This is a genomic window from Parageobacillus galactosidasius, from assembly GCF_002217735.1.
Taxonomy (GTDB): domain Bacteria; phylum Bacillota; class Bacilli; order Bacillales; family Anoxybacillaceae; genus Parageobacillus_B; species Parageobacillus_B toebii.
Genome location: NZ_NDYL01000002.1, coordinates 461371 through 576274, shown reverse-complemented (window position 1 = coordinate 576274; position 114904 = coordinate 461371). Strand labels below are relative to the sequence as shown.

Below are 114904 nucleotides of genomic sequence, written 5' to 3'. Positions count from 1 at the left end.
CAAACTTTCTCGTTACGATCAATCGGTTAAACCGGGAGAAGTGGTTCTAAGCGGGGCGTTAACCGGCGCGGTGGAAATAAAAGAAGGAGACGTATTCTCGATGAGCTTGGACCGTTTTGGTTCGGTTGAAGCCTCTTTCACCTTTGGAAAGGAGAGTAAATAGATATGCCTTTCATTCAAGTTTATTTATTAGAAGGGCGTTCTCTTGAAAAAAAAGAGGCACTCATCTACGAGCTGACGGAGACGGTGTGCAAAGTGTTGGATGCGCCGAAAGAAAGTGTTCGAGTAATGATTCAGGAAATGCCTTTGGAACATTGGGGAATTGCTGGAGAATCCGTGAAAAAACGAAGAGAACATGAAAAGGAGTGAATGAAGTGATGAAATCGGTAGATACAAAAGTACGAGAAATTAAATTATTTATTGATGGGGAATATGTAACTTCAAGCAGCAATTCGTTATTTGAAGTGAAAAACCCTGCAACACAGGAAGTCATTGCGAAAGTACATGAAGCGACAAAAGAAGATGTCGATCGGGCGTGCAAAGCGGCAAGAAGAGCGTTTGAAGAAGGGCCATGGCGGACGATGACCGTCAAAGAGCGGTGCGAAAAAATTCGAAGAATGGCAGAAATTATAATGGAAAGAAGAGAAGAACTTGCACGCCTTGAAGCAACGGATGTCGGGAAGCCATATTCTGTAGCGTTTGAAAAAGAAATTCCGAGATCGGCTCATAATTTGAAGTTTTTCGCAGATTTTGTCGAACAATTAGGCGGCGAAGTATACCCGATGGAAGAAGAATACTTGAACTATACCCGTTACGAACCTGTCGGTGTAGCCGCTTTAATCACACCATGGAATCTTCCGTTTATGCTCACAACATGGAAATTAGGACCGTGCTTGGCCGCGGGAAATACGGCAGTCATTAAACCGGCGGAAGCCACTCCATTAACGGTTTCACTTCTCGGTGAAATTGCGAAAGAAGCTGGCATTCCAGATGGAGTGGTCAATGTCGTCCATGGGTTTGGTCCGAATTCAACTGGCGAGTTTTTGACTGCCCATCCGGAAGTAGACTTAATTTCGTTTACGGGAGAAACAACAACGGGAAAAGCAATTATGAAAACAGGCGCCGATACGCTAAAAAGAGTGTCGTTTGAGTTGGGAGGAAAAGCAGCAAATATTATTTTTGAAGACGCCGATCTTAACAAAGCGATTCCTGTTTCCATTCAAGCGGCATTCTTAAACTCAGGGCAAGTTTGCCTTGCCGGCTCCCGAATTCTTGTACAACGCTCGATTTTTGATGAGTTTGTCACTCGCTTCAAAAAAGCAGCGGAAGAATTAGTTGTAGGAGATCCGCAAGATCCGCGGACAAATATGGGTCCTCTTGTCAGCGAAGAACATTATAAAAAGGTGACAAGCTATTTAGAAATTGCTAAACAAGAAAATGCGACTTTGATTACAGGAGGAAAGCGCCCTGCCAATCTGCCGGACTATTTGAAAAATGGGTACTATTTGGAGCCAACGGTTTATGTACATGAAAATCCAGAAGCTCGTATTTGCCAAGAAGAAATATTCGGGCCTGTCGTTACGCTAATTCCTTTTGATACAGAAGAAGAAGCTGTGCAAATCGCCAATAACACGCAATATGGATTAAACGGAGTGATTTGGACTGAGAATTTGCAGCGCGCCCACCGTATTTCCCATCAAGTTCGTGCCGGTACCATTTGGGTCAATTGCTGGTTCGTGCGTGACTTGAGAGCTCCATTCGGCGGTTTCAAGAAAAGCGGCATTGGTCGTGAAGGAGGAAGACATAGCTTAGAATTTTTCACAGAAGCAAAAAATATTTGTATTGCTTTGAAATAATTCATATGCCGCCGGATGATGTTATGTTCATCAACGATACAATCCGGCGGCTTCTTTTTCACTATATCTTTTCACTTTTTAGAGTGTTTCATTTCGCCTGCCAATAAAAACAAGTTCTCCTTCGAAGTCCGAAAAATCTTCAAAGCATGGCGCATAATGTGCTGCCGAGCGCATGCTTAAATTCAAAGGAGGAACAGCCAATGATATATCAAATTAATATAGGTGGAAAAGTATTTTCTTGTGGAGAGAATATGGATTTATTAAAAGCGGCGAAATCTCAGCAAGTAAAAATTCCTTATGGGTGTGCAAATGGAGGATGCGGGATGTGCAAAGTCAAAATTAAAGAAGGAGAATACAAAATTGGATTGTGTTCCAAAGGAGCTCTTTCCGATGAGGAACGGCGGCAAGGATATGTCTTAGCCTGTAAAACGTATCCGCTCAGTCACTTAATTGGGGAACTCATTGAATATTAAGGTGATTATGTATGAACAAACCAAAATCGGTACTGGATCAATTTGAATTGAAATTTGATAACGGTTACATTTATATGGGGGAGTCCCGCTCGATTATAGTGGCAGCAGATGCGCTCGGATTATTGCGCAGGGATTTAATTCGCGATATGGGTTTTGAGCGAATGAAAGGCTTTTTGTTTCGGTATGGATGGAATCTAGGAAGACAAGACGCGAAAGAACTGTTAAATCATGCAAACTGCACGATGGAGGAGTACATCCAATATGGACCAAAGCTGCATACGATGAAAGGCCATGTGAAAGCGAGATGTACTTTTTTGGAAGTCAAAAGCGAAAATGGAAAATGCCAAGTTACAATGGAAGGATATTGGTCTCATTCCTATGAAGCAGAAGAACACGTACGCCATTTTGGGACATCATCCATCCCGGTTTGCTTTACTCTTTCCGGATATGCAAGCGGTTTTGTTTCGGAAATTGCCGGAGAAAAAACTATTTTCAAAGAAATGACATGTGAGGGGATGGGAAAAGAAGCATGCCATTGGATCGGCAAAACGGTGGACCAATGGGGAAAAGAAGCGGAACAAGAGCTGCGGTATCTTGATGAGTCCCCAATCGTAGAAGAACTGGCTGCAACATATGAAAAACTGTTGGAAGAACGAAATAATTTGAAATTTGTAACAGCTATTCATAAGAAGCTCACCGAGGAAGTCATTAAAGGAAACAATTTAGACTCCGTTGTTTGTCAAATGTTTCAATCGATGAATATTCCAGTTTTGATCGAGAACTTGCACCTTCATCCGATGGCCTATGCTGGAATCACTTCCAATGAATTAGAACAATATAAAAACGAACTCATTGACTATTTAGAAAAAAATCCTTTTTGCAAGCCCCAAGCCATTGTAACATCGACCCATCTTCTTCATCTGCGCTATCATTATCGCTTAATGACACCAATTTTTTTGCAAAATAAAATAGTAGGATATTGTTCGTTTGTTTATCACGATTTGAACCAATTCAACGCCTCGATTTCTTCCATGATTTTAGAACGGTTGGCCTCTGTCAGTTCGGTATGTTTGCTCAACGAAAAAACGAAACTTGAATCATATGAACGGATCAAAGGATTCTTTTTGGAAGAAATCATTAATGCGAGACAACAAAGCAACCATCACGACTTAATCATGAAGGCTAGTTTAATAGGAGTGGATTTATCCAAGCCTTTTTATGTCTGTGTTCTGGATTGCCGGTTTCAAGAAAATGATTTGTCAAAAGAATTAGAAATACAAAAAGAAATTTTAAGTTTTCTCACCGCCTATGGGAATGATCAAAAACAAAACATGCTGATTGGCCAGCGTGCAAAACATCTTATTCTGTTAATTACAGAAGATCAAGTCGAAAAAGAAGGGATACAAACATGGCTAGCAAAACTTGTTGGCTTGCAATCGTCTCAATTTTCTTCTGTTACATTTTACGGAGGAATCAGTTCCAAAGTAAACAATGTATCGCATGCTGGGGACGCTTATAAAGAAGCGCTTATATCCGTCAGAGTCGCATCAAAACACCAACAAATCATTTCATTCGAATCTTTAGGAGTCGTTGGCGCTCTTATTAATGAAAATAATGAACAAGAAGTGAAAAAAATGGCCAAAGCTTGCCTTGGAAACTTAAACTTGGATGATCCAAAAAACGTAGAACTTATTCGTACATTGTATATCTTTTTAATCAACGGCGGCAACTTAGAACAGACAGCCGCAGACTTGGCGTTGTCCATCAGCGGATTGCGATACAGGGTGAGCAAAATTGAAAGCATCCTTCAACAAGAACTGCGAAATCCTATGATTCATTATCAACTCCTTTTATCCATTCAGGCATTAATGATCATAGGAGAGATAGATATCGGTCTTAAATAAGACAGTTATAGAAATGATTCATTTTACCATATATGTAGACTATTCCTATCGTTTTTTGCAATTAATAATAAAAATTCAGGAGTTGGATTTCTCCAATAAAAACGAATCAATGGCAAAAAATTCACTGATGAATAAATAATTTACCTTTCCAGATTGGAAAATAAAGAAAGATATCTTCCAGCAAAGAAGAAGATTCAATGAACAAAATCCCGTTTTTCGCCATTCAGCCGGCATCTGATCGGCGTACCGCCGATCAGGTTGCCGCACGCTTGCGGCCGGAAAACAAACATATCAAGCGGCCGCAGCGATCAAGAAAGGGGAAGCAGCATGAACAACAGAAACATAAAAGCGCTTGTCTTTGATTTAGACGGTACATTGTATGAAGAAACCCATCATTTTGAATATTACGCCGCACAGGTCGCCAAGCGGCTGCGCAAAGAAGATCAACACCGTTTTTGGGAAGATTACCGCGCGGTTCTTTCCGGCCGCCATCCGCTTCGCATCGGCAGCGTGTATGACGCGGAGGAAGATCTTATTTTGTTTTTGCAAAACGGCATCGTTAGCGAAGCGTACCGCTGGAACGGCGAAAAGCTGGGCGCTGCCGAAGTAAAAACGATCTACCCCGGGCAGGTGAAAATCGATCTTGACCGCTTATTTAGCATCGGCGACTTATGGTGGGCGCCAAGCTCGATCGGCCGTCATTATGGGCTGACGAACGAAGAGACGTATGCGGCGTTTTTGGAAACGAGAAAGTGGATGATGGGGCCGGAATTTGAAATGAAAGGAGTTTCTGGACTTGCCGAGACGCTGCAGAAGCTGAAAAACAATATTGTGCTCATTTTAATGACAAATAGCCCAGAACCGGATAGCGAAGCGATTTTACACAAACTAAAATTAGCAGATGTTTTTCATCATAAAATTTTCCAAGCGGGCAAGCCGATCAAAACGGCAAGCCATCTGCAAACGATTCGGGATCGTTATCATATCCAGTATGAAGAGATGATAAGCATCGGCGACAATTTGGAAAATGACATCCTCCCGGCGCGCCGGCTTGGCTGCCGCACCATTTTTATCGATGCGTACAGATTGGCTAAGCACGGCGACGCCGATATCATTGTCGCTTCGATGTCGGAATGCGTCCCTGTCCTGCGCCGCTTCCTATAATGCCGGCATTGCGATGTCCTTTTATTTTGGCGCCTTGGTTAGCAAATAGCTTTTACGGGGAGCGGGCGGCGGGGAATTTATTTCAAATAATATTCGGAAAATTATTGAAATTATCAGTAGAGCGTAGTATGATAAAAGAAAACATATACATACTAACTGGTTGGTTAATAGATAATGTATAACAAGGAGTAATAGGAAGAATAACAGAAGCGTATTTTTTTGTAAACGCTTTCTAAATTTGTTGTTGAGGGAGGAGAGGTGAATGAATAATCGCCATTTTCCATATTGGCCAAAACGGTTGAGCAAAACGCTGACCGTGCCGGAAACGACGATCGTCGATCATTTAGAAACGACAGCGAAGCGCTACCCTCAAAAAACCGCTATCCACTACTACGGCGCCTCTTACTCTTACAAACAATTATGGGAGCAAGTCAACGCGCTTGCCGGCTACCTGCAGCAAAAACTTTCCATCCAACCAGGCGACAGAGTGCTTTTATACATGCAAAATTCCCCGCAATTTATCATTTCCTACTATGCAATTCTACGTGCGGAAGCGATTGTTGTTCCGATTAATCCGATGAATACAACCGAAGAGCTTTCGTTCTATATTCAAGACTGCGAAACGAAAGTTGGCATTATCGGGCAGGAACTGTTTGCTAAAGTGGAGCCGCTATTATCTACAACCCCTCTCGAACATATCATCGTCGCCGCTTATTCGGACTATATTTCCGAATCTACGCCAATCGCGCTGCCAGATGAAGTCGCACTGCCGCGGCAATCGTATGACCGCGGACATGTATGCTATTGGGTCAATTGTTTAGAAGCAAATCTTGCGCCGAACCCATATCAAGGCCATGTCGATGATATTGCTGTGCTTCCATATACATCGGGAACAACGGGAGTGCCAAAAGGGTGCGTTCATTCGCACCGGACGGTAAACGCCAACATTGTCAGCGCCTATCATTGGGCAAACGTAACAAGCGATACGGTTTGCCTCGTCACCTTGCCGCTCTTTCACGTTACCGGAATGGTCCACAGCATGCATCTTCCAATTTTTGCGGGCGCGGCGATGGTGCTGTTGACCCGTTGGAATCGCGATAGTGCCGCGCGTTTGATTGAAATGCATCGCTGTACACATTGGGTCAATATTAGCACGATGCTTATTGACTTTTTGGCCAATCCGTCATTGTCAAAATATGATATTTCTTCTCTTGCTAGCATCGCTGGCGGGGGCGCGCCGCTTCCAGAAGCGGTCGGAGAAAAATTGTTTAAGCTGACAGGAGTGCAATATATGGAAGGATATGGGCTTTCCGAAACGATTTCGCATACCCATTTCAACCCGCCGGATCGTCCGAAATTGCAATGCTTGGGCATTCCATCGTTTGACGTCGACGCCCGCATCATTGACCTGGAGACCAGAAAAGAGCTTGGCGTCGGGGAAATCGGGGAAATCGTCGTGCACGGCCCACAAGTGTTTAAGGGATATTATCGCCGTGAAAAAGAAACGGAAGAAGCGTTTATTGAAATCGATGGAAAACGGTTTTTCCGCACCGGCGACATTGGGCGGATGGACGAAGACGGATATTTCTTCATTGTCGACCGCGTCAAGCGGATGATCAATGCGTCTGGGTATAAGGTATGGCCGACCGAAGTTGAATCGTTGCTCTATAAGCATCCGGCCGTGCAACAAGCGTGCGTCATTGGTGTTCCTGATCCGCGCCGAGGAGAAACGGTGAAAGCATTTATTGTGCTTCAAGATGAGTACGTCGGCAAAATCACAGAAGAAGAAATTATCGAATGGGCGAAAACGCAAATGGCCGCCTATAAATATCCGCGCATCGTCGAATTCCGTTCGTCGCTGCCGATGACATCAAGCGGAAAATTATTGTGGCGGAAATTGCAAGAAGAAGAGTATCAAAAATTAGAAAAAGGGGCAAAAACATGAAAGTGTTTGCATAATCAGCAACATAAGGCCGCTTCCAAAAAGCAAAAGCTGCTTTTTGGAGCGGTCTTTTTTCTATGATAGAAAAGATGCATATTTTTCCTTTTTCGTTAGAAAATAAAGGAAGACATTTTAAAAATGGAGGGGGATGAGGTGCCGACAATAGAAAAGCAACTCCTGTTTTTCTCATTCCTTGCAATCGCCTTGTTTGTATCGCCGTATTTTCTGCTTGGCGAAGATGCGCATATGCGTGTGCATGATAATTTAGATTCCAATATTGCATGGTATAAAGTCGTCACAAAAAGCGGAGAGTTATTTGGTTCGGTTCATGCGGTCATCCCGCAAATTATTAACGGGTTGCCTCGAAATGCGTTCGGTACGGAATTTAGCGGAATCGTTTGGCTTCACGCGCTATTTCCATCCATTTACGCATATGGACTTAGTCAGGCGATTACTCGCGTGTTTGCGTTTATCGGGATGTACTTGCTGTTAAGGAAATATGTTGTTCCAGATGAAAAATGGGTATGGATTCGCATTGGAGCGTCGCTTGCTTTTGCGCTGACACCGTTTTGGCCATCAGGGATGCTTAGCACGCTTGGAATGCCGCTTGCGCTGTGGGCGCTTCTGAACATCCGCGCTGGCGAGCGTTCATGGGTAAACTATCTTGTGCTTACGCTATTGCCGTTTTATTCGAGTCTCGTGCTCGGTTTCTTCTTTTTCCTTAGTGCGATGGGAATATGGTGGCTTGTCGACGTCATTCGCGGGAAAGGATGGAATTGGCGCTTTTTCTTTGCCATTGTGTACATGACGGCCATTTATTTGGCGATTGATTACCGCCTTGTTCATTCGCTGTTATTTTCTGATGAACCGACAAGCCGTGATGAGTATTTTCATGCCCGCTTGCCGCTTTGGCGTGTCATACGTCTAATTTTTAAAAACTATATTCTCGGCCATACGCATGTGATGACGGTACACGGACTGATTATTTTGCCGGTGACGTTAGTGGCGTTGTATATCGTTTGGAAGAAAAAGTTATGGAAGCGGGAAAAGCTATTTGTATTTTTACACGTATTGAATTTTGCGCTGTCGACGTGGTACGCGTTTTGGTTTTATAAAGGCTGGGTCCCGTTAACAGAACGTTTTGATCTTCTGGATAAATTTAATTTTGCCCGCTATCACTTTTTGCGGCCGATGGTCATTTACGTGCTGTTTGCCATTTCCCTTAAAATTTTATGGCAGCAAGGCCATTCATGGAAAAAGGCATGTTTTGCAGCGATTGCCTCTCAGTTAGTCGTTCTCACCGCTTTTAACGAGGAAATTGCGCATCGCAATAAGCCGTCGTTTCGCGAGTTTTATGCGGAAAAGCAATTCCAAGAAATAAAAGAGCACATCGGACTGCCGGTTCACAAATATCGTGTCGCCAGCATCGGCATTCACCCGGCAATCGCGCAATATAACGGATTTTACACATTAGATACGTATAACAATTTTTATCCCCTGTCATATAAACATAAGTTTCGCCAAATTATCGCAAAAGAGCTGGCGAAAAACAAAAAGCTGCGCGAATACTTCGACGAATGGGGCGGACGTTGCTATATTTTTGTCGACGAGTTAGGAAAACATTATATGTTTAACAAGAATTCAAAACGAACGATTAAACATTTACAGCTAAATACGAATGTATTTCGCGAAATGGGCGGCCGTTATATTTTCTCGGCATTGCCGATTGAAAACGCAAAACAAAATCAGCTGACGCTTGAAAAAGTGTTTCATTCCAAAGAATCGGCATGGACGATTTATTTGTACAAGGTGATACCGTAAGGAGGGGTTAACATGAACGAACCAATGCTTACAATTGTTGTGCCGTGTTATAACGAAGAGGAAGTATTGCCGGAAACGATTCGCCAGCTCCGCAATCTGCGGGAGGAGCTGATTGCCGAGCGCCTTGTTTCTCCTGAAAGCACGTTATTATTTGTCGATGACGGAAGCGGTGATGCGACATGGGACATTATTTATAAAGCAAGCTTGCGTTATCCGGAAGTAAAAGGGGTGAAACTTGCGCGCAATGTGGGGCATCAAAACGCGCTGTTAGCGGGGCTGTTTGCTGCGAAAACGCGTTCTGATTGCATCGTTTCGATCGATGCGGATTTGCAAGATGATATTTCCGTCATTCGCGATTTTGTCCAAAAGTTTCATGAAGGATATGAAATTGTGTATGGGGTGCGCAATAAGCGCGATACGGATACGTTTTTTAAACGCCACACTGCTCAATGGTTTTATAAACTGATGAGAGCAATGGGAGTCGATCTCGTTTATAACCATGCCGATTATCGGTTAATGAGCCGGCGGGCGGTAGAGGAACTCGAACGGTTCGAGGAAGTGAATTTGTTTTTGCGCGGAATCGTGCCGCTGCTAGGGTTTCGCTCCACAACCATCTATTATGATCGGAAAGAGCGGTTTGCAGGAAAAACGAAATATCCGCTCAAAAAAATGATCGCGTTTGCCCTTGATGGGATCACTTCGTTTAGCATTACGCCGATTCGCATTATTTCGCTCATTGGATTTGTTTCCTTTTTCGTCAGCTTATTGTTTGGAGTATATTTTCTTCTTTTAAAATTTACCGGCCATACGCAAACAGGCTGGACATCGCTCATTACATCCATTTGGTTTCTCGGCGGCTTGCAGCTTATTGCGTTTGGGTTGATCGGAGAATATATTGGGAAAATTTATAAAGAAACAAAACGGCGCCCCCGATACATTGTCGATCTTGATTTATTTAATTTGCCGATGCCGCAGCCGTGGCACCAATCTCCTTCACTAAGTGAAGGATCAACGATGCCGGAAATTTCAAAACACCGTTCATAATGTGATATTTTTACTTGCAATATGTGAAAAGAAGGAGTAGACTCTTTTGTGAAAAACTATATATTGTTTTGCGGGAGCTTGCGGAAGCAGGCTGAGAGTACGGCTAATTCCGCCGTTGACCGTTCGAACCTGTTTGGGTAATGCCAGCGCAGGGAAAGTGACTGTGGGATTCGTATACACTTTGCTTGCGCGCAAAGTGTTTTTTTATTCGCAAAAAAGGGAGAGGATGGGAAATGAACAACCAAGAAGCGATAAACGCATTGCAAATGGTTAGACAAGCCAATCCGCTTGTACATAACATTACGAATGTGGTCGTAACGAATTTTACGGCAAACGGCCTGCTTGCGTTAGGTGCTTCACCGGTCATGGCGTATGCGAAAGAGGAAGTTGCGGATATGGCAAAAATTGCGGGGGCGCTCGTCTTAAATATCGGAACATTAAATCCAACAGAAGTGGAAGCGATGATCATTGCCGGAAAAGCGGCAAACGAAGCTGGCGTTCCTGTTATTTTCGATCCGGTTGGCGCCGGGGCGACGCCGTATCGCACGGAGACGGCGCGAAACATTGCGAGCGCGGTCCAACTGTCTGTCATTCGCGGCAATGCGGCGGAAATCGCGAATACTATCGGCGAATCGTGGACCATTAAAGGCGTCGATGCGGGAGAAGGCAGCGGGGATGTCGTATCGCTTGCGAAAAAAGCGGCCAAGCAGCTGAAAACAGTAGTCGCCATTACAGGAAAAGAGGATGTTGTAACAGATGGAAATACGACGTATATCATTCGTAACGGGCATCCGTTGTTAACGAAAGTGACCGGAACTGGCTGCTTATTGACATCTGTTATTGGCGCATTTGCGGCTGTAGAGCGGGATGTGTTAAAAGCGGCGGCGGCGGCGCTTGTCATCTATGGAGTTGCCGCGGAAATCGCTGCGAAAAATGCAGGAGACGAAGGACCGGGCAGCTTTCAAATCGCCTTTTTGGACGCGCTTTTCCGCGTAGGAGCGGATGAGATTAGCCGATACGGTCGCATTGAACGAGGAGAATGAAGGGAGAGAAAATCATGGTATATAAAGCGTTAACGATTGCCGGTTCGGACAGCGGCGGCGGTGCTGGGATTCAAGCGGATTTAAAGACATTTCAAGAATTGCGTGTATTTGGGATGTCCGCATTAACAGCGGTAACGGCGCAAAATACACTCGGCGTGCAAGGAGTATACCCATTGTCGCCGGAAGCGGTCGCGCAACAAATTGAATCCGTCGGAACCGATTTAGGAGCGGATGCTGTAAAAACCGGGATGCTGTTTAGTGCGGAAATTATTGAAGTGGTTGCTTCGAAAGTGAAACAATTCGGGTGGGAACGCCTCGTCGTCGATCCGGTCATGATTGCCAAAGGCGGTGCTCCGCTATTGCAAGAAGAGGCGGTCAGCGCATTAAAAACGCATTTGCTTCCGCTTTCGATGGTGGTTACCCCGAACATTCCAGAAGCAGAAGCATTAACCGGCCTTACGATTCGAACGATTGAGGACCGTAAGGAGGCGGCGAAACGTCTGCATGAACTAGGAGTGAAATACGTCGTGATCAAAGGCGGCCACGACGATGATGGAGAAGAAACGGTCGATGTATTATATGACGGAAGTGAATTTTTCTATTTCACAAGCAAGCGAATCGATACAAAACATACGCATGGAACAGGATGCACGTTTGCCGCGGCGATAACGGCAGAGCTCGCAAAAGGAAAAACAGTGCAAGAAGCAGTGCAGACAGCGAAATCGTTTATTCAAGCCGCCATTAGTCATGAATTAGGCATCGGCCACGGTCACGGCCCGACAAATCATTGGGCGTACCGGGAGAAACAAGCGCGGTAGGTGAGTGGAAAGTGGCCCGAATTGCAAGCGAAGTAATGAGAGAACGATTGAAAGTATATTTTATTATGGGAAGTACAAATTGTAAAAAACAGCCATTAGAAGTATTAACAGAAGCGATTGATGGCGGAATTACGCTGTTTCAATTTCGCGAAAAAGGGAGCGGTGCGCTTGTCGGTGAACAAAAATACGAGTTCGCCAGACAGCTGCAAAATATTTGCAAAAAGCGCGGCATACCGTTTATCGTCAATGACGATGTCGAACTAGCGTTAGCTCTTGATGCCGATGGTGTGCATATCGGGCAGGATGATGAAGATGCGCGCATCGTCCGCGAAAAAATCGGCGATAAAATTCTTGGAGTGTCGGCACATAATTTGAAAGAAGCGCAAGCGGCGATCGCTGCTGGTGCCGATTATATCGGAGTTGGACCAATTTATCCAACGAAATCGAAAGAGGATGCGAAGAAAGCGCAAGGCCCTGAGATTATTCGCTTTCTTCGTGGTCAAGGAGTCGATATTCCGCTTGTGGCCATTGGAGGCATTACCGCGGAAAATGCTGGTGAAGTGATGAACGCTGGAGCGGACGGTGTTTCCGTCATTAGCGCGATTGCTTCGGCTGCATCTCCGTTTCTGGCAGCAAAACAACTCGTTCAAACGGTGTTCAACAACGATTGAACTACCCCCACTTACCGGCTAAAGCCGGTGGAAGTGGGGGATTCTTGTTTCCTTTGGCCGTAGTTGCTCAAAGGTCCCAAGAACCCCCTCCGTTCAACGAGAGGAGTAGCCATACAAGATGTCCGAAGTATCCTTTTGGGACGACCAGCTATATGCCTGTGAAAGTACATATAGAAGGTACACCATCTTCCATTCGTATGGCATCCGAAGAACGCATTGCAATGCACCCAGCTCCTAGAATCGCCATCTGCTCCGGTGACGAGAGTAAGATACTGGTACAATGCGTTCTTTTATTCTAAAACTTCACGATCAAGAGTGAATGGTTATGAAGCTAAAGCTTTTATTAATTGATGTTTTTCTTCTTCTAACAACGATGGATGAAATACATCTATCCCTTGATGCGGCTGATTCACATTGAAAAGATGATACAATGTATGTGTACGAACAGAAAACTTCTTATCTAAAATAGACCAATGCTTCCAATGATGAGAAACCTCTTTCGGGACATACTTTTTAAGCACCTTTGGCGCTTTTTCTTTATATCCCAATCCTCGACGGCCGATCGTAAATGCAGCGGCTTGGTGGATGGAGATACCGAATTTACGCATATACTTTAGCTTTCCAGAGATCGAAGTGTAGGCTGGATTTACTTCTATAACAGCAACTCCCATTTTGTCGGCGCGGCTTTTGATTGCTTGTATCATTTTTCGATAGGCGAACATACTCTTCATCCGATTTGCTTTTTTGTTGCCGTATTTATTTCCCACTTTGGATAAAGTAGTATCCAATTTTTCCAAAACAATAGGTTTTTTCTTTCGAACTGCGATATCCACTAAAGCAATGGCTTCTGCTTCCAAAATTTTTGTGATTTGACCGGAAGTTTTCCCTTCTATCGAAAACGAAAGTTTCCCACTTTCCAAAAAGTTGCCGTCTTTTGAAACATCCGTCCAAGCAATGTGATTGTAGTTGCAATCTACTCCGATCACTCCGTCAGAAGTAGAAAAATTAATAGATGGATTCGATTCTACATCCACCAAACATTTGATGATATAGTATTCCCCGTGATCTTCGATCGACCAAGAAATGGGTTTACCATACGTTTTTTTGTTTTTACATTGGATTTGATCTGTCACCGCTTTATTTACGATCTCTTGCCCGTATGGAAACACAACTTCAGGAAAAATCACTACCCTGCCTCCTATGGAGGTCATATGAAGTTCATTGGTTGCTGGATTGTAATGGAATACAAAGTTTCCAGAGCCGGCATCTTTCCGCCCGGAGATGATCATTTCTTTATTTCGGGCAGCTAAAAAGAGCTTTCTCCAAGCTTCGTGATCCTTGATAAACTCTTCTTTCGTAAATTGCTGTTTAAACAACTTCTTTCCTCCGAACACGGCACTTGGGATGTGTTCTTTTAATTTCATTTTCTTTTGTTCTAATCGATCTAAACGATGTTTTAAACGGCCGATTTTTGCTTTCGTCCGTTTCATTTTCACATCTAAATAACGATGTTCAAACAAATAGGAATTCATCCAAATCAAAGATCTGTTCTTTACTTCAAGAGAGATGATTCCGCTCTTCTGCAAAACAAACGTTCCTGTCGTTTTACCCACTTATAATATCCGCTTCGAGACACGCCTGCTATCTCACATAATGGTTGAATCGAACCATAACACCCGGCCATTTCTTGAATGATCGCGAACTTCTTATGAGCTGGTACTGCTTCCATTCCCCCTTTCACCTCTTTAAGAGCTTTTTTAGCATCTTTACTTCCGCCTCAAGGCGCTTGATTTTCGTTTCAGGATCTTCTGGGCGAGTTCTTGGTCTTCCTTTGCCTGGTCCTTTTGCCTTTCCTCGTTTTTCCTCTAGCCCTTTCATTCCTTCCTGTTCATAGCGTTTCACCCATCGACGTACCATGGATTCATCAATCCCTAATTCTTTAGACACCGTTTTGTATCCCATGCCCTCTTTCCAATATAAATCCACAGCCTTCTTTTTAAACTTTGCATCATATGTTTTTCGTATTTTCCCCATAGAAAAATCCCCTCCATAGTAGACAGATTAATTGGCTTTATTTTTTCTGTCTACTATAAGGGGATCATATCAATGTGTTGGGGGCACCTTCTTTTTTGCCATTTAAGAAACAGCCTGTTTCTTTTTCGGAAATTGCCATTCCAAAAGTGGGCGCATAATGCGTACAATCGGTTTGCTTCCGAGAACAAGCACAACAATGACGGACAATCCTAGTAATAGCGGGTAACCGTGAATGCTCATAATAAAATCTGGAAGTTTTGTTTCATGCAAGTATTTTAAAATAAACCCGTGCAAAATATAAATATAAAATGTTCTTGCGCCTAACACCGAGAAAGAAAAACGACGGTTTGGAATAAGCGAGAGAAAACTGACCATCATCAGAGTGCTTGCGCCATAAATAACCAGGCGCACGAAAACTCCTTTTTCCTCTGGTACGCCGAGCGTATCGTATGATTTGGAACCGTATAGCCATTCTTGCGGCAAATCAGGAAAACCGAAATGAATCATGATAAACATCCCGACTAGTGCAAATAGTGAAAATAAACGTACGCGCCATGTAAATAATCGTTCAATATTCTTTTTTTGAAGGAAAAATCCTAATAAAAAGAATGGGAAAAACGTAAACGTACGCGATATACTTAGCCATTTCTCAGCTTCGATCATGCCCGCTCCTACTCCCAAAAGAAGGGCAAGCAATAGTGAAACGTGTTTTGGGATTTTGGCAAAGATCCATAATAACAAATTCCAACTAAATAAGCTAATTAAAAACCATAGACTCCATTGGGGAGTGAGCAAATCGAATTCAATGGAATCTTTTTGATATAAAAAGTAATAGTAAACCGAATACAACAGTTGAAAAATAAGGTAGGGAAGCAATAATTTTTTTGTTATCTTTTTTAAATATCCTTGTTCATGAAATTTTTTAGCAAAATAACCTGAGATAAAAATAAACGCCGGCATGTGGAAAAAGAAAATCCAAATATATAAGCTATGCACCCAGAGCACATTATCGATATACGGGCGGAGAAAATGACCGAACACGACGAGAAGCATCAGTGCGCATTTTGCATTGTCAAAGTAATAATCGCGTTCGCTCATTGTATCTTCCTCCCTTCTTATCTATACCAATTCGAATGATACTTCTTCTCTTTTGAGGGGTCAATAGTATATCAATTTTTGGAAAGGTGTGATAATTTGATGGTAGAACGCGAAACGACCGATATGACCCAGTTATTAGAAATAATCAACGCGAAAGGGGACGAAGGAGAACTTGAACAAATTGTGCACCTTGTATGTAATGACGAATTGTTTTGGAAAAGTCTACATTCATTAGCGGAAGATAGCGCCAAAGCGGACGAAGAAGGGAAGGAAAATTGGTAATGGAAGTCATACGTGCAAAGCAAATCGCAAAATCGGGAAAAATCGTGCCAGTCACATACGAAGGGCAGCAGGTAATGATTCAACACGTGGATGAAGAACGGGAAATGGCGCGTATTTATAAAAAAAATCGCCCAGAGGAAGAAATGGAAGTACCCGTTCGTCTTCTGCAAGAACAATAATCGTATTCGAATGGCGCTTGCGGTTTAGGTATGGTATAATAATAAAAGAATTGAATAAGCATATGGAGTGAATCGTATGAACATCGGGTTTGGAGAAATTGCCCTTATCGTTTTTTTCGCGCTATTAATTTTTGGCCCAAAAAAATTGCCGGAATTAGGACAAGCGGCTGGAAAAACGTTGCGTGAATTTAAAAATGCGACAAAAGGAATTATCGATGATGAAGAGCAAAAAGTACAAAAATAAGGACTTGGTAATACATACCAAGTCCTTATTTTTGTTCCAAATCGCATTCATGCAACGGAACGATTTTTGTTTTTTTCACAAACTTATACCCGAGCCAGACGATAATAAAGAGCGGCAGGCCGATGTACGAAACAAGAACCCCATACCAGTCGATCGTTCCGCCAATAAAAGCCGGGTAGTTTTGTCCTAAAATAACAATGGTGCAAACAATAAATGCAAAAATAGGACCGAACGGGAACCATTTCGCTTTATACGGTAAATCATCGAGGCTTTTCCCTTGAGCAATATACGCTTTACGGAATCGATAATGGCTGATCGCGATCCCGAGCCATGCAATAAACCCTGACATTCCGGAAGCGTTCAATAGCCATGTATAAACGACACCATCGCCAAAGAAAGAAGCTAAAAAAGCAAGCGTTCCTATTGATGAAGTGACAATAAGAGCATTGACTGGAACTCCACGTTTATCCAGTTTCGCTAAAAATTTTGGCGCTTTCCCTTCACGGGCTAAATCCCAAAGCATGCGGGTAGACGCGTACATGCCGGAGTTGCCTGCCGATAATACAGCAGTTAAAATGACGGCGTTCATTACCGAAGCGGCAAAGGCAATTCCAGCTTTATCGAATACAAGTGTAAACGGGCTAACTGTAACATCGCCGTTGGCAAGTCTTTCGTCTGTATAAGGGATTAACAAGCCGATTGCCAAAATAGCTAATACATAGAATAACAAGATGCGCCAAAACACCCGGCGAATGGCGCGGGGAATGCTGTGTTCCGGATCTTCTGTTTCTCCAGCAGCGACCCCTAACAATTCCGTTCCCTGAAAGGAAAATCCCGCCGCCATAAAGATTCCTAACATGGCCATAAAGCCGCCGTGAAACGGGGCATCTCCAATGGTAAAGTTTTTAAAGCCAATCGCTTCACCGCCCATGATTCCGAAAATCATCAGGAAGCTGACAATTAAAAACACGATGACAGTTGCCACTTTAATGAGGGAAAACCAATATTCCGCTTCTCCGAATCCTTTTACCGATAAGTAATTTAAAAGAAACATAATGCTTAAGCAAAGCGCGCTCCATAAAAGCGATGGGCTATGTGGAAACCAAAATTTCATAATCATCGTGACCGCAGATAGTTCCGCGGCGATCGTAATCGCCCAGTTGTACCAATAATTCCATCCTAATGCAAACCCTAATGCAGGATCAACGAATTTCGTTGCATATGTGCTAAAAGATCCAGAAACAGGCATGTATGCCGCCATTTCCGCAAGGCTTGTCATTAAAAAGTACACCATAATGCCAATGGCTATATATGCCGCAAGTGCTCCACCGGGTCCTGCCGTATGCACTGCTCCGCCGCTTGCCAAAAATAAACCTGTACCGATTGTTCCTCCGAGGGAAATCATCGTTAAATGGCGTGTTTTTAGTTTTCGCCGCAATCCGCTCTCAGAAAGGGAAGCTGAAGAAGGAGCAACCATTGTTTTTGTTGCTGTTTTCATTAATGAACCACTCCCTTATTATTTACAAATATTATGCTAAAAATCTGAAAATTATTAATTTTTATTAATAGGATGTTCTGTGACATCCATATAATAAAAAAAGCCGTCGAAGGAGATTCGACGGCAGTGTTGAGATAACTGCATACATCAACTCTCCCATGAAGATAGCGCTCCATACCCGCAAATTCATGCGGGTATGACAGTGTTGCCCCTATTCGGTGACAACCCCAGCCTGAGCACCCAGAGAAATGCCCAGACTTCGGCAGCTTTTCCTTTCCGGTAAAGTCGTTGACGTGCTCTGCGTCTCGTTTACCGTACTCATAAAAGCTGCGACCTCTACTTCAATGGTTGAATGAGCGGCATATTCAATTATATTAATATACCTTTATTCTAATCTATTGTTGTAATTATAGCAATAGAAAATTAGAAATAAGAGACAAGTCTTTGAAATTGTTACCATATAATAACTATATCGATGTTTTTTCGATAGCGCACCAATTTTGATTGAAGTAAGCTGTAAAGAACAATGGGGTGGCGCTCTGATGTTAAAAAAAATGACTATTACTATTATTGGAAGTATGTTTCTTGCAATCGGGATTAATGTTTTTTTAGTTCCCCATCATTTGTTAGATGGGGGGATTATTGGAATTAGTTTAATCATCAAATATATTTGGCATGTAAAAGTAGGATTAACGATGGTTTTATTAAGTATTCCCCTTTATATTATGGCTTGGTTTTACTATCGCCCGTTTTTTTATAATAGCCTTCATGGTTTACTGTTTTCCTCATTGATGATTGATATATTTTCCGTGCTGCGCGGCATCATTATGCTTGATCCAATGATCAGTTCCATTATTGGCGGAGTTTTAGTCGGCATCGGAATCGGCATCATGTTGCGGGAGGAGACGAGCACGGGAGGGACGGATTTATTAGCACAATTTATTGCGAGAATGACGAATTGGAATGTCGGAATTATTATTTTTATGATGGATACGTTTATTATTACGATTGGGAGTTTCATCATTGATTCCACTTCGTTTCTTTATTCGCTTGTTGTAGTAACGATAGTAGGCATCGCGACAACTATGTTAACACAGACAGGCGGATGGAGACACTATGTTATGTAATCTCCACCCGTATCGTTAACGCCAACTGCTTGCCTGCTCTAGTGCGCGATATACATTGATTAAACCATATCCATAATACGGATCTTTTCCATTTTCCCCTAGGTCAGCAGCTGTCTTGATAATGATTTGTTTTACATCATCGTTCGTAAGATGCGGGTTCATTGAACGAATGAGACCAGCTAATGCAGTTACGTGCGGTGCAGCCATGGATGTCCCAGAAAGTGCTGCATATCGATGCTGCGAAAAAGTGCTGGCAATATTTGTTCCTGGTGCTACCACATCTAAATACGTTCCATAATTAGAATAATGTGCGAAAGAAAGATCGGGATTAACAGCACCAACGCTGATGACCTCAGGATATGCCGCCGGAAAGCTAGGCTGTGCGGTGTTATCGTTTCCGGAGGCGGCAACGAGTACGACATCGCGATCATATGCATAACGGATGGCCTCTTCTAATACAGTGGACGGCTGATAATTCCCAAGACTTAAGTTGATGACTTTTGCCCCATGATCTACCGCCCAGCGAATCCCTTTTGCCACGTCAAAGGCAGTTCCATATCCTTCTGAATTTAATGCTTTGATCGGCATAATTGCATTAAACCATGTCATTCCGGCAATACCTTCACCGTTGTTTGGCTGTGAGGCGATGATGCCGGCTACATGCGTACCGTGACCATTATCATCTTCCGGAACGTTATTATTCGCGAGAACGTTATATCCTTTTTGCAGGCGATGAACGAGATCAGGGTGATCTAAATCAACGCCGCTATCAATAATGGCAATGGTGACGCTTTTCTTTCCTCGAGACAACCGCCAGCCTGCTTCGGTGTCGATTGCTGGCAAATTCCATTGATAACGTGAATATAATAAATCATTCGGGATTTCGTTTTGCAAATAAATGTAATTTGGTTCACTGTAGGCAACCGTTGGAATTGATTGAAAGTAATAGCGTAATTCATGATATGTTTTGCTGTTAGAACGAAAGATAAAAAAATGATCAAACTGATTGATCAATTTTCCGGCGATTGCTCGTTCTATTCGTTGGAGCTCTTGTGCTGTAGGAAGCTTTCGAAACCGAACCGTAATTTCATGATTAAAATAATGGCTTTTGTCGCGGCCGTTATGATCGATTTTTATTATTTTCGGGTGGCTGTTTAACTTGTTTTTGATTTTTTTGCCCATTGCTAGACTATTCAATGTAACGACAGTCGGATGGGAACGGGGCGTCGTTGCCACATAAGGGGCTGGTTTCGGTCTTAACTGATTCGTTTCTTCATGGTGGACTGTCGGACGATATGTCGTCACAATTGCTGCAATCATAATAAAAAGAATAGCAATTCCAGCAGTGATAGCGAAAAGAGTTTGTTTATTCATCGATGTGTCACCTCACTAGTTATAGGGTGAGCCAACAGAAAAAAATTATGAAAAAAAGCTGGTCCCATAAAAGGGATCCAGCTTTTTAGTTCATCATTCGCACAAGTTTTTTCGTCAATAATAGCAAAATAAGCCCTAGTCCGATGGTTACACCGCTAATTAAGCTGAAAATTTCTAAATAGCCTAACGACTGCGTAAACGCAGCTAATTGGCCAGCCAACAATTGCGCGACACCAGTTCCCGCTAGCCATACACCCATGAGAAGCGATGCTAATCGAACAGGAGCAAGTTTACTTACCATGGACAATCCAACCGGTGATAAGCAAAGTTCACCGAGCGTGTGAAGGAAGTAAGTGAAAATAATGAATAACAAATTCGCTTTTTCAACAACATGATGTTCGTCGCTTCCTGTTTGTAATACAGCTGGAATTAGTACGGCAAATCCAAGACCAAGTAAAATCATGCCAAGACCCATTTTTGCTGGAATTGGCAAGTCACCACGTTTTGAATTCGAAAGCTTGATCCAGATTTGCGAAACAATTGGTGCCAACACGATAATAAAGAATGGGTTCAGTGATTGGAACCAAGAAGTAGGCATCGTCCAGCCGCCAATCGATTTATCGATGAATTTGTCTGTATACAATGTTAACGAACTTCCCGCTTGTTCAAATCCAGCCCAGAAGAAAATAACAAAGCATGTTAAAATAAAAATAACGGCAACGTTTTGTTTTTCTTGTTTTGTTAAAGGTGTTTTTGTTTTTGTTTCCTTATTTGTTTTCACTGGTGCGCCGGTAGGTTTTTTACCGATATCTCCTAAATAACGATTTCCAAATATATTGAAAATTAATTGTCCAATAATCATACCGATCGCAGCAGCTAAAAATCCGTATTTAAATCCGTAATGGATGACGCCATTGATGTTCGTTGCGAAATATTTTTCCGCTAAATATCCGCATACAAGTGGCGCAAATAATGCTCCCAAGTTAATTCCCATATAGAAAATGGTGAATGCTGCGTCTTTCCGTTTATCGTTTGGAGCATAAAGTTCCCCGACAAGTGTTGAAATATTTGGTTTAAAGAAGCCATTACCGATAATCAATAAAATTAGGCCGATATATAGTCCTGTTTGGTTATTGATGGCAAACAGTACGATGTTACCGAGCGCCATCGTAATACCGCCAATCGTAATCGCCAATCTTCTGCCTAAAACTCGGTCAGACAAATAACCGCCAACGAGCGGGGTGAAATAAACAGCGCCAGTAAAGAATCCATAAATCGTCATTGCGACGCTTGGTTTTATTCCTAATCCGCCGCTGACAAGTTCTGTTGTTAAATAAAGAACAAGGATCGCTCTCATTCCATAATAGCTAAATCGTTCCCAAAGCTCTGTAAAGAATAATAAATAAAGCCCGGGAGGATGCTTCATTTTTGTGCGCTGACTTTGCAGCGTCTGTGTTTCCGGTAATGCACTCATTATATTTCCTCCTTGCTAATATAATGACTTTGTTAATACATTGTTAATTTTAATTTACAAAATATTTATATGTCAATAAAATTATATATAAATAGATAATTCCAAATTTTTAACAAGGTTTTCACCGTTATTTTATACAAAAGATCAAATAAAATACTTTTATTAAAATAATTTTTATTCTATTTTAATAAAATTTAAAAGATTGTATATGTAATAAAGTTTCATAATCAGATAGATGCAAAGGTTTACTCCTCTTTTTTACTGTAATAATATGGGTAATTTCCATTAAAGGGGGCACACTATGCGTGTTACATATTCTTGATGGACGGTGAGAAGGAATGCGCAAAACATCTATCATCGTTATCATTTTCCTTATATTGTTAATCGGTGGAGGATTTTTTTCAACACCAATGTCGAATATGTGTTCTTTCCTGAGGTAGACGATGTAGTGAAATATGAAGCGAATAATCAAACGGGCATGGATATTTGGGGAAAATGGATTAGCGCGGAAACCGGAAAGGAAGAAAAATTATCTGCAGATGGTAAAGAAACGCCTGTTTCTGCTAAACACGGTGCTATTGTTGTTGATAAACAGCTGCTTCAATTAGGACGAGAGGTATTTTATAAAGAAACATTTGGCAATGAGGTGTTTTTGACCGATATTATGGGGATTGTGAACGGACCGTTAACCATGACGAATATCGCCAAGGCGATTATTGCTTTAAAAGGAAAAGGAACGATAAATTTACAAGTCGAGCTGGCAGAAGACATTAAAATTGGTGGCCGAACATACAAAAAAGGGGAAAAAATTGACACAGGCATCGATGTTCCTAAAGGATTCTTTTTGCCGTTAGGGATGCCGGTTATTTGGTGAAGCGGTTTTCTATGCTCCGGATACACCTGTACCAGTTCCAAAAAACGCGAAAGTATTAAAAGTGCCAACAGAACAGTTGGACAAAGAACAAATACGTTTAGCGTTTGCACATGGCGATTCTAAAGGAGGTTATAAAGTGCCTAGCTTAATCGGCCTTTCTTGGAGCGCTCCTTATCTCCATGATGGGGGTGTTGCGGTCGGACCGAACGGGGAGCTCGGTTTAACGGGAACGCTAGGAAAGGGCATTGTGCCCGATGCGCGCAATAGTCTTCGCGCGTTGATTGACAGAACGTTGCGGCAACAAGTGATCCGTGCGAACGTTTCTGATCCACAACTTCGTGCTGTGCATGTAAGCGGTGATGGACATCGTTAAACCGCACCTTGTTATGATACAGGTGCGGTTTTTTTCGTAAGCGGCGGAGTTGCGATCGTCTCGTGAAGATCGCTTTTTTCGTCATAAGAACGGTAAACGATAGGAGCGGAGTTAGAAGAAGAAATGGATATAAATAAAATATGTTCATCGTTTCCCTTCGTCTTCTTTGTTTCCATTGTTAAGACTGCGTTGTCTAAATGTAGGGAGTAAAAGCGATACGTTAGACCGAGCCATGTTTTTTCGGATATCGAAGTGTCAGGATGCTCCCGAATCAGTTGGGCGATATCGGAAAAGGAATGTTTCTCTCGATGCAACCGGTCTATTAGCGCATTCGCCGTTTGTTTCATCCAGTTTTTCCATAACTCGAACATTGCTCTCACCTTTTTATTCAAGTATGCCCCTGCTCCTAACTTGTTTATGCAGGCAGCATGATGGAAAAAGAAGTCATTTGTTTATTCGAGGTACATGTAATTTGCCCGCCGTGATCTTCAATGATTTTTTTGCAAATGTAAAGGCCAATTCCTGTTCCTAATTTTTTGGTTGTAAAAAACGGTTCGAAAATCGTTTGGACCAATTCTTCCGGAATTGCCGGACCATTGTTAGTGATTTTAATATAAACGGACTCGTTCTGACGGAAAGCGTCGATATAAATGCAGCGGGGCTTGTCTTTTTCTTTCACCGCTTCAATGGAATTTAACAAAATGTTGATGAATACTTGGCGAAGCTGATCTTTATAGGCAAAGATATGTATCGATTTGTCGATGTCCATGGATACTTCTACGTCTCCATCGACAATACTTGCATATAAAAATTCAATAATTTCCTCGAATAGACGCAAAAGCGAAAAGGTTTCTTTTTCGCTTTCTATGATTTCTTTTCTTGATGCATGAAGAAATTGCGAAATGCGGAATTTTAATTGCTGAAGTTCATGATCAATAATACCGAGATATGGTAAATCTGGATGTTCGAATTTTAATAATTGGATAAACCCCATAATGGCAGTAAGTGGATTACGAAATTCGTGTACGAAGCTCGATGACATTTGTCCAAGCAGTGTTAAGCGGTCTTTATGGGATTGGGTGATAAATAAATTTTTCTCCCGCAATTCTGCTTCTTTCAACTCAGCATATTTTGTAACGGCATAAAACAAAAATTGATCAAACAAAAGATTGATTTCGTCGATGAGAGGGCGCAATTCTTCCATTGACAATGTTGACTGAAGTGCATACTTCACGACTAATCTTCGTCCAAGATTTGTATTGTAAACAAACTCACCGATATTCATGTTTGTTTCTGCACGTTCTTTTGCAATTTTGTAAGCAAGATGCTCAATATCTTTTCTGCTGGATGCGGGGTCAGCTAACCTTTCTTTGATAAGTTGGAACATCTCTATTCCATTACGTTCTACGTGATCGATATATTTATCGTTATCAGCAATATACATTTGGTTTCGCCAGTAGGAGAGGAAATCGGAAAAATGTTCATCTAAATATGCAACTAATTTTTTTGCTGCAGACGTCAAACAATGTCACCTCGTTTTTTATATTCTTTTGATTCTATTATAAGAAAGGAAGGAAAAGGTAGAATAGAGGTAAAATTACCATAACATTTTTTATTTGATGAATAAATGTGGACAATTTTTCACAAATTTTTCAACATATTTGTTTATAATCAACTTATCAACAAAAGGACAAATGGAGGGCAGCAATGAGAGCGATATGTGTATTGCTAGCAGTGTTAGGAATATTATTCATTCATGGATGTGAACAAGAAACGTTACCTGCCGTTCCAAAGCAGATGGAAGTGTTAATAAGCGTAAATGTGAATGATGAAAGTGTGACATTTTTTGATATTCAAACAGGAAGGAAAGTCGCGGAATGGAAATTGCGGAAACGGATAAAAGGCGCTGTATTGCTTCCAGACGACAGAACGATGTTATTATATGGTAATGAGATGGATCGTGTTTATTTATACGATATGAGGACAGGGGAGGAAAAAAGCGAATGGAAAACAGGAAAAGGAATTGTTGGCGCGCTTGTGTCTAATAAAGGAAATAAAGTCTTTTTGGCAGACGAACGGCAAAAAGCACTTCGGGTATTTGATCTAAAAGGAAAAGAAAAAGCAAAAATCGAAGTAGGGAATAAGCCGCTAACTTTATTACAAAATAAAGCAGGCACAACTATATACGTGATTGATTTCCATAATACCAAAGCGTATGCCGTTGATGTCGACAAACGGCGTGTTATCCGTACGTTTTCTGTTCCAAAGTTTGCGTTTGGCGGCTTGCTTCGTGATGGTCGGCAGGAATTATGGATCGGGGGACACGGAAGCGGTAGTACAGTGGAAACAAACATCCGTATTTATTCTATAAAAACGGGGGCGTTAATAAAACTGATGAAAGCGCCGACAATGCCGGTTGGTTTTGTGGAAACAAACGAAGGAATATTTGCATTAAGTCATGGTTCTAACATATTACGGAAATGGGATGATTCCGGAAATTTGAAGGCATCTGTAACGATAGGAGCGAATCCTTTTATCATGATTGGAGCAAATGAACGGCTATATATCGCTAGCTATGATAGCAATGAAATCTATGTCGTTGACCAGCGTACGATGAAGATAATCGCTCGATGGAAAACAGGGAAAGGTCCATTTCAATTACTCATTCGAAAGGGGAATGACGGTGGAAAAGAAAACGGTCTTAATCGTGGATGATGAAGAAGATATGCGATTTTTAGTCGGGATGTATTTGGAAAATGCTAACTTTTCTTATTTAGAGGCGGAGAATGGAGAAGAGGCGTTACAAATTCTTAAAAACAATAAGGTGGATGTAATTTTAATTGATGTAATGATGCCAAAAATGGATGGATTTACGTTATGCGCCCGCATTCGCGAACAATCCGATGTTCCTATTTTATTTTTAACGGCAAGGGGAGATGAATGGGATAAAGTAAAAGGATTGAAGCTTGGCGGTGATGATTATATTGTGAAACCGTTTAGTCCCGGTGAGCTTATTGCCCGCATCGAAGCGATTATGCGCCGTGCATACCATAACAAACAAAAGAACGAAGATCTGTCGTTCGGGCCGCTCGTGATTGATGAAAGAGGGAGAAAAGTAACGGTGGATGGAGATCCGGTTGTGCTTACGTTAAAAGAATTTGATTTACTTTTATTTTTGGCAAAACATCATGGACAAGTGTTTAGCCGTGAAGAGCTGCTCGCAAAAGTATGGGGATATGATTATACAGGAAATGCAAGAACGGTCGATACGCATATTAAAACATTGCGCATGAAGCTAAAGCAGGCGAGTGATTTTATTCAAACCGTTTGGGGAATCGGATATAAATTTGAGGTGTCGTGAATGCAGCCAAAGTCGATGACGTTAGGGCAAAAAATTTGGTTAATGATTAGCATTGGAGTTCTTTTGACGGTTTCATTTTCTTATTTTTTGTTAAATTATTTTTATCAAAAATTGTATGTCGATAAAGTAGAGCAGACGTTAATGGAAGAAGGAAAACTGCTAGCAGCTGATTATAGGGGCGGTCCGATTACCGATGCGTTCCGCAAACAAGTCGAATGGTATAATGAAAAATCAACGGCGGAAGTACTTTTAGTTAATAATCCTCGCGAATTAAGTGCTTGTTTGCCGTTTGGAGTTGAATATGAATCATTAATTAACGGCGATGATCGATCCAAATTATTGCGCGGTGATACAGTCACGAAAATCGGTTATGAAAAGCGATTTCACCGCAAAATTATGGGGGTGATTGTACCGCTTTTAGATGAGCATCGGTTACAAGGAGCGCTTTATCTTTATATTCCGCTCGCGAGCATTAAAGAATTGACAAAAGATGTCGCTGTCATTTGGCTTCCTCTTGCCACCTTATTTGTGTTTGTCCTTCTTCTTGCCGGAAAGCGAATGGCTCGTCATATCACAGATCCGTTAAAAGAAATGGAAAAAGTAGCATATCATATGTCGCAAGGAGATTATCGGGCGCAAATTCCGGTTCGGGCGAACGACGAAGTTGGCAGGCTTGCCAAAGCGTTTAATGTGATGGCAAAAGCAATTGCTGAAGAAGATATGCGAAAACGCGAATTTTTAGCGAATGTTTCTCACGAATTGCGGACGCCGTTAAGCTATGTGAAAGGATATAGCGAAGCGATATTACAAGGGCTGGTGAAGACAGAAGAAGAGGAAAGAAAATATGTTCAACTCATTCACCGTGAAGCATACCGGATGGAGCGGCTTGTTCGTGACTTGCTTGATTTGGCGCGATTAGAAGGAAATAATGTACCGCTGCAAAAAACACCGCTTGTATTTGCGCAAGTGATCGAAGATACGGTCGCAAAATACGAACCGTTTTTACAAAAAAAACAAATTACACTTAATATGGAATTAGATCACGATATTATTTTGGAAGGAGATGCCGACCGGCTTGAACAAGTGATGCAAAACCTTTTAGATAATGCTGTTCGTTATACCCCAGCCGAGGGAAAGATCCATATACGACTGAAAAAAGTTAGCGATGCGAGTTGTCAACTGATCATTCGTGATTCGGGAAAAGGAGTTCCAAAAGAAAAGCTGCCGCTTCTTGGACAACGATTTTACCGTGTTGATCAAGCACGAACAAGAAAAGAAGGCGGTACGGGATTAGGTTTGGCGATTGTCAAACAAATTATTTCCCTTCATAATGGCACGATATCGTTTTTCAGCGAAGAAGGGAAAGGAATGGAAGTGGTAATTCAGCTTCCGATATACACTGAGTAGCCATCATTGAAAGGAAATGAAAAAAGCCCTATAATCATATAAGAATAATTTTTAATAAAGGTTGGGGATTTACGATGAAGCTATACAACTCTATTTTAGACTTAATCGGCAACACGCCGATTGTCAAATTAAACCGAATTCCTGATCCAAATGGCGCGGATGTGTATATGAAACTAGAGTCGTTTAACCCCGGGGGAAGCGTAAAAGATCGGGCAGCGTTTGAAATGATTCGGCGCGCGGAGCAAGAAGGAAAGATTGTGCCGGGGAAAAGCACCATTATCGAACCGACTTCAGGCAATACCGGAATCGGTTTGGCGATGGTTTGTGCGGCCCGCGGCTACCGTTGCATTATCACGATGCCGGATAATGCGACGGTAGAGCGGGTAAAAATTTTAAAAGCGTACGGGGCGGAAGTATATTTAACGCCGGCGGAAAAACGGATGCAAGGAGCGATTGATAAAGCGAACCAGCTTGCCGCGCAAATCCCGGACAGCTTCATCCCGATGCAGTTTGAAAATCCGGCGAATCCAGATGCGCATCGCCATAGCACGGCACGGGAAATTTTTGAAGCGTTTGGCGGCAAACTTGATGCATTTGTGTTAACAGCCGGTACTGGCGGAACGGTGACAGGGACAGGAGAAGAACTAAAAAAACAAATTCCTCACTTACGAATTTACGTAGTAGAACCATATGGCTCTCCTGTATTATCTGGAGGAAAGCCAGGACCTCATAAAATCCCAGGTACAGGTCCGGGTTTTATTCCGAAAATTTTAAACCGCAATATTTATGATGATATTTTCCTAATTAAAGATGAAGATGCACAAATGATGGCACGCCGTCTTGCTGCAGAAGAAGGCATTCTCGTCGGCGCTTCCGCCGCTGCGAGTGCGTATTATGCGGTTGAGGTGGCCAAACAGCTTCCAAAAGGGGCTCGTGTCCTTTGTATAGCACCGGATTCGGGAGAGCGTTATTTATCATCCGATTTATTTGCGGAGTAACAAAAGGCCCGCTTAGGCGGGTCTTTTGTTTTCTCGCTATTTCCAATTCCTGCAAAAAACATAAAACGCGCAATGAACTATCCCAACGGTCCGTAACAGAACTGGTCTATGCGAATCGGTTTGCGTAAAGACTGCCAATCCGTTCGAACGCAAACAGAAAAATCCACCGCGTATACGAATGAACATAGTTTCAAACCTTTTGTATTTTTCGTACAAAAATGCCGTTTTAACTAATGGTTGCTCACGGTCAAATATGATAAACTAAGTAGAAAAAGGAGGAATGTATAATTGAATTATTCAACAACGTATTCATCTAGTCCCATTGCTAAACTGACAACCACATTTTTTTTAGCATTGGCAGTGGCAACAGGGGGTCTTTACATCGGTCAATGGATTCCAATAGGGATGTATTTGCCGCTTACAATACTTGAGATCATTTTATTAATGGTCATGATGTTTGCCCGCAGCAAAAAAGCGGTCGGCTATCCGCTTATGTACAGCTTTATGCTCGTATCTGGCGCGACGCTATATCCACTCATCGGGCACTACGTTGCCGTTATTGGCGCTGAAGCGGTACTTAAGGCGTTTGCGCTGGCGGTTGTTTCGTTTTCCGGCGTAGCGATTTATGCAGCGAAAACGAAAGAAGATTTTTCGTTTCTTGGCGGTTTTTTAACATTAGGCGCATTTGCGCTGCTTGGCCTTCTCATTATCCAATGGTTCATCCCATTTTCTAGCGTTGGACAAATGGGGATTTCCGCGTTAGGAATTCTCATTTTTCTAGGCTTTACCATTTATGATATCAACCGCCTTTCCCGCCATGGTTTTACGGAAGCGGAAATTCCAATGATTGTTGTTAACATTTATCTTGATTTTATTAACTTGTTTATTTACATTTTGCGCTTTTTTTCCAGTGATGAAGATTGATCGAGCTTTATACAAAAAGGACTGTTTTCCCTGCATGTCAGGGGAACAGTCCTTTTTCATTATAAAAGCATCCTCAACCCAACGACCGTATGGTTCGTTATCCGAATCTCCAGAAGGTGCTTCAATGGATTAAACGTTTGTTCAAATAAGCAGGAATATAGCACTTCGAGCGAGAATTGTAAGCAATAATTGGAAAGGAGGAAAGAAAGAATGAATCGATTTGCCGTTAACGTATCGACAATTTTTACAGAAGTGCCGTTTCTAGAGCGGTTTCAAAAGGCGAGAGAGTGCGGTTTTTCGCTCGTGGAATGCCAATTTCCATACGAATATCCGATCGAACGCATTCGCGATGAGCTTCATCAGAACCAATTGTCTATCGTGTTAATCAATTTGCCGCCAGGAAATTGGGAAAAAGGAGATAGAGGAATCGCGATTTTCCCAGATCGGACGGCCGAGTTTCAGCGTTCCGTGGAAGAAGGAATTCGGTATGCGACCGAGTTGAACGTTCCGTATATCCATTGTATGGCGGGAGTGCTTCCAGCCGATTTAGACAGGCAAAAGGCGAAAGAAACGTACATGCGCCATCTTTATGATGCAGCAAAAGAAATGGCGAACCATTCGTTAACGCTTTTAATTGAACCGATCAATCCGTTTGATATGCCGAATTATTTTTTGGCGAATATTCATGAAGCCGTTTCGATGATTAAAGAAATTGGGATGGCAAACATCAAACTTCAATACGATTTTTATCATATGCAGCGAATTCAAGGAAACTTAGCGGCGACATTTGAAACGTATTTTGAATGGATTGCACATGTGCAAATTGCTGACGTTCCAGGACGGCACGAGCCGGGAACGGGAGAAATTCGCTATGAATATATTTTTCGTCATTTAGAGAAATGTGGATATAAAGGGACGATCGGTCTTGAATATATTCCATCGGGAAAAAGCGAACAAAGTTTTTATTGGCGTACGTTATACGCTTGTCATTGATTTGGAGTGAAAAACAGAAGGGGGAAGTATCGCCGCAATGGAGACGAAGGAAATGAAGGTTGGATTTATTGGCACAGGCGTGATGGGAGCGAGAATGGTAAAACGGCTGCTTGCTGCAGACTATCTAGTTACTGTATACAATCGTTCGATCGAAAAAACAGAACCGTTAGTAAAGCTGGGGGCAAAAAGAGCCGGCACAATTGCGGAGTTGGCGCAGTGTTCGAATGTCATTTGCACATGTTTATCGATGCCGGATGATGTCATCGATGTTTATTTGCAAAAAGGCGGTGTGATCGAAAGCGCGTGGCCGGGTACGATTTGCCTTGATTTTACGACAGTAGGACCGGATACGAGTAGAATGGTCGCAAACGAAGCGGAAGGGAAGGGGATATATTTTCTGGATGCCCCGGTAAGCGGCGGGCCAGAAGGAGCGGAACAAGGTACATTAACGATTATGGTCGGTGGAGTGAAATCTGCTTGGGAGCGAGTATTGCCGCTTCTTAACGTGCTTGGCGAAATGGTGGAATATTTAGGTCCGAGCGGCTCGGGAAGCGTGGCAAAACTAATCAATCAATATCTTGTTGCGGTACATTCTGTTGCCGCTTCAGAGGCGATGGTCGCTGGGACAGCGCTTGGACTAGATGCCGAGCAGCTTTACCGAATTTTGAAAGCGAGCTACGGAGACAGCCGCATGCTTCGCAGGCATATGGAGCAATATGTTTTACCGCGCAAGTTCGAACCAGGCGGAGCGGTAAAATATGTACATAAAGATGCCCGTTTAGCTAATCAGTTGATGGACGCAATTGGGATAAAGCGATTTTTAGGCCAAATTGCGGAAGAGGCGTTTGCTAGTGCGATGGAACAAGGATTATCCGATTTGGATATGTCCGCAGTCATCCAGCCGCTAGAAAAGCGGTGCAATGTGACAGTGAAAAAGAACGAAATGTAAACAGAATTATTCATCAATTTAAAAAATTTATTGAAAAATATGAAAATGGATGGTTTAATAATAATAAAAATTATTGTACAGAGGTTCAGCTTCAGAAATTCATATATTTTTTTTACAAGTTTAAAGAAACGTCGTTTCTTATTACGAAACAACAGGAGGTGCAAAGCGTGCTGCCATTAGAATGGAAAGACGATCTAACAGCGTTTCTATCGGAAAAACAAGTACAGACGGGGGAATATCAGCCACATCCGCTCGGCAACAGCGGCTATGTGACTGTATATCCACAATCAGAAGAGGAAATTTCATCCATTTTACGTTATGCAAACAGCCATGGAAAAAAAGTTTGTATTGTTGGCGGAGGAACAAAGCGAGGGTTTGGCGGACAAGTTGAATGTGTGGATATTTTGCTTTCCTTGGCAAACTATAGCGGCATTGTCGAGCATGCCGCTGCGGATATGACAGTGACGGTCAAATCAGGGACGGTGTTTCAAAAACTGCAAGATTACTTGGCAGAATACCGCCAAAAAGTTGCGATTGACCCTGTGTGGCCGCAATATGCGACGATCGGCGGCGTCATTGCGGCGAACGACAGCGGTCCAAAGCGGCTCGGTTACGGTTCCGCGCGCGATAGTGTCATTGGTTTGCGCACGGTGTATCCGGATGGAACGGTGATTCGTTCCGGAGGGAAAGTCGTTAAAAATGTGGCGGGTTATGATATGAACAAGCTGTTTATCGGTGCGATGGGAACGCTTGGTGTGATATCGGAAATAACGCTGAAACTTCGCCCGCTTCCGAAATATGAAAGCCTCGTATTGCTATCATTTCCATCAGGGAATTTAGAAGAAGTCCGTTCATTTGCGATTCAATTTCTTGATTCAATGATGGAACCAGTCTGTTTCGAGTTATTGAGTCCATCGTTGTCGGAACGGCTCATCGGCCAGCGTGCTTATACGTTGGCGATGGCGTTTGAAGACGTCAAAAGCGCCGTTCATTACCAGGAGGAATTTGTAAAGCGTCTGCAGCCTCCTAATACAGCGATCCGTATTCTTCCACAAGAAGAAGCAAAATCGTTTTGGCAAACGTTTTATACGATCGGTCCGAATGGGGCGATGCCGTATGAGTCAGTCGGAAACGAAATCGAAGCAGCGGTGAAAATCGGTGTCGTGAATTTAGATGTTATTCATATCATTCGTGAAAGCGACTTACTGCAAGAGATCTGTCATGTTCATATAGAGGCGCACGGCGGGCTAGGACATGGACTATGTCAAGTATATATGAAAGGAGAAAGCGAGTCGATCATTGCAGCGATCGAACGGCTGCGGATGGCGGCGACAGGCTTGGGCGGATATGCGATTGTGAAGCATTTGCCGTTTTCACTGCGAAAGCGCGTTGATGTGTGGGGAGAAAAACCATCGTATTTTTTCCTGCTCGATGGAATTAAACGAAAAATCGATCCAAATCGAATATTGAACAATCAACGGTTTGTCGGAGGGATATAAGATGAGTTTGCGAGAAAGTGAGATAAAAAGCGGACCGGCATGTGCGACTGTTAGTCTTGGAAACTATCGTTTTAGTGATCCTCCTGATCCTAGCAAATGGGCTGACTGCGTTCATTGCGGCATGTGCTTAGAATCGTGCCCGACATACGAACAAACTGGTCAAGAACAACATTCGCCGCGCGGACGCGTGCATTTGATGAAATCGGTAGCAGAAGGGAAGTTAGAGATTACAGAAGATTTGATTGATCCCATTTTTATGTGCCTAGATTGTCGGGCTTGCACAACTGCGTGCCCTGCCGATGTCGATGTCGGCGGATTGATTGAAGAAGTACGCGGACAAATCCGGCAAGCGATTCCGCTGACAGGATGGAAAGCGTTTGTCAACAATTTCTTCTTAAAAGGTGTATTTCCGCATCCATCCCGTCTTCATCTGCTCGGGAGTTTGTTAAAGCTATATCAAAAAAGCGGACTGCAGACGATCGCACGCAAGACGAAACTGCTTCACATCATGCCGAAGCATCTAGTGGAGATGGAAGCGATTTTGCCGGAAGCAGGCGTGCCGGTCCGAAAAAAATATAAACATATGAATGTCATTAAAGCAAAAGGAGAAACGAAACATACGGTCGCGCTTTTAACAGGATGCGTCATGGATGTAATGTTCAGCGATATTAACGAGGCGACGATTCGCGTGTTGACACGAAACGGAAACGATGTCGTCATTCCGCAAAATCAAACGTGCTGCGGGGCGCTTCATGTGCATGCAGGGGACCGCGAGATGGGCCGGAAGCTTGCCAAACAAAATATTGAAGCATTTCAACATGCAGACCGCGTGATCGTGAACGCGGCAGGGTGCGGCTCTATGTTAAAGGAATATCCAGAGTTGTTCCGCAACGATCCAGAGTGGCGAGAAAAAGCGGAAGATTTTTCCCGTAAAGTCGAAGATATTTCGAAATATTTGCATGATACGGGGTATGAAAAGCCGAAAGCGGAATTAAATGTGCGCATTACGTACCATGACGCTTGCCATTTGGCGCACGGCCAAGGAATTCGTCAAGAACCGCGCACGATTTTATCGAGCATTCCGGGAGTGGAAATGGTTTCGATGCCAAACGCCGACCGCTGCTGCGGAAGCGCGGGAATTTATAATCTTACCCATCCGGATATGGCAAGCGCCGTATTGGAAAGCAAAATGGAAAACGTTCCAGAAGATGTGGAACTTATTACGATGGGGAATCCCGGATGCATGTTGCAAATGGCGATGGGAGTTTTGAAATACGGCCGAAATCAAAAAGTCGTTCATACCGTACAGCTCCTAGACTGGGCATATCAAAAAGAAGACGGAAAGGAGGTACGTGTATGAGAAAAAAGGGAATACAAACAAATGATCCGCATATTCAAGCGTTAGCTCGCATTGTCGGCGGTGAAAAATCGATTTTGTACAAAAAAGAAGATTTGATTGCCTATGACTGCGATGGATTTACCGTTCACCGCCATTTGCCGAAAGCGGTTGTGTTCCCGAAAAATACGGAAGAAGTCGCTGCCATTGTGAAATATTGTCATGAGCATGATTTGCCGTTTCTTGCCCGTGGGGCAGGGACGGGATTAAGCGGCGGCGCGATTCCGTTAAACGGGGAAGTGATCATTAGCTTAGTCCGGATGAAACGGCTCATTAGCGTCGATTTAGAAAACCGCCGCGCGGTTGTCGAGCCCGGATTTGTCAACTTAAAATTAACCAACTCCATTTCCGACAGAGGATACTATTATGCTCCAGATCCATCGAGTCAATATTGCTGCACGATTGGCGGAAATGTTGCCGAAAACGCCGGCGGTGCGCATTGTCTAAAATATGGCGTCACGACCAACCACATTTTAGGGCTCGAAGTCGTACTTCCGAACGGAGAAATTATCGAAATCGGCGAAAACGGCATTCCTGATCCGCCGGGATATGACTTATTAGGATTGTTGACCGGTTCGGAAGGGACGTTAGGGATTGTCACAAAAATAACGGTACGCATTTTAAAGAATCCGGAAGCGAAACAGACGGTGCTCGCTTATTTTGACCGCGTGGAGGATGCAAGTCAAGCCGTTTCCGACATCATCGCTGCGGGAATGGTTCCGGCAGCGCTGGAGATGATGGATCAAACGGCGATCGAAGGAGTGGAGGCGGCTGCTTTTCCAGTGGGGCATCCGAAAGATATTGAGGCGCTTCTTTTGATTGAAGTCGACGGCATTTCTGCAGGAATTCCCGAACAAATCGAAGAGATTTTGCGCATTTGCCGAAACCGAAATGTCCGGGAAGTAAAAGTGGCGCAAACAGAAGAAGAGCGGGCGCGCTGGTGGGCGAACCGGAAAACGGGATTTGGCGCGATGGGCGCGATTTCTCCAGATTATTTAGTGCAAGATGGAGTCATCCCGCGCAGCAAGCTGCCAGAAGTGTTAAAAAACATTCAAGAAATCAGCAAAAAGTATGGGTTGCGCATCGCGAATATCTTCCATGCCGGCGATGGAAATCTTCATCCGCTCGTTTTGTTTGATGCAAGCAAACCAGGAGAAACAGAAAAAGCGCTTGCTGCGGGAAGTGAATGCTTGCAAGCATGCGCAGCCGTCGGCGGATCGATTACAGGAGAACATGGGGTTGGCATTGAAAAGAAAGAAGAGATGCGCTTTATTTTTAGCGATGAAGAAATTCTCGCGCAAACCGACATTCGCGACGTGTTTAATCCAAAAAACTTATTAAACGCAGGAAAGCTGTTCCCGACACCGGGGCGGTGCGTTGAGGTAAAAAAGGAGAAAAAACAAAAACAATTGTTATAAAATGAGTGAAAATTGTTGAAATATATTTTGCTCCATGCTATGATTTTTTTAAATAATTTTAGAACATCGTTTCGTAATAAGAAACGAATAAGTTTGATATGGAGGAGAGGGAAAATGGGGGAATACGTAAAAGTAGGAAATCTTCAAGTGGCAAAACTATTTTATGAGTTTATGAACGATGAGGTACTTCCGGGAAGTGAAGTGAACAAAGAAAAGTTTTGGAAAGACTTTGAAACGCTTATTGTTGATTTAACGCCGAAAAACAAAGCGCTTCTTGCGCGGCGCGATGAGCTTCAAGCAAAAATCAATGAATGGCATAAAGAGCATCGCGGCAATTTTGATATGGAAAAATATAAAGCATTTTTAACAGATATCGGTTATTTAGAGCCAGAAGTGGATGATTTCGAGATTACGACAGAAGGAGTAGACGAGGAAATTGCCGTTCAAGCGGGTCCGCAATTAGTCGTTCCGCTTACGAACGCGCGTTACGCGTTAAATGCGGCAAACGCCCGCTGGGGAAGCCTTTACGATGCCTTATATGGAACGGACGCAATCAGTGAAGAAGATGGCGCGGAACGCGGCGATTCCTACAATCCGGTCCGCGGGGCAAAAGTGATTGCCTATGCGCGCGAGTTTCTCGATCAAGCAGTACCATTGAAAGAATATTCTCATAAAGATGTCGTACAATATACGATAGTGGATGGAAAACTAGCGGCGTCCGTTGAAGGCGGGATCACAACAACGCTAAAAGAGGAAGAAAAATTTGTTGGCTTCCAAGGAAATCCGGAAAATCCGACAGCAATCTTGTTAAAAAATAACGGTCTTCACATTGAAATTCAAATCGACCGCAACCATCCTGTCGGGAAAACGGATAAAGCAGGGGTAAAAGATATTTATTTAGAAGCGGCCGTTACGACCATTATGGATGGTGAAGACTCGGTAGCAGCGGTAGATGCAGAAGATAAAGTGCTCGTATACCGCAATTTGCTCGGCCTTGTCAAAGGGGATTTGACGTCTACGTTTACGAAAGGCGGAAAAACGATTACACGTGCGCTTAACCCGGACCGCGTTTATCGAACAACAGATGGCAAAGAAATTACGCTGCCGGGCCGTTCGCTTATGTTCGTCCGCAACGTTGGCCATTTAATGACGAACAACACGATTTTGGACGCAAACGGCGAAGAAGTATATGAAGGAATTATGGATGCGGTCGTGACAAGTTTAATTATGAAACATTCTCTTCTTGGCAACACCCGTTACTTAAATTCTCGCAAAGGCTCGATCTATATCGTAAAACCAAAAATGCATGGTTCGGAAGAGGTCGCGTTCGCAAATGAGTTATTTGACCGCGTTGAAGATATGCTTGGATTGAAACGCAACACGATTAAAATCGGTGTCATGGACGAAGAACGCCGCACGACATTGAACTTGAAAAACTGCATTTATCAAGTTAGAGATCGCATCATCTTTATTAACACAGGCTTTTTAGATCGGACAGGGGATGAAATCCATACGTCAATGGAAGCCGGTCCGATGATTCGCAAAAATGACATGAAAACATCGGTATGGCTGCAAGCTTATGAAAAATCGAATGTAACGATCGGCTTAGCTGCTGGATTCCAAGGGCGCGCCCAAATTGGAAAAGGAATGTGGGCAATGCCGGATATGATGGCGGAAATGCTGAAGCAAAAAGGCGGACAGCTAAAAGCAGGCGCGAATACGGCATGGGTGCCTTCGCCGACAGCCGCGACGCTTCATGCGCTGCATTATCATCAAGTTAATGTGGCAGAAGTACAAAATGAATTGCGAAAAGAACGGAAAGATTACCGTGATGAAATTTTACAAATCCCAGTCGCTGTAAATCCACAATGGACGCCGGAAGAAATTCAAGAAGAGCTGGATAACAACTGCCAAGGCATACTCGGCTATGTGGTGCGCTGGATCGATCAAGGTATCGGATGTTCGAAAGTGCCGGATATTAATAATATCGGGTTAATGGAAGACCGCGCGACATTGCGAATTTCCAGCCAGCATATTGCAAACTGGCTCCATCACGGCATTTGCACGAAAGAACAAGTATTAGAAACATTAAAACGTATGGCGAAAGTCGTTGACGAACAAAACGCTGGCGATCCGAACTATCGTCCAATGGCTCCGGACTATGACAACTCGGTTGCATTCCAAGCAGCGTGCGATTTAATATTTAAAGGTTATGAACAGCCTAACGGTTATACGGAGCCGATTTTGCATCGCCGTCGTTTAGAAGCGAAAGCAAAATATGCAGCTGTTCAACAATAAAAATATGTTGAACAAGGGCATTTTCATCTGGATGAATGCCCTTGTTCATAAATATCATTAAATTATTCTAAAAATTCAAAAAATAAATAAGGAGGTGCAAACCCTAGTTACTACACATGTCGCAGCACGAAAGGCAGCAATAAGGCGGCAGGAGTGGGACGAGAAAGGGTTAGTAGCTAGGTAGAGAACATGCGGAACCTTCGGGAAAAATCGCTATTTGTTCATCAACAAGCAAAAGGAAAGTTGCGTGTGGATGTTAAAGTTTCGGTAGAAAACGTCAATGATTTAAGTGTCATCTATTCTCCAGGAGTGGCGGAACCATGCAAAGCGATTCATGCAAATCCGGAATCGATTTATGATTATACGATGAAAGGAAACTTTGTGGCGGTTGTTTCCGATGGATCTGCGGTATTAGGATTAGGAAATATTGGAGCAAAAGCATCTATGCCTGTTATGGAAGGGAAAGCCGCCTTATTTAAAGCGTTTGCCGGCATTGATGCCGTGCCACTTTGTATTAACACAAATGATCCGGAACAAATTATTCAAACGGTAAAATTGTTAGAGCCGACGTTTGGCGGAATTAATTTGGAGGACATTGCTGCGCCAAACTGCTTTTTGATCGAGGAACGCCTTAAGCAAGAACTGTCTATACCAGTATTTCATGATGATCAGCATGGGACAGCGATTGTAATCGCCGCTGGATTGACCAATGCATTGAAGGTCGCGCAAAAGCGTTTGAGCGATTGTAAAGTGGTTGTAAACGGAGCGGGTGCTGCCGGAATTGCGGTCGCAAAACTGCTTCTTTCTATGGGAGTAGATGATCTCATTTTATGCGATTCAAAAGGGGCTATTTATGAAAATCGTCCGCACGGAATGAACGCAATAAAAGAATCGCTGGCAAAAGTAACGAATCGAAACCGTGTGCAAGGGTCTTTAAAAGAGGTCATTAAAGGAGCCGATATATTTATTGGGGTTTCTGTCGCAGGAGCGTTAACGCAGGAAATGGTTCGCTCCATGAACGACAATCCTATTGTTTTTGCGCTGGCCAATCCTGTTCCGGAAATTATGCCGGAAGACGCAAAAGTTGCTGGTGCTGCAGTTGTAGCAACGGGAAGATCGGATCTTCCAAACCAAGTGAATAACGTCCTTGCCTTTCCGGGTGTTTTTAAAGGGGCGTTGCAAGTGAGAGCTTCTGAAATTAATGAAGAAATGAAACTGGCTGCTGCGGATGCCATTGCCAATTTAATCAGTCCAGAAGAATTAACGAGCGATTATGTCATCCCTAATCCATTTGATAAACGCGTTGTTGATGCGGTGGCAGACGCGGTTGCGCGCGCGGCGATAAGAACGGGAGTTGCAAGAAAAACTGTTGAAATAAAGCAGGATAACGTCATTTGAAAGAAGTAATTTCCGTAGAAGGCAATATACAATCGTTATAGAAGATGACATGGAAGCCGGGGATGTTATTTTAACAGCAAGCCCAGTCGGTGCCGATGTGATTAAATGAGAAATCGCTGATTAGAACGCTTCGACTCCGTTTGTGACGGCCTGGGAGCGGATAAAACATTTAAATATGCTGCTGATTGCGACCGATCCACTATTGGGTAATGCCCGGCAATAAGTGTATAATGACAATGGATGAAGGAATATTAGAGGTGAACAAGATGGAAAGAGAAAATTTAGTGAAATCGGTAAGCCGGGCATTACATATTATCGATATCGTTAGTTCCGAAAAAGATGGATTAGGCGTGACGGAAATTGCTAAACAAATGGATATTAATAAAAGTTCTGTATATCGTATTTTGTCAACGCTAGCTCAATATGGGTATATCGAACAAGATAAGGAAACGGAACGGTACAAACTTGGCTATAAATTTTTGGATATTAGTTCCAAATTGCTCGAATCGATTGATTTGCGGCGAGAAGCAAAACCGTACTTGCGAGAGTTGGAAAAAGAAACGAACGAAGTCATTCATCTTGTCGTATACGATCAAGGAGAAGTCATTTATATTGAAAAATTAGAAGGAACAGAAACGTTGCGGATGCATTCAAAAGTAGGAAAAAGGGCGCCGATGCATTGCACGGGGGTTGGAAAAGCTATTCTTGCCCATTTGCCTTTAAATGTAGTGTTAGAGATCATCGATCGAAAAGGATTGCCAAAACATACGGATTTTACGATTACGGACCGGGATGAGCTTCTAAAAGAACTAGAGAAAGTAAAGCAAAAAGGGTATGCGCTTGATTTAGAAGAAAACGAGTACGGAATTCGTTGTATTGCTGTTCCTATTTTTGATTATACTGGAAGCGTTGTTGCCGCGGTCAGTATTTCTGGTCCGACGATTCGCATGACAGACGAACGAATAGAAAAACTTCAGGAACGCATTCGGCATATTGGCAGGCAAATATCCGAAAGACTTGGATATAGACAAAAATAGACATATCGCTCGGCAGCAAACTGCCGAGCCTTTTTATTGTGAATAAAGTCATTTTTCTTGGCAATATCTCTATTCTTTCTATTAAAATAGAAAGATGAAATCATTGAGGTGAGCTGATATGAAGAAAAAAAGCTTATTCGAATTGATAGAACAATTGCGAAGCGATCCGAATGTGGTGTATTGGCATGAAATCGAACCACAAGAAGCGAACACCGTTCCGATGCCGGAGCATCTTGATTTGCGTTTACGAACAGCGCTCGAAAAGCGCGGCATCGCTTCTCTTTATACACATCAGGCAGCCGCTTATGAAGCGGTGCAAAACGGAAAAAATATTGTTGCCGTTACTCCGACTGCTTCAGGGAAAACGCTTTGCTACAATTTACCTGTACTGCAAGCGATCGCAGAAAATGAACATAGCCGGGCGTTTTATTTATTTCCGACAAAAGCGCTCGCGCAAGATCAAAAAAGCGAATTGCACGAAATCATTGAGGAAATGGGCGTTCCGATTCATAGTTATACATATGATGGCGATACAGCGCCAGGCATTCGCCAAAAAATTCGCAAAGCTGGCCATATTGTCATGACAAATCCGGATATGCTGCATTCTGCGATTTTGCCGCATCATACGAAATGGGTGGCGTTATTCGAAAATTTGCGGTATGTCGTCATCGATGAGCTTCATACGTATCGCGGCGTGTTTGGAAGCCACGTGGCAAACGTCATCCGCCGATTGAAGCGCATTTGTCAGTTTTACGGAAGCAAGCCGATCTTTATTTGCACATCAGCGACGATTGCCAATCCGAAAGAACTAGCCGAACGCCTGACAGGGGAGCCAATGACATTGATTGATAATAACGGGGCGCCGCGCGGAAGAAAACATTTTGTTTTTTATAATCCGCCGGTTGTTCATCAACCTCTTAATATTCGCAAAAGCGCTACGGTCGAAGTAAACCGGCTAGCAAAACAGTTTTTAGAAAACGGCATTCAAACAATTGTATTTGCCCGCAGCCGTGTGCGTGTCGAGCTGATTTTAAGCCATCTTCAAGAACTTATTAAAGATCAATTGGGCGCCAAAACGATTCGTGGGTATCGCGGCGGTTATTTGCCAAAAGAAAGACGGGAAATCGAAAAAGGATTACGGAGCGGGGAAATTATCGGGGTTGTTAGCACGAACGCGCTTGAACTTGGCGTCGATATTGGCCAGCTGCAAGTATGTATCATGACAGGATATCCCGGCACGGTCGCAAGCACATGGCAGCAGGCAGGAAGAGCTGGCAGACGTCACGGCGATTCCCTTGTCATTATGGTAGCGAGCTCTAGTCCGATTGACCAGTACATTGTGCAGCATCCGGAGTATTTCTTTGGCCGTTCTCCGGAAACGGCGCGCATCAACCCAGACAACATGCTGATTCTTGTCGATCATCTCAAATGCGCTGCATATGAACTTCCTTTCCGTCAAGGGGAAAAGTTTGGCGACCTCGAAGTGGAAGAAGTGCTTGAGTTTTTAACAGAACAAAAAGTATTGCATTACCGTGCAGGCAAATGGTATTGGATGAGCGATGCGTTTCCGGCGCATGATATTAGCTTGCGTTCTGCATCCCAAGAGAATGTCGTCATTATCGATATTTCGAAAACTGGCAACCATCGCGTCATCGGCGAGATGGATCGATTTAGTGCAATGACGTTATTGCACGAAGAGGCGATCTATCTTCATGAAGGTGTGCAATATCAAGTGGAAAAGCTTGATTGGGAAGAAAAAAAGGCATATGTTCGGGAAGTGAACGTAGAATATTTTACGGATGCGAATTTAGCTGTACAGCTTCATGTATTAGAAGAAGACCGCAACGAGCAAAGACAGCTGCTGAGTCTGCATTACGGCGATGTTTCTGTTCGCGCGAAGGCTACCATCTTTAAAAAAATTAAATTATCCACATTTGAAAACATTGGCTCGGGGCCGATCCATTTGCCGGAAGAAGAACTACATACGACGGCAACATGGATCGAATTAGGAGAAGAACTATCGAAAATGGACGCGCCTATGCTCGAACAAGCGCTCGTTGGCATTTCAAATGTGCTTCGTCACCTCGTACCGATGTTTGTCATGTGCGACCGCACCGATATTCACGTCGTACCACAAATGAAAGCACCTCATTCCGGAATGCCGACGATTTTTTTATACGACCGTTATCCAGGCGGCATCGGCTTATCGGAAGCGGTTTTTGAGCGGTATGATGAAATCATGGGAGAAGTGATACATTTACTTGAACGCTGCCCGTGTGAAAATGGCTGCCCTTCTTGCATTGGGGTGATCGAGGCAAGCAATCATTCCGTGAAAAAAAACGTAATCTCATTTTTGCACAAGCTTCTAAGCAAGTAAATGAAGGGATGAACACCATGTCAATGAAGCAGAAATTAGCAAGATGGAAGGAACAACTTGCATCCCGGGCTTCCGTTCAGGAAGAACGGCCCGGTGTGCTCTTTGAAGAGCAACAAGAGAAAGAGGTTCCATTTCTTGATGAATGGCAGAAAAAACATGTGCAGCCGTTCTTTTTTGATGGGGATTATTGTTTGATTCGCGAAGTAGTATATCCGTTAGATTATCAGCATGGACGATATCGACTTGGAGAGTTTCATCATATTCATGCCCGTTGGCAAGACGCTTCTTTTACACATCCGCTTTCGAGCAAAGGGCATGAAGCGAGCGATTTATTTTTCTTTGATACGGAGACGACCGGGCTTAGCGGCGGAACGGGACATGTCATTTTTTTGCTTGGCCATGCCCGCGTATATGAAGATCGGGTTGTTGTCCGCCAGCATTTTTTGCCGCACCCGGGAGCGGAAGTGGCATTGTATCAAAGTTTTTTATCGGAAGTCGACTATACAACGCTTGTTACGTATAACGGAAAAGCATTCGATTGGCCGAAAGTCAAGACGCGCCATACGCTGATTCGTGATGCTGTCCCGAAACTGCCGGCGTTTGGCCATTTCGATTTATATCACGCATCAAGGAGAATGTGGAAACAAAAGCTTGAGTCTGTTCGCCTTTCCAATGTCGAAAAAGAGATATTGCAAATTGAGCGAGAAGAAGATGTTCCCGGTTTTTTGGCGCCGATGATGTATATGGACTTTCTATCGGCGCCGCATCCTGATCGAATTTTTCCGGTATTTCTCCATAATGAACTTGATGTTTTATCGTTAATTTGCCTCTATATTCATTTATCGAAACAGCTGCTAGAAGCGCCGCAACTAAAAGATGCATTTGAACAGTTGGAAACAGCTCGTTGGCTCGAGACGTTAGGAGAAACAAATGCCGCGAAAAACGTGTATGAGCGCGTGATCGAAAAAGAAACAAAAGAATCGTGGCAGGCCAAATGGCAACTATCGCTGTTATATAAAAAAGAAAAACGGTACGAAAAAGCAGTGGACATATGGAAAGAATTATGGCAGCATGGCAGTGATACGTGGAAGATGAAAGCCGGGGTTGAATTGGCAAAAGCGTATGAACATTATTTTCGTGATGCCCATCAGGCGCATCACTATGCGATCAACGTATATGAACGATGGAAAACACTATCTCGTTCCTATAAACAGCGGAATACTACACAAGAGTTAGAGTTGATCAGGCGTATAGAACGGCTTCAGCGGAAATTAAATCATTAAATATTTCCGTGGAAAGCGCAGGATGCGACAGAAAATAAAGAAAATTTGATTTTCCATTTCGAATCTTGTAGAAAAAACAAAAAATATGTACAATTGCTTCGGGATAGATAAAAACAAACGAAATGGCGGGGAGAAAACGATGCGGAGCATGTACAAAAAAATTTTTTACTTGTTTTTTCTCGTGATATGTTTAACGTTTGTTGTGTTTAGAAACTTAACGTAATTTGGCTGTCCGTTACAGACGAATATGGAAAAATGGGTGTCTATACTAGTACATGTCCGCTCCTTTCATCATAGGCTGATATTGTAAAACATAAGCTTATGAAAAGAAAGGAGAATGGATATGCATTGCGGACCACATGTATTGGCACCGATTGTTCATCCACCAAGATGTTGTGTACAACATCATTTCCAAGCAACAATCGTACCACACATTCATCCATCACATACGACACATGTCAACCATCATCTTTTCCAACATCAGCATTATTTCCCGCATACGGAGTCGGTTGTCAACCAAGTAGCCAACCAACATTGCAATTTTCCTGGTCCTGCTCCGTTCCCATGGGGATGTTAATCCCAATGAAACAGGAGCCGCCATGGCGGTTCCTGTTTTTTAGCAAAGAGAAGGAGTATAAAAACAATGAGAGTGCTTGCGATCACAGGATATAAACCGTATGAGCTGAATATTTTTTCTAATAATCATCCAGCTGTTTCCTATATTCAATTAGCGATACGTCGAAGGTTGCTTTCACTGTTAGAGGAAGGACTGGAATGGATTGTGATTAGCGGACAATTAGGGGTGGAACTTTGGGCGGCTGAAACAGCATATGACCTGCGAGAGGAATATCCTCAGTTGCAAGTTGCTATTCTTACGCCGTTTTTGAATCAAGAAGAACGATGGAATGAAATGAACCGTGAATATTATGAATGGATTGTATCGCAAGCTGATTTTGTCGACAGCATTACAAAACGGCCATACGAAAGTCCTGCACAGTTTCGCTGGAAAAATGAATGGATCGTCCGAAAAAGCGACGGTTTACTCATTGTCTATGATGAGGAAAAAGAAGGGACACCGAAATATATGTTAGAAGTTGCGAAACGAAAAGAAAATTACGCCATTTTTCCCATTACGTTTTCCGATTTACAAGCTATTATAGAAGAAGCGCAGATCAATGAAACGCAAATTGACAATCGATTTGATTTCTGAAAAAATAAAGATAATAGCGGAATGTGGAATTGGGGTGAAAAAGATGTTAGCCGGTCGTATTAAATTAACGCCAAAAGAAATTTTAGAAAAAGAATTTAAAGTAAGTATGCGGGGGTACAATCAAGACGAAGTCGATCAGTTTTTGGACATGATTATTAAAGATTATGAAACGTTCCAACAGGAAATTGAGCAGCTCCAGCAAGAGAACGCTCGTCTGAAACGGCAAATAGAAGAGCTGCAAAAACGGCCATCTGCGCAAGCGGGAACAACAAACTATGATATTTTGCAACGGTTATCTAATTTAGAAAAACATGTATTTGGCAATAAATTATACGATTAATTTTTTTGTTGGACAAATGGAAAAGATCAAGTGCTGCATGGTAAAAGTACATATAGTTCGAAAATTTTCCTATTGAAATAACATGAAAAATGAACTATACTACAATGTGCAAACGACGTTAATAATGTTCGGGTAATCGCTGCGGCAATTCATTGCCGTAGAGGAAAGTCCATGCTCGCACGGTGCTGAGATGCCCGTAGTGTTCGTGCCTAGCGAAACCATAAGCTAGGGCAGTCTGGCGTAATGCTGGGCTGACGGCGGGGAAAGAACCTAAGTCCCAAGGCCTCTCTTGGGATATGGTTCGATTACCCTGAAAGTGCCACAGTGACGCAGCTCTAAGGGAAACCTTAGAGGTGGAACGCGGTAAACCCCACGAGCGAGAAACCCAAATTATGGTAGGGGCGCCTTCCCGAAGGAAATGAACGGAGGGAAGGACAGATGGAGTTTTTTCCATCTGTAGATAGATGATTACCGCCGGAGTACGAGGCGACAAGCCGTTTGCAGTACGAAGGTACAGAACATGGCTTACAGAACATTATTAACGTCGGAGATGGTATATGGTATAATGAAAAAGCTCTCCTGCATGAAGGAGAGCTTTTTCATTGTTTAAAAAATGACTATAATCGTAATATAACTTGTAGTGATTAAGGAAAAGGGAGAGGGATATAAGTGTATGATCATGATCAACAACTAATAGATATACATACGTTCGCTGGAATTGCAAAAAATATTTTTGAATATTCTAACGAAAGCATTATTATTACAGATGCGCAAAATAGAATTTTATTCGTGAATCCGGCATTTGAAATTGTCACCGGATACAGCGCGGAAGAAGTAATTGGTAAGAATCCGCGCATTTTGCAATCTGGAATGCATGATAAACAATTTTACAAAAAAATGTGGAATGATATAAAACAACATGGAGTATGGAAAGGGGAAATATGGAATAAGCGAAAAGATGGGGAATTGTATCTTGAATGGTTAACTATTAGTGTGGTAAAGGATCAAAAGGGAAATGTGACAAATTATGTGGCGATTTTTTCTGACATTACAGAACATAAACGAAATGTCGAGCAATTAACGAGACTAGCGCTTTATGATACATTAACAAACGTGCCGAATCGGTACTTGCTTGAAAAACGATTAGAAAGTATTATTCGAATGTCCAAAAAACATAATCAGTCATTTGCTTTATTATTTCTAGATTTAGATCGCTTCAAAAACATTAATGATACGTTAGGCCACCGTGTGGGAGATATGTTATTGAAAGAAACGGCGCAACGTCTGAAAAGAATGTTGCGAAAACAAGATACGATCGCGAGGTTTGGTGGTGATGAATTCGTCATTATTTTGCCAAATTTAAAACATATTCGCGAAGCGGTATATATGGCGGAAAAAATTGTTGAATCATTGAAGAGGCCGTTTTGCTTTAACCATCAAGAAATATATATATCTACTAGCATCGGTATTAGTGTTTATCCATACGACGGAGCAGATAAAGAAACGTTGATACGCATGGCCGATCGCGCGATGTACCAAGCAAAAAAGAATGGAAGAAATCAATATGCTTTGTATCATGACGGAATGCAGCATCATAACGGCAAACAGTTGTTTCAACTTGAAACCGCGTTGAGGAAGGCGCTTGAAAGGGGAGAATTTGAACTTTATTATCAGCCGCAATTAGATGTAAAAACGAAACAAATTCGTGCGGTAGAAGCGCTGATTCGATGGAACCATCCAGAAAAAGGATTTATTTCTCCAGGAATGTTTATTCCGCTTGCCGAAGAATCGGGTTTAATTACACCGATTAGTGATTGGATTATGATGCAAGCCTGTGAACATTTGAAACAATTACAGTTACGTTTTCCTTATATAAAAATGAGCATAAATATTTCTCCTATTTATTTTCAACAAATTGATTTTATAGAAAAATTGCAAAAAACGATCGAATCGGTAAACGTGAATCCGCGTTCGATCGAGCTGGAATTGACAGAAAGCGCCGTCATGCCTCACGCTGAAAAGTCTGTAGAAAGACTCACCATGTTAAAAACAATGGGAATAAGCATTGCGATTGATGATTTTGGAACGGGATTCTCTTCGTTAAGTTATTTGCATCGTTTTCCGATCGATATATTGAAAATCGATCGAAGTTTTATCAAACAATTATCTCGGTATCGAGAAGAATCGGCAATTGTTAATGCGATCATTATGATGGCGCACAGCCTTCAGATTCGAGTGGTGGCTGAGGGAGTGGAAACGAAGAAACAGTATCAAATACTGGAAAAGCAATCTTGTGATTTTGTACAAGGATATTATGTATCTAAGCCGCTATCAATTAGCGAATTATATGAGTTTTTAGATATGTGGAACCATCTTTATGATTAAAAGCGCCGTGCTTGCTAGTGTTTTGTTCGGATGGTTACATACAATTGCGAGAGTTTGAGGTTTTATAACATAAAAAAATAGGAGGACAAAAATGGGTTCGATTACGTTAATCGCTACGGCGGCGATGGGAGTGGAATCGATCGTCGCCGATGAAGTGCGTCGTCTCGGTTATGAGTGTCAAGTGGAAAATGGAAAAGTGACGTTTACCGCTGATGAGCTGGCGATTTGCCGCGCTAATTTATGGTTGCGCACCGCAGATCGCGTGAAATTGAAAGTCGGAGAATTTAAAGCGACGACGTTTGAGGAACTGTTTGAGCAAACAAAAGCGTTGCCATGGGCGGATTATTTGCCGGTGAATGCGAATTTTCCTGTCATCGGAAAATCAGTAAAGTCAAAGCTTTTTAGTGTTTCCGATTGCCAGGCGATTGTGAAAAAAGCGGTGGTGGAAAGTTTAAAAAAACATTACCGTGTTTCATGGTTTGAAGAAACCGGACCGCTTTATCGCATTGAAGTAGCCTTGCATAAAGATATTGCCACATTAACCATTGACACAAGCGGAGCAGGGCTGCATAAACGCGGTTATCGCACCCTCCAAGGGGAAGCTCCATTAAAGGAAACATTAGCAGCCGCGCTCGTGCAGCTGACGAATTGGACGCCGGACCGGCCATTTGTCGACCCGTTTTGCGGATCGGGAACGATTCCGATCGAGGCGGCGCTGATTGGCCAAAATATTGCGCCAGGATTTAATCGTGACTTTGTCTCCGAACAATGGGACTGGATTGGTGAAAAAACATGGGAGCGAGCACGGGAGGAAGCAGAAGATTTGGCCAACTATGACCAGCCTCTCGATATTTCCGGATTTGACATTGACCATCGCATGGTGGAAATCGCAAAAACAAACGCGCTGGAAGCCGGATTTGCCGATTTAGTGTCATTTAAGCAAATGCAAGTAAAAGATTTTCGCACACGCAAAGAATACGGCGTGATCGTCGGCAATCCCCCGTATGGCGAGCGGCTTGGCGAGCGTAGAGAAGTAGAAGCAATGTATCGGGACATGGGCAAAACGTTCTCTGCCTTAGATACGTGGTCCATTTATATTTTGACGGCGCATAAAGAGTTTGAAAAACATTATGGGAAAAAAGCGACGAAGCGCCGCAAATTATTCAACGGCTTTATCGAAACACATTATTACCAATACTGGGGTCCGCGGCCGCCGAAGGAAAAAGATATTGCCGAACGAAAATAAGCTTCTCATGTTGCTATGCTTGCAACGAATGAGAACATCCCTTTCTGCATATAATATGGATATTATGATGAACTATTTTAGCAGGAAGGTGATATACAATGAGACATTCTTCCATTGATTGGATGAAAATTTCAGAAGCGCTCGATAATACGTATGAATTATTAGTACAACAAAACATTGAAGATGAGCATTTAAAACAAATCGAAATGGCGAAAAATATGTGGAAGCAGGCTTTTACATACCGCATATCTAGTTCGATGAAAGCATAAAGCAATAAAAGTTTGCGCTCGGCTCATTGCTCATTATTGACTTCTGTTGTACGATGAATCATAATAATATCTTGTTAGACTTTTTACAGATGATTTGGCAGATGACAGACAGCGCGCAGCAGTAAAAGCATTGCGCGCTAACGTTTGTTGAATGGATTTGGACAGGCGTGAAAGTCTTATTATATTTTTGGAGGGTTTTTCGACGATGAGCCGTGAGCGCTATCCTTTTGCATTAGAAAAAAACGAAAATTTCTTTGATAAACTGGGGGAATGGATTGGCGATGTCTTTTACGACATTTTGCCAGAAGCAGGGTTTGAGCTGCGGGATGAACAAATATATATGGCGTTTCAGCTAGAACGCGCGTTTAGAGAGAAAAAAGTGATGTTTGCCGAAGCGGGGGTCGGTACCGGAAAAACGATCGTATATTTGTTGTATGCGATTTGCTACGCCCGTTATACAGGGAAGCCCGCCATTATTGCCTGTGCCGATGAAACGCTCATTGAGCAGCTAGTGAAGAAAGAAGGGGATATTGCAAAATTATCGAATGTGCTAGGTTTACATATTGACGTACGCTTAGCGAAATCCCCTGATCAATATTTATGTTTAAATAAACTGGATGAAGTCGTGATGTATGATGATAAAGACATCGAGCTTTACGAACAAATTTATGACGAGCTTCCTGCGTTCGTTCACGATAATAAGCCGCTGCAAGCATTCTATCATTATGGAGATCGCAAAGAATACGCCCATTTAAGCGATGAACAATGGAAAAAAATCGCGTGGGACCCGTTCCAAGACTGTTTTACATGTGAAAAACGCCATCGCTGCGGCCAAACATTATCACGGGAATATTACCGGAAAGCGGCTGATTTAATCGTCTGTTCACACGACTTTTATATGGAACATGTTTGGACATATGAAGCGCGCAAACGCGAAGGGCAGCTCCCGCTTTTGCCGGAAGCAAGCTGTGTTGTATTTGACGAAGGGCATTTGCTAGAGTTTGCCGCACAAAAAGCGTTAACCTATCGGATGAAAGAAACAACGTTAGAAAACTTGCTCACACGGCTGTTAGAGAATGATATCCGTGAAGAGCTTGCTTATTTGATCGAAGAAACGCTGCAAATAAGCGTGCGGTTTTTTGATGAGCTAAAGTCTTGTTCAAAAGAAGTAGCCGGTTCTAACCGTCAAGAAATTACGTTTTCGGAAAAACTGCTTCGCCTTGCCAAACAATTGCATGCCAAAATTGTCGACATCGGCAATGAGCTTGTGTTTGAAAGCGAAACATATACGATTGACCATTATCAATTGAATATTGTGGATGAATATTTAGACCAACTTGAATATTCGCTTGATTTATTTATGAATAATGCCGATGCCATTACGTGGGTGGAGTCATCACGTCAAGAAACTACTCTTGTCGTTATGCCGCGCACTGTGCAGGAAGTATTGCGGGAAAAAGTGTTTAATAAGCGTATTCCGTTTATTTTTTCTTCTGCCACACTATCAAACCGCAAATCATTTCAATATATTGCAGAAAGTCTTGGAATTGATGAGTATTTATCGTTTAGTGTGGAATCGCCATTTGATTACGATAACCAAATGACGATTTTTATGCCGACGTTTACCAATGATGAAAACTTATTTTCACAAAAATATGAATATGCGTTGCGTAAAATTCGCGAAACAGAAGGAAGAGCGCTTATTTTGTTCCCGTCAAGACAAGAGTTGCTGCAATTTAAAGAGCAAGCAAGCGGCGAGAAGGAATTTGCCTTTTTGTTTGAAGGCGATCAGGAAATTAGTGAACTCGTTGCGACATTCCAAGCAAATGAAGAAACGATATTATGCTCAGAACATTTATGGGAAGGATTGGATATTCCAGGGCCATCACTATCGAACGTCATTATTTGGTCGCTACCGTATCCTCCGAATGATCCGGTATTTCAGGCGAAGCGAAAGGCATATGATGATTCATTTTGGGGTGTCGATGTGCCGTATATGCTGCTAAGGCTTCGTCAAGGAGTAGGCCGCTTGATCCGCACACGCGAAGACCGCGGCATCGTTTCTATTTTTGTGACAAATGATGAGAATGATAAGGTTATTGAAGCAATTAAAGAGGTATTGCCGACAAAAGTGAGGGAAGAATAATTTCTTTCCTCATTTTTTATCGCAAAAAAGAGGAAATCCGCTTTTGGTCATGGAAATATTATCATGCAACAAAAGATACAGGGGGAAACAAGATGATCAAAAAAATAGAAGAGCAGTTTTTACAATACGTAAAAAAAATGATGAGCTATAATGAAGCGATTCAATTAATGTATTGGGATTTGCGGACGGGCGCCCCGAAAAAAGGAGTCGAACAACGTTCAGAAGTCATCGGAATTCTTTCGCAAGAAGTGTTTAAAATGTCCACGTCAGAAGAAATGGCCGCCTTTATCGCTAAATTGTCGCCAAAACATGAACAGCTTTCGGAAGTCACTCGCTATACGTTAGAAGAATGCAAAAAAGAATACGAGCGAAACAAAAAAATCCCAGCAGATGAATATAAAGAATATGTTGTATTGCAATCAAAAGCGGAAAGTGTATGGGAAGAAGCGAAGGCAACCGCTGATTTTGCCCTGTTTCGTCCATATTTAGAGAAATTAGTAGAATTTAACAAACGATTTATTGAGTATTGGGGATATAAAGGAAATCCGTACAATACGCTTCTTGATTTATATGAACCAGGAATGACGGTGGATGTGTTAGACGAAGTATTTCGGAAGCTGCGTGAACATATCGTTCCGCTTGTGCAAGAAGTCGCCGCCTCTCCAAATCAGCCGGAAACATCGTTTTTATTCCATCGGTTTCCAAAGGAAAAACAGCGCGCTTTTAGTCTGGAGCTGTTGCGAGAGCTTGGCTATGATTTTGCGAAAGGCCGGTTGGATGAAACGGTTCATCCGTTTGCGATTGGCCTCAATCCGAACGATGTCCGGATTACAACACGGTATGATGAACGCGATTTTCGCACCGCTATATTCGGAACGATTCATGAATGCGGCCACGCCTTATATGAACAGCATATTTCAGAAACATTGATTGGGACGCCGCTGTGCACAGGTACATCGATGGGAATTCATGAATCGCAGTCGTTATTTTATGAAAACTTTATTGCCCGTCATTATTCATATTGGAAACGAAATTATCCGCGCTTGCAGCAATATGCTCCTGAGCAATTTTCTGGCGTATCTCTCGATGCGTTTTATCGCGCGATTAATGAAGTAAAACCATCACTTATTCGGATTGAGGCAGATGAATTAACTTATCCGTTACATATTATTGTTCGTTACGAAATCGAAAAAGGATTGTTTAATGGAACGATCGAAGTAAAAGATTTGCCGGAGATTTGGAACGATAAATATAAAGAATATCTCGGCATCCGTCCGGACAATGACGCGGTTGGCGTATTGCAAGACGTGCATTGGTCCGGAGGAAGCTTTGGATATTTCCCATCTTATGCGCTCGGTTATATGTATGCGGCGCAGTTTAAGCATGCGATGCTAAAAGATTTGCCGCATTTCGATGAATTGCTCGAAAAAGGGGAATTAACGCCGATTCGTGAGTGGCTGACAGAGAGAATCCATCGATTTGGGAAGACGAAAAAGCCGCTGGAAATTTTGCAAGAGGCAACCGGAGAGGCGTTGAATGCCGACTATTTGATCCGTTATTTAGAAGAAAAATATAAAGCAATTTACCAACTATAAAAAAATCCTCCCTCCTTTTTAGAGGAGGGGGGATTTTGTATTACCATAATTTATAACCTTTTGACCCCGGAGGAGCATTTTGAATCATATCGACAAACGGGATTGTGTAAGCGATCAAAATGAGCGCGACCGTAATACCAATCCATAGTTTCCAGTTATCCATCGCAAGTGCTACGCGTTCTTGCGGTTCTGCCGCTTCAGCGACAGGAAACTCTGTTTCTCCTTTTGGAGCGAAAAATGCTAAGTTGACGACAATAACAAGAACTAAAATAATACCGATGAATAAAATCGTTCCGCCGACCGCTTGGGCGATTTGATATGGAATCCACTCAAGCGCTTGCGGTGAGTTTCCGTAAGTGGAAAATGCCGAACGGCGCGGCGCTCCAAGCAATCCGGCAAAATGCATCGAACCGGACATAAACAACATGCCGATCGTCCATACCACCGTTTGAATAATCGCTAAACGGTTCATCGCTTTTGTCATGACGCGGCCGCTTAAATGCGGAATGAGCCAGTATGCGGCACCGAAGAATGTAAGCACGACCGTTGTCGCAACCGTTAAATGGAAGTGCCCCGTTACCCAAATCGTATTATGGACGACTTGGTTCATTTGGTGAGAAGCATTGATAATTCCACCGGCGCCGGCAGGAATGAAGAATACCATTCCGATAAACGGCGCGAAAAAGCGCGCATCTCCCCAAGGCAGTTTGCGAAGCCAACCAAATAGTCCAGTTGCGCCTTTTGAGCGTCCGTATGCTTCAAATGTCGCAAACATCGCAAACGCCGTCATTAGCGATGGAACGACTACCATAAGTGTTAAGAAAACTTGTATGAATTTCCAAAACGGCTTAATACCAGGTTCAAGCAATTGATGGTGGAATCCGACAGGAATCGAGAGAAATAGGAACAAGATAAATGCTAAACGTGCTAAAGAATCAGAGAAAATTTTTCCACCAATGATTTTTGGAATGGCAACATACCAAACCATGTAAGCCGGAAGCAACCAGAAATAAACAAGCGGATGCCCGAAATACCAGAACAATGTCCGGCTGACTAAAACGTTCACTCGGTCAGTGATGCCAAGCGACCACGGCAACAATTGAATCAAAACGGTTGCAGCAACACCTAACGTACTAACAAGCCATAAAACCATATTCGTTACCGACATAAAGGTAAGCAGCGGGCTGGCTTGGCCAGGATGCTGTTTTTTCCAACGCGCATAGTGGGCAAAGGTCGCAAAGCCGCTGATCCAGCTGCCAACAACTAAGAGCGTTAAACCAATATAAAAGCCGGCATGTGCTTGCAATGGCGCATAGAATGTGTAGAGGACTGAAGCCTGACCGGTTAAAATGTAAAATACTGTCGTCGATGTGCCGATCGTCATCGTCCAGAAGCCAACCCAAGCCCAAAAGCGGACGCGATCAGATAACGTTCCGGCCGTCCGGCTTACTGCAGCGAATTGAAATCCGATAATAAAGAATGTCGTTAATACGAGGCCAAGCAATACACCGTGTGTCGTTAAAATCGTATAATAGCTGATGCCTGCTGGTAAATTAAATTTTCCGGAGCGCACCAGCGTTTGTAATAATCCAGCCAATCCTCCTAAAGCAAGGGCAGTAAACGCGACATAAATATGCGCTAAAGCTAATTTTGCGTCACGACGATCTACTTTCATTATTTCCCCCATCATTTTTCCACCACCTTAATTCGTCCAGTCATCATATGGTGACCAGCACCGCAATATTCATTGCAAAGGATCGTATATTCGCCTGGTTTGTTAAATGTGTGTGTAAGTGTGTTGATATATCCAGGCTCTACCATCATATTAATGTTTGTTCCAGGTACTTGAAAACCATGAATGACGTCTTTTGTCGTAACGTTAATTGTTACTTTCGCCCCTTTAGGAATTTCAATTTGGTTTGGCGTAAACGCAAAAGCAGATACGACAATATTAAGTTGATACTCATTATCCCCAGTCTTAACTAATCCAGGTTTGTCAAACGGCGGTGTTTGATCTACCTTCTCTGGATCAATGGTCGTCAAACAGCTTGGCGGCTGTTGGCCTTCAGCGAAGGCGCTTACACCGACGATGACCAAAAAAGCGAAGAGAACGCCGATTCCGAACACAAGCCAAATTTTTTCGTATTTGTGCATATGCATGCTATATCCCCTCTCTTATAGCTTATAAGCGATGCAAGTATAACAAATAGACGCTAACCCATGAGAGAATGATGAAAAACCCGAGAAAAAACACGGAAGCGAGCGTGCCTTTTAAAGGCGGTTCTTGCTCTTTTGTTTTGGTTTGTTGTAATTCTGTTTTCGCCATCGTTCTATACCTCCTCCCAAAAAATCATCCCAACTTCATCATACAAAATCATTTGGAAAATGGTAGGTGTATTTTACTAGTTCACAAATTGTTCATTTCTTACTTTTTCACTATAATAACCTTAAAAAATTAATATAACAGTGATTTTTCTCACATATGATAGGGGAGGAATGTGAAAATATTGTGAACATCGGCCTATCAGATGTAGTTTCCGATATGTTCCCTTGCCATATGAAAATCATTTTTTGATAGACGGCGAGATCGTTTTTCCCCTGGTAACAAAGTAGATCGATTTTTAAATCATCAAGTAGATCCGCAACTGATGAAAAAGATTGGTGAAACGTTTGCGAATGCGTTTTGTCATGAAGGGGTTACAAAGGTGTTGACACTTGAATCATCAGGAATTAGCCCAGCATTGATGACAGCGTATGAATTAGGTGTCCCGTTGTTAGTGGCGTGTAAACGAAAACCGGTTACACTTTCCGAAAATTTGTATACGGCGAAAGTGTATTCATTTACCAAACGAGAAGAAACGGAAATTTTCGTTTCCCAATCGTTTCTCCATCATCAAGATCGTGTTTTGATCATTGATGATTTTTTAGCAAACGGTCAAGCGGCCTTAGGTTTGACAGATATTGTCGCGCAGGCGAAAGCCCATGTTGCCGGAATCGGCATTGTCATTGAAAAAGCGTTCCAAGACGGCGGGCAGTTGCTTCGATCACGCGGATTTCGCGTTGTGTCGCTGGCGCGCGTTGCATCCATAGATGACGGGATTTTTATATTTTTTGTATTGGGAAAAGTGCGTAAATACAGTAAAATGATTGTATATGATATTAAGGCGAGGGGTTTGAACATGGGACCAGTTACTCAACAAACATCGTTAACGACATGGCTCAAAAGAATCATCGATGTATACGATGCGTTTGTTGCTCATGGCGATGAGACAAATGCCAAAAAAGCGAAGCAGCTGCTTGAAAAAACGGCGAACGAACAATTTGCCATCGCCTTTTGCGGTCATTTTTCCGCAGGAAAATCGAGCATGATTAACGCTCTTCTTGGCGAACCGTTATTGCCATCTAGTCCGATTCCGACAAGCGCCAATCTTGTGAAAGTGAAATCAGGACAAGAATACGTGCGGGTGTTTTACAAGCATGAACCGCCGGTGGAGTACAAACCGCCATATCATCTTGAGCTTATTCGCGCTCAATGTAAAGATGGAGATGCGATTGAATTAATCGAAGTAAGCCGGCAAACATCGCGCATTCCAAACGGAATTGTAATGATGGATACGCCGGGAATCGATTCCACCGATGATGCGCATCGGCTTGCGACCGAATCGGCGCTTCACTTAGCCGATGTGGTGTTTTATATGATGGATTACAACCATGTGCAAGCGGAATTAAATTTTCAATTTACGAAAGAATTAACAAACTACGGAAAAACGTTATATCTCATTATTAATCAAATCGATAAACATCGCGACAATGAGCTGTCGTTTCATGAATTTCGCCAGTCCGTCGAGGAAGCGTTTCGAAATTGGGGCGTAAAGGCAGAACGCATATTTTTTACCTCTTTGAAAGCACCGGATAATCCGCGTAACGAATGGAACGAGCTAGTCGAGTGTTTTCAGAAGCTTTTCCGTGAAAAAGACGAACGTCTTTTCTACGGTGTGGAGGTTGCGTTGAAGCGGCTTATTGACGAACACGTTCGCTGGCTTGAGGAGAAAGATGCGGAGGAAGAAGAAGCGATCCGAGCTCGCCTTGCTGCACTTTTAAGTGATGAAACGGAAGAAGAACAAATACGAAAGCGCCTTAACCGGATGCAAGAGGAACTCGAGCAGCTGGAAGCAGCCCATATGAACTTGGAAACAGAATTTCGCAAAGAGTTATATCATATTTTGGAGAATGCTTATATCATGCCGTTTGAAACGCGGGAACTTGCGAAAGCGTATTTACAATCCATGCAGCCGGATTTCAAAGTCGGTTTTTTATTTACGAAAGGAAAAACCGAACAAGAACGGGCAAACCGGTTGCGGGCGTTTTATGAAAACGTAAAAGAAAAAGCGGTTTCGCAAATCGAGTGGCACGTTCGCCAGCTGTTGATCCGTTTTCTCAAAGAACACGATATAGAGGATTCCGTCCTGCTAAATCAATGTCAGCAATGGACGGTGGATTGGGAAGCGGACGTTTTAAGCGCACTGGTGAAAAAAGGAGCAGGCGCAACCGGAGAAGCCGTTCTGAATTATACGAACGATGTTGCTTATGAAGTAAAAAAGCGATACCGAAATGCGGCAATGCAGTTATTTGAGAGATTATTATCGAAATGGAGAGAGCAAACAGAAGAAAAACGCCGTCATCTTGAAGATCAAATTGCGTCGGAAACAGAAAAATATGAATGGATCGAACGGCTTCACCATCTTCAAAAAACGCGCAAGCAGGTGCATGAACAACTTGTTTGCTTGCTTTCGTCTAATCGTGTTTTAGAAGATAGTGATGACAAGCGGCTTGCGGAGTTGACCGCTTTGCCTGTGATAAGAAAGCTGGAATCTTCAGCGCTGACGGTTCCTTCGAAACAAGATCACGAAAAGAAACGTCCGCACATCCCAGAACAAGCGCTCAGTCAGGGGAAATCCGCGCGTCAAAAAATACAAAAAACGACAGAATGTATACGACAAGCGGTAAATATCATCACTGGATTAAATGGAATGAATCGATTTGTCCGCGAATTAACGGAGAAAGCCGATCGCTTGGAACATCGCACATTTACGGTTGCTCTTTTTGGAGCGTTCAGCGCTGGGAAGTCGTCATTTGCTAATGCGCTTATTGGAGAGAAGGTGCTGCCGTCATCTCCAAACCCAACGACAGCGACGATTAATAAAATTGTGCCGCCTACAGAAGAATATCCGCATGGTACCGTGATCGTCCAAGTCAAAAGCGACAAGCAGCTTTTTTCAGACGTTCAAGCTTCGCTCCGCTATTTTCATATGAACGCGGAAACGTGGGACGAAGCGCTTGCGATGTGCGAAAAGATAGCGGGCTTGCAGGAGGCCGGTGCGCATGAAAAACCGCATTATTCTTTTCTTCAATCGGTTATTTCCGGTTTTGAACGCATGAAAGACCACCTCGGCCGCAAGCTGCGCATCGGGATCGATGAATTTGTTCAATATGTCGCCGAAGAAACGACCGCTTGTTTTATCGAATCGGTCGAGCTGCATTATGACTGTGAGCTCACCCGCCAAGGAATTACGCTTGTCGATACGCCTGGAGCGGATTCCATTAATGCCCGTCATACGGGAGTGGCGTTCGAATATATTAAAAACGCCGACGCGATTTTGTTTGTCACCTATTATAACCATGCGTTTTCGAGGGCGGATCGCGAATTTTTAATCCAACTTGGACGCGTCAAAGATACGTTTGCGATGGATAAAATGTTTTTTATCGTCAATGCCGCGGATTTGGCTCATTCAAGAGAGGAACTCAACGCAGTATTGGCGTATGTGGAAGAACAGCTTGCTCAATTTGGCATTCGTTTTCCGCGCCTTTACGCACTTTCCAGCCGTTTCGCCCTTGATGAAAAAACAGGCAAAAAAGCAGATGGAGGATACGGTTTCTTAACGGAATCGGGAATTCGGCAGTTTGAAGAAGATTTTACTCGATTTATTACGGAAGAGTTGACGGAAGTAGCGGTCAGAGGAGCATATGCCGAAATGAAGCGCGCACAAAAGACGCTTCTTGACTATATTGATGTCGCACAGCAAAGCAATGAGGAAAAAGCCGCAAAACAACGCGCGCTTTCGCAAGAGCAAACAGCGATTCACAAGCTGCTTGACTCTGTCTCCATCGACCATGATATACATGCGATGAAACAAGAAATCGCCGAGCTTGTTTATTATGTAAAACAGCGCGTATCATTCCGTTTCAACGATTGGTTTAAAGAATCGTTCAATCCGGCTTCACTGCGCGACGACGGCCGTGATATTCGCCAAGCACTTCGGGCGTGTTTAGAAGAATTGCTGCATTCTGTTGGATTTGACTTGTCGCAAGAAATGCGTGCAACAAGCTTAAGAGTCGAGCGATTTTTAAAGGAGCGTCTTCATGAACAATTTATGGATCTATGCAACAAAATCGAACGGATTCATAAAGGAGTGCCTCTTTCTTCTTTAGAAACGATTTCGTTTTCCACTCCAGAATTTCCGCTCGGTTTCGAGCAAATCGATGAAGCAAGATTTTCTAAAGCACTGTCGATGTATAAAAACGCAAAATCGTTTTTTGAACGGGATGAAAAGCGCTATATGAAAGAAGAAATAGAAAAACAAATACAGCAGCCAATCGACGATTATGCCGCTCGACAAGAACAGCGTATGTTTCAGTTTTATAAAGAGCAATATGAAATGGCGATTAAAGAGTTTATCGCTTTTCTTGCAAGTCAAGTCGATGACTATTTTTCTGGACTGCAGGCGACACTACGGGCCGAAGTCGATGTCGAACAACTGCGCGAATGTGCGCGGCAGCTGGCGGGTTTATTGGAGGAACAAGAATGAGGGATTTCATTCAACATGAATTAACAAAGATCGAGAAACAGCAATCCGTTCGCGTGTTATACGCGTGTGAGGCGGGAAGCCGGGCATACGGGATAGATACGAAAGAAAGCGACTATGACGTCCGGCTTATTACGATCAAACCAATTCGGTCGTATTTAACCGTTTCCGAATGGTCGGAGACGTGGAGTGATTCGACTCCGCCCATCGAATGGCATAGCTGGGACGTTTTTAAAGCGCTGCAGCTTTTTCAAAAATCGAATCCGTCGCTTTATGAATGGTTTTCTTCCCCGATCATTTATGCAAAAGACGATGATTTTTATACAAAAATGAATGAGATGATCCGACAGTATTATTCATTGCAAAGTCTGGCTTATCACTATCATTCGTTGACAGTGAAAAATGCCAATTTGCTTAGAAAAAAGGAAATAGGAAGCAAAGTGTATATCAAAACGTTTGTGCAAACATTGCGCGGGGCATTGGCTTTACATTGGATCATGCGGTATCATGCGTTTCCTCCGCTTTCGCTTTTTCAACTGGCGGATGGGGATGAATCGATCATGGAGCTTATTCGATTGTTGCGGCAAGCGAAAGCGGAAAAGCGGATGGATTTTTCTTTCGCATTACCTGCAAAAATATTATCCGTCATCGATATGGAACGGTCAGCGCTTAAGCGGCTTCCAGACAAAAAAACGGTCGACGTTCGTTTGCTCGATGAATTCGTATGGGAGCTTTTAGGAGTTTGAACTTGAGTTGCACCATGGGAGTCTTCTATAAAGGGGAGAGACGATGACACGGTTTCACGCGTGTGCTACTTGCATTCATTACGGGATTCAAAAAACGGACCAAGGACTTTATACTTATTGTCAACGGCTTGGTTACGAAACGAAACCATATTATCAATTCCGGTGTTGGACGCCAAAGCCGAACGTTCGCGTTTTAATGGAAAAGGAAAAGAGAAAGGAAGATTCTAATGAGTGAAGTACATGAAGCGATTACCGCCCATATCCAAAAACAGCATGCGGCCATTAAGCGTTTTGTGCAATTAGAGGCGGAACGAGAGCGCTATATTGACGAAGCAGTTGCGCTTTGCCAAAACGGTTTGCCGTTTACGGTGACAAAAATCAATGAAGTAACGAAGGAAATGAACGAATTAGCAAAGCACGGTGGCATGCCGCAACGGAAATACGTAACGGTTGAAATGGTAAAAGAATATACGGAACGTTTAACAAAGCAAGGGGGAACGAAATGAACTATATTGTTTCACATGAATGGCTCGCGGATCGGCTCGATCACGATAATGTCCGCATTATTGACTGCCGCTTTTACCTTAATGATCCAACTCGGGGATTAAATGAATATAGGAAAGATCATCTTCCTTTCGCATTATATTTTGATTTAGAAAAAGATTTATCCGCGCCTGTCGGCAAACATGGCGGACGGCATCCGCTTCCGACTGTTGAAGAATTGGCAGAGAAGCTATCAGCGGCAGGAATTGATGAAACGGTTACGGTTGTTGCATATGATGACCAGGACGGGGCGATGGCTTCACGGTGTTGGTGGCTGCTTCGCTATCTTGGGCATGAGCGTGTTTACGTCTTAGACGGAGGTTATACAAAATGGAAAGAAGCGGGGTATCCAGTCACAGCAGAGGTTGCTGCCGTAAAACCGCGATCATTTCAGCCTCGCCCTCAGCCTTCGTGGCTAGCGACTGTCGATGACGTGCGCCGTGCGGTTCAAGAGTCATCGGCGATTATTATCGATTCACGGGAATGGAAGCGATACGCAGGCATAGAAGAACCAATCGATCGCATTGCAGGACATATTCCGGGAGCCCTCCATATGTTTTGGAAAGACTGTGTGACGGACGAGGGGTATTGGAAAAGTCCGCAAGAACAAGCGGAGCGCTTTTCCGCAATCAAAAAAGATGCTCCCATTATCGTGTACTGCGGTTCTGGGGTGACGGCATGTCCAAACGTGCTTGCGTTGAAAGAAGCAGGTTATACGAATGTACGTTTGTATGCAGGAAGCTGGAGTGATTGGATTTCCTATCCAGAAAATCCGATTGCGACAGGGGAAAAATAACAAAATAATTTTTTCACCGTTTACCTATACTATCGATGTACCCTTGTTGCAAAGGAGGAAGTCGCATGGGTCGCACGAAACTTGGCAACGCCAATGCACAACGCAATAACAACGCAAAGCAAAAAAACGGTTTTAATAATGAATTTGCTTCCTATGCGGAAGTAGAAGCGAAAAAAATGAAAAACGAACATAAAAATATCCGCTAATCTAAATGGGGCTGTCCTATGGACGCCCCTTTTTTGCTTTTTTTCTTGATCATTTTATGTTTTAATAAACGTAGCGGGAGGGAAATCAATGAAAAAATTCATTGTCGCTATATTGCTGCTTGCTATTACTGGATACGGCATTTGGAATGCGTTGGCAGCAGAAAAAGCAAAGGAAGTCGGTCTTTCTGTAGGTAACGCTGCGCCCGATTTTTCGTTGCAGACATTGAATGGCCAAACGATACATTTATCTGATTTTCGCGGAAAGCCGGTAATCGTCAATTTTTGGACAACATGGTGCCCGCCGTGTAAAAAAGAAATGCCTGATATGGAAAAATTTTATAAAGCCTATCATTCTGACGTGGAATTGCTTGCGGTTCATTTAACGTCGCAAGATACTCGTGAAAATGTAAAGTCATTTATCAATGAATATCAACTATCGTTTCCAGTGGTGTTGGATGAAAAAAAGAAAGCATTAGAACTATATCATATTCAAACGATTCCAACATCGTATATCATTGATAAAGATGGTGTCATTCGCAAAAAAATTATCGGTCCGATGACATATAAACAAATGGTGGAAATAACAGCGGCATTCCGTGAATAAAAGCATCTTTCTTAACAGAAAGGTGCTTTTTTATTTGCAACATAAAATTTTTCGAAAAGTTGTAATAATTTTCAGCTATTTTGGGAATTAATGAAATTAAAATAATAATTGAGAGGAGGGCTAAGAAATGAGAAAAACCCGTAAAATGACATTTCAAGAATTAATTATGGAAAATAAACGTCAATTACTCAATGACCGTGAAGCAATGGAAAAAATCGAAAAAAAATTGGAAGAACGCATGTTAAAAAAAGCAGAATAAGCCATGCATAGCGATCATCCGGGCGGACAGACTAGATGGTGAGGAGGCGAGGTACATGAGCAATCCGAGGGGAAACCCAAAATATTTCAATCCGAACCATCTAGGCACCCAACCTCGTGCCGCTGGAGGAAATAAAGGGAAAAAAATGCAAGATCAATCTGGGCAACATGCTCAAGTGATTCAAACAAAAGGCGAATAAATACCGAATGACAATCACGAAGGAGGAAACGTGATGGTACATCATCGTCCTAAACCGGATGATCGTAGCGATAATGTAGAAAAATTGCAAGATATGGTACAAAACACCATTGAAAATATCGAAAAGGCTGAAGAGACAATGCAATTCGCTTCTCCGGAAGAGCGAGAAAAAATCGCTGAAAAAAACAAGCGGCGCGAAGAAGCGATTGCAGCAATGCGTGCTGAAATTAAAGATGAGGCAGCGGCACGCGAAAACGGCTATCGATAATATAGACAACGGAGTAATCCTGATTGCAGGATGACTCCGTTTTTTTTATCTAATAAAACATGGAGTATGATAAGATATAGTTGTATACACGCAAGGATAGTAACGGAGGGAGAACTAATGAAAGTCGCTGAAAAGCAAATTGAAGTACGTTATGCGGAAACGGATCAAATGGGGGTTGTTTATCATGCTAATTATCTCGTTTGGATGGAAGTCGGCCGAACAGAACTGATCAAACAGTTAGGATTTCATTACGCCGATATGGAGAAAGAAGGAATTATTTCTCCAGTTATCGATCTTCAAGTATCATACAAAAAACCGCTTCATTATGGGGAAACGGCGACTGTCCGTACATGGATTGATGCATATGACGGCATTCGTGTGACATACGGTTATGAAATTTTGACACCGGATGGAGAAATTGCCGTGACGGGAAAATCTCAGCACGTTTGTGTAAAACGCGATACATTTCGCCCGATTGTCATTCGCAAATATTTCCCGGATTGGCATGAAGCATACGAACGTGCGAAAAAGTAAGGAGATACATACTATGGCTTTTGGAATTCGTAGGCAGGAATTAATCGAATGGAAGGAGAAAGTAAAAAAAGGGAAAATCGCGTTCTTAACTCATTATTGGTATGACGAACGGTTTCCACAATATACGACAGTAACAAAAGTCGGCTGTTCGGATGTAGAAAAACTTGCGGCATGGGGAGAAAAATACGGATTGCGAAGAGAGTGGATTCACCAGCGTGAGTTGTTTCCACATTTTGATTTGCTTGGAGAAAAGCAAATCATGATTTTGCAGCAAGAGGGATTGTTTGATCATCTTGAGCGGTTTCGTTTAGTGAGTAAAGGGGAGGGGAAACGGTGAATTTAACTAATTTGAAAGAGATGGGGAAAGGAACGTTGTTAGAAGCATTAGGTATTGAGATTACAGAGTTAGGAGAAGGACGTGTCGTAGCGACGATGCCCGTTGACCATCGCACACATCAGCCGTTTGGGCTTCTCCATGGCGGTGCTTCCGTAGCCTTGGCAGAAACAGTTGCGAGCATCGGTGCATATGCGCTCATCGATCAAGAAACCGAAAACGTTGTTGGCTTAGAAATTAACGCCAACCATGTATGCGCTGTTCGAAATGGCACTGTCACTGCTACAGGCACCGTTCTTCATCGAGGAAAGACGACAATGGTATGGGATATTAAAATCGTCGATGAACAACAGCGGCTTGTCTGTGTTTCTCGCTGTACGATCGCCGTTATTAAAAAAAGCTAGCCTTTTCAAAAAAAGTGCTAGCTTTTTTGCTTCAGCAATACGTTCCTTCTTTTCATCATGAGAAGCGGGAACGATCAATCGATAATAAATACCGGTTCATTTGCCTGCTCATTGAAATCGATGGTTAAGTTATGGCCATCAAAATACCATATGTCGCCATCCTCTATAAAAAAGGTGATTCCACCGACCGTTGTTTGCGCTCCTGGTTCTACAGGCTCATCTTTTGCCACACCAAGCGAAAATCCTTTTTGTACGGTGCTGCATCCACCGTAGCGCGCGAAAAAGCGGACAGCATCCCCCTCTTGTAAGTCAAGCTCTTCTTTGTACCATTCGAATGCTTTTGGCGTCAAAATAATGTCCATTTTTCACCCTCCTCATCTTTATTATAACATGATGTAAAAAGTTCATAATGTGACTAAATCGTGTCCAGTTGACAAAAAGTAAAAAGAGAAATAAAAAGGAGGACTAAAAATGGAGAAAAAAACCTCGTTTCCGCTGAGCTACGAATCCGATGGAGTGATGGGAAAAAAATCGAAAAAACGATCCAATAGCCGCAAAACGGAAAAAAATGATCGTGATTTTTTCAACACTACACCATCAAGCGAATAAAGTAGCCAGTAGGCTGCTTTTTTCTTTAGAAAACTACTATACAAATGCGCCATTCAACGTTATTATAATCGAGGAGTATTTTTTACGAAAGGAGTGACGTTTTCGTATATGAGTAGTCGAAGTTCGAGTGAACCAGAGCCGGAATATAGCGGGGGAGCATTGTCTTCTTCTTTTTCGATCACTGAGCTACTCATCGTACGAAAACGGGCTCCGATCGGAAAAGGAGAAGCGCAAACTTCCTCGCGGTGAAAAGGAGGAAGGATGCGTATGATGAAAATGTATTTATCGGATGCAAACGGAAAAATGAGAGAAATCGATGAAATTCAAAACGGCTGCTGGATTAATTTGGTAGCTCCGACGGAAGACGAAATCCGTTATATTGCTAATCATCTTGATATTCCAATCGATTCAATCACAGATGCGCTTGATGATGAGGAACGATCACGCATAGAAAAAGAAGATAATCACGTATTGATTATCGTTGATATTCCCATTGCCGCAAATGATGAAGTAGATGGTCCAATGTATGAAACGATTCCGATCGGCATGATTATTACGAATACGTGCTTCATTACTGTCTGTCTGCAGCAAAATCCGATTTTCGAGGAGTTTTCGAAAAACAAAATTAAAAACTTTTACACGTTCATGAAGACGCGTTTTGCTTTGCAAATGCTATATGTGATTTCCACTTATTATTTGCGTTATTTAAAACAAATTAGCCGCAGAACGACGGAAATCGAAAAAGAGCTTCATCAATCGATGAAAAATAAAGAATTGCTTTCGCTCCTCAGTGTGGAAAAAAGCTTAGTCTATTTTATGACGTCGCTGAAGGCGAACAATATTGTCATGGAACGGCTATTGCGTCTGAATTATTTGCGCATGTACGAAGACGATCAAGATTTGCTGCAAGATGTCATTATCGAAAATAAACAGGCGATTGAAATGGCGGAAGTATACAGCAGCATTTTAAGCGGAACGATGAACGCGTTTGCTTCGGTCATTTCGAATAACTTGAATATTGTAATGAAGTTTTTAACAGCGATTACGATTGTGATTTCCTTGCCGACAATGGTTGCAAGCTTCTATGGCATGAACGTGCCGATTCCATATCAGCATTCACCGTATGCATTTATGGTGGCGATGTTGATTGCTGGTTTGTTATCGACCATTACTGCGCTTATTTTTTGGAAAAAGCGATATTTTTAATTTCCAAAAGGGCTGCCTGTTATGTTTCAGGCAGCCCTTTCTTTTTGGATGAGGCCATTCCGCCGGAAAGCACAAATTTCATTGCTTCTTCCGGCTTCATATCAATAACCTGCACTTGTTCTTTCGGCACTAAAAAGGTAATGCCCGCTACCTGGAACGTTTGCGGAATATAGACAGCGACATGGTCTTGGAGCGGATTGAACCAGTTTGCGACTTCTTCTGACGTGATAAATCCGATGCATTTCATTCCTGTATTAGGCAATTCCACCAACACTACTTTTGAAAAGGACCGTTTTTCGCCGACAAAAGAGGTGATGGTATCTTTTATTACCGAATAAACCGTTTTAATTAACGGGATGCTTTCTAACAGGCGATCAACAAGCCGAATGATTTTGCCGCTAATATATTGTGTGGATAACCAGCCGAGAACGGTAATAAGAATGATCGTACATAATATTCCGATTCCCGGTATGTAATCATCTTTGAAATATGGCCGTACGTAGCTGCCGAACAGTCCATCAAAAAATGCAAACACTTTATAGCATACATATATCGCTAAAATAATCGGCACAAATGTAATCACACCGTTAATAAAATTTTTTACGAAAAACTTCATCCGTGTTCCTCCCTCTCTTTTTGTTACTTTATCAACTTATCAGTTTTTATCTGTGAAAACAAGATAGAAAAATGACGAACATTATTTATGTATACACGAAGAAAGGTTCGTGTTTTATGTTGACGAGAAGGAAAATAATTGATATAGTTACAAATGGAATACGGGAAGTGGGGGATTGAACAGATTAAGAGCCATTATGATGTCATTGTCGTCGGCGCAGGTCCGGCAGGCATTTTTACAAGAATAACTGCTACGAAAGCCCGTGACTTTAGTCATCGGGATGAAGTGGCTGAATAATAAAATTATTAGAATATTCTTTATTATTATAATTGTAACCTATCTAATGTTTGGTTATCATGATATTAGATAGGGGTGATTTATTAAATCTCTATGATCAATATTACATAAAGAAGGAATGGTTTATCTTCATCCATATCATGTGATTTTCTACCCAAAATACAGACGAAAAGTGTTAGTCGGTGAGATGGAAAAAGATTTAAGAAAAATTTTTTATCAAGTGGTGAAAGAAAAGGATGTTGAAATCCAATCGTTAGAAATCATGCCTGACCATGTTCATTGGTTTATTTCCTTATGATCCAAGAATTCATATTCATGCGTTAATCCAGAAATTGAAAGGTCGAAGCAGTCGTATTTTTCGTGAAAAATATCCGCCCTTGAAAAGTCGACTGCCTTCCCTTTGGACTCGCGGCTATTTTTGCTGTACAGTTGGATGTGTTTCAGAAGAAACCGTTAGGAAATACATTGAAAATCAAAAACATGTGTAAAGGAGGTGGGTTGCATTGGCGGGAGCGAAAACACCAAGCTATGTATTGACGTTGCGGCTCCAGACAGAATCATGGCAAAAACATATCCTCGAAAAGCGGTTTGAAATCGGCCGCTGTTTGTATAACGCCTGTTTAGAGGAATGTTTGAAGCGGTACAAAAAACTCCAACATGATTCCCGCTATCAAGACCTTGCTCAACAGAAGCCCTCCAAAGAAAAAAATCGCCAACTTTCCGACCTGCGAACCGAGTACGGACTCTCCGAATATGCGATGCACGCTTTCGTTCAGCCAATGCAGCGCCACTTCCGCAAACACATGGACGCGCATACGGCGCAAAAAATCGCCACCAGAGCGTGGAAAGCGGTAGAAAGGTTCTTGTTTGGCGCTGCCAAACGGGTGTATTTTAAACGGTTCGGCGAAATGGGTTCGTTAGAGGGAAAATCGAATTCCGCAGGGATTCGCTTCAAAAGCCATGCCATCCATTGGAATGGGCTGATGATCCCTGTCATCATCCAACCAAATGATGTGTATGCCCATCTCGCCTTGCAAGACCGAATCAAGTATTGCCGCATTGTACGTAAACGGATTCGGGGGAAAGTAAAGTATTATGCCCAACTCATTTTGGAAGGGGTTCCGCCGCAAAAAATCAATCGGCAAACCGGCAAAGCCAAGCATCCCCGTGGTGAAGGAGTGGTCGGCATTGACATTGGCACGCAAACGATCGCCATTTGCGCTCCGAACGAAGTAAAATTGTTGGAACTCGCTCCAAGTGTGGATGACATCCATCCGGAAAAAAGGCGGCTGCAGCGAAAACTAGACCGGCAGCGGAGAGCAAATAATCCAAATAAGTACAACGAAGATGGAACCATCCAGCGAGGAAACAAAGAAAAGTGGGTGTGGAGCAAAAATTATATCAAAACAAAAAATCAATTAGCGGAACTGCAAAGGAAGTTAGCGGAAAAACGCAAGCAAGATCATAATAAGCTGGCAAATTGGATATTATCGTTAGGCAATGATATTAAAGTGGAAACAATGAATTATAAAGCATTGCAAGCAAGAGCGAAAGAAACAACGATGAATGAGAAAACAGGAAGGTATAATAGAAAGAAACGATTTGGTAAAAGTATAGCGAATAAAGCTCCAAGCATGTTTTTAGCCATATTAGACAGAAAATTACGGTATGACGGAAAAACGCTCAAAAAAATAGATACATTCTCTGCGAAAGCCAGCCAATATAATCATATCACGGGTGAATATGTAAAAAAGAGGTTATCCGAACGATGGAACGATATGAATGGCTGTAAAATTCAACGAGATTTATATAGTGCGTTCCTCATCATGAATGCGAAAGATCACTTAAAAGAAATCGATAGAGAAAAATGTTTTGCGACATGGGAAAGATTTAAGCGACTGCATGATAAAGAAGTAGAACGTTTAAAAAATAGTGGTAATAAATTATTAAGCAGTATGGGAATTTAAATGATGAAAAGCGTCTTGAACCGGGCGCACAGGGCGCTAAGCACCATTGAGGTGTTTGCCCATGAAAGTCTTGTGGAATGAGAGTGAGTGTCTATACGAAGGTATAGACGAAGCTCTTTAGTACACAAGAACCTGCCGACTTTAGTCGTGCAGAGGTTCAGGCCGACCATCTTGATGAAGTATGGGATCAAAATAGTTAACCTTTATAAAATTTTAGTTGACAATATAACTTCACTTCCGATACGATAAATGTAATCATATGGAAAGGGGAGAGGAAGAATGCCAAATTGGCTGGAATTAGCCGATCGTGTCATCGAAGGGTATGAATTGACCGATGAAGAAGCGCAAGCAATTTTAGATTGTCCCGATGAAGAACTGCTTTTGCTGATGCAAGGCGCGTATAACATTCGCCGCACATATTACGGCAATAAAGTAAAGTTAAATATGATTATTAACGCGAAATCCGGGCTTTGTCCGGAAAACTGCGGATATTGCTCACAGTCTGCCGTTTCGACAGCGCCGGTAAAAACGTATAAAATGGTGGATAAAGAAACGCTTATTCGCGGAGCGGAAGAAGCATATCGCATGCGCATAGGGACATACTGTATTGTCGCAAGCGGCCGCGGTCCGAGCGAAAAAGAAATCGATACCGTTGTTTCAGCGGTCAAAGAAATTAAAGAACGCTTCGGTTTGAAAATTTGCGCATGCCTCGGCATTTTGAAACCAGAACAAGCAGCGCGCCTGAAGGAAGCGGGAGTAGACCGCTACAACCATAACATTAACACATCGAAAGAACATCACCCGAACATCACGACTTCCCATACATATGATGACCGCGTAAGGACCGTTGAAACGGTAAAACAAGCTGGCATTTCTCCTTGTTCCGGCGTCATTATCGGCATGAAAGAAACGAAGCAAGACGTTATTAACATGGCACGAAGCTTGCGCATTCTTGATGCGGACTCCATTCCTATTAACTTTTTACACGCGATTGATGGCACGCCGCTTGAAGGAACAAATGAGCTCGATCCACGATATTGTTTAAAAGTATTGGCATTGTTCCGCTATATGAATCCAACGAAAGAAATTCGCATCGCCGGCGGACGGGAAGTGAATTTACGCTCGCTTCAGCCGCTTGGCTTATATGCGGCAAATTCTATTTTTGTCGGCGATTATTTAACAACAGCTGGCCAAGAAAAATCAGAAGATTATCGGATGCTGGAGGATCTTGGCTTTGAAATTGATTTTGCCGAGGAACAGCAGGCTGTCTGTTAATGGTTGATTTACGCTGTCTCTTTTACGGAGACAGCTTTTTTTTGTAAAGTGCATGAATACGAATCAGTAACGAACAATAAAAAATAAAAGCAATGATGGGATGTGACATACGATGTACGAATGCATCATTATCGGGGGCGGCATTGCCGGATTGCAGGCGGCGATCCAGCTCGGCCGTTATCATCATCGCGTTCTTGTGATCGATGCAAACAACTTGGCGTGGAACGATTAGAAAACAAGCATATTCCTACAAATCCACGGACAAAACAAACAAATGTCCCGAATATTTGGGCGGCAGGGGACATTGGCGTTCATTCGGAACAAGTGACGATCGCCATGGGGGAAGGAACACAGGCAGCCATTTGGATTCATAAAAGCATTGTGAATGAACAAAGTGATCAAAACTAATAAGAAGCGTGCAACTCCTATTTTTCATAAGGTGAAACATAAAATATTTTCATGAAAATGCATCTTTCAGCGTACTATTTCATTACAAGAAAAAAGGGGGGATGGAAGCATCTATCATTGAATTTTACATAAAATGCTTGACGAAGATTAACGAAGAAAAACGCGGCTTTAGTTGTTTGACAGATGACAAAATCAAAAAAACTCATTAAAATGAACAACAAAGAATAGAAGGGAGAGGATGAGGACAATGGCGCGTTCGTTTTACCATTATTTATTGAAATTTCGTGATGGAAAAAAAGAAGATCCGTTCGTTCGGTTTGCTAACGGGGCATATTACGATCATAGTTTCCCGAAAACATCCGCCGATTATGATGAAATTAGTCGATATTTAGAACTAAACGGCGATTACTTAGATAGCATGATTATATTTGACGAACTATGGGAACAGTTTTCACAGGAGGCGTAAATGTCTTCCCATTCCCATATTTCTTTTTTTGTAAGCGTTACCAAAACACTTTTTTCGGGATGGAAAGGGGTGTCCACTTATTTTTGCCTGCATATAATGTAGTATCACTGCTTTTAAACGGGGGATATAGATGAGTGGTGCAAAACGGCCAAAATTTTCTATTGGAGATATTGTCGTGAATACGTTGTATGGAACGGTCGGCACGATAACGAATATTCAACAAATAGATGATGCATTTTTATATGAAATTAATCACAGCCGCAGTTTATTTATGGAACATGCGTTAGTTTTATTATCAGAATTTACTGGCGATTTATGGATCACGCAAGAAATAGAAGTGGAATTGCCGTTTTTCTTAGGTGAAATCGTTCGCGTCCACGATTACGGCGACGATCTATTTAAAGTGATTGGGGTGCGTACGGAAATTTATCGCTATCAAGAAGAAGGATGGGAAGAAATTGTCTATGAATTAAAACGATTGATCGACGGCTGGGAAATTGAAGTCAATATGGAGGATGTCGTTCCTTTAGCAGATGACGAAGAATCATCCGTCATTATTTTGCAAGATATTGTCCTATCGGCGCCGATAAAAGCATACGTGCTTCTTTCTCCTTCCGAGGAGACGACCCCATCACAATCCATTGATGAGCTGCTTGATATGTATAATGATTACAAATATTTATACGAATGGTTTGGCGATGAACAATATAAACAAATGATGGAAACAGTTGTAAAACGTTTACGAATTGTTGCCAATTACCATAATAAAAATTGAACTAAAACGAAAATGAAATAAGGAACGCCAAGCAATATCATAGCCGCTCCCAGCAAATTCACAACTGTTTCCATTGTTTTATCGATGATTGACTGCTTGTCCATACAATTTCCCTCCGCTATTGTTTTTTACGCTACTAATGTATGGGCGAAGAGGGAAAATTAGTACATAGATGATCAAATTCTTTTGACATAAAACGGTATAAGTGCACATAAAACAATTACAAAGGGGGCGAGATGTGGTGAAGGAAATTGAGGTTGTTATTGATACGGAAGAAATTGCCGAATTTTTTTATCATGAATTGATCCGCCGCGGTTTTGTACCGACGCAAACGGAACTAGAAGAACTAGCGGATATTACGTTTGATTATTTATTGGAAAAATGTATTATTGATGAGGAGCTTGACATAGGAGACAACGACGAGTAAGCACTACTCGTCGTTTTTTATTGAACTGCTTTGACAGCTGCGTTTAGTGTTTGAATATTACGCATATAGTTTGCCGTTATATCTTCTTCTTTCATAACAGGGATGGTTTCCATCATTTTGATAATAGTTTTATCTGTAAACCAGTCACGGCGGTCGGAAAACGGATGGGAGATATTCGGCCATACCGTCTCCAAACGTGGACTATAAATCCGGAAAGGATCTGCTTTTTCTGCAGAAAATAGCTGCGGCCAAAAATCGGCGCGTGAACCGGTATGCGCATGTTGTGAGGCAAATTGGTATGCTCGCTTTGCCAGCCGATGTTGAAAAAACAATATACTATAAAGTGATTTGCCGATATGAATACGATGATGGACATCCGCAAAATCACGAACGGTGGTGCCGGCAAGACGGATGTGGGGACCAGCCTGATACGGAATCAGCACATCGTTAAAGCCAAGCCATTGTTCCGCAATAAATGGCATTGTCGACAGCACATGCGTCTGAAAAAATTTATTTTCCATCACTCTCTTTTGAATATACTGTTGTTCGTTAATAATCAGCGCCACTGTGATTACTGGTGAATTTTTTGTTTCAAAAAAATATTCCCAAAACGGTTTCATAAAAGAAGAAACGGAAAAACTAGCCAGAAGGTGAAATAACGGTTTTTTCTTTTGTTTACTTTTTTCATATAACAAAAGTTGGGGGTAAGCGTCATGAAAAATCAGCGCGTTCGCTCTTTCTAAAAATAAAAAAAGCGGATGAATGTGTTCGGCAGGAAGAAGACGTGGAATGACACTTCCTTTTAAATCTGTCATATTCCATCCGCCATTCCGGGAAACGATATGTGCCAAAAATGCCCAATGTACTTCCGGATGACGCTCGAAAAACGACAAATAGGCTGCTGTCCGTGTAATGTTATTGCGGTTATAATTCGCTGTTTTTTGCTTAATTTCGGAAACTATTTTATGTTCTTCCTCGGTGATGTGAGGGTGCGACGGGCGCTCCCATTGCTTCGAAAGTTGATGCAACAGTGATGAGGAAGCAATATCAATGTGGTGCCTATATAAAAAGTAGCGGTACAGTGACTGCACCGGATGAGCGATTCGGGATAAAAAATGATTTCGTTCTATGGCGACATCCCTCCTAGCATTCATTTTGGATGAAAGTGAAACGAAGCTCGTTTTATAAGCAATCTGTTCGAAAAGGAGTGATTGCGATGTTGAAAAAAATTATCAAAGCCATTTTCAAAGGAAGCATGTCGCATCATTATCATAAAGGCCATTACAGCAGCAGCGACCATTATCATAATTCAAAGGAGCATTATTCACATACCCATCCTTCCCACTACGGTTATAAGCATTATAAAAAGAAACACCATAGCGGCAGCTTCTTTTCAAGCTTTTTTGGGAGTTAACGATGCGTCTACCTTATTTTTTCTCTTCGTTTGCCTGCTTATTCGAACACCGGTATTGAAAAGTCATTCGACAAAACAAGAGCAATTTTGCTGAAGGAATCGACATCGCTTATCACTAATATTTTATGAAATAAATGGGTAAAAGGAGCGATGTCGAATGGTACGTCTATTAATGAAAAAAATGCTCCATGTAGAGCGTAAGTATGATATCACTATATTTCAAACCCCAAGTTTTGGGCAGACGAAAGGGTACAGACAAGTATACAGATTGACGATCAATGCGTCCAATCACCAAGAAGCATTATCATATCTTTATCGTATGTTTAACGTATCTGATTTAATGCCAAAAGATTATCAAGCACGTTTTATGAGTACAGGAGATATCGTCTTAATTGATGAAGGACTAAAGGGGCAAGTGTATTACAAACTATGTCCGGAAGGATGGAAAAAAATTAATCGCATTCATATTCGTTAGTATAAAAATTCTAAATATTCTGTTTGAAAAAGAAAAAATGATGATATAATGAAGAAAAAAGTCGAATAGTTTACGTAAATTTCGGGTATGGATAATAAAGGAAGGGAGGCGATCACTTGGAGAGAAAAAAGAATAGCCGCGAATTTCCGAAACTAGCGCCGGGAATGGATGATGAGAAGGAGCTTGACGAAAAAGCGACAAAAGAAGAGATTGCCCGGGGGGAATATACAAAAGTAGTTACTTTATCATTTGATGAAGTAGATCCTTCCACATAGAAACCCTTGTGTAACACAAGGGTTTCTAGATTATTTTTTTCATATAAAACGGCTTTCATCATTGATTGCATTGTTATGAATCCGGGTTGTCGTGATGACCCGGTCCGTTTTTTCTGCCTCCCGCGGCGGAGAATTCTTTCGCATGTGCGGCATCCTCAGCAATCAACGCTTCTTTTGGGATATGGTTATTCTTTTTTTGGCCGTTGATGCGGTTTCGGTGTTTTTTACCCATAAATAGTTTCCTCCTTCTTATTGCATATAGCTAGGAAATCCTGTGACTGGAGCGATCAGGTGAAGTGGAAAACGGTTTTGAACCGATCCGTCAAGCGCTAAACACTAAGGAAGTGTTTGTCCATGATACTTACGGAACAGAGTGAGTGCCTGCACGCAGGTGTAGGAAAAACTCTTACGTCCGTCAAAATCTGCGACTTTTCTCATGCAGAGGTTCAATATTAGTTTGTACAGTTAAAAGCGATTCATTCGCGAAAGTTTTTGCAGTTAAATGATGATGGGGAAGGGGAAACGATGATGGCCGCGCTTTTTGTTTCCTTGTTGCTTTGCGTAATATCTGCAGCCATTTTGTTATTTGTCAAAGAACAAATAGAACGAATATTTTTTCGTTGGAAAGACGTTCCTTTTTTACATGTGATGAACGTGCTTATTGCAGGGGGGATTGTGGCAACTTCTTATTATATGTTTAGCGATATTGACGTGCATTTGTCAAAAATGACATGGACAAAACAGTTTTTGTACGTTTATGCAGGAGCAATAGAATTATTTCTCCCTATGTATATACTCGGCTGTTGGTTTATTCGCAAACGAAAAGAACGGGAGAAAAAATATACACTGAGCAAAGATAAAAAAGTATTGTATATTAATGAAAAATATTTAGCGCGCCGCCGGGATGATTATCACTCGAAGACATCATAAACAAAGGGAGAATATTTCTCCCTTAAAACTTTGTTTTTTCTTTTTTCGAAGTAGACGGTTGATTACTCGAACGGGATGATGGATTTGTTTTATTCGCATATTCCACTGCTTGTTCCAATTTCTTTTTCATCCGTGTGATGCCTCCTTTCGAAAATTGAGACGAATGTATACAGCAAAAGTGCCATGAATGTTGCCAAGGGGTATACTCAGTATGCCCGTAGCGATTATTTTTTACACATCACACTGATTGTGTGATATGATAAAAAGGGCATAAAACGTGGTGCCAAAGAAGATAGGATGAATAAAGGAGGTATACCGCTTGAGCATTCATATCGAAGCAAAACAAGGAGAAATTGCCGATAAAATTTTGCTGCCGGGTGATCCGCTTCGCGCCCAATATATCGCGGAAACATTTTTAGAAGGAGCGACATGTTACAACCGCGTGCGCGGCATGCTTGGCTTTACTGGTACATATAAAGGCCATCGCATTTCCGTGCAAGGAACGGGAATGGGAGTTCCTTCAATTTCTATTTATGTCAATGAGTTAATCCAAAGCTATGGTGTACAAACATTAATTCGCGTTGGAACATGTGGAGCAATTCAAAAAGATGTGAACGTTCGTGACGTCATTTTAGCGATGAGCGCATCAACGGATTCGAATATGAACCGTTTGACTTTCCGCGGGCGGGATTATGCGCCGACAGCGCACTTTGATTTGTTGCGGACTGCTTATGAAGTCGGTGTCGAAAAAGGGTTGAAGTTAAAGGTTGGCAACGTCTTTACCGCTGATATGTTTTATAATGACCAACCGGACTGGGAAACATGGGCGCGTTACGGCGTTTTGGCTGTCGAAATGGAAACGGCGGCGCTATATACGTTAGCGGCAAAATTTGGCCGAAAAGCGCTTTCTGTATTAACGGTAAGTGACCATATTTTAACAGGAGAAGAAACAACAGCCCAAGAACGGCAAACCACGTTTAACGACATGATTGAAGTGGCGCTAGAAACGGCGATCCGTGTTGGATAATAGATGTTTAAGTTCAACGCGCGGCTATCATATTTCATTGTCATTCGCATTTAATTATAGCCGCTTCTAACAGTCATTGCGATGAAGTGGTGCCAAATATAGCGAAACGGGATATGCTAGAACGTGGGCTTTCTGTCGTGTATAGATTCGGAAAAGGTGAAATAATGAAACAGCTGTTTCGATGGATGATTTTTGTATTGCTTTTTTTATTTAGCGGATGCAGTCAATGGAATGATTTTCCAGAGGGGCATGAAAAAGCATCAGATAAAACGAATAAACATATAATCACTCATCATGAAAAGAAAGAAAATGAAACGCCAAAAAAACCGGCTGATTCTAAAGATCGTGAAGCGATAGATCCGGATCTATTGTTAGAACCGGAATATTGGAATATTGTTGAAGTGCAAAACGGCCAGAAAGTGATTATGAACCCAAGTAATATATTAGCGCTTGTGAATAAAGAACAATCGCTGCCAGCTGCATATAAGCCGAACGATTTAGTTGCACCGCGCGTTCCGTTTTCGTTTGCCGAAAAAAATGTGGACAAGCGGTATATGCGCGCCGAGGCAGCGAAAGCGCTCGAAGCGTTATTTGCCGCCGCTCGTAAAGAAGGAATCCAGCTTGTAGCCGTGTCTGGCTATCGTTCATATGAGCGCCAAAAAATGATATTTGCGGAAGAAGTAAAAGAAAAAGGAAAAGAGAGGGCGATTCATGCGGTCGCACTGCCAGGGCAGAGCGAACACCAAACTGGATTGGCAATGGATATAACAAGCCAAAGTGTTGGGTACAAATTGACGACTGCTTTTGGAGAAACAAAAGAAGGAAAATGGGTCGCCCTGCATGCGCATGAGTACGGATTTATTATTCGCTACCCAAAAGGAAAAGAAGCGATTACGGGATACCAATATGAGCCTTGGCATCTTCGGTATGTCGGCAAAAAAGCAGCAAAAGTGATGTTTGAAAGACAAATTACGTTAGAAGAGTATTTTCAAATCGTAAGGAAAATGTAAGGAGAAAACGGCCTGCAACCATCGGCAGGCCGTTTTTTTACGTTCTGTTGCATCATACGCAGTAGTGGTTTGCCTTTACTCAAAAAAGTTATCCGAGTAAGAAAAAGTTTGTCCACATCTATACTCCTTCCAAAAGCCAACTTTGTTGCTATAGACTTACATGTTTTTATATTGGTACACTTATAAATGCAGAAAGGACAGCTAGGTTGGTGAAATGTGTGGAAACAAAAGGGAAAGCAGAATTAGGGGCTTGGGTCAGTATCGTTAGCTACATAATATTAGCGATAAGCAAACTCATCGTCGGTTCTATTGCTCATTCTGACGGCGTCAAAGCGGACGGATGGAATAATTTTAGCGATATTCTTGTTTCTGTCGCGATTTTAATTGGGATTAAAATTGCCAAAAAACCGCGTGACCGCAACCATCCGTATGGACATTCACGCGCGGAAAATATCTCATCTTTAATTGCTGCGTTCATGATGATGTCCATCGGCATCGATGTGATCATTGAAGGAATTTCTTCCGTTTTTCAATCCGAAAAAGAAAGTGCTCCTGAGCCTTTCGCCGCATTTGTCGCTGTTGCATCTGCTCTTGTAATGATAGCCGTATATTATTTTAATGCACAGTTAGCGAAACGAACGAATAGTCAAGCGCTTGCTGCGGCCGCAAAAGACCATCTGTCCGATGCGCTTGTAAGCATTGGAACGGTCGTTGGAATTATTGGAGCGCAAGTTCGTCTATTGTGGCTTGATCCGCTTGTGGCTGCACTGATTGGAGGAATGATTTGTAAAACCGCTTGGGAAGTATTTATGGAAACGTCCCATACGTTAACCGATGGGTTTGACGAACATATGTTGACGACATACAAACAAGAAATCGCAGCCATTGATGGGGTAAAGAACGTTGCCGATATAAAAGCAAGAATGTTAGGCAGTTATGTCGTCCTTGATGTAACAATACATGTTGATCCAAATTTAACGGTGGTAAAAAGCCACGAAATTGCCGATGAAGTGGAACGCCTGATGAAAAAACGCCATAATATTGAAGCGATGCACGTCCATATCGAACCGGAAAGAACTCCTTAATCTGGGCATTTGCCCGGCCGTTATGATGGGCGGATGCATATAATGACGGTGAATCGTCAAAGAAGGCGCCCGCTATAAGCGGTGTTTACTCTTAAATGATGGTTGTTTGTGCTTGCCTTGGCCGTTATTTAACGAAAAAGGAGGAGATTATGATGTGGTATTATGATGGATATGCGCCGCATTACTATGGTTACGGTTATGGAGGCCGCTTTGGTTACAGCTTTTCATTTACTTTAATAGTTGTCTTATTTATTTTGCTGATTATTGTGTTAGCAGCAGTAAGATAAAGACGCCTGTTTACGGCAGGCGTTTTTTCTTGGAAAAAAACAGAAAACGAATTATAATAAATCAGTAAAATGAAAGCAATAAAATAAAAAGGGGATAGAGCATTGAGTCAAGCAAATGAAGAGAAAATCGGAATATGGTATACGGCGTTTTCTTATTTGTTGTGGGGAATTTTACCGCTCTATTGGAAGCTTTTGGAGTCTCGTCCTGCGATGGAAATTTTAGCACACCGCATTATTTGGTCGTTTTTCTTTATGGTTGTGCTGCTTATTGTAACGAGGCAAATAGCATCGTGGCGAAAACAGGTTTCGATGATGATGAAAAACCCAAAATTAGCAGGAGGAATAATCGCGGCGGCTATACTAATCAGCGTGAATTGGTTTGTATACATATGGGCGGTTACCCATGGGCATGTGGTGGAAACAAGCTTAGGTTATTATATTAATCCACTCGTCAGCGTTGTATTAGGAGTGGTGGTGTTAAAAGAACGGCTTAATTTATGGCAATGGATTTCCTTTATTCTTGCGAGTATCGGAGTTTGTGTGATGACTTTTCAATACGGTACATTTCCATGGATTGCGTTAACGCTTGCTTTTTCTTTCGGGATTTATGGGCTGGTGAAAAAACTGGCAAGCGTTGATTCCGAGATTGGTTTAACAGTGGAAACGATGGTCGTCACACCGATTTCTTTCATCTATTTGTTTATTTTATATGATCATTCTTCACTGTTATCAACGCTCACTATTTGGCAATTGTTATTATTGATTGGTGCTGGTCCGGCAACTGCGGTTCCGCTCTTATATTTTGCAAAAGGAGCAAGACGGATTTCGCTTACCATGCTCGGATTTCTTCAATATATCGCTCCAACGTTAACATTATTGTCTGGCATATTTTTGTTTCACGAAGCGTTTACGAAAGCGCACGTATATACGTTTAGCTGTATTTGGGCGGCGCTTGTCATTTTTTCTTTTTCTAAAACAAAATGGATGCAAAGATGGCATGATAAAATTATTAATCGTAACTCATTTGGCATATAGAAAACGGATCGATGATATCGGTCCGTTTTTTATTTTGCATTGTGTTGAACACCCATTTTTATAAAAATATCTAACCATTTGCCATCCAAATGAATAGTCTACTAGTACAAAAGTGAAGGAGGTGCTCATGATGGGTGCAGGTTACGGTGGAGGATTTGCGTTAATCGTTGTCTTGTTTATCTTGTTGATTATTGTTGGATGCGCATGTATTGGTGGTTGGGGGTACTAACCGCTCGTTAAATTTAACATAAGGAGGTGCATACTATGTCATTTGGTTATGGTTTTGGCGGCTGGGGCGGCTACGGCTGCGGCTTCGGCCATGGCTATGGCTTTGGCTATGGCGGGTTTGGTCAAGGCCGTAGTTTCGTGCTAATCGTCGTCTTGTTCATCTTGCTTATTATTGTCGGATCAGCATGGTTCTAATTGCCGGCTAGATAACACATGACAATCGGGAAGAAGCCGATCAACGGCTTCTTCCTCATTTTATTTTTACGAAAGACTTTTCGAGATCACCAATATAACGTTAGTGGTCGAGAATTACGCCGTCTGCGATGATTATTGTAAATAAGAAGAACGTGAACTAGAAAAAGCGAAAATATTGAAATAAGCATAAATGAAAAAGAGGCTTCCGCACAGCCTCTTTTTCATATGAACAAATCCGTTTCATTCTCTCTTCACCTTTCACAAATATAATAATGGAGAATGCCGGCTTTTTTCATCCGTTTTCATTATGATGAACATGCTTGTAGCGGCGCTGGACATAGAGAAGGCGGAAAAAGAGGAATATCGCCCCAGAAGCTAATCCCGCAATCAGTCCAATCCAATATCCAAACGCTCCGAAAGAAGTGAAATTGGCAAGCGTATAACCGAATGGCAGCCCAATGCACCAATACGAAACGAAAGCGGCCCAAAATGTAGCGTTGACATCTTTATATCCTCTAAGCGCGCCTTGAATCGGAGCAGCTACGGCATCCGAAAATTGAAAGAAAATCGCATACAATAAAAATTGCTCCGTCAAAAATAGCACATCTTGTTCGTTCGTATAAATTTTGGCAATATCCCCGCGGAAAAAATAAAGCAAAAGCGAAGTAACAATCGCTGTTGATACTGCCATTCCAATGCCGATAAAGCTATATTGTTTCGCATCTTGATAACGATTCGCTCCAACTTCAAAACCAACGGCGATCGTCAATGCTGTAGAGATGCTTAATGGGATCATATAAAGAAACGACGCGAAATTCATTGCGCTTTGATGAGCGGCGATCGTCGTTGTATGAAACTCGCTCATCAACAATGTGACAGCGGCGAAAATGCTCGTTTCAAAAAAAATCGCAAAACCGATCGGAAGCCCGATTTTTAATAGTTTTTTCCACGTGGCAAAAGAAATACGATAAAAACGCTCGAATAGGTTAAAGCGATCAAATCGCTGAAACCGGCGGACGATGATGACCGCTATAAAAAACGAATACCAATATGTGATCGTCGTTGCATAACCAGAGCCGACACCGCCGAGCTTCGGAAAGCCAAATTTTCCATAAATGAGTAAGTAGTTAAACAAAATGTTAATAGGGAGTGCCGTTAATGTGATAAACATCGTAATTTTCGTCTGGCCAAGCGCATCAATAAAACAGCGCAGAACGTAATAAAGAAATAACGGGATTATACCAAATGAAAGGGCGATTAAATAATCATAAGCAACTTGTTGTACTTCTGCTTCTAAATTCATGTGATTCAAAATCGGATTTAAGGCGGCGGCACCGCCAGCGATGATGGCTAGGGAGATCACAATCGCTAAATACATCGTTTGGATCACCACATGAGGAATTTGCTCGTACCGCTTTGCTCCGAAATGTTGAGCGACAATTGGCGTCAGAGCGAGTAAAATGCCGCTCATTCCTGTAAAAATCGGAACCCACAAACTTGATCCAATCGCGACTCCTGCTAAATCACTTGAACTGGCATGTCCTGACATCGTAACGTCAGCAAAGTTCATCGCATATTGACCAACTTGAGTAATAAAAACGGGTAGAAAAATATGAAGCAGCTGTATGATTTTCTCTTTGTGTGTCATCGTTTGCTGCATCAAAACCGCCTCTTTTCCAATAAAGTTGCACTATCCATATAGATTACGAAAAAAATCGGAAAGAAACAATCATTTTGTTTTTAATAACGATTATATTATTTAGTCACACATTGTTCTAAATGCAAAATTGGAATGATCGCAATAAAAGATATACAGGAAAGAAGCTGTCCTAGCTGATAAGGACAGCTTCTAGTTTCAGCAGTTTTCCAATGGCAGTTCGATAAGAAAACAAGTTCCATTGTCTCCGCTTTCGACTTTCATCGTTCCTTTATGCAGTTCGATGATTTTGCGCGATAGCGGCAGCCCAAGTCCAGTCCCAGTTTCTTTCGTAGAGAAAAATGGATCAAAAATATGGCCAATAATCGTTGGGGGAATCCCAGGCCCATCGTCGCAAAATCGAATTTGGACAATATTGTTGTATAATTTCGTCGAAATAGTGACATGCATTGTCTTTTTCACTTTTGCCTCGACCGCATTGCGAAATAAATTTAAAAACACTTGTAATAACTGGCTTTTATCCACTTTTATCACACAATTGTCGAGGCGTTCGTCTAAATCAAAATGAATATTTACATTATGTAACAAAGCTTCGCTCTGTAACAACATCCCTAAATCTTCTTGAATAAAACGATGAATAATCATTTTTTCCATTTTAATATTCGCTGGTTTGGCGATACTTAAAAAGTCGGTAATGATGCTGTTGGCGCGGTCAAGTTCAGGAATGAGAAGACGATCAATAAGAGAAACAATTTGATCTGGAAGTTCGCCTTTTAAAAATTGTAAATATCCACGAACAGTAGTAAGCGGATTGCGAATTTCATGGGCAATTCCCGCAGCGATACGACCAGCCACCGCCAGTTTTTCCGTTTCTTTCATCATGGTTAATGATTGAAATGTGCTAATCACTCGTTTGATGGAACCATCATTGTTATAAAGGAAACGTGTATTAATAATTCCATAAAAACGGTCGAATACTTCGCGATTATAAATCGGCTCCTTTTTTTTAATGGATTGCAGCGTTACGATGAGTTCATCGGGCAGCTGCAATAGTTCACGAATATGCTTTCCGATGATGGAATCACGATCTACTCCGGTATCAATTGCCGTTTGCAAGTTGCAAAGTGTAATGATGCCGTTTCCATCAACAAATACGATATGATGGGGAACAAGGTCGAAAATCGGTGTTAAAAACTTTTCAACCTTCTCAAATAGAACGTCATGATTTAGATCAATATCCAATTGTAGATCAGTGTCTTTTTTGGAAGAAGCGGGAATGGACTGAATCGTTGGTGAAATGTTTCCACGCTTCTTTTCTAATTTCATTCCTTCTTTATAATCCGTGTAGGTGAATGAAAAGGGAATTTGTTTTATTAAATTTTGATAAAACCGCGTTTCTTGTTCCAATTGTTTTACACGTTGTTTTAACTTTTCATAAGATAAGTCCATACTTCCAGTACCCCTTGAGAAAACGTTCATTAGTTATTGTACAAAAAGGTGTTCGTTTTGACTAGCAGTGATGTAATGAGCCGTATAGCCTCTTTGTATTTGCGGTGATTGTGTTTGCTGTCGCTTTGATGTCTTGATGATAAAAGGAAGCGACCGCCTTAAGCGAATGATGTAACAGCAATGGAGATGTGGGAACATCGGCAAATGGCCCGTCAAATGGCCATGGTCCGTCCGTCTCTAAAAGCAATTGTTTGATTGGCACACGGGACAAAAGTTTTTGGTCCCGCGTGCGATAACAAACTTCAGGAGTGATTGAAATAAAGTAGCCGCATGCTACAATTCTCTCAATGATCGCCGGCTCCGCTTTCAACCAGTGAAAGTGAGCCTTTTTTATCTTATTTTTCTGCAATATATGTAAAGCAGTTGAAGCTTTGTCGTAAACAGCGTGTATTGCTAGCGGTAATGAGGCCGCAGCAGCAGTACGAACGATTTGTTCAAAGAAATCGCGATAATCAGAAAATCGTAAAACAGCTTCAGCAGAATAATAAGGAAGACCGACTTCTCCAATAGCAGAAAGATGTGGGCGTTCGATCTGAAGAAGACGAAGCCATTCTTCCCATTCTAATGATGATGGAAGAGGCTGTTCGGGATGAAACCCAATCGCCGCATAAATGAAATCAGGAAATTTTTGTTTTAGTTCGAGCGTCCGATAGCTGGAACGAAGATCGGTCGAAACGGCCACTACCGCGGCAATTCCTGCTTCTTGCCATTTTTTTATCTCTTCTTCGATATCGCTATATTGATCTAAATGAAGGTGGGCATCAATCACTAGCAATCACCTTTGTTATTTCCGTTTCTAATAAGCGAATAAATGTGTGCATGTCATGGAGCGAAGAAAATGTTGCTTGTGCTTGACGATCACTTCCCCCTCCTTTTCCATTCACTGCTTCTAGCTTTTGCTTCAACCATTGGCCGACGTGCAGCGAAAGGGAAGGAGCTTTGACGATGACGATGCGATGCTCCAACAAAGTCGCTAAAACGGCCGTTTTATGGTAACGATTTGCAATTTTGTTGGCAATTGCTTGCAAATCTTTTAACGTATATTGTTCATAGATGCGAATGATCACCTTTTCTGCTTGCTGTGCCGCTTTCTCTGCTTCGATATCGTACATCACTTCTTTACATTGTTGCAACTGTTTTTGTAGTTCTTTCTTTTCGGCCTCCCATTTTGCAAGCACGTCTAACAGCATATCCCGGTTTGTTCCAAATTGTTGGGAAACGGTAGTAAGAATACGATGGGAAATGCGATAATCGCCAAGAGCACGTTTGCCGCAAACAAATGACAGGCGCGTCATTCCGCGATGACGTTCTGTTTTCAGCAGCTTAATGATCCCGATTTCTCCTGTACGTGACACATGAGTTCCGCAGCAGGCTGAGACATCGACTCCTTTGATTTCGACGACGCGAATATTCCCTTCGATATCGGGAAACTTCCGAAACGGAATTGTGTGTGCTTCTTCTTTTGTCACATAGTATGTTTCTACAGGAATATTGGCGTAAATAAGTTCGTTGGCGCGATTTTCAATGGCGGTGAGCGCTTGCTCGGATAAAGAAGGAATGTTTAAATCAATCGTTACTACATCAGTGCCCATATGAAAACCGACCGTATGGGCGTCAAAAAGCTCTATGCAAACAGCGGATAATAAATGTTGCCCGCTATGTTGTTGGGTATGGTCGAGACGGCGAGCCGCATCGATTTGGCAATGAACGGTGGATGTTTTAGGCAAGGAAGGGAGACGATGATACACTTCCTCGTTTTCTTCAAATACTTCTAATACACGCATTCCTTCAATCGTTCCGCAATCGGAAGGCTGTCCGCCGCCTTCTGGATAAAATGCCGTTTCTGCTAATGTGACAATATATGTATCTCCATCTTCACGAGCACTTGTGATTGTCGTTGTCCATTCGCTTGTCGCTGGAGAAGTGTAATATAATTTCACGGTCATCGTTCTTCGTCCTTTCCAAGATTGTCTGCTTTTATCTTACCAATTTTTATCGTGGCTGCCTACTTTTATATAGTTTTTACCATGCATAAAATGTTTTCCTGAAAGAGATGAAAAAATATTTCACAATCGAAATAGTGGGATAAAATTTCATGAACAAACAAGGGGATGGGCTGTTGATTATTTAGATAAAGAAACAATCATTTATGTTATTAAACTATGTTCTAAATAACCAATATGAAAAAGAGGGAGCTTCCCTCTTAAGACGAAACTTGCTGTAACTGTTTTGCAAAAACATGATAAAGGATCAACGCGAAACAGGATAATACAATACCTGCTAAGTATGGAAGTTCGATCATTGTTGTAAACATCTGTCCGGCAATTGGAGGTCCGATGATGCGCCCAAGGGAGTCAAACGAAGAAAGCAATCCGGTAGCACGCCCTTGGCCGCTTGATATATGTTTAGTGACTAGCGAGGATACACAAGGGCGGATGACGCCGTTTCCGATGCCAAAAATCGATAAAAATATAGCGGCGGTCAGGAAGTTGTGAACGAATAAAATGAGGGCAAATCCAACGGCTGATACAACGATTCCGCCTTGAATGACGCGGCCTTCACCAAATTTTTGAATTAGTTTTCCAATGAGCCCTCCTTGGACAATCGCACTTGCAAGCCCCATAATCATAAAAATATAGCCTAATTGCGAGGAATATAATTCTGCGCGTTTTGCTGCGTAGTAAGCGAATGTTGCTTCTAGCCCAGCCAATGAAAAAGTAATAAGCCATTGAAGAAGGTACAGAAATAAAAGCGGCCCTTTTAGTATGTACCATATCGGTTCTTTTGTTTTTAAAGTTGCCGGTTGTTTTTCTTTTGTCAATGATTCTTTCAAAAAAAGAAGCACGAGACATGCGGTAACAGCGGATAGTGTTCCTGAGATAAAGAAAGGAATATGCAAATTTATTTTCGAAAAAATGCCGCCAATCGCAGGACCAAAAATAAATCCAAGACCGGTAGCGGCGCCGATAGCCCCCATTGCTTTTCCACGTTCTTGCGGTGTCGTGACGTCAGCAACGTAAGCCATTGCGGTAGGAATCGTAGCTGCTGATAGCATCCCGCCGATAATACGGGCGATAAATAACATTGTAAGTGTTTTTGACACGGCAAACAAAAAGAACGAGAGCGACAATCCGGCGATGCCGATGAATAAAATTGGTTTTCGCCCGTAACGGTCGGACATCTGGCCCCAAAATGGAGCGAATAATAGTTGCATCAAAGAGTACGTTGCCATTAGCAGTCCTAATTGCGTAGGAGTGGCACCCACTTCTTCTGCTAAAAAGGGAAGAACCGGGATGATAATGCCAAAACCAGACATCACCAAAAACATAACGGCAAATAAAAGAGAAAGAAAATTAGCCTTTTTCATATTGTTACCTCCGATCGTTCATACTTCTTTATCATAATGAAGTTTATGGGAATTTGCAAAACATTCTAGGAGGAAACGCACGAGAAACATCCTAACATTGCATCATATTATTGGAGAGATAGGATTTGCCTCGATTAGGAACGCATTGGGCAGATTTTTAATTTCTGTATTGGGGTGATGGATGGAGTCAGTATATTCGGCTTGCTTGCGTCATGATTAGGATTTCCTTTCTTTTTATAGCACATTTAAAAAAAGATGAAAAGTTATATTGGGGTATAGGGGGGATAGTTTGTAGACAAACTACTGTTTTATGTATAATTATCAGTGGCAACTTTGAAATGAATGATAGCTAGGTGATGAAAACGATGTTAACATTGAACGATGTTTTAGAGGCAAGGGAAAAAATGAAAGGGATTGTTCATCAAACTCCGCTTGAGCATTCCCAAACATTTACTAATCTTTCTGGCAATGAAGTATACATGAAGCTCGAAAATTTGCAAAAGACGGGATCGTTTAAAGTGCGGGGATCATTTAATAAAATTATGTCGTTAAGCGAAGAGGAACGAAAGCGCGGGGTGATTGCCGCTTCGGCTGGAAACCATGCTCAAGGGGTCGCCTACTCCAGCGGCATGATCGGTATTCCATGTACGATCGTCATGCCCAAAGGAGCGCCGTTAAGCAAAGTAGAAGCAACGAAAGGTTATGGAGCGGAAGTTATTTTACATGGCGACGTATTTGACGAATCGCTTGAGTATGCGTTCGAATTGCAGCGGCAGCGAGGAGCGACGTTTGTTCATCCGTTTGATGATTTAGCGGTCATGGCAGGCCAGGGAACGATTGGCTTAGAAATTATCGAACAGCTCCCGGATGTCGATGTTGTCCTATGTCCGGTTGGGGGCGGCGGACTTCTTGCCGGATTGGCATTTACATTAAAACAGTTGAAACCATCGATTCAAGTATATGGAGTCGAATCGTCTGCTTGTCCTGGAATGACGGCGGCGCTCCGTCATAAAAAGCCAATAACCATTACTTCTTCTGATACGATTGCCGATGGCATCGCGGTGAAAAAACCAGGAAATATTACGTATCAATATATTGAAAAATATGTCGACGGCGTCGTCTGTGTCGAGGAAGCGGAAATTTCTCGAACGATGCTATATTTATTGGAACGTAACAAGCTGCTGGTCGAAGGTTCTGCGGCGTGTCCGCTTGCGGCGCTATTGTATCAAAAATTTCCATTTACTAGAAAAAAAGTTGCCACCATATTAAGTGGGGGCAATGTCGATGTCACCCTCATTTCACGAATCATTGAACGCGGGCTCGTCGAATCTGGACGGTTTGTGACATTTACGACTGTTATCTCCGATAAGCCTGGCCAGCTCAATAAACTGTTGCGAATTATCGCCGAATTGGAAGCAAACGTTATGTCGATTCACCATCAGCGCATCGGAGCAAAAGTGTTGCCGGGTCAAGCAGAAATTCATTTCTCTCTTGAAACAAAAAATCAAGATCATATCCAGCAAATTCATCAAGTATTATTGAAAGAAGGATATGACGTCGAGTTTCTCCAATAACATCAAGGGATGGCGCAGGCACGCCATCCCATCTTGCTTTTTAATGAACGTTTGGCATATCTCGCAGTTTTGTTTGTCCGATTCCATCGTGTGCCATTTTCGCTTTTAGGCTTTCAAGAATGTAAAGCCCCACCATCCCCATTAATTCCTCATCGGTCATTTCTTGAATGAGCTGCAGCAAATCATTGCGGTCGAGCTCTTCCAAAATTGACATCGTCATCACTTCCGCATCTTCTTCATCACCTGTGAGTCGGTTTTTATAGTATTCATATAGCTCGTCAACAAATTTCATTCGTTTTTCCTCCATCTGTTTCGTTTATCATCAGTTTGCATAAAATCTATGTATATGATGATTGACTAATTTTGGTTCAGTATAGTAAGATAGTAAAAATTTAAAAAAGGGGGAAGAGAGATGATTCGGCGTCTAACAAAGCATGACCATGACCAGCTTTTTTCGTTTCTGCAAAAAGAACCATCGTTTAATTTATTTATTATCGGTGACATCGAATCGTTTGGATATGATGCCGACTTTCAAGAAATTTGGGGAGAATTGGACGAAACAGGCAATCTAAAAGCAGTGCTGCTTCGGTATTATAATTCTTTTATTCCGTATGCGCAAGGAGATTTTGACGTCGAAGTGTTTGCCACGCTGATTCAGCAAACGAATGTTTTTCCTTTCATACTTTCCGGCAAGTCGTCCATCGTGGAGCGGTTTGAACAATGGCTGACGTTGGGAAATAAGCGTGTCATGTATTTTTGTGAATGCGATACGGATGAATACGCAAACGAATACGCGAACCAAATGGATTACTCTATAGAAATTAAAAAGGCCACGCTGGAGGACGTAGATCGCATTATCGAGCTGCGGCAACGCATCGCTGAATTCGCCACTGCCCCAAGAACGAGAGAGAGCCTTGCAAAAAGTTTAGAGACAAAGACAGGAAGAACGTATTACATTGAGCAAGATGGTAATATGGTCGCTTCTGCGTCCACGACGGCAGAAAATTCGCTATCCGCGATGATTGTCGGCGTCTGTACCGATGAGGCGCATCGACAAAAAGGGTATGCGAGCGCCATCATGACAAAGTTGATTCAAGATTTGATTTCGGAAGGGAAAACATTATGTTTGTTTTATGATAATCCGCAAGCAGGCAGCATTTATAAACGCCTTGGTTTTCGCGATATCGGTACATGGACGATGTATCTCTAGAAAAGGCGGGTTTACTTGACTAAGAAGTAGACCCACCTTTCATGGTTATTACCCGTCCGCTCCGTTTGGCGTAACCCGGCGAATATGCTGGTCGCCTTTTTCTCTCATCGCCTTTGCCTCGTCGTTAACAAGCTGTTTTTGGTCGACCAACGATGATGGAGTTTGTTTTTTGTTTGCCATATTGATCACCTCATTTGTGATGATTTTGCTCGTTGAATAAACATTTCGGCATCCTCAATTAATCCACATGCGCCGCATTGCACGCGATAGCTTGGGCCGCGGTAAGGAAGATGGAACGGTTCTAACGCATCATTTGTATATTCTTGTTCAATTTCACCGGTTTGCGGATTCAGTTTTACCGCTTTGGGCTGTTGCTCGATTAAATGAAAGCGCGTTCGATTCGTTTTACAGTTTGGACATAGCATCGGTTCCAAATGAAACCACCTCCCACCCTTATTTTCTTGAAAAGACGCCGTGATTATGTATGAAATGGTGAAAAAATATTCCATATGCCATGGAGGAATCACATACAAATATAGCGCGCATAGTAGTGGATAAAATAGCTGGGTTTTATTGGAGAGCACAACATAGCGCAATGCCTTTCTGGGAAGTAAAGAAAAATTCCCCAGCACTAAAGCTGGAGAATTTTATAACGAACAAAAAATGTATTCCAATATTTTGCTTGACCGATTGCTCGTTCGTCGCGAAGCACATCGCCAGGGGCGTTTCCTTCTCCAATCACATAGCCGATATATTCAATTCCCATAAATTGAAAAATGTATTGAAACTGCTGAATGAGCGGGAGACCTTTGATATATGGATTGTCACCGCCGCAAATGATGACAAAGGCTTTTTTCTTTTTCATTTCCTCTTTAAAAGAAAAACGCGTATCTCGCAAACTTTGTGACCAGCGATCGATAAATTGCTTCATATGCCCGCTCATTCCATACCAATAGATCGGCGTCGCAAATATAAGCACATCATGCTGGAGAACAAGTTCGATGATTTGATCATAATCATCGCTGACTTTCGTAAACCCTGCCGGATCGTGGCGTTTGTCGACAATCGGCTGAATCAAAAAGTCTCTTATATTGATACGGGTGGAGGAGACTCCTTCCAAAATAACGTCTGTCAGCTGTTCGGTATTTCCGTTTTCTCTTGAACTGCCATTTAACACTAAAATTTTTGCCATCGTATCCATCCTTTCTTTTCCAATCATATGATGATGATAAACGATAGTTGACATTTCCAGCAACCATTCCGTATTTTATAATTAAATGAAATTAATAGGTAAAAAATATTTTATCTTTTCAGAAAATAGTGGTAATATAAAAGCAAAGGAGACTTTCCATGGCAGAAAAAACGTTAAGAGATCGAATTATCGATACTGCTCTTCGTCTATTTGAAAAATACGGCTATCATGGTGTAACAGTCGACCGAATTGTTACAGAAAGCAACACGTCTAAAGGCGGATTTTATCATAACTTCAAATCAAAAGACGAGCTTCTTTATCACATTCATGACGTATTTATTACGTATGCGCTGAATAAAGCGCAAGAAGGGTATCAAAATTACACCACTCCGACGGAGCGATTGTATGCAATTGTTCAGTCATTTGTCAAAGTGTTTCACTTATATAAACCGCATATTACTGTTTTTTACCAAGAAAGCACGTATTTAAAACCGGAATATTCTGAGAAAATTAACCGAAAGCGTGATGAATTTAAACAAATCATCTTCCGTGTTATTCGCGAAGGAATCGAGGCGGGAGAATTTCGGCCTGAGCTGTCCGTTGAAATTACAGGAATGTCGATCATCGGCATGGTGAACTGGACATATAAATGGTATAACCCAGACGGTCCGATGACCATCGAACAAATTGCAAACTACTTTGCTGATTTTATCTTGCATTCCATTTTGACGGAAGAAGCAAAGCGGCAGCCGCAAATATCCGGCTTTTTCATTAAGCCGATTTCTGGTTCATTTCAAAAGTAATATTTAAAAAAAATGAAGAAAAAGCAGATGATGTTTCATACACGAAACAAACCAACTAGTCGGTCTTAATAGTGGCGGATAATTCTGTTGAGTGTTTTATTTCTTGGTTTAAAACCGACTAGTCGGTTCAAACATAAATCTATTAAATGGAATGGGGGAGAGAAAATGAATTTTGAGTTAACAAAAGAGCAACAAATGATTAAAGAAATGGTTCGTGAGTTTGCGGAGAAGGAAATTGCACCAAACGCGGCGAAATGGGATAAAGAAGCGTATTTCCCTGTTGAAGTTTTTAAGAAGATGGGCGAGTTAGGACTTTTAGGAATTCCGTTTCCGGAAGAATATGGCGGCGCCGACGGAGATACGATTTCATATGCTATAGCCGTAGAAGAAATCGGCCGCGCGTGCGGCGGGACTGGATTAAGTTATGCTGCTGCGGTTTCCCTAGGAGCAAGCCCGATTTATTACTTCGGCACGGAAGAACAAAAACAAAAATGGCTTGTACCGATGGCAAAAGGAGAAACGTTGGGCGCATTTGGGCTAACTGAACCAAATGCTGGGTCTGATGCAGGTGGAACGAAAACAACAGCGGTATTGGATGGCGATGAGTATGTCATCAATGGAGAAAAATGCTGGATCACAAATGCGGAATACGCACGACAAGTCATTGTTACCGCCGTGACAGGAAAAGACGAACGAGGAAAAAACATCATTTCCGCAATTATCGTTCCAACGGACACTCCAGGATTTACGATCCGTTCAAACTATGACAAAATGGGCGTCCGCGCCTCGAATACGTGCGAATTAGTGTTTGAAAACGTACGTGTGCCAAAAGAAAATGTACTCGGAGATCCGAAAAAAGGCTTTAAGCAATTTTTATATACGCTGGATGGCGGACGCATTTCCATTGCTGCGCTAGCGGTTGGCATTGCCCAAGCGGCATTTGAGAAAGCGCTTCAATATGCGAAGGAGCGTGTCCAATTTGGTCAGACTATTTCAAAATTTCAAGCAATACAATTCAAGCTTGCTGATATGGCGATGGAAATTGAGCTGGCGCGCAATATGGTGTATAAGGCAGCTTGGTTAAAAGACCAAGGGAAACCGTTTACAAAAGAAGCGTCATTCGCAAAACTGTTCGCTTCGGAAATGGGATTCCGCGTTTGCAACCAAGCCATTCAAATTCACGGAGGCTATGGGTATATGAAAGAGTACGGAGTCGAGCGCCATTTACGAGACATCAAACTGATGGAAATCGGAGAAGGTACGTCAGAAATTCAACGTCTTGTTATTGCCCGTCAACTTGGATGCTAAATACCGGGAAATGCGCATAAGGTAGAAATGAACTTGTACGAAAGGGAGGAGACGGTTTATGTTGACGGTCACGGTGGGGAAGCTGCTCGAGGAAAAAGCGCAGTTGCATCCGGATCATGAAGCGGTTGTTTATGCAGATCGCGGATTACGGATGACGTATAGGCAATTGAATGACTACTCCCGTCTAGTGGCGCGCGGGTTGATGAAACTTGGCATTGAAAAAGGAGAAAATGTGGCGATTTGGGCATCGAATGTGCCGGAATGGATCGCTTGTCAATTTGCAACCGGAAAAATGGGAGCGGTGCTTGTTACGGTCAATACGAACTACCGCGCCGCAGAATTAGAGTATTTATTAAAACAATCCGATTCGACGACGCTCTTTTTAATTGAACAATATCGCGACTCTTCTTACGTGGATATTGTTTACGAAATTGTTCCGGAGCTGCGCACATGCGAGCCTGGAAAGCTTAAGTCTAAGCGTTTGCCAAAATTGAAAAATGTCGTGTTAATTGGAGATAAACGATATCCGGGGATGTTTACGTGGAACGACATTCTGGCGATGGCGCATGAGGTGACGGAAGAACAGCTTGATGAACGGATGAACTCGCTCGATCCGCATGATGTCATCAACATGCAATACACCTCAGGAACGACAGGATTTCCAAAAGGCGTAATGCTCACCCACTACAATATTGTCAACAATGCCTATTATGTTGCGCAATGTATGAAACTCACCAAAAATGACCGCCTCTGCATTCCAGTGCCGTTCTTCCATTGTTTCGGCTGCGTGATGAGCACATTGGCATGCGCTGTGGTTGGGGCAACGATGGTGCCAGTGCAGGAATTTAACCCGAAACAAGTGCTTAAAACCGTGGAAGCTGAAAGATGCACGGCCTTGCACGGGGTGCCGACGATGTTTATTGCCGAATTAAACGATCCTGATTTTGAAAAATATGATTTATCAACGCTTCGCAAGGGAATTATGGCCGGCTCTCCTTGTCCGATTGAAGTGATGAAAGCGGTCATGGAGAAAATGGGAATGAAAGAGATTACGATTGCTTACGGTCAGACAGAATCATCGCCGGTGATTACACAGACAAGAACGGATGACCCGATTCACTTGCGCGTGGAAACAGTCGGGCGAGCGTTGCCAAATGTCGAAGTGAAAATCGTTGAGCCGGGCACGAATAAAGAAGTGCCGCGCGGCGTGCCAGGGGAATTATGCACGCGCGGTTATCATGTGATGAAAGGCTATTACAAAAATCCGGACGCGACAAAAGAAGCCATTGATAAAGATGGATGGCTGCATACAGGCGATCTGGCCACGATGGATGAAAATGGATATTGCCGTATTACCGGACGCTTAAAAGATATGATTATTCGCGGTGGAGAAAACATTTATCCGCGCGAAATTGAAGAGTTTTTATACAAACACCCAAAAATTTTAGACGTTCAAGTCATCGGTGTACCGGATGAAAAATACGGCGAAGAAGTAATGGCATGGATTATTTTGAAAGAAGGAGAAACGGCGACAGCGGAAGAAATTCGCGAGTTTTGCCGCGGGAAAATTTCCCGTCATAAAATTCCACGTTATATCGAATTCACCGATTCATATCCGATGACAGCTTCCGGAAAAATTCAAAAATTTAAATTGCGGGAGATGGCGAAACAGCGTCTTGGATTAACCAATTAAACAGTTGCCGTCAAGCGGCGCTTCGTCTTTGAAGCTCCGCTTGACAATAAAACAATGACATAAAGGAGGTTGCCATGTTTTCAAAAGTATTAATCGCCAATCGTGGAGAAATTGCGGTACGTGTCATTCGTACGTGCAAAAAATTAGGAATTCAAACGGTTGCCGTTTATTCGGAAGCCGACGCCGATTCGCTCCATGTTCAGTGGGCGGATGAAGCGTATCTTATCGGTAAGCCGCGCGTTAGTGAAAGCTATCTAAATATCGAGAAAATTATCGAGGTTGCGAAAATGACGAAAGCGGAAGCAATCCATCCAGGGTATGGGCTGCTGTCGGAAAATCCAGAATTTGCCCGCCGTTGCGAAGAAGAAGGAATTGTCTTCATTGGGCCGAAAGCAGATGTGATCGCAAAAATGGGAAGTAAAATTGAAGCGCGAAAAACGATGGCAGAAGCTGGCGTTCCGATCGTTCCAGGCATTTCGTTTCCGCTCAAAGATATCGATGAAGCAGCAAAAACAGCAGAAGAAATTGGCTATCCAATTATGTTAAAAGCTTCGGCAGGCGGCGGCGGCATCGGCATGCAAATCGTACGCAATGAAGAAGAGCTGCGCAAAGCTTTCGAAGGAAATCAAAAGCGCGCTGCTTCATTCTTTGGCGATGGTGCGATGTATTTAGAAAAATATATTGCCAACCCTCGCCATATCGAAATCCAGCTTCTCTCTGATGAACATGGAAACTGCATTTATTTATGGGAGCGCGAATGTTCGATTCAGCGCCGTCATCAAAAAGTCATCGAAGAAGCACCATCTCCGTTTTTAGATGAAGAAACGCGGCGGAAAATGGGGGAAACGGCAGTAAAGGCGGCGAAACATATCGGGTATACAAACGCGGGGACGATTGAATTTTTAGTCGATGAGCAAAAAAACTTTTATTTTCTTGAAATGAATACAAGATTGCAAGTTGAACATCCGGTAACAGAAGAAATTACCGGTCTTGATTTAGTCGAGGAACAATTGCGCATCGCTTCGGGGGAACCGCTCCGTTATAAACAGGAAGACATTCGCCGCGACGGCCATGCGATAGAAGTGCGCATCTATGCGGAAGACCCGAAAACGTTTTTCCCATCTCCGGGGAAAATCACGGCCTTTGTGCTGCCGCAAGGTGAATACGTGCGCAATGAAACAGCGGTGCAAAGCGGCATGACGGTCACGCCGTTTTACGATCCGATGATCGCCAAACTGATTACAAAAGGAAACGACCGCCAAGAAGCGATCGAGCGCATGGTAGAAGCGCTAAACAACTACCAAATTGAAGGAATTAAAACAAACATTCCAATGCTAAAAGATGTGCTTTCCCATCCTGCGTTTCAAGCGGGAGACACAACAACCAACTTCGTAGAAAAACACTTGCAAACAACAACGACAAAATAAGAAGAAATGGGGGAAGAAAACAATGAGTCAAGTAGTCGCATCAATGGCAGGAAGTGTATGGAAAATTGTCGTATCGGTAGGAGACAAAGTAGAAGAAGGGCAAGATGTCATCATTTTAGAGTCGATGAAAATGGAAATTCCGGTCGCCGCTGAATCTTCCGGGGTCGTTAAACAAATTCATGTGCAAGAAGGGGACTTCGTCAACGAGGGCGATGTGCTTCTCGAACTAGAGTAAGAGGTGAAATGCAATGAACAAATGGCCAAAGCAAGTTACGATTAAGGAAGTCGGTCCGCGCGATGGCCTGCAAAATGAAAAAACGGCAATCTCGACAGAAGATAAAATCGCCTGGATTAATCAATTGTCCAAAACCGGACTCACCTATATCGAAATTACTTCATTTGTCCATCCGAAATGGATTCCGCAACTTTCGGATGCATTGGAAGTAGCGACGAGAATTGAACGGGCACCAGGCGTGACGTACGCCGCGCTCGTTCCAAATCAAAAAGGATTGGAAAAAGCGCTGGCGGCACAAGTGGATGAGGTAGCGGTTTTTATGTCGGCGAGCGAAACGCATAACCGCAAAAATATTAATAAATCGATTGAAGAAACGTTTCCGGTGCTAGAAGAAGTGGTTCGAGCAGCGAAACAAGAAGGGAAAACCGTACGCGGCTACGTATCGACCGTATTTGGCTGCCCGTATGAAGGAAACGTATCGGTCGAACAAGTCATTCGCGTTTCTGAACGTTTGTTTGACATGGGAATTGACGAACTTTCTTTGGGCGATACCATTGGTGTCGCTACGCCAAAGCAAGTACAAGAGCTGCTTGAAATCGTCTTAAAGCGGTTTCCAAAGGAAAAGCTTGCGATGCATTTTCATGATACGCGCGGCACGGCGCTAGCGAATATCCTTATTTCGCTCGAGATGGGGATTACCACTTTTGACAGCTCTCTCGGCGGGTTAGGAGGATGTCCGTATGCACCGGGCGCATCAGGAAATGTGGCGACCGACGATTTAGTATATATGCTTCATGGCATGGACATTGCCACGGGAATTGACGTCGGGCGTCTTACGGAAGCAGCGCTGTTCATTCAAGAGAAAATCGGCCGCCCGCTTTCAAGCCGTTACTTGCAAACGATTTCTACGTAAAAAGGGGGCAATCATATATGTCAGAACTTGTTCAATACACGGCACTGGAAAACGGGATTGCGATCATTACGTTAAACCGTCCTGAATCGGCAAATGCGCTATCGACGGCATTGTTATATGAATTATCGCATCTTCTTTACGACCTCGCTTTCCGGCGGGACGTTCGCGTTGTCATTTTTACCGGAGCAGGTGAAAAAGTATTTTGCGCTGGAGCTGATTTAAAAGAGCGCTCTGGCATGAACGAAACGGAAGTACGCAAAACGGTGGCGCTGATTCGTGAAACCATTAATCAAATAGAACAGCTCCCGCAGCCGGTGATTTGCGCGCTAAATGGTTCCGCGTTTGGCGGAGGGCTTGAGCTTGCGCTTGCGTGCGATATTCGCGTTGCCGCAGACACGGCGCAGCTTGGTCTTACGGAAACATCGCTTGGAATCATTCCGGGAGCGGGAGGGACGCAGCGGCTTCCGCGCCTAATCGGAAAAGGGAAGGCGAAAGAATTAATTTTTACAGCAAAACGCATAACCGCTAAAGAAGCGGAACAAATCGGTCTTGTTGAATACGTTGTACCGCGCGAGCAACTGATGGAAAAGGCGATGGAAATCGCCGAACAAATCGTAGTGAATGCGCCAATCGCCGTCATGCAAGCGAAAATTGCGATCAACCGCGGTTTAGATGTTGATTTAGCGACAGGATTGCGCATTGAACAAATGGCATATGACATCACTATTCCAACAAAAGACCGTCTCGAAGGACTGCAGGCGTTTAAAGAAAAACGAAAACCGGTCTACAAAGGGGAATAGGGGGAAGGCACATGCAAACAAACGATGTGATGAACAAGCAAAACAAAACACTTACAGAGCAATTGACGGAGCGAATCAAAAAAATCGAACAAGGAGGAGCTCCAAAATATCACGAGAAAAACGCCGCACAAGGGAAACTGTTTGTCCGTGACCGCTTAAAATTATTGTTGGACAACGGACTGGAATTTGAAGACGCTCTCTTTGCGAACTGCCTAGCTGATGGACTCCCTGCCGATGGCGTTGTTACAGGAGTCGGAAAAATTAACGGTCAAACGGTATGCGTAATGGCGAATGACTCTACGGTGAAGGCAGGTTCATGGGGAGCGCGCACCGTTGAAAAAATTATTCGCATTCAAGAAACCGCGGAAAAGCTTCGCTGCCCTATTCTATATTTAGTGGATTCTGCTGGCGCGCGCATTACTGACCAAATCGAAATGTTCCCGGGCCGGCGCGGCGCAGGAAGAATTTTCTATAACCAAGTGAAATTATCAGGAAAAGTGCCGCAAGTCTGCCTCTTGTTTGGGCCATCTGCAGCTGGCGGGGCTTATATTCCGGCGTTTTGTGATATTGTCATTATGGTGGAAGGAAACGCGTCGATGTATTTAGGTTCGCCGCGCATGGCGGAAATGGTGATTGGGGAAAAAGTAACGCTCGAAGAAATGGGCGGCGCCCGCATGCATTGCACCGTTTCTGGATGCGGGGATGTGCTCGTAAAAACGGAAGAAGAGGCAATCGCCTACGCCCGCCGTTATTTATCGTACTTTCCAGCAAACTACAGCGAAAAACCGCCAGTAGCGGAAGCGAAGCCGCCGAAAGCATTTGAAAAGACGATTGAAGAGATCATTCCGGAGAACCAAAACGCTCCGTTTAATATGTACGATCTCATTGAGCGCGTGATCGACGAAGGATCGTTCTGTGAAATTAAGAAGCTGTTCGCGCCGGAATTAATTACAGGATTGGCGCGCTTAAACGGACAACCGATCGGGATTATCGCCAATCAGCCGCGCGTAAAAGGCGGTGTCCTGTTCCATGATTCTGCTGACAAAGCGGCAAAATTCATCACTCTTTGCGATGCGTTTAACATTCCGCTTCTCTTTTTAGCGGACATTCCTGGGTTTATGATCGGGACAAAAGTCGAGCGCGCCGGAATTATTCGTCATGGCGCGAAAATGATTTCAGCAATGTCGGAAGCGACTGTCCCGAAAATTTCCATTATCGTGCGGAAAGCGTACGGTGCCGGACTTTATGCGATGGCAGGGCCGGCGTTTGAGCCAGATTGTTGCTTAGCGTTTCCAAACGCGCAAATCGCTGTGATGGGTCCGGAAGCAGCGGTAAACGCCGTGTATGCAAATAAAATTGCGGAATTGCCAGAGGAAGAGCGAGCGGCATTTGTTGAGAAAAAAAGAGAAGAGTACCGCCGCGATATCGATATTTACCGTCTCGCATCCGAAATGGTCGTTGACGGCATCATCGCTCCGAATAACTTGCGAGATGAGCTAATTCGCCGTTTTGATGCGTATATGTCCAAGTATATGACGTTTTCGGAACGAAAACACGGTGTATATCCGGTTTAAAGTTTTAAAGCTAGTTGCCGGAAAAAACAAATAAATGTATGAGTAAAATTATTGTGGGCAAAAAATTAGGAGGCTGTCTCAAAAGGTTATCTAAATCGACCTTTTGAGAGTAGCCTCTGTTTCGATGATGTATAAAATTTTGTGTAAAGCATTTTACTAGATCAAAAAAGTAGGGTATTCTCCGATTGGAACAAAAACATTCCAGAGAAAGGAGAACCCTATTTCTAAAGGTATACAGAATGGTGACAGGGCAAATCAACTATCTAGAAATGGTTCCAAAGTTTGGGTTGCTAAACAAATATAAATTAAAATAGTTGGGACGTTATTCCTAATAAAAATGAATATTTATACTTATCTACAATTTCGGTTGTAAATCATATATAATTAAATCAACAAAAACAATTACATATAATTAAACATTCGGAAAAATTATTCCCAAAACCCGTAGTGCTAGTTAGTGCTAGTTGAATCTTAACGATCAACTAGCCCAAGAACAACAAGCAAGTTCATTTTAAGGAGATCCTCATGCAAGGGCTATTTTTATGCTTGTCTGATTGGTATTCTAAAATGTCCATTTATTATGGAGGCGAATATGTCATTAAATACAGATTTCTCTACTGCTATTGTTATTTGTATTATTACTGGTTTATTATTTATCCTTGTTGGTTGGCTTATTTGGAAAAAAAAGAAATTAAAATTAATTGCTGGGTATGATGAAAAACAATATAAAGGAGATAAGAATAAATTAGCAAGGGTGATGGGAATATATTCGATTACTCTTGGGGTTATTATAATAATTTTCCCTTTTCTAATGGAATATCTTGGTGACTGGTCTTCATGGATATTAATTGGAATTATTGTGTTTTTAACGTTATTCACTTTAATTAGAGTCTATTTTAAATGAATGCAAAATATGAAATAAGGCGAATTAATTATTGCCCATTGTGATAGTTGGTGTCCTCTCTGTGTGCAATTCAAAAAATGATTGTCCATCCTAGGATTTACTTCTCCTTGAACGAACCAAAAAAAGTTCCATAAGGCCTTTACTGAATCCTAAATAAATTATCCCCTTGCAAAACAAAAAAAGATTTTGTATTATAATAATCACCAAAAATCATCTGCTGCGTTGCACGTTGAAGAATGAAGTTTCAACCGATGGCAATAGAAAGGGAGTTCTATATCGAAACGGGAATGTCATGCCTCCCTACTTTGGTAGGATCGAGGACGACAGGAACGTTTCTGCGAACACCCACCTGGTGGAGTGTGGTTGAGAAACTGCATTCAACCAACGGCAAACGCGGCAATATGCATGTGAAAATGAAAAAGCCGATCTCTTACATAGAGATCGGCTTTTCTCATGGATATTTTTATTGAAAGCCGAAACTCTTCCTCTTTTCTTATTATCGTTATCTATGATGTACGAAAAATGGGGTGATGTTTCGAATCGTATAAAAGTGAAAGAAAAAGGGGGATTCGGTTGGAACAAAGCCGATGGCAAACGAGAAAAAACAAGAGGAAATCATATTGGAAGAGAGCGGGAATCATTGTTGCTCTTTTCCTTATTGGCAGCTACATTGCCGTTCAAGCGTATATTGCGACTTAGAGATATTAGCAAACTTGATCATCCGCTGCCTGCTCCAACCATTATTTATGATCAAAACGGCCGCGTGGCGAGTAAAATTTCCGCATCCAAGATGGAAGCCGTATCGATAGAGCGCATTCCAAACCACTTTTTAGAAGCGATCGTCGCCACGGAAGACCGCCGTTTTTATGATCATGAAGGAATTGATTATTTCGGTATTTTGCGGGCGCTCGTCCACAATATGAAAGCTTTAGAATGGGCGGAAGGCGGAAGCACCATTACACAGCAGTTAGCAAAAAACGTGTTTTTAACGAATGAAAAAACGTTGCATCGCAAATGGGAAGAATGGTTTATCGCGAAAAAAATCGAGCGAACGTATTCGAAAAAAGAGATTTTAGAAATGTACGTCAACCGTGTTTACTTTGGCGAAGGAGCATGGGGCATTAAAAAAGCGGCGGAGACCTATTTTGGAAAAGATGTTTCCGAATTAACGGTAAGCGAATCCGCGTTGTTAGCAGGGCTGATTAAAGCCCCGTCCGCTTTATCGCCAGTCAGCCATTATGAAAAAGCGATTGCCAGAAGAAACGTTGTGCTTCAGCTGATGAAGGAACAAGGATATATGGATGCACAAACGTTTTTGCGCGCCAAGAAAGGAGGTCTATGGCTTATTTCGGTTCGAAAGGCTGGCTCGTCCAGCAGTTGAAAGAGGCGGGAATTCGCTATCATCCGGTGGAAAGAAAAAATTAGAAACATATAAAACAGCTATATTATTATATGGACTGTATCAAAAATATGTAAAACAAAATCGATAACCGAACGATACAATCGTTCGGTTTGTTTTTTGCGCCAAAATAGGTCATCATAAAAAGGAAGGGAGGTTGATTGATGGTAATAAAAAAAAGATTTGTCGTCGAAGAACATGAGACGATTGACCAATGTCTGGAGCGTATAAAAGCTGAAGGATATCGCCCGATTCGCCGCATGGAACGGCCGATTTTCCGTGAAGTGAAGAAAAATGGAGAAACGGTCATTGAACCATGTGGAAGAATCATCGAGTTTGAAGCTGTCTTAAATGAATAAACGAGAATACCAAAATAGGCATTCTCGTTTATTGCTGCAAATCGTGCGTTTTTTTCGCTTCATCATGATTCCCGGCCGGATTGCCGCTGGATGCTTCGTATCCGACTCGATATACGTAGTTTTTTGGCGCGTTGATCACGTTATCCATGTTGTATTGATCTAAATCTTGTTGGAATTGACGTTTGCTCGGGTGTTTTTCCATCGTGTCTCCTCCCATATTTTCAAAACTTCCATCCATAGCATGCCCAACCCCACTCCCATTCATCAAAAATTATGAATGGTTCATTTTTTATGGATATTGCAGCCAAATCGAAATATCGTTAAAATGGGAATAGTAATGATGACAGAAAAAGGAGAGTCGAACATGATTCATCGTACTTGGTTAGAACGCCCAACGTTAAAAAAAGTGAAATGTGTACATACAAACGCGGAAAAATACATCGTTAATCATGTGTTAACACCAGGGAAAATATATGAAGTGAAAAACGAAACTGAAGAGTTTTATTTTATTATTGATAATACCGGAAAAATTGGCGGATTTTATAAAGACTATTTCGAGGAAGTGCAAGAGGCGAAGTAAGGGCAGGCAAATTCAGCGTTCTATGAATCGTGAGATCATTGCTCGATGAATGCTATCAAGCTATAAAGGCAGTCTTCTTTTATCAAAGAAGACTGCCTTTTCGCCTATTAGGAAGCGAACGATTTCTCTTTCGGCAACCACCATGTAAGCACCCCAAACAGCGGAAGGAAACTGCATAATATCATAAGAGTATTTAAATTATACAAATCAGCAATTTTTCCAAGAACCACGGCCCCAAGCGCTCCCATCCCAAACGCAAGGCCAACGATCAGCCCCGACGCCATGCCGACATTTCCGGGAAGCAATTCTTGGGCATACACGACAAATGTGGAAAAACTTAATGATAAAATAAAACCGGCAAGAAAAATGACAGGCAGTACCCATGCAAGTGGAAGATATGGAAGCATGAGGGCAAACGGCGCCGTGCCGAGCGTCGAAAACAACATTAAATTTCGTTTTCCAAATCGATCCGCCAGCGGCCCGCCTACAAATGTCCCGATGGCTCCGGCGATCATAAAAACAAACAAATAAACTTGTGCTTCTTGAATCGGCACATGATAGTGTTTCATCAAATAAAATTGATAATAATTGGAAATGCCGGCCGAGTACCATGACCTTGCAAACACTAAAAAGATTAATAGCGTTAAGGCAAACATGATATTTCGTTGCTTTTTGACATCGCCTTTTTCTGCCTTGGTTTGTTTCTGAACCGTTTCGTATTCTTTAAGACGGAGCGAATACCAGCGCGACACGCGAAACAAAAGAACGATGCCAAAAGCAGCAATCGCGGTGAACCAAGCTGCGCCTTTTTGCCCAAACGGAACAAAAATCAGTGCTGTAAATAATGGAGCAAGGGCATTTCCCGTATTCCCACCCACTTGATAAATGGATTGGGCAAATCCTCTTTTTGCTCCTGCGGCAAAATATACAACGCGCGACCCTTCGGGATGAAAAATCGCTGAGCCGAACCCTACAAACAAGACGGATAATAAAACAAAGAAAAAATGCGGTGCAAACGCAAGCCCAACCATGCCAAGCAAGCTCGCTGCCATTCCGAGCGGTAGGAAGTAAGGAGAGGGGGTTCGGTCCGTAAAAAAGCCAACAACCGGTTGCATCACCGAAGAGGTCATATTTAAGGTAAAGGCGATCCATCCAATTTGAGTATACGATAAATTCATGGATGCCTCTAAAATCGGAAACAACGCCGGAACGACCGCTTGCATCGAGTCATTCAATAAATGGCCTAAACTAATCGCGATTAAAATGGGATATACGGTTGTTTGCACCCCCGTGACACGTTGGACATTCACTTGCATTTCTCCATCCCCCTTATCGTTTTCAAAAAAAATCCCCTTCGCTTAAAGCGAAGGGAGCCATTTATTCTTTATTCCATTATAACCCATTTGAAGGTGATTGCAATAACATATGTTTACGTTCTAGCCAAAAATGATCGAAGATGCATCACTGTCTAAATTTCTCTTTTCCAGACGTATCAATGGAAATTTTTACTTTAATCTTTTTTAAATTTTCGTCTGTTAATGGAATCTTTCCGTTTTCGGAAAACTTCTTCCAATCTTCTGGTTTTTTGCGATACATCGCTTCAGAGAGGTTAAGGATATCCATATCGTATTTCAGCCCCAATTTGTAGAGGCTTCTTATTTCCTCTTCCACCGTTTTTTGCGCCAAGCGAATTAATTGTTTTTCCGTTAATTTTTCTCTTAACTCCACTACACTTCCTTTGCCGGATACCTTGATGTTAAACACGGGAGTATTTCCTTTGATTTGGTAGGAAATTTTGGATTTAGGTTTAAGAATGACGATCGATGCGACCACTTTGTTTCCTTTTTTTACATAAATGGGAGTTCTGCTTATATCTTTTTCCATCCACCTGATTCCCAGCAACTTGGAACGATCGATACATTGTTGAAGCTCATAATGGTCAACAAAGCAAATTCCTTTTACATTTAACATCGGTTTTTCTTTTTCATTTTCCGCCCAACTACGCGAAGCAATGTTGAGATAAGGGAGTCGTGCAGTTTTTGAATCTTCATTCATATCAGCGACAAAGCGATTTAAACGAATCGGCCGAATAAATGAACTTTGTTGAAAAAGCTCCTCAGGATTGGATAACAAAGAATAGAATGGAGTTGTATGCAAAAGTGGTGTTGCCTCAAAAATTTTTTTTAATGGCTCATCTGTCGCATAAACCCATAGTGTAGGCCTAATTTCGTTATATCGGTCTAAAATGTCCAAGACGTCTTCTAATACTACTTTCTTCAAGGCTCTTTTTGTAAACACGATACTTTTCACATGCCCCCATGATACCATTCGTTGAATAGAAGTATACAACTTATCGGTTGCAATATTAAACGTTTCGCCTGTGAATCTTCCAACGGCAACGGAGGTTTTTTCTTGGGCGCCTCCAGTCTCGACTTTCGCCAATCCGGTAAAGCTAATGAGCTGCACATAAACGATAAAATGATGATCCTTATAATCAACACCTATTGCATCAATATAAACAAGTTGATCAATATTGCGCGCTCCCCAGCAGCCTGTTAACAAGAATATAGAGATGATAAAGGGAAAGGCGGGTTTGAAATTCAATTCGCTTCCCCCCTTGGTGTATCGTCCTGCGGTTTTAGCAAATCTGCTCTCTTTTTAAATTGTTTCCATCCATTCGGGATTAAGACTTTCCAAATATCCCTGGTTGGAGGAGAGAGCGGAGTAAGATACGGTATTCCGAATATTGTTAAATTTACCATGTATGTTAAAATTATAAATAAAGAAGCGATAAACCCAAAAAACCCTAGTGCAGAAGAAGCGGCTAAGACAAAAAAACGCAATAACGTCACGGTTCCCGCCAAGTTTTGATTCACTAATGTAAACGTGGCGATAACGGAAATGGCCGCAACAACAAGGCTTCCTGGTGTGGATAAGCCAGCGTTGACAGCCGATTGTCCAATAATCAATCCGCCGACAACCGATAACGTTTGCCCAATCGCTAACGGCAAGCGCATGCCCGCTTCTTTAAAGATCTCGAACAACCCCACCATGATAAACGTTTCTAGTGGAACAGGCAACGGCACTCCTTGCCTGGAAAGCACAACCGTTCCTAAGAGAGTGAATGGCACTTCTTCTGGGTGAAACGATAATAACGCGACCCAAAATCCAGGTAAATAAATAGACACGGAAATTCCCATGGTGCGAAGGAATCTCTGAAAAATGACGAAGAAAGGTGATGTAACGTTATCTTCCGATGTATTTAGTAAAAACAATAAGTTTCCTGGACCAATAATGACGGTGGGAGCACCGTCTAGCAGGATGATAAATCTTCCATTTAATAAACAATTCACTGCAAAATCCGGCCGTCCTGTGTAGGCAAATAACGGAAACAGCGAGAACCGTTTATCGCCAATCTGCTCTTCCAACTGATTGGTGCTCGTAAGAGAATCAATATTTACCTGTAAAATTCTTTTTTTTACCTCATGAATCATTTCGGGATTGGCGATGTCGTCAATGTACATTAATCCCACTTTTGTTTGGCTTCTTGTTCCGACGATAAATTGTTCATAACAGAGCTTATGGGATTTGATCCGCTTACGGATGAGCGCGACGTTTTTCGAAATTTCCTCAATAAAACCGTCTTTCGGACCGCGGATCGACACCTCCGTGTTCGGCTCTTCCGGGTCGCGGTTCGGTGGATTGGCAAGCGTAAGGGAATATAAAACATCCGCTTCTTGAAAGTAGATTAATAAATCACCGCTAAAGAGAAGATAGTTCAGATCATCGATCAGCACTTCTTTTCCAAGCAATTCCATTGGCATCAGTTTGTTTGTTTCAATTTCCTCCACCGACTGGCAAGGATATTCGCGGCACATTTCGCGAAACATTGGAAATATGACCTGTTTCATCTGCTGAGAGTCACACAGCTCCTCACAATAGACAAACACTAAGGTAAGCGTGCCGCTTGCGGTTTTTGCCGGTTGAATCGTCGAGGTAAGAATCGCGACATCTTTACAATGAGAAAAATGATCGCGCAACGTTTGCTCGGAAATGATGAGTGTTTCCTGTCCGCTATGATCATTTGGATTATTTCTGACTTGCGGCGCTCTGGAAGGAATTTGCATGATTAAGCTCTCCTCTTCTTTAAATATGAAATGAGTGCCAATATCCCAATGAACAAAGAGAGAGATAGAATGGATAGTAGCGAAAGCGGCAGAACCAATTGATATAGCAAATCTAAAAATTTGTCGTCGCTGATCGGAATCAATGATAATAAAAACAGAGTGATATAAATAACGGCCAGAATCCATAATCGTGCTTTTTTATCCGTTACATGAAATAGCTCTGGTATAAGCGCGGAAGCCAGGGAAATTCGGATAAACGCTCCAGACATCCACTGATAAACAGCAAGAAAATCGAGATATTCAATATACGTTCCTAATTTAATCAATCGCCATTCGTCAAAGGCCGGGTAACGTAAATTCGCTGCTTCTTTCGGTCCATATTCAATAATCGCGCCAATCGTTGGACCAATGCTTAAGCTTGCGGCGAGAACACTAATGATGAAAAGAGCTTTAAAAGAAAAACGAGTTTGAAGATGATGTTGCATGAATAAAATAATAAAAATTTCCACATATCCGGCACCGGCATAGATCATTCCTTTGAAAACAGGAGTAAAGCCATTCTCCATGATTGGCTTTAACAATGAATAATCTTTATGCGGCGTAGTTGCGATCGCAACTAAAATCCCAAAAATAAAAACAAATGGTAAAAGAATAACCGCCGTCTTTGCGATGGATGGGATGCCATGATATGCGTTATAAAAGCACATCACTGTTAAGATTAATAAAATGGCCCAATCGGGTGTCCGCGTTAAGTAGGCAGTAGTAGTAAACGTAACCGTGTCGTTGAGTGTAACATAGCCGATAACAAGTAATAATAGGCTTCCAAGAATGGCTACGAAATATGCAATAGCACGATTAAATTCTGTTTTTAACCATAAGAATAAATTCATTTGATTGGATTGCTTCATGACAAAGTACAACAGCGGAAGCCATAATGGCAATGCCGCAAGGGCTATGATTGACGAAATCCATGCATCACGACCGGCTGCTTGTAATAGCAACGGGACTACGATGACATGATTCATTAGCCCGATAGATAACATAAACACACAAGTCAGTTGAACGGTATTTAACGGAGTATTATTCACGGCGGACACCTTTCTTTTGGATGAATTACTAATCATGTTACTATTTTTTCCTAAAACAGAATACCTATTCTTTTTTGCAACATACATGGAATAATATGCAAAAATAGTAATGTGTATTTGACGATCATTTGATACAATGAAACAAAATGGAATGATATAGAAAAAAGGTGGGAACGGTGAGAATGTATTTCGATTTATTGGAAAACGACCAACCGTCTGCTTGTTTCTAAGACGAGGCGAGCAGCCAATAACCACGCCTTGTCTTAAGGATGAGGTTTTAATCCCTATAAAGACGGAGGTTTGTTTCATGATGAAAAATACATTTTTTGGCGCTTTCTGTTTATCTTTGGCAGCAAGCATTTGGGGCGGAATGTACGTTGTCAGCAAATACGTCCTTGATTTTGTTCCGCCGTTTACGTTAGTGTGGCTTCGTTATGCAATCGCGTTCGTTGTTTTATTTGGGATATTAAAATTTCATCAATATAAAACAAAAACGAGGATATCCATTCGAAAACAAGATTGGCTTTTGCTAGGGTGGATCGGTTTTATCGGTTATTTTGTTTCGATATCTTTGCAATTTATCGGAACAAAATTATCCGATGCGCATACAGGAGCATTAATCACGTCGGCGACTCCGGCGTTTATTGTCTTATTCGCAAAATTTGTCCTAAACGAATCCGTCACCTTGAGAAAAGTTATCGCTCTTTTGCTGGCTACTATCGGGGTTGTCATCGTCATCGGCTTTGACAATAGCGGAGGACAATCATTTTGGGGAAATATGATGTTAGTTGGGGCGGCGCTGACATGGGCGCTTTTATCTGTGTACGTGAAAGTGGCATCAGCCCGTTTTTCGACCTTAATGATCACAACATATGCCATTTGGTTTGCCTTATTATTCACTACACCGGTTATGCTTTGGGAACTGCATGAGCAACCTGTTTCTTTTCCTAATATAATAGTGGTGTTTGGAATTCTTTATCTTGGGATTATTTCAACCGCAGGGGCGTTTTTTCTTTGGAATAAAGGAATGGAAATGATGGATGCCGGGATTGGCTCGTTGTTTTTCTTTTTTCAGCCGCTTGTCGGCACTGTGTTTGGCTTTTTGTTTTTACATGAACAGATAACCGCCTCGTTTTATTTAGGCGGGTTGCTGATTATCATAGGGGTGTTTATTGCCGTTATGTCTCCTATCCATCAACATCAGTCAAAAGAAGGGGAGAATCATGCTCGCACAAGTCTCTAGTCGAATAAAAGGTCTAATGATGGTCATCACCGGTGCAACGCTTTGGGGATTATCAGGAACAGCGGCGCAAGTGTTATTTCAGCATAAGCAAATAACCGCAGAATGGCTTGTCGTGGTGCGAATGATGATTGCGGGAAGCGCGTTGTTATTGTTTGCGGCATGCAAACGGATGGCGATATTGTCGATCTGGGCCAACGCCAAAAGCATCGTAAGCTTACTATTGTTTGGGTTTTTCGGCATGCTTGGTGTGCAATATACATATTTTGCATCGATCGCCACCGGCAATGCGGCTACGGCGACATTATTGCAATATTTAGCTCCTGTCTATATCGTGTTATACGCCATGGCTGCTCAAAAACATCGTCCGACGAAAGAAGTGGCGCTTGCAATTGTATTGGCTCTTTTAGGAACTTTTCTATTAATTACAAACGGTTCAACCGGAGAATTAAAAGTGCCGTTGATATCTGTCGTTTGGGGAATTCTTTCTGGTGTTGCCTTGGCATTTTATACGTTAGCTTCGGCACAGATGCTGAAAAAGTGGCACTCCATCATCGTTGTCGGCTGGGGAATGGTCATCGGTGGGGGAGGCATGTGTTTCGTTTTTCCTCCGTTTCCTTTGCCGGCGATTCGCTGGGATGTGGAGACGTGGCTGCTTATCTTGTTTGTCATTGTATTTGGCACTTTATTTGCATTTTTATTATTTGTCGAAAGCATCCGCTACTTATCGCCAACGGAATCGAGCTTGCTGTCTAGTGTAGAGCCGCTGTCAGCCGTAATCGCCTCGATTGTTTTTTTACATGTTCCGTTCGGCCTGTTTCAAGCTATTGGAGCCGCTTGCATTATGGTGACCGTTCTTTTATTGTCTCCAAAAAAAGAGAGACAATCTTCCAACTCGACATCTATAACATAAGAAAGGGATGTGGATTAGCTCCACATCCCTCTTTTACTGACAGAATCAGTTCGCAGCTTTAGGAAACGTAATCGTCAACGTGGTTCCTTTATTAACCTCGCTTTGAATATGCAACGTTCCCTGCATCGTTTGAATCATCTTTACCGCGACCATGGTTCCAAGACCGGTTCCCTTTTCTTTTGTACTAAAGTATGGCTCACCAAATCGATTCATTTGTTCCGTTGTCATTCCCACTCCTGTGTCTTTAATCGTAATGATGACATGATTTCCATGCAAGAAGGATGAAATCGTCAATGTCCCTCCGTTCGGCATGGCTTCGATGCTGTTTTTTATCAAATTCAAAAAGCACTGCTGAAAATACTGAATGTTTCCAATAATCGCGCCGGGTTGTAGCTCTTCAACAATTTCAATCGAGTTCATATGAGCCATTGGCGCCAACATCTGAATGACCTTTCGCAGCTGGTCATCTACCATCAGGCGTTCCACTTTGTTCGAGGATGGTTTGGCGAAGGTTAAATATTCGTTAATAATCGCTTCCGCTCGATTAATTTCGTCTAAAGCAATTTGAATGTAGCGATCTTTTGCGTCTTGTGAAAGAGAAGGAGTTTTTAACAATTGAATAAATCCTTTGACAACAGTTAATGGATTGCGAATTTCGTGTGAAATGCTAGCCGCAAGTTGACTAACCACTTCCATTTTCTTGACTTTTACTAGTTTTAAGCGCATCACAATTGCTTCCTTTAATGTTTCCATAATATACACCACAAACAGCATCCCAATCGGAGGAAGCAAAATGAAATAAACAATATAAGCATCTGTTACTGGAAAATGAGCAGTGATGATAGCGAGAAACGTGGTGAGAATCGCCAGAAAAAAGGTCAGCCAGACCGACATAGACAGCTTGTTTGAGCGTTTTAATGTGTGGAACATTGGCGAAACGAGAACCGTGATAACAAATATCGTCATATATACAATTGCGGTAATATACTCAAACCCGTAAATCAGAGAGCGAGCAGCCAGCAAAATCAGCAGCAAAATAAAGCCAACGATTCCACCGCCATACAGTGTGCCTACAAGAAAAGGAATTTGTCGAAAATCATGAACGCACTGTTCATCAATGTAAATAGGAAATTTCATGCATAAAATGATCGAAAACCCCATGCAAACGGCAAGGAGAGCATCTCTGTATGATGTTCGTTTTTTAAATATCTCCCCGTGGTCATAAATAAAATAAAAAACAAATACGCTCACTAAAATATAAAACAAATTGTTCAATACATGCTGATTTATGTAAGAACCCATATAATATCTCCTATCTATGAAAATTCCATACTATTATTATACGGAAAGAAGGGATTGGAAAAATAGCTTTTTTATGAAAAAGGGAGCTGCTATTGCTTTTTTGTGCAAAAGTATCAGTAACGTAAGGAATACTATGCCTTGCGTTGCGTTTTTTACATTTATGAAAAGTACTTGTCATTTGTCTGTTATAAGTGTACTATTATTAATAGTACAGTTGGTACAGAAAGTGAAAGGAGGAGGGGGATGTTTGAGTTAGATGTCCGCAGCCGCCAGCCGATTTATGAGCAGCTGGTCGAAAAAATGAAAGAAATGATCATCCGCGAAATATGGAAGCCGCATGAGCAGCTGCCATCCGTACGGATGTTGGCGAAACAATTGACGATTAATCCAAACACGATTCAAAAAGCGTATCGGGAATTAGAGCACCAAGGGTTTATTTATTCAATTCCAGGAAAAGGCAACTTTGTTTCTCCGCAGCCAAAAGCAGCAAGTCAAGAAAAAATCGAAGCCATTCGGCACGATATTATCCGCCTGGCTGCCGAGGCGCTTTTTTTAGGGGTGACCAAAGAGGAAGTGCTGCAATGGATCGAACAAGCTGAACAAGGGGAGAGAGGGGGAGAAACCGATGATTCATTTGACGAACGTAACAAAAACGTTTGACCGCTTTCAAGCGGTTCGCGGAGTGAACATGGCAGTTCAAAAAGGAAGAATTTACGGCCTGCTCGGCTCCAATGGCGCCGGAAAAACGACATTGCTAAAGATGATGGCTGGGATTATCCGTCCTGATCATGGCACGGTGCTCATTGATGGAGAAGAAGTATGGGAAAATCCAGAAGTGAAGCGGCGAATCATGTTTTTGCCGGATCATGTATATTTTTTCCCACAGACAACAATCGAACAAATGGCTGCGTTTTACGAAAGCGTCTATCCATCTTTTCATCGGGAGCGGTTTACAAGATTACAAGAATTATTTTTGCTCGACCCGCGCAAAAAAATTCACCAGTTTTCAAAAGGAATGCAGCGTCAAGCCGCGTTTTGGCTCGCCTTTTCAACGATGCCGGACGTGCTCATCATGGATGAGCCGCTTGATGGGCTCGATGCGGTCGTTAGGCAAAAAGTGAAAAACATTATCGTCCAAGAAGTCGCTGAGCGCGAAATGACAGTGGTTATTTCTTCGCATAACTTGCGGGAGATGGAAGATCTTTGCGACTGCATCGGCATTTTGCATGGGGGAGAAATGCTGTTTGAAAAAGAGCTGGATGCGATGAAAACCGATATCCATAAAATTCAAGTCGCTTTTCGGAATGGAATTCCAAAGCAATTTGCCGAGCAGCTTGATATCGTTTACGAAGAACAGCGCGGCAGCGTTCTTCTTCTCATTGTGCGCGGCGGAAAGCAGGAAATCGTTTCCTATATTAAGCCGTTTCAGCCGTTAATTTTTGATGTCCTGCCGCTTACGCTCGAAGAAATTTTCATTTACGAAATGGGGGATGCCGGCTATGCCATCGAAAATATTATCGTTTAATCGCGGGCTTTTGGTGCAAAATCTTCGCAGCGTCGGCTGGATTGGCATCGTGCATTTCTTGCTTTGGTTCGCCGCCATTCCACTGCAATTATTGATGGCTTACTCTCAGCAGGAAGATGGCGGTGTTTTCATTGAATGGAAAAACTTATATAGCATTTCCGCAGAGTTTCAAACGATGATCGTTTTTACGCTGCCGGTGCTATTAGCTGCACTATTATTTCGTTACATGCAAGGAAAACAATCCTCTGATTTTATGCATAGCTTGCCTGTGCAGCGAGCGGAGCTGTTTTGCCAGCAAGCTGTGTTTGGCGTGATGCTTATTGTCATTCCAATCATGCTTATTTCATTGCTTGCCATCGTTTGTCGCTATGGATTAAGCCTTTCCATGCCGCTTGCTATCGGTGACATCATTCGCTGGACGTGGGAAACGGCTATCATGGAGCTGTTTGTTTTTGCCGCTTCTGTTTTTGTTGGCATAATGACAGGCATGTCGACGCTGCAAGTGGTATTTACTTATATTTTGTTTTTATTTCCAGCAGGCATCACTGTTTTGTTATTGACCAATACTTCGTTTTTATTGGTTGGCTTCCCGGCCGATTATTATTTATCGCAAAACCTGGA

At 42.3% G+C, this 114904-nt stretch carries 125 protein-coding genes, 2 other RNA genes, 4 pseudogenes and 2 riboswitches (2 of these 133 running past the window's edge); of the genes and pseudogenes, 100 read left to right on the top strand and 31 right to left on the bottom strand.

The annotated features are described in order from the left end of the window. The 13 genes from B9L23_RS12310 to thiE all read left to right on the top strand — a co-directional run. Positions 1-163, top strand: partial view of a 2-keto-4-pentenoate hydratase gene (locus B9L23_RS12310; protein ID WP_081188868.1) — the 3' end only. The gene continues 644 nt to the left of window position 1, outside the view; 163 of the gene's 807 nt are visible here — the last part of the coding sequence; the start codon falls outside the window, past its left edge; its stop codon occupies positions 161-163. 2 nt (positions 164-165) lie between these two features. Further along, positions 166-369 carry a 4-oxalocrotonate tautomerase gene (locus tag B9L23_RS12305; RefSeq protein WP_081188867.1) on the top strand — a complete coding sequence of 68 codons (204 nt, stop codon included), beginning with the start codon at positions 166-168 and terminating at the stop codon, positions 367-369. An 8-nt stretch (positions 370-377) separates the two neighbouring features. Beyond that, positions 378-1856 (top strand): aldehyde dehydrogenase, encoded by a 1479-nt coding sequence (locus B9L23_RS12300; protein WP_089097748.1) that lies wholly within the window; start codon positions 378-380, stop codon positions 1854-1856. A 200-nt stretch (positions 1857-2056) separates the two neighbouring features. Continuing rightward, the gene (locus B9L23_RS12295) at positions 2057-2329 is read left to right on the top strand and encodes a 2Fe-2S iron-sulfur cluster-binding protein (RefSeq protein ID WP_081188865.1); all 273 of its coding nucleotides are present in this window, start codon (positions 2057-2059) and stop codon (positions 2327-2329) included. Between the two features lie 11 nt (positions 2330-2340). After that, positions 2341-4233: a XylR N-terminal domain-containing protein gene (locus tag B9L23_RS12290; RefSeq protein ID WP_089097747.1), complete on the top strand. Its 1893-nt coding sequence runs from the start codon at positions 2341-2343 to the stop codon at positions 4231-4233. A 197-nt stretch (positions 4234-4430) separates the two neighbouring features. Further along, the gene (locus B9L23_RS20515; RefSeq protein WP_169712567.1) at positions 4431-4595 is read left to right on the top strand and encodes a hypothetical protein; all 165 of its coding nucleotides are present in this window, start codon (positions 4431-4433) and stop codon (positions 4593-4595) included. Next, the gene (locus B9L23_RS12285; RefSeq protein WP_089097746.1) at positions 4561-5397 is read left to right on the top strand and encodes an HAD family hydrolase; all 837 of its coding nucleotides are present in this window, start codon (positions 4561-4563) and stop codon (positions 5395-5397) included. The genes B9L23_RS20515 and B9L23_RS12285 overlap by 35 nt, the downstream gene beginning before the upstream one ends. Before the next feature lie 262 nt (positions 5398-5659). Continuing rightward, positions 5660-7342: a long-chain fatty acid--CoA ligase gene (locus B9L23_RS12280; protein ID WP_089097745.1), complete on the top strand. Its 1683-nt coding sequence runs from the start codon at positions 5660-5662 to the stop codon at positions 7340-7342. Between the two features lie 150 nt (positions 7343-7492). Further along, entirely contained in the window at positions 7493-9160 is a 1668-nt protein-coding gene (locus B9L23_RS12275; RefSeq protein ID WP_089098320.1) for a DUF6044 family protein, read from the top strand. A 12-nt stretch (positions 9161-9172) separates the two neighbouring features. Further along, complete coding sequence (locus B9L23_RS12270) at positions 9173-10204, top strand: glycosyltransferase family 2 protein (RefSeq protein WP_089097744.1); 1032 nt, start codon at positions 9173-9175, stop codon at positions 10202-10204. Between the two features lie 60 nt (positions 10205-10264). After that, positions 10265-10376, top strand: a riboswitch (TPP riboswitch). Positions 10377-10437: 61 nt separating this feature from the next. Further along, positions 10438-11247, top strand: a complete 810-nt coding sequence (gene thiM, locus B9L23_RS12265; protein WP_081188913.1) for a hydroxyethylthiazole kinase — start codon at positions 10438-10440, stop codon at positions 11245-11247. A 14-nt stretch (positions 11248-11261) separates the two neighbouring features. Beyond that, positions 11262-12065, top strand: a complete 804-nt coding sequence (thiD, locus tag B9L23_RS12260; RefSeq protein WP_015864107.1) for a bifunctional hydroxymethylpyrimidine kinase/phosphomethylpyrimidine kinase — start codon at positions 11262-11264, stop codon at positions 12063-12065. An 11-nt stretch (positions 12066-12076) separates the two neighbouring features. Further along, positions 12077-12736: a thiamine phosphate synthase gene (gene thiE / locus B9L23_RS12255; protein WP_081188859.1), complete on the top strand. Its 660-nt coding sequence runs from the start codon at positions 12077-12079 to the stop codon at positions 12734-12736. Between the two features lie 323 nt (positions 12737-13059). On the opposite strand, the gene B9L23_RS12250 is transcribed toward thiE, so the two are convergent. The 3 genes from B9L23_RS12250 to B9L23_RS12240 form a co-directional block, all read right to left on the bottom strand. Further along, positions 13060-14349 carry an IS200/IS605 family accessory protein TnpB-related protein gene (locus tag B9L23_RS12250; RefSeq protein ID WP_245842408.1) on the bottom strand — a complete coding sequence of 430 codons (1290 nt, stop codon included), beginning with the start codon at positions 14347-14349 and terminating at the stop codon, positions 13060-13062. A 124-nt stretch (positions 14350-14473) separates the two neighbouring features. Then, positions 14474-14770, bottom strand: coding sequence for a transposase (locus tag B9L23_RS12245; RefSeq protein ID WP_089097743.1), 297 nt, complete (start codon positions 14768-14770; stop codon positions 14474-14476). A gap of 102 nt (positions 14771-14872) precedes the next feature. Next, complete coding sequence (locus tag B9L23_RS12240) at positions 14873-15868, bottom strand: acyltransferase family protein (protein WP_062756041.1); 996 nt, start codon at positions 15866-15868, stop codon at positions 14873-14875. 99 nt (positions 15869-15967) lie between these two features. Here B9L23_RS12240 and B9L23_RS12235 point away from each other — a divergent pair, with 99 nt between their 5' ends. The 3 genes from B9L23_RS12235 to B9L23_RS12225 all read left to right on the top strand — a co-directional run bounded on the left by B9L23_RS12235 (position 15968) and on the right by B9L23_RS12225 (position 16573). Then, positions 15968-16150 (top strand): hypothetical protein, encoded by a 183-nt coding sequence (locus B9L23_RS12235; protein WP_081188854.1) that lies wholly within the window; start codon positions 15968-15970, stop codon positions 16148-16150. After that, positions 16150-16329 (top strand): H-type small acid-soluble spore protein, encoded by a 180-nt coding sequence (locus B9L23_RS12230; RefSeq protein ID WP_015864103.1) that lies wholly within the window; start codon positions 16150-16152, stop codon positions 16327-16329. Before B9L23_RS12235 ends, B9L23_RS12230 begins: the two co-directional genes overlap by 1 nt. Before the next feature lie 76 nt (positions 16330-16405). Continuing rightward, on the top strand, positions 16406-16573 hold the full coding sequence (locus B9L23_RS12225) for a twin-arginine translocase TatA/TatE family subunit (RefSeq protein ID WP_015864102.1): 168 nt from the start codon (positions 16406-16408) through the stop codon (positions 16571-16573). A 25-nt stretch (positions 16574-16598) separates the two neighbouring features. Here the strand turns inward: B9L23_RS12225 and B9L23_RS12220 are convergent, their stop codons facing one another. Further along, entirely contained in the window at positions 16599-18071 is a 1473-nt protein-coding gene (locus B9L23_RS12220; RefSeq protein ID WP_015864101.1) for an amino acid permease, read from the bottom strand. A 157-nt stretch (positions 18072-18228) separates the two neighbouring features. After that, positions 18229-18418: riboswitch (Lysine riboswitch) on the bottom strand. A 195-nt stretch (positions 18419-18613) separates the two neighbouring features. On the opposite strand from B9L23_RS12220, the gene B9L23_RS12215 reads away from it, so the two are divergent. After that, the gene (locus tag B9L23_RS12215) at positions 18614-19198 is read left to right on the top strand and encodes a YitT family protein (RefSeq protein ID WP_089097742.1); all 585 of its coding nucleotides are present in this window, start codon (positions 18614-18616) and stop codon (positions 19196-19198) included. Positions 19199-19213: 15 nt separating this feature from the next. On the opposite strand, the gene B9L23_RS12210 is transcribed toward B9L23_RS12215, so the two are convergent. Next, entirely contained in the window at positions 19214-20572 is a 1359-nt protein-coding gene (locus B9L23_RS12210; protein WP_089097741.1) for a S8 family peptidase, read from the bottom strand. 85 nt (positions 20573-20657) lie between these two features. Further along, on the bottom strand, positions 20658-22046 hold the full coding sequence (locus tag B9L23_RS12205) for a peptide MFS transporter (RefSeq protein ID WP_081188849.1): 1389 nt from the start codon (positions 22044-22046) through the stop codon (positions 20658-20660). Between the two features lie 338 nt (positions 22047-22384). Between B9L23_RS12205 and B9L23_RS12200 the strand changes: the two are divergent. After that, positions 22385-23290 (top strand): annotated as a pseudogene (locus tag B9L23_RS12200) (electron transport protein); the annotation flags it as partial. Positions 23291-23304: 14 nt separating this feature from the next. Here the strand turns inward: B9L23_RS12200 and B9L23_RS12195 are convergent. Beyond that, on the bottom strand, positions 23305-23664 hold the full coding sequence (locus B9L23_RS12195) for a hypothetical protein (RefSeq protein WP_081189931.1): 360 nt from the start codon (positions 23662-23664) through the stop codon (positions 23305-23307). 44 nt (positions 23665-23708) lie between these two features. Further along, positions 23709-24815: a histidine kinase N-terminal domain-containing protein gene (locus tag B9L23_RS12190; RefSeq protein ID WP_062756027.1), complete on the bottom strand. Its 1107-nt coding sequence runs from the start codon at positions 24813-24815 to the stop codon at positions 23709-23711. A 185-nt stretch (positions 24816-25000) separates the two neighbouring features. On the opposite strand from B9L23_RS12190, the gene B9L23_RS12185 reads away from it, so the two are divergent. The 24 genes from B9L23_RS12185 (at position 25001) to B9L23_RS12075 (ending at position 53822) form a co-directional block, all read left to right on the top strand. Further along, complete coding sequence (locus tag B9L23_RS12185) at positions 25001-26008, top strand: YncE family protein (protein WP_089097740.1); 1008 nt, start codon at positions 25001-25003, stop codon at positions 26006-26008. Further along, positions 25977-26654, top strand: a complete 678-nt coding sequence (locus B9L23_RS12180) for a response regulator transcription factor (protein ID WP_073968026.1) — start codon at positions 25977-25979, stop codon at positions 26652-26654. Before B9L23_RS12185 ends, B9L23_RS12180 begins: the two co-directional genes overlap by 32 nt. Beyond that, positions 26655-28061: a sensor histidine kinase gene (locus B9L23_RS12175; RefSeq protein ID WP_089097739.1), complete on the top strand. Its 1407-nt coding sequence runs from the start codon at positions 26655-26657 to the stop codon at positions 28059-28061. It begins immediately after the preceding gene. Positions 28062-28135: 74 nt separating this feature from the next. Beyond that, the gene (cysK, locus tag B9L23_RS12170; RefSeq protein ID WP_062677390.1) at positions 28136-29059 is read left to right on the top strand and encodes a cysteine synthase A; all 924 of its coding nucleotides are present in this window, start codon (positions 28136-28138) and stop codon (positions 29057-29059) included. A gap of 288 nt (positions 29060-29347) precedes the next feature. After that, positions 29348-29983, top strand: coding sequence for a Bax inhibitor-1/YccA family protein (locus tag B9L23_RS12165; protein WP_089097738.1), 636 nt, complete (start codon positions 29348-29350; stop codon positions 29981-29983). Between the two features lie 210 nt (positions 29984-30193). Next, positions 30194-30976 carry a hydroxypyruvate isomerase family protein gene (locus B9L23_RS12160; RefSeq protein WP_081189221.1) on the top strand — a complete coding sequence of 261 codons (783 nt, stop codon included), beginning with the start codon at positions 30194-30196 and terminating at the stop codon, positions 30974-30976. Positions 30977-31013: 37 nt separating this feature from the next. Further along, a complete protein-coding gene (locus tag B9L23_RS12155; protein ID WP_073968025.1) occupies positions 31014-31925 on the top strand; it encodes an NAD(P)-dependent oxidoreductase in 912 nt (303 codons plus the stop codon). Between the two features lie 167 nt (positions 31926-32092). Beyond that, complete coding sequence (locus B9L23_RS12150) at positions 32093-33424, top strand: FAD-binding oxidoreductase (protein WP_089098318.1); 1332 nt, start codon at positions 32093-32095, stop codon at positions 33422-33424. A gap of 1 nt (position 33425) precedes the next feature. Then, complete coding sequence (locus B9L23_RS12145; protein ID WP_062756015.1) at positions 33426-34784, top strand: (Fe-S)-binding protein; 1359 nt, start codon at positions 33426-33428, stop codon at positions 34782-34784. Continuing rightward, positions 34781-36238 carry an FAD-binding oxidoreductase gene (locus tag B9L23_RS12140; RefSeq protein WP_081189218.1) on the top strand — a complete coding sequence of 486 codons (1458 nt, stop codon included), beginning with the start codon at positions 34781-34783 and terminating at the stop codon, positions 36236-36238. The genes B9L23_RS12145 and B9L23_RS12140 overlap by 4 nt, the downstream gene beginning before the upstream one ends. A gap of 114 nt (positions 36239-36352) precedes the next feature. Further along, positions 36353-38536 (top strand): malate synthase G, encoded by a 2184-nt coding sequence (locus tag B9L23_RS12135; RefSeq protein WP_062756012.1) that lies wholly within the window; start codon positions 36353-36355, stop codon positions 38534-38536. Positions 38537-38725: 189 nt separating this feature from the next. Then, positions 38726-39934 (top strand): NAD(P)-dependent malic enzyme, encoded by a 1209-nt coding sequence (locus B9L23_RS12130; RefSeq protein ID WP_081189217.1) that lies wholly within the window; start codon positions 38726-38728, stop codon positions 39932-39934. Positions 39935-40200: 266 nt separating this feature from the next. Next, positions 40201-40971, top strand: a complete 771-nt coding sequence (locus tag B9L23_RS12125) for an IclR family transcriptional regulator (protein WP_062756008.1) — start codon at positions 40201-40203, stop codon at positions 40969-40971. Positions 40972-41089: 118 nt separating this feature from the next. Then, positions 41090-43348: a DEAD/DEAH box helicase gene (locus B9L23_RS12120; RefSeq protein ID WP_089097737.1), complete on the top strand. Its 2259-nt coding sequence runs from the start codon at positions 41090-41092 to the stop codon at positions 43346-43348. Positions 43349-43365: 17 nt separating this feature from the next. Beyond that, complete coding sequence (locus tag B9L23_RS12115) at positions 43366-44631, top strand: ribonuclease H-like domain-containing protein (protein ID WP_081189215.1); 1266 nt, start codon at positions 43366-43368, stop codon at positions 44629-44631. A 343-nt stretch (positions 44632-44974) separates the two neighbouring features. Next, on the top strand, positions 44975-45208 hold the full coding sequence (locus B9L23_RS12110; protein WP_073968024.1) for a CotD family spore coat protein: 234 nt from the start codon (positions 44975-44977) through the stop codon (positions 45206-45208). Positions 45209-45274: 66 nt separating this feature from the next. Continuing rightward, positions 45275-45841 (top strand): SLOG family protein, encoded by a 567-nt coding sequence (locus tag B9L23_RS12105; RefSeq protein WP_062756004.1) that lies wholly within the window; start codon positions 45275-45277, stop codon positions 45839-45841. A gap of 43 nt (positions 45842-45884) precedes the next feature. Then, positions 45885-46181 (top strand): cell division regulator GpsB, encoded by a 297-nt coding sequence (gene gpsB / locus B9L23_RS12100; protein WP_015864078.1) that lies wholly within the window; start codon positions 45885-45887, stop codon positions 46179-46181. A 124-nt stretch (positions 46182-46305) separates the two neighbouring features. Continuing rightward, positions 46306-46714, top strand: an RNA gene (gene rnpB / locus B9L23_RS12095) — RNase P RNA component class B. Between the two features lie 136 nt (positions 46715-46850). Then, positions 46851-48566: a putative bifunctional diguanylate cyclase/phosphodiesterase gene (locus B9L23_RS12090; RefSeq protein WP_089097736.1), complete on the top strand. Its 1716-nt coding sequence runs from the start codon at positions 46851-46853 to the stop codon at positions 48564-48566. A 91-nt stretch (positions 48567-48657) separates the two neighbouring features. Continuing rightward, positions 48658-49812 (top strand): THUMP domain-containing class I SAM-dependent RNA methyltransferase, encoded by a 1155-nt coding sequence (locus B9L23_RS12085; protein WP_089097735.1) that lies wholly within the window; start codon positions 48658-48660, stop codon positions 49810-49812. A gap of 98 nt (positions 49813-49910) precedes the next feature. Continuing rightward, complete coding sequence (locus tag B9L23_RS20510; RefSeq protein ID WP_015864075.1) at positions 49911-50081, top strand: hypothetical protein; 171 nt, start codon at positions 49911-49913, stop codon at positions 50079-50081. 205 nt (positions 50082-50286) lie between these two features. Next, complete coding sequence (locus tag B9L23_RS12080) at positions 50287-52227, top strand: ATP-dependent DNA helicase (RefSeq protein ID WP_089097734.1); 1941 nt, start codon at positions 50287-50289, stop codon at positions 52225-52227. Positions 52228-52319: 92 nt separating this feature from the next. Then, positions 52320-53822 carry a carboxypeptidase M32 gene (locus B9L23_RS12075; RefSeq protein WP_062755999.1) on the top strand — a complete coding sequence of 501 codons (1503 nt, stop codon included), beginning with the start codon at positions 52320-52322 and terminating at the stop codon, positions 53820-53822. A 40-nt stretch (positions 53823-53862) separates the two neighbouring features. Here the strand turns inward: B9L23_RS12075 and B9L23_RS12070 are convergent, their stop codons facing one another. From B9L23_RS12070 to B9L23_RS12060, 3 genes are read right to left on the bottom strand one after another with little or no spacing between them, the layout of a single operon-like run. Then, on the bottom strand, positions 53863-55512 hold the full coding sequence (locus tag B9L23_RS12070) for a b(o/a)3-type cytochrome-c oxidase subunit 1 (RefSeq protein ID WP_089097733.1): 1650 nt from the start codon (positions 55510-55512) through the stop codon (positions 53863-53865). Then, complete coding sequence (locus B9L23_RS12065; RefSeq protein WP_089097732.1) at positions 55509-55982, bottom strand: cytochrome c oxidase subunit II; 474 nt, start codon at positions 55980-55982, stop codon at positions 55509-55511. The genes B9L23_RS12070 and B9L23_RS12065 overlap by 4 nt, the downstream gene beginning before the upstream one ends. 22 nt (positions 55983-56004) lie before the next feature. Beyond that, entirely contained in the window at positions 56005-56148 is a 144-nt protein-coding gene (locus tag B9L23_RS12060; protein WP_089097731.1) for a cytochrome c oxidase subunit 2A, read from the bottom strand. Between the two features lie 292 nt (positions 56149-56440). Here B9L23_RS12060 and B9L23_RS12055 point away from each other — a divergent pair. The 13 genes and pseudogenes from B9L23_RS12055 to B9L23_RS11995 all read left to right on the top strand — a co-directional run. Next, positions 56441-60688 (top strand): annotated as a pseudogene (locus B9L23_RS12055) (xanthine phosphoribosyltransferase); the annotation flags it as partial. Beyond that, positions 60685-61431: a nucleotidyltransferase domain-containing protein gene (locus tag B9L23_RS12050; protein ID WP_062755989.1), complete on the top strand. Its 747-nt coding sequence runs from the start codon at positions 60685-60687 to the stop codon at positions 61429-61431. The pseudogene B9L23_RS12055 and the gene B9L23_RS12050, both read left to right, overlap by 4 nt. Positions 61432-61474: 43 nt before the next feature. Then, positions 61475-61666: a hypothetical protein gene (locus tag B9L23_RS12045; RefSeq protein ID WP_062755987.1), complete on the top strand. Its 192-nt coding sequence runs from the start codon at positions 61475-61477 to the stop codon at positions 61664-61666. Beyond that, positions 61659-61937 carry a YpbS family protein gene (locus B9L23_RS12040; RefSeq protein WP_062755985.1) on the top strand — a complete coding sequence of 93 codons (279 nt, stop codon included), beginning with the start codon at positions 61659-61661 and terminating at the stop codon, positions 61935-61937. The genes B9L23_RS12045 and B9L23_RS12040 overlap by 8 nt, the downstream gene beginning before the upstream one ends. Beyond that, on the top strand, positions 61934-62770 hold the full coding sequence (locus B9L23_RS12035) for a sulfurtransferase (protein ID WP_062755983.1): 837 nt from the start codon (positions 61934-61936) through the stop codon (positions 62768-62770). Before B9L23_RS12040 ends, B9L23_RS12035 begins: the two co-directional genes overlap by 4 nt. Before the next feature lie 65 nt (positions 62771-62835). Then, positions 62836-62976, top strand: a complete 141-nt coding sequence (locus B9L23_RS20500; RefSeq protein WP_015864064.1) for a hypothetical protein — start codon at positions 62836-62838, stop codon at positions 62974-62976. Positions 62977-63064: 88 nt separating this feature from the next. Further along, positions 63065-63580: a redoxin domain-containing protein gene (locus B9L23_RS12025; protein WP_062755981.1), complete on the top strand. Its 516-nt coding sequence runs from the start codon at positions 63065-63067 to the stop codon at positions 63578-63580. Between the two features lie 127 nt (positions 63581-63707). After that, on the top strand, positions 63708-63839 hold the full coding sequence (locus tag B9L23_RS12020; RefSeq protein ID WP_015864062.1) for an FbpB family small basic protein: 132 nt from the start codon (positions 63708-63710) through the stop codon (positions 63837-63839). A 55-nt stretch (positions 63840-63894) separates the two neighbouring features. Then, positions 63895-64038, top strand: a complete 144-nt coding sequence (locus B9L23_RS12015) for an acid-soluble spore protein N (protein WP_015864061.1) — start codon at positions 63895-63897, stop codon at positions 64036-64038. 33 nt (positions 64039-64071) lie between these two features. Beyond that, positions 64072-64305, top strand: a complete 234-nt coding sequence (tlp, locus tag B9L23_RS12010; RefSeq protein ID WP_089097729.1) for a small acid-soluble spore protein Tlp — start codon at positions 64072-64074, stop codon at positions 64303-64305. Between the two features lie 117 nt (positions 64306-64422). After that, positions 64423-64839 carry an acyl-CoA thioesterase gene (locus tag B9L23_RS12005; protein ID WP_081189208.1) on the top strand — a complete coding sequence of 139 codons (417 nt, stop codon included), beginning with the start codon at positions 64423-64425 and terminating at the stop codon, positions 64837-64839. 13 nt (positions 64840-64852) lie between these two features. Beyond that, positions 64853-65176 (top strand): hypothetical protein, encoded by a 324-nt coding sequence (locus tag B9L23_RS12000; protein ID WP_062755977.1) that lies wholly within the window; start codon positions 64853-64855, stop codon positions 65174-65176. Between the two features lie 20 nt (positions 65177-65196). Further along, a complete protein-coding gene (locus tag B9L23_RS11995) occupies positions 65197-65577 on the top strand; it encodes a hotdog fold thioesterase (protein ID WP_171699310.1) in 381 nt (126 codons plus the stop codon). Between the two features lie 74 nt (positions 65578-65651). Here the strand turns inward: B9L23_RS11995 and B9L23_RS11990 are convergent, their stop codons facing one another. Then, positions 65652-65939, bottom strand: coding sequence for a HesB/YadR/YfhF family protein (locus B9L23_RS11990; RefSeq protein WP_062755973.1), 288 nt, complete (start codon positions 65937-65939; stop codon positions 65652-65654). Between the two features lie 109 nt (positions 65940-66048). Between B9L23_RS11990 and B9L23_RS20495 the strand changes: the two genes are divergently transcribed. The 3 genes from B9L23_RS20495 (at position 66049) to B9L23_RS11985 (ending at position 67392) form a co-directional block, all read left to right on the top strand. After that, entirely contained in the window at positions 66049-66186 is a 138-nt protein-coding gene (locus B9L23_RS20495; protein ID WP_015864055.1) for a hypothetical protein, read from the top strand. A gap of 108 nt (positions 66187-66294) precedes the next feature. Further along, entirely contained in the window at positions 66295-66435 is a 141-nt protein-coding gene (locus B9L23_RS20490; RefSeq protein WP_156779788.1) for a hypothetical protein, read from the top strand. An 18-nt stretch (positions 66436-66453) separates the two neighbouring features. Next, entirely contained in the window at positions 66454-67392 is a 939-nt protein-coding gene (locus B9L23_RS11985) for a magnesium transporter CorA family protein (RefSeq protein ID WP_062677371.1), read from the top strand. A 19-nt stretch (positions 67393-67411) separates the two neighbouring features. Here the strand turns inward: B9L23_RS11985 and B9L23_RS11980 are convergent, their stop codons facing one another. Then, positions 67412-68008, bottom strand: coding sequence for a DUF502 domain-containing protein (locus B9L23_RS11980; RefSeq protein WP_062677370.1), 597 nt, complete (start codon positions 68006-68008; stop codon positions 67412-67414). 153 nt (positions 68009-68161) lie between these two features. Between B9L23_RS11980 and B9L23_RS20485 the strand changes: the two genes are divergently transcribed. From B9L23_RS20485 to B9L23_RS11945, 9 genes and pseudogenes are all read left to right on the top strand, one after another. Continuing rightward, entirely contained in the window at positions 68162-68305 is a 144-nt protein-coding gene (locus B9L23_RS20485; protein WP_169712566.1) for a hypothetical protein, read from the top strand. A gap of 118 nt (positions 68306-68423) precedes the next feature. Next, the gene (gene tnpA, locus B9L23_RS21115; protein ID WP_233252989.1) at positions 68424-68603 is read left to right on the top strand and encodes an IS200/IS605 family transposase; all 180 of its coding nucleotides are present in this window, start codon (positions 68424-68426) and stop codon (positions 68601-68603) included. Continuing rightward, positions 68578-68793: an IS200/IS605 family transposase gene (gene tnpA / locus B9L23_RS21785; RefSeq protein ID WP_205729486.1), complete on the top strand. Its 216-nt coding sequence runs from the start codon at positions 68578-68580 to the stop codon at positions 68791-68793. Before tnpA (B9L23_RS21115) ends, tnpA (B9L23_RS21785) begins: the two co-directional genes overlap by 26 nt. A gap of 15 nt (positions 68794-68808) precedes the next feature. Beyond that, the gene (locus tag B9L23_RS11970) at positions 68809-70272 is read left to right on the top strand and encodes an RNA-guided endonuclease TnpB family protein (RefSeq protein ID WP_012749498.1); all 1464 of its coding nucleotides are present in this window, start codon (positions 68809-68811) and stop codon (positions 70270-70272) included. A 279-nt stretch (positions 70273-70551) separates the two neighbouring features. Continuing rightward, complete coding sequence (bioB, locus tag B9L23_RS11965; RefSeq protein ID WP_062755965.1) at positions 70552-71547, top strand: biotin synthase BioB; 996 nt, start codon at positions 70552-70554, stop codon at positions 71545-71547. 112 nt (positions 71548-71659) lie between these two features. Further along, positions 71660-71779: an FAD-dependent oxidoreductase gene (locus B9L23_RS21780; RefSeq protein ID WP_015864049.1), complete on the top strand. Its 120-nt coding sequence runs from the start codon at positions 71660-71662 to the stop codon at positions 71777-71779. Further along, positions 71755-71955: pseudogene (locus B9L23_RS11955) on the top strand (pyridine nucleotide-disulfide oxidoreductase); the annotation flags it as partial. The gene B9L23_RS21780 and the pseudogene B9L23_RS11955, both read left to right, overlap by 25 nt. A gap of 247 nt (positions 71956-72202) precedes the next feature. Further along, positions 72203-72421, top strand: a complete 219-nt coding sequence (locus B9L23_RS11950; RefSeq protein WP_041269683.1) for a YozE family protein — start codon at positions 72203-72205, stop codon at positions 72419-72421. 130 nt (positions 72422-72551) lie between these two features. Beyond that, the gene (locus B9L23_RS11945) at positions 72552-73196 is read left to right on the top strand and encodes a hypothetical protein (RefSeq protein WP_062755961.1); all 645 of its coding nucleotides are present in this window, start codon (positions 72552-72554) and stop codon (positions 73194-73196) included. Here B9L23_RS11945 and B9L23_RS21410 read toward each other — a convergent pair. After that, entirely contained in the window at positions 73178-73300 is a 123-nt protein-coding gene (locus B9L23_RS21410; RefSeq protein ID WP_255265223.1) for a hypothetical protein, read from the bottom strand. The two genes, B9L23_RS11945 and B9L23_RS21410, sit on opposite strands and share 19 nt — an antisense overlap. A gap of 137 nt (positions 73301-73437) precedes the next feature. On the opposite strand from B9L23_RS21410, the gene B9L23_RS11940 reads away from it, so the two are divergent. Beyond that, positions 73438-73623: a YozD family protein gene (locus B9L23_RS11940; protein ID WP_041269910.1), complete on the top strand. Its 186-nt coding sequence runs from the start codon at positions 73438-73440 to the stop codon at positions 73621-73623. Positions 73624-73640: 17 nt separating this feature from the next. On the opposite strand, the gene B9L23_RS11935 is transcribed toward B9L23_RS11940, so the two are convergent. Then, the gene (locus tag B9L23_RS11935; RefSeq protein WP_171699258.1) at positions 73641-74777 is read right to left on the bottom strand and encodes a DUF2515 domain-containing protein; all 1137 of its coding nucleotides are present in this window, start codon (positions 74775-74777) and stop codon (positions 73641-73643) included. Between the two features lie 62 nt (positions 74778-74839). On the opposite strand from B9L23_RS11935, the gene B9L23_RS11930 reads away from it, so the two are divergent. The 3 genes from B9L23_RS11930 to B9L23_RS20480 all read left to right on the top strand — a co-directional run bounded on the left by B9L23_RS11930 (position 74840) and on the right by B9L23_RS20480 (position 75787). Next, positions 74840-75037, top strand: a complete 198-nt coding sequence (locus B9L23_RS11930; protein WP_062755957.1) for a hypothetical protein — start codon at positions 74840-74842, stop codon at positions 75035-75037. Positions 75038-75194: 157 nt separating this feature from the next. Continuing rightward, the gene (locus B9L23_RS11925; RefSeq protein ID WP_062677717.1) at positions 75195-75512 is read left to right on the top strand and encodes a YodL domain-containing protein; all 318 of its coding nucleotides are present in this window, start codon (positions 75195-75197) and stop codon (positions 75510-75512) included. Positions 75513-75628: 116 nt separating this feature from the next. Next, positions 75629-75787 carry a hypothetical protein gene (locus tag B9L23_RS20480; RefSeq protein WP_015864043.1) on the top strand — a complete coding sequence of 53 codons (159 nt, stop codon included), beginning with the start codon at positions 75629-75631 and terminating at the stop codon, positions 75785-75787. A gap of 73 nt (positions 75788-75860) precedes the next feature. Here the strand turns inward: B9L23_RS20480 and B9L23_RS20475 are convergent, their stop codons facing one another. After that, the gene (locus tag B9L23_RS20475; RefSeq protein WP_015864042.1) at positions 75861-76019 is read right to left on the bottom strand and encodes a hypothetical protein; all 159 of its coding nucleotides are present in this window, start codon (positions 76017-76019) and stop codon (positions 75861-75863) included. 296 nt (positions 76020-76315) lie between these two features. On the opposite strand from B9L23_RS20475, the gene B9L23_RS11920 reads away from it, so the two are divergent. From B9L23_RS11920 to B9L23_RS21405, 8 genes are all read left to right on the top strand, one after another. Next, positions 76316-76717: a hypothetical protein gene (locus B9L23_RS11920; RefSeq protein ID WP_041269682.1), complete on the top strand. Its 402-nt coding sequence runs from the start codon at positions 76316-76318 to the stop codon at positions 76715-76717. A gap of 319 nt (positions 76718-77036) precedes the next feature. Further along, positions 77037-77744: a purine-nucleoside phosphorylase gene (gene deoD, locus B9L23_RS11915; protein WP_089097728.1), complete on the top strand. Its 708-nt coding sequence runs from the start codon at positions 77037-77039 to the stop codon at positions 77742-77744. A 164-nt stretch (positions 77745-77908) separates the two neighbouring features. Then, positions 77909-78754, top strand: coding sequence for a M15 family metallopeptidase (locus B9L23_RS11910; RefSeq protein ID WP_089098316.1), 846 nt, complete (start codon positions 77909-77911; stop codon positions 78752-78754). A gap of 206 nt (positions 78755-78960) precedes the next feature. Continuing rightward, positions 78961-79839, top strand: coding sequence for a cation diffusion facilitator family transporter (locus tag B9L23_RS11905; protein ID WP_089097727.1), 879 nt, complete (start codon positions 78961-78963; stop codon positions 79837-79839). Positions 79840-79991: 152 nt separating this feature from the next. Next, positions 79992-80126 (top strand): sporulation protein YjcZ, encoded by a 135-nt coding sequence (yjcZ, locus tag B9L23_RS11900; protein ID WP_121910054.1) that lies wholly within the window; start codon positions 79992-79994, stop codon positions 80124-80126. 102 nt (positions 80127-80228) lie between these two features. Further along, entirely contained in the window at positions 80229-81161 is a 933-nt protein-coding gene (rarD, locus tag B9L23_RS11895) for an EamA family transporter RarD (protein ID WP_081189616.1), read from the top strand. A 130-nt stretch (positions 81162-81291) separates the two neighbouring features. Next, entirely contained in the window at positions 81292-81390 is a 99-nt protein-coding gene (locus tag B9L23_RS11890) for a YjcZ family sporulation protein (protein ID WP_073967981.1), read from the top strand. A 35-nt stretch (positions 81391-81425) separates the two neighbouring features. After that, positions 81426-81584, top strand: a complete 159-nt coding sequence (locus B9L23_RS21405; RefSeq protein WP_089097726.1) for a YjcZ family sporulation protein — start codon at positions 81426-81428, stop codon at positions 81582-81584. 292 nt (positions 81585-81876) lie between these two features. Here the strand turns inward: B9L23_RS21405 and B9L23_RS11880 are convergent, their stop codons facing one another. The 5 genes from B9L23_RS11880 to B9L23_RS11860 form a co-directional block, all read right to left on the bottom strand. After that, positions 81877-83244 carry an MATE family efflux transporter gene (locus B9L23_RS11880; protein ID WP_062677712.1) on the bottom strand — a complete coding sequence of 456 codons (1368 nt, stop codon included), beginning with the start codon at positions 83242-83244 and terminating at the stop codon, positions 81877-81879. A 195-nt stretch (positions 83245-83439) separates the two neighbouring features. After that, positions 83440-84690, bottom strand: coding sequence for a two-component system sensor histidine kinase NtrB (locus B9L23_RS11875; RefSeq protein WP_062754761.1), 1251 nt, complete (start codon positions 84688-84690; stop codon positions 83440-83442). 61 nt (positions 84691-84751) lie between these two features. After that, a complete protein-coding gene (locus B9L23_RS11870) occupies positions 84752-85519 on the bottom strand; it encodes a TatD family hydrolase (protein ID WP_062754759.1) in 768 nt (255 codons plus the stop codon). Next, positions 85512-86696, bottom strand: a complete 1185-nt coding sequence (locus B9L23_RS11865) for an alanyl-tRNA editing protein (protein ID WP_081189612.1) — start codon at positions 86694-86696, stop codon at positions 85512-85514. Before B9L23_RS11865 ends, B9L23_RS11870 begins: the two co-directional genes overlap by 8 nt. Before the next feature lie 257 nt (positions 86697-86953). Then, a complete protein-coding gene (locus tag B9L23_RS11860; protein ID WP_089097725.1) occupies positions 86954-88117 on the bottom strand; it encodes an MFS transporter in 1164 nt (387 codons plus the stop codon). Positions 88118-88482: 365 nt separating this feature from the next. Here B9L23_RS11860 and ilvA point away from each other — a divergent pair, with 365 nt between their 5' ends. After that, positions 88483-89691, top strand: a complete 1209-nt coding sequence (ilvA, locus tag B9L23_RS11855; RefSeq protein ID WP_089097724.1) for a threonine ammonia-lyase — start codon at positions 88483-88485, stop codon at positions 89689-89691. Between the two features lie 40 nt (positions 89692-89731). Here the strand turns inward: ilvA and B9L23_RS11850 are convergent, their stop codons facing one another. Beyond that, positions 89732-89983: a DUF6154 family protein gene (locus tag B9L23_RS11850; RefSeq protein ID WP_062754754.1), complete on the bottom strand. Its 252-nt coding sequence runs from the start codon at positions 89981-89983 to the stop codon at positions 89732-89734. A gap of 120 nt (positions 89984-90103) precedes the next feature. Between B9L23_RS11850 and B9L23_RS11845 the strand changes: the two genes are divergently transcribed. Further along, positions 90104-90901 carry a GNAT family N-acetyltransferase gene (locus tag B9L23_RS11845; RefSeq protein WP_015864026.1) on the top strand — a complete coding sequence of 266 codons (798 nt, stop codon included), beginning with the start codon at positions 90104-90106 and terminating at the stop codon, positions 90899-90901. 48 nt (positions 90902-90949) lie between these two features. Here the strand turns inward: B9L23_RS11845 and B9L23_RS21400 are convergent, their stop codons facing one another. From B9L23_RS21400 to B9L23_RS11835, 3 genes are all read right to left on the bottom strand, one after another. Further along, positions 90950-91081: a hypothetical protein gene (locus B9L23_RS21400; protein ID WP_281255491.1), complete on the bottom strand. Its 132-nt coding sequence runs from the start codon at positions 91079-91081 to the stop codon at positions 90950-90952. A 5-nt stretch (positions 91082-91086) separates the two neighbouring features. After that, complete coding sequence (locus B9L23_RS11840; RefSeq protein ID WP_015864024.1) at positions 91087-91335, bottom strand: hypothetical protein; 249 nt, start codon at positions 91333-91335, stop codon at positions 91087-91089. Positions 91336-91532: 197 nt separating this feature from the next. After that, positions 91533-92093 carry a flavodoxin family protein gene (locus B9L23_RS11835; protein ID WP_089098315.1) on the bottom strand — a complete coding sequence of 187 codons (561 nt, stop codon included), beginning with the start codon at positions 92091-92093 and terminating at the stop codon, positions 91533-91535. A gap of 158 nt (positions 92094-92251) precedes the next feature. On the opposite strand from B9L23_RS11835, the gene B9L23_RS11830 reads away from it, so the two are divergent. The 13 genes and pseudogenes from B9L23_RS11830 (at position 92252) to B9L23_RS11770 (ending at position 103508) form a co-directional block, all read left to right on the top strand. Then, positions 92252-92896, top strand: coding sequence for a TetR/AcrR family transcriptional regulator (locus tag B9L23_RS11830; protein ID WP_089097723.1), 645 nt, complete (start codon positions 92252-92254; stop codon positions 92894-92896). 165 nt (positions 92897-93061) lie between these two features. Further along, positions 93062-94204: an acyl-CoA dehydrogenase family protein gene (locus tag B9L23_RS11825; RefSeq protein ID WP_081189606.1), complete on the top strand. Its 1143-nt coding sequence runs from the start codon at positions 93062-93064 to the stop codon at positions 94202-94204. 58 nt (positions 94205-94262) lie between these two features. After that, positions 94263-95897 (top strand): AMP-binding protein, encoded by a 1635-nt coding sequence (locus B9L23_RS11820; protein ID WP_089097722.1) that lies wholly within the window; start codon positions 94263-94265, stop codon positions 95895-95897. Between the two features lie 74 nt (positions 95898-95971). Beyond that, positions 95972-97324: an acetyl-CoA carboxylase biotin carboxylase subunit gene (gene accC, locus B9L23_RS11815; RefSeq protein WP_089097721.1), complete on the top strand. Its 1353-nt coding sequence runs from the start codon at positions 95972-95974 to the stop codon at positions 97322-97324. A gap of 22 nt (positions 97325-97346) precedes the next feature. Then, positions 97347-97559: an acetyl-CoA carboxylase biotin carboxyl carrier protein subunit gene (locus B9L23_RS11810; protein ID WP_015864019.1), complete on the top strand. Its 213-nt coding sequence runs from the start codon at positions 97347-97349 to the stop codon at positions 97557-97559. A gap of 13 nt (positions 97560-97572) precedes the next feature. Further along, positions 97573-98472 (top strand): hydroxymethylglutaryl-CoA lyase, encoded by a 900-nt coding sequence (locus B9L23_RS11805; protein WP_089097720.1) that lies wholly within the window; start codon positions 97573-97575, stop codon positions 98470-98472. Positions 98473-98489: 17 nt separating this feature from the next. Further along, entirely contained in the window at positions 98490-99272 is a 783-nt protein-coding gene (locus B9L23_RS11800) for an enoyl-CoA hydratase (protein WP_089097719.1), read from the top strand. Between the two features lie 11 nt (positions 99273-99283). Then, a complete protein-coding gene (locus B9L23_RS11795) occupies positions 99284-100846 on the top strand; it encodes an acyl-CoA carboxylase subunit beta (protein WP_089097718.1) in 1563 nt (520 codons plus the stop codon). A 592-nt stretch (positions 100847-101438) separates the two neighbouring features. Next, positions 101439-101750: a DUF3784 domain-containing protein gene (locus B9L23_RS11790; protein ID WP_158268585.1), complete on the top strand. Its 312-nt coding sequence runs from the start codon at positions 101439-101441 to the stop codon at positions 101748-101750. A gap of 211 nt (positions 101751-101961) precedes the next feature. Further along, a non-coding RNA gene (ssrS, locus tag B9L23_RS11785) (6S RNA) lies at positions 101962-102153 on the top strand. A 105-nt stretch (positions 102154-102258) separates the two neighbouring features. Continuing rightward, positions 102259-102972, top strand: a pseudogene (locus B9L23_RS21550) (transglycosylase domain-containing protein); the annotation flags it as partial. Positions 102973-103088: 116 nt separating this feature from the next. Continuing rightward, positions 103089-103175 (top strand): DUF2639 domain-containing protein, encoded by an 87-nt coding sequence (locus tag B9L23_RS21775; protein WP_223812279.1) that lies wholly within the window; start codon positions 103089-103091, stop codon positions 103173-103175. Between the two features lie 138 nt (positions 103176-103313). Further along, the gene (locus B9L23_RS11770; protein ID WP_081189336.1) at positions 103314-103508 is read left to right on the top strand and encodes an NETI motif-containing protein; all 195 of its coding nucleotides are present in this window, start codon (positions 103314-103316) and stop codon (positions 103506-103508) included. Positions 103509-103536: 28 nt separating this feature from the next. On the opposite strand, the gene B9L23_RS20470 is transcribed toward B9L23_RS11770, so the two are convergent. Next, a complete protein-coding gene (locus B9L23_RS20470) occupies positions 103537-103710 on the bottom strand; it encodes a hypothetical protein (RefSeq protein ID WP_169712565.1) in 174 nt (57 codons plus the stop codon). Positions 103711-103872: 162 nt separating this feature from the next. On the opposite strand from B9L23_RS20470, the gene B9L23_RS11760 reads away from it, so the two are divergent. Beyond that, the gene (locus B9L23_RS11760) at positions 103873-104088 is read left to right on the top strand and encodes a DUF6501 family protein (RefSeq protein WP_062677696.1); all 216 of its coding nucleotides are present in this window, start codon (positions 103873-103875) and stop codon (positions 104086-104088) included. 107 nt (positions 104089-104195) lie between these two features. Here B9L23_RS11760 and B9L23_RS11755 read toward each other — a convergent pair whose 3' ends face one another. From B9L23_RS11755 to B9L23_RS11740, 4 genes are all read right to left on the bottom strand, one after another. Next, positions 104196-105404: an MFS transporter gene (locus tag B9L23_RS11755; RefSeq protein WP_062677695.1), complete on the bottom strand. Its 1209-nt coding sequence runs from the start codon at positions 105402-105404 to the stop codon at positions 104196-104198. Between the two features lie 145 nt (positions 105405-105549). Next, positions 105550-106692, bottom strand: coding sequence for a Ger(x)C family spore germination protein (locus B9L23_RS11750; protein ID WP_081189334.1), 1143 nt, complete (start codon positions 106690-106692; stop codon positions 105550-105552). Then, positions 106689-108215 carry a spore germination protein gene (locus B9L23_RS11745; RefSeq protein ID WP_081189333.1) on the bottom strand — a complete coding sequence of 509 codons (1527 nt, stop codon included), beginning with the start codon at positions 108213-108215 and terminating at the stop codon, positions 106689-106691. Before B9L23_RS11745 ends, B9L23_RS11750 begins: the two co-directional genes overlap by 4 nt. 2 nt (positions 108216-108217) lie before the next feature. After that, the gene (locus tag B9L23_RS11740; RefSeq protein ID WP_081189339.1) at positions 108218-109303 is read right to left on the bottom strand and encodes a GerAB/ArcD/ProY family transporter; all 1086 of its coding nucleotides are present in this window, start codon (positions 109301-109303) and stop codon (positions 108218-108220) included. A 310-nt stretch (positions 109304-109613) separates the two neighbouring features. On the opposite strand from B9L23_RS11740, the gene B9L23_RS11735 reads away from it, so the two are divergent. After that, a complete protein-coding gene (locus tag B9L23_RS11735; RefSeq protein WP_062754735.1) occupies positions 109614-110546 on the top strand; it encodes a DMT family transporter in 933 nt (310 codons plus the stop codon). Further along, positions 110527-111456 carry a DMT family transporter gene (locus B9L23_RS11730; RefSeq protein ID WP_089097714.1) on the top strand — a complete coding sequence of 310 codons (930 nt, stop codon included), beginning with the start codon at positions 110527-110529 and terminating at the stop codon, positions 111454-111456. The genes B9L23_RS11735 and B9L23_RS11730 overlap by 20 nt, the downstream gene beginning before the upstream one ends. Positions 111457-111501: 45 nt before the next feature. On the opposite strand, the gene B9L23_RS11725 is transcribed toward B9L23_RS11730, so the two are convergent. Then, positions 111502-112758, bottom strand: a complete 1257-nt coding sequence (locus B9L23_RS11725) for a sensor histidine kinase (RefSeq protein WP_089097713.1) — start codon at positions 112756-112758, stop codon at positions 111502-111504. 243 nt (positions 112759-113001) lie between these two features. On the opposite strand from B9L23_RS11725, the gene B9L23_RS11720 reads away from it, so the two are divergent. The 3 genes in view from B9L23_RS11720 to B9L23_RS11710 are tightly spaced (each overlapping or abutting the next) and all read left to right on the top strand, a layout consistent with a single transcriptional unit that may run on beyond the window. Next, positions 113002-113418, top strand: coding sequence for a GntR family transcriptional regulator (locus tag B9L23_RS11720; protein ID WP_089097712.1), 417 nt, complete (start codon positions 113002-113004; stop codon positions 113416-113418). Continuing rightward, positions 113384-114283: an ABC transporter ATP-binding protein gene (locus tag B9L23_RS11715; RefSeq protein ID WP_089097711.1), complete on the top strand. Its 900-nt coding sequence runs from the start codon at positions 113384-113386 to the stop codon at positions 114281-114283. The genes B9L23_RS11720 and B9L23_RS11715 overlap by 35 nt, the downstream gene beginning before the upstream one ends. Then, a protein-coding gene (locus B9L23_RS11710; protein WP_089097710.1) for a DUF6449 domain-containing protein crosses the window boundary here: on the top strand, positions 114258-114904 show its beginning. It continues 1069 nt past the right edge of the window; 647 of the gene's 1716 nt are visible here — the first part of the coding sequence; its start codon is at positions 114258-114260; its stop codon lies beyond the right edge, outside the window. The genes B9L23_RS11715 and B9L23_RS11710 overlap by 26 nt, the downstream gene beginning before the upstream one ends.

Bases quoted from the DNA above. Each gene is read 5' to 3' on its own strand.
- B9L23_RS12305 (WP_081188867.1), top strand. From the start codon at position 166: ATGCCTTTCATTCAAGTTTATTTATTAGAAGGGCGTTCTCTTGAAAAA.
- B9L23_RS12300 (WP_089097748.1), top strand. From the start codon at position 378: ATGAAATCGGTAGATACAAAAGTACGAGAAATTAAATTATTTATTGAT.
- B9L23_RS12295 (WP_081188865.1), top strand. From the start codon at position 2,057: ATGATATATCAAATTAATATAGGTGGAAAAGTATTTTCTTGTGGAGAG.
- B9L23_RS12290 (WP_089097747.1), top strand. From the start codon at position 2,341: ATGAACAAACCAAAATCGGTACTGGATCAATTTGAATTGAAATTTGAT.
- B9L23_RS20515 (WP_169712567.1), top strand. From the start codon at position 4,431: ATGAACAAAATCCCGTTTTTCGCCATTCAGCCGGCATCTGATCGGCGT.
- B9L23_RS12285 (WP_089097746.1), top strand. From the start codon at position 4,561: ATGAACAACAGAAACATAAAAGCGCTTGTCTTTGATTTAGACGGTACA.
- B9L23_RS12280 (WP_089097745.1), top strand. From the start codon at position 5,660: ATGAATAATCGCCATTTTCCATATTGGCCAAAACGGTTGAGCAAAACG.
- B9L23_RS12270 (WP_089097744.1), top strand. From the start codon at position 9,173: ATGAACGAACCAATGCTTACAATTGTTGTGCCGTGTTATAACGAAGAG.
- thiM (WP_081188913.1), top strand. From the start codon at position 10,438: ATGAACAACCAAGAAGCGATAAACGCATTGCAAATGGTTAGACAAGCC.
- thiD (WP_015864107.1), top strand. From the start codon at position 11,262: ATGGTATATAAAGCGTTAACGATTGCCGGTTCGGACAGCGGCGGCGGT.
- B9L23_RS12245 (WP_089097743.1), bottom strand. From the start codon at position 14,770: ATGGGGAAAATACGAAAAACATATGATGCAAAGTTTAAAAAGAAGGCT.
- B9L23_RS12240 (WP_062756041.1), bottom strand. From the start codon at position 15,868: ATGAGCGAACGCGATTATTACTTTGACAATGCAAAATGCGCACTGATG.
- B9L23_RS12235 (WP_081188854.1), top strand. From the start codon at position 15,968: ATGGTAGAACGCGAAACGACCGATATGACCCAGTTATTAGAAATAATC.
- B9L23_RS12230 (WP_015864103.1), top strand. From the start codon at position 16,150: ATGGAAGTCATACGTGCAAAGCAAATCGCAAAATCGGGAAAAATCGTG.
- B9L23_RS12225 (WP_015864102.1), top strand. From the start codon at position 16,406: ATGAACATCGGGTTTGGAGAAATTGCCCTTATCGTTTTTTTCGCGCTA.
- B9L23_RS12220 (WP_015864101.1), bottom strand. From the start codon at position 18,071: ATGAAAACAGCAACAAAAACAATGGTTGCTCCTTCTTCAGCTTCCCTT.
- B9L23_RS12215 (WP_089097742.1), top strand. From the start codon at position 18,614: ATGTTAAAAAAAATGACTATTACTATTATTGGAAGTATGTTTCTTGCA.
- B9L23_RS12210 (WP_089097741.1), bottom strand. From the start codon at position 20,572: ATGAATAAACAAACTCTTTTCGCTATCACTGCTGGAATTGCTATTCTT.
- B9L23_RS12205 (WP_081188849.1), bottom strand. From the start codon at position 22,046: ATGAGTGCATTACCGGAAACACAGACGCTGCAAAGTCAGCGCACAAAA.
- B9L23_RS12195 (WP_081189931.1), bottom strand. From the start codon at position 23,664: ATGTTCGAGTTATGGAAAAACTGGATGAAACAAACGGCGAATGCGCTA.
- B9L23_RS12185 (WP_089097740.1), top strand. From the start codon at position 25,001: ATGAGAGCGATATGTGTATTGCTAGCAGTGTTAGGAATATTATTCATT.
- B9L23_RS12175 (WP_089097739.1), top strand. From the start codon at position 26,655: ATGCAGCCAAAGTCGATGACGTTAGGGCAAAAAATTTGGTTAATGATT.
- cysK (WP_062677390.1), top strand. From the start codon at position 28,136: ATGAAGCTATACAACTCTATTTTAGACTTAATCGGCAACACGCCGATT.
- B9L23_RS12160 (WP_081189221.1), top strand. From the start codon at position 30,194: ATGAATCGATTTGCCGTTAACGTATCGACAATTTTTACAGAAGTGCCG.
- B9L23_RS12155 (WP_073968025.1), top strand. From the start codon at position 31,014: ATGGAGACGAAGGAAATGAAGGTTGGATTTATTGGCACAGGCGTGATG.
- B9L23_RS12145 (WP_062756015.1), top strand. From the start codon at position 33,426: ATGAGTTTGCGAGAAAGTGAGATAAAAAGCGGACCGGCATGTGCGACT.
- B9L23_RS12140 (WP_081189218.1), top strand. From the start codon at position 34,781: ATGAGAAAAAAGGGAATACAAACAAATGATCCGCATATTCAAGCGTTA.
- B9L23_RS12135 (WP_062756012.1), top strand. From the start codon at position 36,353: ATGGGGGAATACGTAAAAGTAGGAAATCTTCAAGTGGCAAAACTATTT.
- B9L23_RS12130 (WP_081189217.1), top strand. From the start codon at position 38,726: ATGCGGAACCTTCGGGAAAAATCGCTATTTGTTCATCAACAAGCAAAA.
- B9L23_RS12125 (WP_062756008.1), top strand. From the start codon at position 40,201: ATGGAAAGAGAAAATTTAGTGAAATCGGTAAGCCGGGCATTACATATT.
- B9L23_RS12120 (WP_089097737.1), top strand. From the start codon at position 41,090: ATGAAGAAAAAAAGCTTATTCGAATTGATAGAACAATTGCGAAGCGAT.
- B9L23_RS12115 (WP_081189215.1), top strand. From the start codon at position 43,366: ATGTCAATGAAGCAGAAATTAGCAAGATGGAAGGAACAACTTGCATCC.
- B9L23_RS12110 (WP_073968024.1), top strand. From the start codon at position 44,975: ATGCATTGCGGACCACATGTATTGGCACCGATTGTTCATCCACCAAGA.
- B9L23_RS12105 (WP_062756004.1), top strand. From the start codon at position 45,275: ATGAGAGTGCTTGCGATCACAGGATATAAACCGTATGAGCTGAATATT.
- gpsB (WP_015864078.1), top strand. From the start codon at position 45,885: ATGTTAGCCGGTCGTATTAAATTAACGCCAAAAGAAATTTTAGAAAAA.
- B9L23_RS12085 (WP_089097735.1), top strand. From the start codon at position 48,658: ATGGGTTCGATTACGTTAATCGCTACGGCGGCGATGGGAGTGGAATCG.
- B9L23_RS20510 (WP_015864075.1), top strand. From the start codon at position 49,911: ATGAGACATTCTTCCATTGATTGGATGAAAATTTCAGAAGCGCTCGAT.
- B9L23_RS12080 (WP_089097734.1), top strand. From the start codon at position 50,287: ATGAGCCGTGAGCGCTATCCTTTTGCATTAGAAAAAAACGAAAATTTC.
- B9L23_RS12075 (WP_062755999.1), top strand. From the start codon at position 52,320: ATGATCAAAAAAATAGAAGAGCAGTTTTTACAATACGTAAAAAAAATG.
- B9L23_RS12070 (WP_089097733.1), bottom strand. From the start codon at position 55,512: ATGATGGGGGAAATAATGAAAGTAGATCGTCGTGACGCAAAATTAGCT.
- B9L23_RS12065 (WP_089097732.1), bottom strand. From the start codon at position 55,982: ATGCATATGCACAAATACGAAAAAATTTGGCTTGTGTTCGGAATCGGC.
- B9L23_RS12060 (WP_089097731.1), bottom strand. From the start codon at position 56,148: ATGGCGAAAACAGAATTACAACAAACCAAAACAAAAGAGCAAGAACCG.
- B9L23_RS12050 (WP_062755989.1), top strand. From the start codon at position 60,685: ATGAGGGATTTCATTCAACATGAATTAACAAAGATCGAGAAACAGCAA.
- B9L23_RS12045 (WP_062755987.1), top strand. From the start codon at position 61,475: ATGACACGGTTTCACGCGTGTGCTACTTGCATTCATTACGGGATTCAA.
- B9L23_RS12040 (WP_062755985.1), top strand. From the start codon at position 61,659: ATGAGTGAAGTACATGAAGCGATTACCGCCCATATCCAAAAACAGCAT.
- B9L23_RS12035 (WP_062755983.1), top strand. From the start codon at position 61,934: ATGAACTATATTGTTTCACATGAATGGCTCGCGGATCGGCTCGATCAC.
- B9L23_RS20500 (WP_015864064.1), top strand. From the start codon at position 62,836: ATGGGTCGCACGAAACTTGGCAACGCCAATGCACAACGCAATAACAAC.
- B9L23_RS12025 (WP_062755981.1), top strand. From the start codon at position 63,065: ATGAAAAAATTCATTGTCGCTATATTGCTGCTTGCTATTACTGGATAC.
- B9L23_RS12020 (WP_015864062.1), top strand. From the start codon at position 63,708: ATGAGAAAAACCCGTAAAATGACATTTCAAGAATTAATTATGGAAAAT.
- B9L23_RS12015 (WP_015864061.1), top strand. From the start codon at position 63,895: ATGAGCAATCCGAGGGGAAACCCAAAATATTTCAATCCGAACCATCTA.
- tlp (WP_089097729.1), top strand. From the start codon at position 64,072: ATGGTACATCATCGTCCTAAACCGGATGATCGTAGCGATAATGTAGAA.
- B9L23_RS12005 (WP_081189208.1), top strand. From the start codon at position 64,423: ATGAAAGTCGCTGAAAAGCAAATTGAAGTACGTTATGCGGAAACGGAT.
- B9L23_RS12000 (WP_062755977.1), top strand. From the start codon at position 64,853: ATGGCTTTTGGAATTCGTAGGCAGGAATTAATCGAATGGAAGGAGAAA.
- B9L23_RS11995 (WP_171699310.1), top strand. From the start codon at position 65,197: ATGGGGAAAGGAACGTTGTTAGAAGCATTAGGTATTGAGATTACAGAG.
- B9L23_RS11990 (WP_062755973.1), bottom strand. From the start codon at position 65,939: ATGGACATTATTTTGACGCCAAAAGCATTCGAATGGTACAAAGAAGAG.
- B9L23_RS20495 (WP_015864055.1), top strand. From the start codon at position 66,049: ATGGAGAAAAAAACCTCGTTTCCGCTGAGCTACGAATCCGATGGAGTG.
- B9L23_RS20490 (WP_156779788.1), top strand. From the start codon at position 66,295: ATGAGTAGTCGAAGTTCGAGTGAACCAGAGCCGGAATATAGCGGGGGA.
- B9L23_RS11985 (WP_062677371.1), top strand. From the start codon at position 66,454: ATGATGAAAATGTATTTATCGGATGCAAACGGAAAAATGAGAGAAATC.
- B9L23_RS11980 (WP_062677370.1), bottom strand. From the start codon at position 68,008: ATGAAGTTTTTCGTAAAAAATTTTATTAACGGTGTGATTACATTTGTG.
- B9L23_RS20485 (WP_169712566.1), top strand. From the start codon at position 68,162: ATGGAATACGGGAAGTGGGGGATTGAACAGATTAAGAGCCATTATGAT.
- tnpA (WP_233252989.1), top strand. From the start codon at position 68,424: ATGGTTTATCTTCATCCATATCATGTGATTTTCTACCCAAAATACAGA.
- tnpA (WP_205729486.1), top strand. From the start codon at position 68,578: ATGTTCATTGGTTTATTTCCTTATGATCCAAGAATTCATATTCATGCG.
- bioB (WP_062755965.1), top strand. From the start codon at position 70,552: ATGCCAAATTGGCTGGAATTAGCCGATCGTGTCATCGAAGGGTATGAA.
- B9L23_RS21780 (WP_015864049.1), top strand. From the start codon at position 71,660: ATGTACGAATGCATCATTATCGGGGGCGGCATTGCCGGATTGCAGGCG.
- B9L23_RS11950 (WP_041269683.1), top strand. From the start codon at position 72,203: ATGGCGCGTTCGTTTTACCATTATTTATTGAAATTTCGTGATGGAAAA.
- B9L23_RS11945 (WP_062755961.1), top strand. From the start codon at position 72,552: ATGAGTGGTGCAAAACGGCCAAAATTTTCTATTGGAGATATTGTCGTG.
- B9L23_RS21410 (WP_255265223.1), bottom strand. From the start codon at position 73,300: ATGGACAAGCAGTCAATCATCGATAAAACAATGGAAACAGTTGTGAAT.
- B9L23_RS11935 (WP_171699258.1), bottom strand. From the start codon at position 74,777: ATGAATGCTAGGAGGGATGTCGCCATAGAACGAAATCATTTTTTATCC.
- B9L23_RS11930 (WP_062755957.1), top strand. From the start codon at position 74,840: ATGTTGAAAAAAATTATCAAAGCCATTTTCAAAGGAAGCATGTCGCAT.
- B9L23_RS11925 (WP_062677717.1), top strand. From the start codon at position 75,195: ATGGTACGTCTATTAATGAAAAAAATGCTCCATGTAGAGCGTAAGTAT.
- B9L23_RS20475 (WP_015864042.1), bottom strand. From the start codon at position 76,019: ATGGGTAAAAAACACCGAAACCGCATCAACGGCCAAAAAAAGAATAAC.
- B9L23_RS11920 (WP_041269682.1), top strand. From the start codon at position 76,316: ATGGCCGCGCTTTTTGTTTCCTTGTTGCTTTGCGTAATATCTGCAGCC.
- B9L23_RS11910 (WP_089098316.1), top strand. From the start codon at position 77,909: ATGAAACAGCTGTTTCGATGGATGATTTTTGTATTGCTTTTTTTATTT.
- yjcZ (WP_121910054.1), top strand. From the start codon at position 79,992: ATGTGGTATTATGATGGATATGCGCCGCATTACTATGGTTACGGTTAT.
- B9L23_RS11890 (WP_073967981.1), top strand. From the start codon at position 81,292: ATGGGTGCAGGTTACGGTGGAGGATTTGCGTTAATCGTTGTCTTGTTT.
- B9L23_RS21405 (WP_089097726.1), top strand. From the start codon at position 81,426: ATGTCATTTGGTTATGGTTTTGGCGGCTGGGGCGGCTACGGCTGCGGC.
- B9L23_RS11880 (WP_062677712.1), bottom strand. From the start codon at position 83,244: ATGCAGCAAACGATGACACACAAAGAGAAAATCATACAGCTGCTTCAT.
- B9L23_RS11875 (WP_062754761.1), bottom strand. From the start codon at position 84,690: ATGGACTTATCTTATGAAAAGTTAAAACAACGTGTAAAACAATTGGAA.
- B9L23_RS11865 (WP_081189612.1), bottom strand. From the start codon at position 86,696: ATGACCGTGAAATTATATTACACTTCTCCAGCGACAAGCGAATGGACA.
- B9L23_RS11860 (WP_089097725.1), bottom strand. From the start codon at position 88,117: ATGAAAAAGGCTAATTTTCTTTCTCTTTTATTTGCCGTTATGTTTTTG.
- ilvA (WP_089097724.1), top strand. From the start codon at position 88,483: ATGTTAACATTGAACGATGTTTTAGAGGCAAGGGAAAAAATGAAAGGG.
- B9L23_RS11850 (WP_062754754.1), bottom strand. From the start codon at position 89,983: ATGAAATTTGTTGACGAGCTATATGAATACTATAAAAACCGACTCACA.
- B9L23_RS11845 (WP_015864026.1), top strand. From the start codon at position 90,104: ATGATTCGGCGTCTAACAAAGCATGACCATGACCAGCTTTTTTCGTTT.
- B9L23_RS21400 (WP_281255491.1), bottom strand. From the start codon at position 91,081: ATGGCAAACAAAAAACAAACTCCATCATCGTTGGTCGACCAAAAACAG.
- B9L23_RS11835 (WP_089098315.1), bottom strand. From the start codon at position 92,093: ATGGCAAAAATTTTAGTGTTAAATGGCAGTTCAAGAGAAAACGGAAAT.
- B9L23_RS11830 (WP_089097723.1), top strand. From the start codon at position 92,252: ATGGCAGAAAAAACGTTAAGAGATCGAATTATCGATACTGCTCTTCGT.
- B9L23_RS11825 (WP_081189606.1), top strand. From the start codon at position 93,062: ATGAATTTTGAGTTAACAAAAGAGCAACAAATGATTAAAGAAATGGTT.
- B9L23_RS11820 (WP_089097722.1), top strand. From the start codon at position 94,263: ATGTTGACGGTCACGGTGGGGAAGCTGCTCGAGGAAAAAGCGCAGTTG.
- accC (WP_089097721.1), top strand. From the start codon at position 95,972: ATGTTTTCAAAAGTATTAATCGCCAATCGTGGAGAAATTGCGGTACGT.
- B9L23_RS11810 (WP_015864019.1), top strand. From the start codon at position 97,347: ATGAGTCAAGTAGTCGCATCAATGGCAGGAAGTGTATGGAAAATTGTC.
- B9L23_RS11805 (WP_089097720.1), top strand. From the start codon at position 97,573: ATGAACAAATGGCCAAAGCAAGTTACGATTAAGGAAGTCGGTCCGCGC.
- B9L23_RS11800 (WP_089097719.1), top strand. From the start codon at position 98,490: ATGTCAGAACTTGTTCAATACACGGCACTGGAAAACGGGATTGCGATC.
- B9L23_RS11795 (WP_089097718.1), top strand. From the start codon at position 99,284: ATGCAAACAAACGATGTGATGAACAAGCAAAACAAAACACTTACAGAG.
- B9L23_RS11790 (WP_158268585.1), top strand. From the start codon at position 101,439: ATGTCATTAAATACAGATTTCTCTACTGCTATTGTTATTTGTATTATT.
- B9L23_RS21775 (WP_223812279.1), top strand. From the start codon at position 103,089: ATGGCTTATTTCGGTTCGAAAGGCTGGCTCGTCCAGCAGTTGAAAGAG.
- B9L23_RS11770 (WP_081189336.1), top strand. From the start codon at position 103,314: ATGGTAATAAAAAAAAGATTTGTCGTCGAAGAACATGAGACGATTGAC.
- B9L23_RS20470 (WP_169712565.1), bottom strand. From the start codon at position 103,710: ATGGAAAAACACCCGAGCAAACGTCAATTCCAACAAGATTTAGATCAA.
- B9L23_RS11760 (WP_062677696.1), top strand. From the start codon at position 103,873: ATGATTCATCGTACTTGGTTAGAACGCCCAACGTTAAAAAAAGTGAAA.
- B9L23_RS11755 (WP_062677695.1), bottom strand. From the start codon at position 105,404: ATGCAAGTGAATGTCCAACGTGTCACGGGGGTGCAAACAACCGTATAT.
- B9L23_RS11745 (WP_081189333.1), bottom strand. From the start codon at position 108,215: ATGCAAATTCCTTCCAGAGCGCCGCAAGTCAGAAATAATCCAAATGAT.
- B9L23_RS11735 (WP_062754735.1), top strand. From the start codon at position 109,614: ATGAAAAATACATTTTTTGGCGCTTTCTGTTTATCTTTGGCAGCAAGC.
- B9L23_RS11730 (WP_089097714.1), top strand. From the start codon at position 110,527: ATGCTCGCACAAGTCTCTAGTCGAATAAAAGGTCTAATGATGGTCATC.
- B9L23_RS11725 (WP_089097713.1), bottom strand. From the start codon at position 112,758: ATGGGTTCTTACATAAATCAGCATGTATTGAACAATTTGTTTTATATT.
- B9L23_RS11720 (WP_089097712.1), top strand. From the start codon at position 113,002: ATGTTTGAGTTAGATGTCCGCAGCCGCCAGCCGATTTATGAGCAGCTG.
- B9L23_RS11715 (WP_089097711.1), top strand. From the start codon at position 113,384: ATGATTCATTTGACGAACGTAACAAAAACGTTTGACCGCTTTCAAGCG.